At 69.2% G+C, this 114698-nt stretch carries 92 protein-coding genes, 5 pseudogenes and 1 riboswitch (1 of these 98 only partly in view); of the genes and pseudogenes, 46 read left to right on the top strand and 51 right to left on the bottom strand.

Going from position 1 to position 114698, the window contains the following annotated elements; translation table 11 throughout:
- A protein-coding gene (locus tag ACM6LU_RS29620; RefSeq protein ID WP_414941085.1) for a Glu/Leu/Phe/Val dehydrogenase dimerization domain-containing protein crosses the window boundary here: on the bottom strand, positions 1-453 show its 5' portion. 753 nt of this gene lie to the left of the window's left edge; only the first 453 of its 1206 coding nucleotides appear in the window; the start codon lies at positions 451-453; its stop codon lies beyond the left edge, outside the window.
- Positions 454-564: 111 nt separating this feature from the next.
- Here ACM6LU_RS29620 and ACM6LU_RS29625 point away from each other — a divergent pair, with 111 nt between their 5' ends.
- The 3 genes from ACM6LU_RS29625 (at position 565) to ACM6LU_RS29635 (ending at position 2069) form a co-directional block, all read left to right on the top strand.
- Complete coding sequence (locus tag ACM6LU_RS29625; RefSeq protein WP_414941086.1) at positions 565-1080, top strand: Lrp/AsnC family transcriptional regulator; 516 nt, start codon at positions 565-567, stop codon at positions 1078-1080.
- 96 nt (positions 1081-1176) lie between these two features.
- Positions 1177-1461, top strand: coding sequence for a hypothetical protein (locus ACM6LU_RS29630; RefSeq protein ID WP_414941087.1), 285 nt, complete (start codon positions 1177-1179; stop codon positions 1459-1461).
- 41 nt (positions 1462-1502) lie between these two features.
- Entirely contained in the window at positions 1503-2069 is a 567-nt protein-coding gene (locus ACM6LU_RS29635; protein WP_414941088.1) for a GNAT family N-acetyltransferase, read from the top strand.
- Positions 2070-2122: 53 nt separating this feature from the next.
- Here ACM6LU_RS29635 and ACM6LU_RS29640 read toward each other — a convergent pair whose 3' ends face one another.
- On the bottom strand, positions 2123-2794 hold the full coding sequence (locus ACM6LU_RS29640; protein ID WP_414941090.1) for a YigZ family protein: 672 nt from the start codon (positions 2792-2794) through the stop codon (positions 2123-2125).
- 552 nt (positions 2795-3346) lie between these two features.
- Between ACM6LU_RS29640 and gltB the strand changes: the two genes are divergently transcribed.
- The 3 genes from gltB to ACM6LU_RS29655 all read left to right on the top strand — a co-directional run bounded on the left by gltB (position 3347) and on the right by ACM6LU_RS29655 (position 10589).
- Positions 3347-7888: a glutamate synthase large subunit gene (gene gltB, locus ACM6LU_RS29645; protein WP_414941091.1), complete on the top strand. Its 4542-nt coding sequence runs from the start codon at positions 3347-3349 to the stop codon at positions 7886-7888.
- Positions 7881-9332 carry a glutamate synthase subunit beta gene (locus ACM6LU_RS29650; protein WP_414941092.1) on the top strand — a complete coding sequence of 484 codons (1452 nt, stop codon included), beginning with the start codon at positions 7881-7883 and terminating at the stop codon, positions 9330-9332. Before gltB ends, ACM6LU_RS29650 begins: the two co-directional genes overlap by 8 nt.
- 471 nt (positions 9333-9803) lie before the next feature.
- Positions 9804-10589 carry a DeoR/GlpR family DNA-binding transcription regulator gene (locus tag ACM6LU_RS29655; RefSeq protein WP_414941093.1) on the top strand — a complete coding sequence of 262 codons (786 nt, stop codon included), beginning with the start codon at positions 9804-9806 and terminating at the stop codon, positions 10587-10589.
- 80 nt (positions 10590-10669) lie between these two features.
- On the opposite strand, the gene ACM6LU_RS29660 is transcribed toward ACM6LU_RS29655, so the two are convergent.
- A complete protein-coding gene (locus ACM6LU_RS29660) occupies positions 10670-11563 on the bottom strand; it encodes an ROK family protein (RefSeq protein ID WP_414941191.1) in 894 nt (297 codons plus the stop codon).
- A 207-nt stretch (positions 11564-11770) separates the two neighbouring features.
- Here ACM6LU_RS29660 and ACM6LU_RS29665 point away from each other — a divergent pair, with 207 nt between their 5' ends.
- A complete protein-coding gene (locus ACM6LU_RS29665) occupies positions 11771-11977 on the top strand; it encodes a CbtB domain-containing protein (RefSeq protein ID WP_414941094.1) in 207 nt (68 codons plus the stop codon).
- 14 nt (positions 11978-11991) lie between these two features.
- Positions 11992-12744 (top strand): CbtA family protein, encoded by a 753-nt coding sequence (locus ACM6LU_RS29670; RefSeq protein ID WP_414941095.1) that lies wholly within the window; start codon positions 11992-11994, stop codon positions 12742-12744.
- 20 nt (positions 12745-12764) lie between these two features.
- Here ACM6LU_RS29670 and ACM6LU_RS29675 read toward each other — a convergent pair whose 3' ends face one another.
- Complete coding sequence (locus ACM6LU_RS29675; RefSeq protein ID WP_414941096.1) at positions 12765-14225, bottom strand: cobyric acid synthase; 1461 nt, start codon at positions 14223-14225, stop codon at positions 12765-12767.
- Positions 14222-15154, bottom strand: a complete 933-nt coding sequence (locus ACM6LU_RS29680; RefSeq protein WP_414941097.1) for a cobalamin biosynthesis protein — start codon at positions 15152-15154, stop codon at positions 14222-14224. The genes ACM6LU_RS29675 and ACM6LU_RS29680 overlap by 4 nt, the downstream gene beginning before the upstream one ends.
- Before the next feature lie 36 nt (positions 15155-15190).
- Here ACM6LU_RS29680 and ACM6LU_RS29685 point away from each other — a divergent pair, with 36 nt between their 5' ends.
- From ACM6LU_RS29685 to ACM6LU_RS29695, 3 genes are all read left to right on the top strand, one after another.
- Entirely contained in the window at positions 15191-15796 is a 606-nt protein-coding gene (locus ACM6LU_RS29685) for a bifunctional adenosylcobinamide kinase/adenosylcobinamide-phosphate guanylyltransferase (RefSeq protein ID WP_414941098.1), read from the top strand.
- Positions 15797-15858: 62 nt separating this feature from the next.
- Positions 15859-16878: a nicotinate-nucleotide--dimethylbenzimidazole phosphoribosyltransferase gene (gene cobT / locus ACM6LU_RS29690; protein ID WP_414941099.1), complete on the top strand. Its 1020-nt coding sequence runs from the start codon at positions 15859-15861 to the stop codon at positions 16876-16878.
- Positions 16875-17621, top strand: a complete 747-nt coding sequence (locus tag ACM6LU_RS29695) for an adenosylcobinamide-GDP ribazoletransferase (protein ID WP_414941100.1) — start codon at positions 16875-16877, stop codon at positions 17619-17621. Before cobT ends, ACM6LU_RS29695 begins: the two co-directional genes overlap by 4 nt.
- A gap of 122 nt (positions 17622-17743) precedes the next feature.
- On the opposite strand, the gene ACM6LU_RS29700 is transcribed toward ACM6LU_RS29695, so the two are convergent.
- The 6 genes from ACM6LU_RS29700 to ACM6LU_RS29725 all read right to left on the bottom strand — a co-directional run bounded on the left by ACM6LU_RS29700 (position 17744) and on the right by ACM6LU_RS29725 (position 23763).
- On the bottom strand, positions 17744-18367 hold the full coding sequence (locus ACM6LU_RS29700; RefSeq protein ID WP_414941101.1) for a hypothetical protein: 624 nt from the start codon (positions 18365-18367) through the stop codon (positions 17744-17746).
- On the bottom strand, positions 18364-18558 hold the full coding sequence (locus ACM6LU_RS29705) for a hypothetical protein (protein ID WP_414941103.1): 195 nt from the start codon (positions 18556-18558) through the stop codon (positions 18364-18366). Before ACM6LU_RS29705 ends, ACM6LU_RS29700 begins: the two co-directional genes overlap by 4 nt.
- A 298-nt stretch (positions 18559-18856) precedes the next feature.
- Positions 18857-19864 (bottom strand): Rv2231c family pyridoxal phosphate-dependent protein CobC, encoded by a 1008-nt coding sequence (gene cobC / locus ACM6LU_RS29710; RefSeq protein WP_414941104.1) that lies wholly within the window; start codon positions 19862-19864, stop codon positions 18857-18859.
- Positions 19857-21191, bottom strand: a complete 1335-nt coding sequence (locus ACM6LU_RS29715; protein WP_414941105.1) for a cobyrinate a,c-diamide synthase — start codon at positions 21189-21191, stop codon at positions 19857-19859. The genes cobC and ACM6LU_RS29715 overlap by 8 nt, the downstream gene beginning before the upstream one ends.
- Positions 21185-21799, bottom strand: coding sequence for a cob(I)yrinic acid a,c-diamide adenosyltransferase (gene cobO / locus ACM6LU_RS29720; RefSeq protein WP_414941106.1), 615 nt, complete (start codon positions 21797-21799; stop codon positions 21185-21187). The genes ACM6LU_RS29715 and cobO overlap by 7 nt, the downstream gene beginning before the upstream one ends.
- Positions 21799-23763: a putative cobaltochelatase gene (locus tag ACM6LU_RS29725; RefSeq protein ID WP_414941107.1), complete on the bottom strand. Its 1965-nt coding sequence runs from the start codon at positions 23761-23763 to the stop codon at positions 21799-21801. The genes cobO and ACM6LU_RS29725 overlap by 1 nt, the downstream gene beginning before the upstream one ends.
- Positions 23764-23821: 58 nt before the next feature.
- Here ACM6LU_RS29725 and cbiE point away from each other — a divergent pair, with 58 nt between their 5' ends.
- From cbiE to ACM6LU_RS29750, 5 genes are all read left to right on the top strand, one after another.
- Positions 23822-24958 (top strand): precorrin-6y C5,15-methyltransferase (decarboxylating) subunit CbiE, encoded by a 1137-nt coding sequence (gene cbiE / locus ACM6LU_RS29730; protein ID WP_414941108.1) that lies wholly within the window; start codon positions 23822-23824, stop codon positions 24956-24958.
- A complete protein-coding gene (gene cobM / locus ACM6LU_RS29735) occupies positions 24955-25716 on the top strand; it encodes a precorrin-4 C(11)-methyltransferase (protein WP_414941109.1) in 762 nt (253 codons plus the stop codon). Before cbiE ends, cobM begins: the two co-directional genes overlap by 4 nt.
- Before the next feature lie 20 nt (positions 25717-25736).
- Positions 25737-26723: a Gfo/Idh/MocA family protein gene (locus ACM6LU_RS29740; RefSeq protein WP_414941110.1), complete on the top strand. Its 987-nt coding sequence runs from the start codon at positions 25737-25739 to the stop codon at positions 26721-26723.
- Positions 26720-27526: a cobalt-precorrin-6A reductase gene (locus ACM6LU_RS29745; RefSeq protein ID WP_414941192.1), complete on the top strand. Its 807-nt coding sequence runs from the start codon at positions 26720-26722 to the stop codon at positions 27524-27526. The genes ACM6LU_RS29740 and ACM6LU_RS29745 overlap by 4 nt, the downstream gene beginning before the upstream one ends.
- A 135-nt stretch (positions 27527-27661) precedes the next feature.
- Positions 27662-30763 (top strand): arabinosyltransferase domain-containing protein, encoded by a 3102-nt coding sequence (locus ACM6LU_RS29750; protein ID WP_414941111.1) that lies wholly within the window; start codon positions 27662-27664, stop codon positions 30761-30763.
- 346 nt (positions 30764-31109) lie between these two features.
- Here ACM6LU_RS29750 and helR read toward each other — a convergent pair whose 3' ends face one another.
- The 4 genes from helR to ACM6LU_RS29770 all read right to left on the bottom strand — a co-directional run bounded on the left by helR (position 31110) and on the right by ACM6LU_RS29770 (position 36781).
- A complete protein-coding gene (helR, locus tag ACM6LU_RS29755; RefSeq protein WP_414941112.1) occupies positions 31110-33287 on the bottom strand; it encodes an RNA polymerase recycling motor ATPase HelR in 2178 nt (725 codons plus the stop codon).
- A gap of 274 nt (positions 33288-33561) precedes the next feature.
- Positions 33562-35067 (bottom strand): precorrin-2 C(20)-methyltransferase, encoded by a 1506-nt coding sequence (locus ACM6LU_RS29760; RefSeq protein WP_414941113.1) that lies wholly within the window; start codon positions 35065-35067, stop codon positions 33562-33564.
- Positions 35064-35687: a precorrin-8X methylmutase gene (locus tag ACM6LU_RS29765; protein ID WP_414941114.1), complete on the bottom strand. Its 624-nt coding sequence runs from the start codon at positions 35685-35687 to the stop codon at positions 35064-35066. Before ACM6LU_RS29765 ends, ACM6LU_RS29760 begins: the two co-directional genes overlap by 4 nt.
- Positions 35684-36781, bottom strand: coding sequence for a precorrin-3B synthase (locus tag ACM6LU_RS29770; protein ID WP_414941115.1), 1098 nt, complete (start codon positions 36779-36781; stop codon positions 35684-35686). Before ACM6LU_RS29770 ends, ACM6LU_RS29765 begins: the two co-directional genes overlap by 4 nt.
- Positions 36782-36879: 98 nt before the next feature.
- Here ACM6LU_RS29770 and ACM6LU_RS29775 point away from each other — a divergent pair, with 98 nt between their 5' ends.
- The 4 genes from ACM6LU_RS29775 to cobN all read left to right on the top strand — a co-directional run bounded on the left by ACM6LU_RS29775 (position 36880) and on the right by cobN (position 43522).
- Positions 36880-37785: an ABC transporter ATP-binding protein gene (locus ACM6LU_RS29775; RefSeq protein WP_414941116.1), complete on the top strand. Its 906-nt coding sequence runs from the start codon at positions 36880-36882 to the stop codon at positions 37783-37785.
- Positions 37785-38636 carry an ABC transporter permease gene (locus ACM6LU_RS29780; protein ID WP_414941117.1) on the top strand — a complete coding sequence of 284 codons (852 nt, stop codon included), beginning with the start codon at positions 37785-37787 and terminating at the stop codon, positions 38634-38636. Before ACM6LU_RS29775 ends, ACM6LU_RS29780 begins: the two co-directional genes overlap by 1 nt.
- Positions 38637-38639: 3 nt before the next feature.
- Positions 38640-38882, top strand: a complete 243-nt coding sequence (locus ACM6LU_RS29785) for a helix-turn-helix transcriptional regulator (RefSeq protein WP_020634313.1) — start codon at positions 38640-38642, stop codon at positions 38880-38882.
- 928 nt (positions 38883-39810) lie between these two features.
- A riboswitch (cobalamin riboswitch) is annotated at positions 39811-39887 on the top strand.
- A gap of 53 nt (positions 39888-39940) precedes the next feature.
- Positions 39941-43522, top strand: coding sequence for a cobaltochelatase subunit CobN (gene cobN, locus ACM6LU_RS29790; RefSeq protein ID WP_414941118.1), 3582 nt, complete (start codon positions 39941-39943; stop codon positions 43520-43522).
- Positions 43523-43723: 201 nt separating this feature from the next.
- Here cobN and ACM6LU_RS29795 read toward each other — a convergent pair whose 3' ends face one another.
- Entirely contained in the window at positions 43724-44812 is a 1089-nt protein-coding gene (locus tag ACM6LU_RS29795; RefSeq protein WP_414941119.1) for a dihydrofolate reductase family protein, read from the bottom strand.
- Positions 44813-44930: 118 nt separating this feature from the next.
- On the opposite strand from ACM6LU_RS29795, the gene ACM6LU_RS29800 reads away from it, so the two are divergent.
- Positions 44931-46499: an ATP-binding cassette domain-containing protein gene (locus ACM6LU_RS29800; protein WP_414941120.1), complete on the top strand. Its 1569-nt coding sequence runs from the start codon at positions 44931-44933 to the stop codon at positions 46497-46499.
- A gap of 104 nt (positions 46500-46603) precedes the next feature.
- Here the strand turns inward: ACM6LU_RS29800 and paaE are convergent, their stop codons facing one another.
- From paaE to paaZ, 6 genes are read right to left on the bottom strand one after another with little or no spacing between them, the layout of a single operon-like run.
- A complete protein-coding gene (paaE, locus tag ACM6LU_RS29805) occupies positions 46604-47674 on the bottom strand; it encodes a 1,2-phenylacetyl-CoA epoxidase subunit PaaE (protein ID WP_414941121.1) in 1071 nt (356 codons plus the stop codon).
- Entirely contained in the window at positions 47674-48162 is a 489-nt protein-coding gene (gene paaD / locus ACM6LU_RS29810; protein ID WP_414941122.1) for a 1,2-phenylacetyl-CoA epoxidase subunit PaaD, read from the bottom strand. The genes paaE and paaD overlap by 1 nt, the downstream gene beginning before the upstream one ends.
- Positions 48156-49013, bottom strand: a complete 858-nt coding sequence (gene paaC / locus ACM6LU_RS29815; protein WP_414941123.1) for a 1,2-phenylacetyl-CoA epoxidase subunit PaaC — start codon at positions 49011-49013, stop codon at positions 48156-48158. The genes paaD and paaC overlap by 7 nt, the downstream gene beginning before the upstream one ends.
- A 1-nt stretch (position 49014) precedes the next feature.
- Complete coding sequence (gene paaB / locus ACM6LU_RS29820) at positions 49015-49299, bottom strand: 1,2-phenylacetyl-CoA epoxidase subunit PaaB (RefSeq protein ID WP_005168080.1); 285 nt, start codon at positions 49297-49299, stop codon at positions 49015-49017.
- Complete coding sequence (gene paaA / locus ACM6LU_RS29825; protein WP_414941124.1) at positions 49299-50237, bottom strand: 1,2-phenylacetyl-CoA epoxidase subunit PaaA; 939 nt, start codon at positions 50235-50237, stop codon at positions 49299-49301. The genes paaB and paaA overlap by 1 nt, the downstream gene beginning before the upstream one ends.
- Positions 50234-52264 (bottom strand): phenylacetic acid degradation bifunctional protein PaaZ, encoded by a 2031-nt coding sequence (gene paaZ / locus ACM6LU_RS29830; protein WP_414941125.1) that lies wholly within the window; start codon positions 52262-52264, stop codon positions 50234-50236. The genes paaA and paaZ overlap by 4 nt, the downstream gene beginning before the upstream one ends.
- A gap of 211 nt (positions 52265-52475) precedes the next feature.
- Between paaZ and paaI the strand changes: the two genes are divergently transcribed.
- The 3 genes from paaI to ACM6LU_RS29845 are packed head-to-tail and all read left to right on the top strand — an operon-like array spanning position 52476 to position 54738.
- Positions 52476-52868, top strand: coding sequence for a hydroxyphenylacetyl-CoA thioesterase PaaI (gene paaI / locus ACM6LU_RS29835; RefSeq protein WP_414941193.1), 393 nt, complete (start codon positions 52476-52478; stop codon positions 52866-52868).
- Positions 52865-54148: a phenylacetate--CoA ligase PaaK gene (gene paaK, locus ACM6LU_RS29840; RefSeq protein WP_414941126.1), complete on the top strand. Its 1284-nt coding sequence runs from the start codon at positions 52865-52867 to the stop codon at positions 54146-54148. The genes paaI and paaK overlap by 4 nt, the downstream gene beginning before the upstream one ends.
- Positions 54145-54738, top strand: a complete 594-nt coding sequence (locus ACM6LU_RS29845) for a TetR/AcrR family transcriptional regulator (protein WP_414941127.1) — start codon at positions 54145-54147, stop codon at positions 54736-54738. Before paaK ends, ACM6LU_RS29845 begins: the two co-directional genes overlap by 4 nt.
- Before the next feature lie 92 nt (positions 54739-54830).
- Here ACM6LU_RS29845 and ACM6LU_RS29850 read toward each other — a convergent pair whose 3' ends face one another.
- Positions 54831-55109 carry a hypothetical protein gene (locus tag ACM6LU_RS29850; protein ID WP_414941128.1) on the bottom strand — a complete coding sequence of 93 codons (279 nt, stop codon included), beginning with the start codon at positions 55107-55109 and terminating at the stop codon, positions 54831-54833.
- 125 nt (positions 55110-55234) lie between these two features.
- Between ACM6LU_RS29850 and ACM6LU_RS29855 the strand changes: the two genes are divergently transcribed.
- Positions 55235-55900, top strand: coding sequence for a TetR/AcrR family transcriptional regulator (locus ACM6LU_RS29855; RefSeq protein WP_414941129.1), 666 nt, complete (start codon positions 55235-55237; stop codon positions 55898-55900).
- Here ACM6LU_RS29855 and ACM6LU_RS29860 read toward each other — a convergent pair.
- Positions 55827-56855, bottom strand: a complete 1029-nt coding sequence (locus ACM6LU_RS29860; protein ID WP_414941130.1) for an AraC family transcriptional regulator ligand-binding domain-containing protein — start codon at positions 56853-56855, stop codon at positions 55827-55829. The genes ACM6LU_RS29855 and ACM6LU_RS29860 overlap by 74 nt on opposite strands.
- Positions 56856-56933: 78 nt before the next feature.
- On the opposite strand from ACM6LU_RS29860, the gene ACM6LU_RS29865 reads away from it, so the two are divergent.
- Both ACM6LU_RS29865 and ACM6LU_RS29870 read left to right on the top strand, forming a co-directional pair.
- The gene (locus ACM6LU_RS29865) at positions 56934-58043 is read left to right on the top strand and encodes a winged helix DNA-binding domain-containing protein (RefSeq protein WP_414941132.1); all 1110 of its coding nucleotides are present in this window, start codon (positions 56934-56936) and stop codon (positions 58041-58043) included.
- A 122-nt stretch (positions 58044-58165) separates the two neighbouring features.
- On the top strand, positions 58166-59635 hold the full coding sequence (locus tag ACM6LU_RS29870; RefSeq protein ID WP_414941133.1) for a flavin-containing monooxygenase: 1470 nt from the start codon (positions 58166-58168) through the stop codon (positions 59633-59635).
- 162 nt (positions 59636-59797) lie between these two features.
- Here ACM6LU_RS29870 and ACM6LU_RS29875 read toward each other — a convergent pair whose 3' ends face one another.
- Entirely contained in the window at positions 59798-61300 is a 1503-nt protein-coding gene (locus tag ACM6LU_RS29875; RefSeq protein ID WP_414941135.1) for a chitinase, read from the bottom strand.
- 162 nt (positions 61301-61462) lie between these two features.
- On the opposite strand from ACM6LU_RS29875, the gene ACM6LU_RS29880 reads away from it, so the two are divergent.
- Positions 61463-63856 carry a Tex family protein gene (locus tag ACM6LU_RS29880; protein ID WP_414941136.1) on the top strand — a complete coding sequence of 798 codons (2394 nt, stop codon included), beginning with the start codon at positions 61463-61465 and terminating at the stop codon, positions 63854-63856.
- 100 nt (positions 63857-63956) lie between these two features.
- On the opposite strand, the gene ACM6LU_RS29885 is transcribed toward ACM6LU_RS29880, so the two are convergent.
- Together ACM6LU_RS29885 and ACM6LU_RS29890 are read right to left on the bottom strand one after the other, a co-directional pair.
- Positions 63957-65687: an acyl-CoA dehydrogenase gene (locus ACM6LU_RS29885; protein ID WP_414941137.1), complete on the bottom strand. Its 1731-nt coding sequence runs from the start codon at positions 65685-65687 to the stop codon at positions 63957-63959.
- 24 nt (positions 65688-65711) lie between these two features.
- Positions 65712-67052: a serine hydrolase domain-containing protein gene (locus ACM6LU_RS29890; protein ID WP_414941138.1), complete on the bottom strand. Its 1341-nt coding sequence runs from the start codon at positions 67050-67052 to the stop codon at positions 65712-65714.
- A gap of 306 nt (positions 67053-67358) precedes the next feature.
- Here ACM6LU_RS29890 and ACM6LU_RS29895 point away from each other — a divergent pair, with 306 nt between their 5' ends.
- Positions 67359-69014, top strand: a complete 1656-nt coding sequence (locus ACM6LU_RS29895) for a DEAD/DEAH box helicase (RefSeq protein ID WP_414941139.1) — start codon at positions 67359-67361, stop codon at positions 69012-69014.
- A 152-nt stretch (positions 69015-69166) separates the two neighbouring features.
- On the opposite strand, the gene ACM6LU_RS29900 is transcribed toward ACM6LU_RS29895, so the two are convergent.
- The 4 genes from ACM6LU_RS29900 to ACM6LU_RS29915 form a co-directional block, all read right to left on the bottom strand.
- On the bottom strand, positions 69167-70099 hold the full coding sequence (locus ACM6LU_RS29900; protein ID WP_414941140.1) for an acyl-ACP desaturase: 933 nt from the start codon (positions 70097-70099) through the stop codon (positions 69167-69169).
- 98 nt (positions 70100-70197) lie between these two features.
- A complete protein-coding gene (locus ACM6LU_RS29905; RefSeq protein WP_414941141.1) occupies positions 70198-71091 on the bottom strand; it encodes an ABC transporter permease in 894 nt (297 codons plus the stop codon).
- Positions 71078-71860, bottom strand: a complete 783-nt coding sequence (locus tag ACM6LU_RS29910; protein WP_414941142.1) for an ABC transporter ATP-binding protein — start codon at positions 71858-71860, stop codon at positions 71078-71080. Before ACM6LU_RS29910 ends, ACM6LU_RS29905 begins: the two co-directional genes overlap by 14 nt.
- 16 nt (positions 71861-71876) lie before the next feature.
- A complete protein-coding gene (locus ACM6LU_RS29915; protein ID WP_414941143.1) occupies positions 71877-72935 on the bottom strand; it encodes an ABC transporter substrate-binding protein in 1059 nt (352 codons plus the stop codon).
- Between the two features lie 229 nt (positions 72936-73164).
- Here ACM6LU_RS29915 and ACM6LU_RS29920 point away from each other — a divergent pair, with 229 nt between their 5' ends.
- Positions 73165-74685 (top strand): sensor histidine kinase, encoded by a 1521-nt coding sequence (locus ACM6LU_RS29920; protein WP_414941194.1) that lies wholly within the window; start codon positions 73165-73167, stop codon positions 74683-74685.
- On the opposite strand, the gene folP is transcribed toward ACM6LU_RS29920, so the two are convergent.
- Entirely contained in the window at positions 74682-75548 is an 867-nt protein-coding gene (gene folP / locus ACM6LU_RS29925; protein WP_414941195.1) for a dihydropteroate synthase, read from the bottom strand. The genes ACM6LU_RS29920 and folP overlap by 4 nt on opposite strands.
- 187 nt (positions 75549-75735) lie before the next feature.
- Here folP and ACM6LU_RS29930 point away from each other — a divergent pair.
- Together ACM6LU_RS29930 and ACM6LU_RS29935 are read left to right on the top strand one after the other, a co-directional pair.
- Positions 75736-76044, top strand: a pseudogene (locus ACM6LU_RS29930) (glycoside hydrolase family 88 protein); the annotation flags it as partial.
- 50 nt (positions 76045-76094) lie between these two features.
- Positions 76095-77099 (top strand): winged helix-turn-helix domain-containing protein, encoded by a 1005-nt coding sequence (locus ACM6LU_RS29935; RefSeq protein WP_414941144.1) that lies wholly within the window; start codon positions 76095-76097, stop codon positions 77097-77099.
- An 88-nt stretch (positions 77100-77187) separates the two neighbouring features.
- Here the strand turns inward: ACM6LU_RS29935 and ACM6LU_RS29940 are convergent, their stop codons facing one another.
- Complete coding sequence (locus tag ACM6LU_RS29940) at positions 77188-78759, bottom strand: alkaline phosphatase D family protein (RefSeq protein ID WP_414941145.1); 1572 nt, start codon at positions 78757-78759, stop codon at positions 77188-77190.
- A gap of 42 nt (positions 78760-78801) precedes the next feature.
- The gene (locus ACM6LU_RS29945) at positions 78802-79458 is read right to left on the bottom strand and encodes a hypothetical protein (protein WP_414941146.1); all 657 of its coding nucleotides are present in this window, start codon (positions 79456-79458) and stop codon (positions 78802-78804) included.
- A 143-nt stretch (positions 79459-79601) separates the two neighbouring features.
- On the opposite strand from ACM6LU_RS29945, the gene ACM6LU_RS29950 reads away from it, so the two are divergent.
- Together ACM6LU_RS29950 and ACM6LU_RS29955 are read left to right on the top strand one after the other, a co-directional pair.
- On the top strand, positions 79602-82538 hold the full coding sequence (locus ACM6LU_RS29950; RefSeq protein WP_414941147.1) for a BTAD domain-containing putative transcriptional regulator: 2937 nt from the start codon (positions 79602-79604) through the stop codon (positions 82536-82538).
- A 123-nt stretch (positions 82539-82661) separates the two neighbouring features.
- The gene (locus ACM6LU_RS29955) at positions 82662-83888 is read left to right on the top strand and encodes a hypothetical protein (RefSeq protein WP_414941148.1); all 1227 of its coding nucleotides are present in this window, start codon (positions 82662-82664) and stop codon (positions 83886-83888) included.
- 186 nt (positions 83889-84074) lie between these two features.
- On the opposite strand, the gene ACM6LU_RS29960 is transcribed toward ACM6LU_RS29955, so the two are convergent.
- The gene (locus ACM6LU_RS29960; protein WP_414941149.1) at positions 84075-84539 is read right to left on the bottom strand and encodes a DUF4396 domain-containing protein; all 465 of its coding nucleotides are present in this window, start codon (positions 84537-84539) and stop codon (positions 84075-84077) included.
- 236 nt (positions 84540-84775) lie between these two features.
- Between ACM6LU_RS29960 and ACM6LU_RS29965 the strand changes: the two genes are divergently transcribed.
- Entirely contained in the window at positions 84776-85792 is a 1017-nt protein-coding gene (locus tag ACM6LU_RS29965) for an autoinducer 2 ABC transporter substrate-binding protein (RefSeq protein ID WP_414941150.1), read from the top strand.
- Position 85793: 1 nt separating this feature from the next.
- On the opposite strand, the gene ACM6LU_RS29970 is transcribed toward ACM6LU_RS29965, so the two are convergent.
- Both ACM6LU_RS29970 and ACM6LU_RS29975 read right to left on the bottom strand, forming a co-directional pair.
- Positions 85794-87029 carry a DUF6923 family protein gene (locus tag ACM6LU_RS29970; RefSeq protein ID WP_414941151.1) on the bottom strand — a complete coding sequence of 412 codons (1236 nt, stop codon included), beginning with the start codon at positions 87027-87029 and terminating at the stop codon, positions 85794-85796.
- A gap of 4 nt (positions 87030-87033) precedes the next feature.
- Complete coding sequence (locus ACM6LU_RS29975; protein WP_414941152.1) at positions 87034-87798, bottom strand: hypothetical protein; 765 nt, start codon at positions 87796-87798, stop codon at positions 87034-87036.
- A 593-nt stretch (positions 87799-88391) separates the two neighbouring features.
- Between ACM6LU_RS29975 and ACM6LU_RS29980 the strand changes: the two are divergent.
- Positions 88392-88505: pseudogene (locus tag ACM6LU_RS29980) on the top strand (hypothetical protein); the annotation flags it as partial.
- An 11-nt stretch (positions 88506-88516) separates the two neighbouring features.
- A complete protein-coding gene (locus ACM6LU_RS29985; RefSeq protein ID WP_414941153.1) occupies positions 88517-89542 on the top strand; it encodes a family 2 encapsulin nanocompartment cargo protein polyprenyl transferase in 1026 nt (341 codons plus the stop codon).
- A gap of 61 nt (positions 89543-89603) precedes the next feature.
- Here the strand turns inward: ACM6LU_RS29985 and ACM6LU_RS29990 are convergent, their stop codons facing one another.
- The 7 genes and pseudogenes from ACM6LU_RS29990 to ACM6LU_RS30020 form a co-directional block, all read right to left on the bottom strand.
- Positions 89604-90722, bottom strand: a complete 1119-nt coding sequence (locus ACM6LU_RS29990) for a CapA family protein (protein ID WP_414941154.1) — start codon at positions 90720-90722, stop codon at positions 89604-89606.
- Between the two features lie 169 nt (positions 90723-90891).
- The gene (locus ACM6LU_RS29995; RefSeq protein WP_414941155.1) at positions 90892-92208 is read right to left on the bottom strand and encodes a DNA polymerase IV; all 1317 of its coding nucleotides are present in this window, start codon (positions 92206-92208) and stop codon (positions 90892-90894) included.
- Entirely contained in the window at positions 92195-92518 is a 324-nt protein-coding gene (locus ACM6LU_RS30000; RefSeq protein WP_414941156.1) for a transcriptional regulator, read from the bottom strand. Before ACM6LU_RS30000 ends, ACM6LU_RS29995 begins: the two co-directional genes overlap by 14 nt.
- A complete protein-coding gene (locus tag ACM6LU_RS30005; protein WP_414941196.1) occupies positions 92515-93108 on the bottom strand; it encodes a hypothetical protein in 594 nt (197 codons plus the stop codon). The genes ACM6LU_RS30000 and ACM6LU_RS30005 overlap by 4 nt, the downstream gene beginning before the upstream one ends.
- A gap of 71 nt (positions 93109-93179) precedes the next feature.
- A complete protein-coding gene (locus ACM6LU_RS30010) occupies positions 93180-93911 on the bottom strand; it encodes an ABC transporter permease (protein WP_414941157.1) in 732 nt (243 codons plus the stop codon).
- On the bottom strand, positions 93908-94810 hold the full coding sequence (locus ACM6LU_RS30015) for an ABC transporter ATP-binding protein (RefSeq protein WP_414941158.1): 903 nt from the start codon (positions 94808-94810) through the stop codon (positions 93908-93910). Before ACM6LU_RS30015 ends, ACM6LU_RS30010 begins: the two co-directional genes overlap by 4 nt.
- Before the next feature lie 293 nt (positions 94811-95103).
- Positions 95104-95815 (bottom strand): annotated as a pseudogene (locus ACM6LU_RS30020) (alpha/beta hydrolase); the annotation flags it as partial.
- 189 nt (positions 95816-96004) lie between these two features.
- On the opposite strand from ACM6LU_RS30020, the gene ACM6LU_RS30025 reads away from it, so the two are divergent.
- Positions 96005-97174 carry a macrolide family glycosyltransferase gene (locus ACM6LU_RS30025; RefSeq protein WP_414941159.1) on the top strand — a complete coding sequence of 390 codons (1170 nt, stop codon included), beginning with the start codon at positions 96005-96007 and terminating at the stop codon, positions 97172-97174.
- A 78-nt stretch (positions 97175-97252) separates the two neighbouring features.
- Here ACM6LU_RS30025 and ACM6LU_RS30030 read toward each other — a convergent pair.
- Positions 97253-97778 (bottom strand): annotated as a pseudogene (locus tag ACM6LU_RS30030) (helix-turn-helix transcriptional regulator); the annotation flags it as partial.
- Between the two features lie 348 nt (positions 97779-98126).
- Positions 98127-99344, bottom strand: a complete 1218-nt coding sequence (locus ACM6LU_RS30035) for a glycosyl hydrolase family 8 (protein WP_414941160.1) — start codon at positions 99342-99344, stop codon at positions 98127-98129.
- 139 nt (positions 99345-99483) lie between these two features.
- On the opposite strand from ACM6LU_RS30035, the gene ACM6LU_RS30040 reads away from it, so the two are divergent.
- Positions 99484-99885, top strand: coding sequence for a PPOX class F420-dependent oxidoreductase (locus ACM6LU_RS30040; protein WP_414941161.1), 402 nt, complete (start codon positions 99484-99486; stop codon positions 99883-99885).
- A gap of 636 nt (positions 99886-100521) precedes the next feature.
- On the opposite strand, the gene ACM6LU_RS30045 is transcribed toward ACM6LU_RS30040, so the two are convergent.
- The 3 genes from ACM6LU_RS30045 to ACM6LU_RS30055 form a co-directional block, all read right to left on the bottom strand.
- Positions 100522-101727, bottom strand: a complete 1206-nt coding sequence (locus tag ACM6LU_RS30045) for a GTPase (RefSeq protein ID WP_414941162.1) — start codon at positions 101725-101727, stop codon at positions 100522-100524.
- On the bottom strand, positions 101724-103490 hold the full coding sequence (locus tag ACM6LU_RS30050; RefSeq protein WP_414941163.1) for a dynamin family protein: 1767 nt from the start codon (positions 103488-103490) through the stop codon (positions 101724-101726). Before ACM6LU_RS30050 ends, ACM6LU_RS30045 begins: the two co-directional genes overlap by 4 nt.
- A gap of 121 nt (positions 103491-103611) precedes the next feature.
- Entirely contained in the window at positions 103612-104643 is a 1032-nt protein-coding gene (locus tag ACM6LU_RS30055; RefSeq protein ID WP_414941164.1) for an IniB N-terminal domain-containing protein, read from the bottom strand.
- A gap of 293 nt (positions 104644-104936) precedes the next feature.
- On the opposite strand from ACM6LU_RS30055, the gene ACM6LU_RS30060 reads away from it, so the two are divergent.
- From ACM6LU_RS30060 to ACM6LU_RS30075, 4 genes and pseudogenes are all read left to right on the top strand, one after another.
- Positions 104937-106088 (top strand): molecular chaperone DnaK, encoded by a 1152-nt coding sequence (locus ACM6LU_RS30060; RefSeq protein ID WP_414941165.1) that lies wholly within the window; start codon positions 104937-104939, stop codon positions 106086-106088.
- Positions 106085-108434, top strand: a pseudogene (locus tag ACM6LU_RS30065) (LuxR C-terminal-related transcriptional regulator). Before ACM6LU_RS30060 ends, ACM6LU_RS30065 begins: the two are co-directional and overlap by 4 nt.
- Positions 108435-108674: 240 nt before the next feature.
- Positions 108675-108998: a YciI family protein gene (locus ACM6LU_RS30070; protein ID WP_414941166.1), complete on the top strand. Its 324-nt coding sequence runs from the start codon at positions 108675-108677 to the stop codon at positions 108996-108998.
- A complete protein-coding gene (locus ACM6LU_RS30075) occupies positions 108995-110236 on the top strand; it encodes an RNA polymerase sigma factor (protein ID WP_414941167.1) in 1242 nt (413 codons plus the stop codon). The genes ACM6LU_RS30070 and ACM6LU_RS30075 overlap by 4 nt, the downstream gene beginning before the upstream one ends.
- A gap of 31 nt (positions 110237-110267) precedes the next feature.
- Here the strand turns inward: ACM6LU_RS30075 and ACM6LU_RS30080 are convergent, their stop codons facing one another.
- A complete protein-coding gene (locus tag ACM6LU_RS30080; RefSeq protein ID WP_414941168.1) occupies positions 110268-110894 on the bottom strand; it encodes a winged helix-turn-helix transcriptional regulator in 627 nt (208 codons plus the stop codon).
- Positions 110895-110970: 76 nt separating this feature from the next.
- On the opposite strand from ACM6LU_RS30080, the gene ACM6LU_RS30085 reads away from it, so the two are divergent.
- The gene (locus ACM6LU_RS30085; protein WP_414941169.1) at positions 110971-111876 is read left to right on the top strand and encodes an alpha/beta fold hydrolase; all 906 of its coding nucleotides are present in this window, start codon (positions 110971-110973) and stop codon (positions 111874-111876) included.
- A gap of 99 nt (positions 111877-111975) precedes the next feature.
- On the opposite strand, the gene ACM6LU_RS30090 is transcribed toward ACM6LU_RS30085, so the two are convergent.
- Positions 111976-112398 (bottom strand): HPF/RaiA family ribosome-associated protein, encoded by a 423-nt coding sequence (locus ACM6LU_RS30090; RefSeq protein WP_414941170.1) that lies wholly within the window; start codon positions 112396-112398, stop codon positions 111976-111978.
- Between the two features lie 188 nt (positions 112399-112586).
- On the opposite strand from ACM6LU_RS30090, the gene ACM6LU_RS30095 reads away from it, so the two are divergent.
- Both ACM6LU_RS30095 and ACM6LU_RS30100 read left to right on the top strand, forming a co-directional pair.
- Positions 112587-113996: a M20/M25/M40 family metallo-hydrolase gene (locus ACM6LU_RS30095; RefSeq protein WP_414941171.1), complete on the top strand. Its 1410-nt coding sequence runs from the start codon at positions 112587-112589 to the stop codon at positions 113994-113996.
- A 7-nt stretch (positions 113997-114003) separates the two neighbouring features.
- Entirely contained in the window at positions 114004-114594 is a 591-nt protein-coding gene (locus ACM6LU_RS30100) for a hypothetical protein (protein ID WP_414941172.1), read from the top strand.
- Positions 114595-114698: the final 104 nt, after the last annotated feature.

Genomic DNA, 114698 nt, shown 5'->3' on the forward strand with positions numbered 1-114698 from the left:
CAGCGCGGCGAGCACGCCGACCGCGGTCGGTCCGCTGGACGACCCGGTGCCGCCGTGCTCCTCGGGCACGCAGAACACGTGGGGCGTCCGCTCTCGCAGCACGAGCATGTCGTCCGGCCCGGTGCCGACGTCCGGACCGGCGAGATACGCACCATCGAGTGACGCGATGAGGTCGGCGTGGTCGAGCAGGATTTCTCGGCGTTGCCGGGGTGTCGGCAGGCTCTCGAGCGTGATGACGCTCTTGCCACCCCCGAAGTCCAGGCCCGCGACGGCGCATTTGCGGGTCATCGCCGAGGAAAGCCTCAGGACGTCGTCGATCGCGTCGTGGATGCCCGGATAGACCTTGAAACGGCAACCGCCGACGGCCGGGCCGAGCGTGCGGGAGTGCACGGCGACCATCGTGGTCACCCCGGACCTGCGCCCCCGCCGGACGACCAGCTCCTGTACAGACATTTTGGTCCCCTTCGCGCAATTAGTCGGCTACTTGCGCTGAAGTTAGGCTGATCGTCACGCTTACGGGTGGCTTGCCGAACGATATTCGGCAGGCCTTGGGAAGGGATCACCGTGGACGAACTTGATTCGGCGATCATCCGGGAACTCCAGGCGGATGCGCGGCAGTCGAACCGTGACATCGCCCGGAAGGTCGGCGTCGCGCCGTCGACCTGCCTCGAACGGACGCGGCTGCTGCGGGAACGCGGCGTCATCCGCGGCTACCACGCGGACATCGATCTGCGCAGCCTCAACCGCGGCGTGCAGGCGATGGTCTCGGCGCAGGTGCGGCCGCTGAGCCGGGAGGTGATTGACTCGTTCCAGCGCTCGGTCGCCGAATTGCCGGAGGTCCTTTCGGTCTTCGTCACCGCCGGCAGCGACGATTTCCTGATCCACGTCGCCGCACAGGACGTCGAACAGCTCCACTCATTCCTGGTGGATCGCTTGTCGAAGCGCAAGGAGATCGTCGGTTTCCGGAGTTCGATCATTTTCCGGCATCTGCGCAAGACCGAGCTGGAACCGCTTCCGCTGCGAATACCCGGTGACAACCCCAAGGAGTTCACCCTGGAATACCCGACACACCACCCCTGAGTCCGCCCGAAATCCAAGATTTCGCACCGGAGAAGACGGAAACTGTCGGGGGTATGGGTTTGACTTGTTCGAAGCGGAACAGAAAGGAGGCACGCCATGGACGTTCGGACAGAGCTGAACCATCGTGAGCGGGCCACCCTGAAAGCCGTGGCCGATGGCCACGCCGAGATCAGCCGCAGTTGCGAGCCGGACCTGTTCGTCGACGGTCTCGCCTGCTGCGACCAGCACACCGCGCACCGCCTGGCCCACCTCGGCCTGGTAGCACCCGCCCGCGGCGGCCGATGGGGCGAACGCGTCCCCGCCCGGCTCACCGAGGCAGGGGCGGAAGCGTTGGGGGCCGCCGCACCGGCACTCGCCCTACCGCCGATGGCCGCCGCCTAAAAACGTTTGCCGGGGTGCGCGAGAGGCGCCAAGATCTGCTGATGCGTGTCTTTCTGGAGACCGAACGGCTCCTGCTGCGGCAGTTCACCGACGCCGACGTCGACGACCTGTTCGCGCTCTACGACGACCCCGAAGTCATGCGGTACCTCAATGGGGGCAAACCAGCCGACCGGGCGGAGATCGAAAAGCTCGACCTTCCCGCTTTTCTCGGTTACTACGAGCGTTCCCCCGATTACGGGTTCTGGGCGGCGATCGAGAAATCCAGTGGGGCTTTCTTGGGGTGGTTCCATTTCCGGCCGCTGCGCGGCCATCACACGGACGACCCGGAACTGGGTTACCGGCTGAACCGCTCTTCCTGGGGCAAGGGCTACGCCACCGAAGGCTCGCTCGCGCTGCTGGAGAAGGGCTTCACCGAACTCGGGGCGCGACGGATCTGGGCGGCCACCATGGCGGTGAACCTGGGGTCACGCCGGGTGATGGAGAAGGTCGGGATGCACCACGTCCGGACCTATCACGAGGACTTCGACGACCCGATCCCCGGCACGGAGGAGGGCGAGGTCGAGTACGCGATCACGCTGGAGGAATGGCGGTCCCGCGCCCTCACGTGATCAGACGCCGATCTCGTGAGTTCCGTCTCTGAGCACGCGAGTTCGGTGTTTGGTCACGGGTTCGGGAGCCAGGTTTCGCCGGTTTCGGCGGTGAGGGCTTCACCGCCGGTCAGGTCGGCGAGCCACGCGTGGAACGCGTCCCCCTGATCCGGTGCGACGCCGACGTCGAAGTGCGCGACGTCCTCGAACCGCGTCGCGTGCAGCAGGTACGGCGACGAGCGGATGTCGTTCTCCAGCCGTCCGGCCCGGTCATAGTCGACGACGACCTCCACCAGCCGTAGCCGCCGGTACTCCCGCACCCCGATGACGTCGACGGCCTCGGAGACGGCCTGGCCGTACGCACGGATCAGGCCACCAGCGCCGAGCAGGACCCCGCCGAAGTAGCGGGTCACCACCGCGACCGTGTCGGTCAGCTCCCGGCGGCGGAGCACCTCGAGCATCGGGGTGCCCGCCGTCCCCGACGGCTCGCCGTCGTCACTCGAACGCTCGATTCGAGGCACTCTTTCCCGCCGAGGATCCCTTGGGCCGCTCCGGCTGCCGTCGGTGCCCAGGACGAACGCGTGGCAGTGGTGCCGGGCGGCCGGATCGGCCTTCTTCCGGGCGGCGATCACCTCGCGGGCGGCCTCCTCCGAGGTCACCGGGGCGAGCGCGCACAGGAACCGCGAACGCCGGATTTCGATCTCGTGCACCCCGGTGCCCGCCACGGTGAGATAACGATCCGCCATCGGCCAAGCCTCTCAAACCAGACGGGGCGCTCTGCCGTTCGGGCGATTCGATGGTCACCTCAGGTCACCGCAACACCGGTGAAACCCACTCCAATGCGCGATCCAGGTCACACCATCGGAGGACGTGAGCGGTCGTTCACGCAGGTCAGCGGCCTGATGCACCACTCAGTGGACATGTCATTCCAGCCAGTGGGCAGATGATGTACGAAGTCAACGCCCGCGTGGCATTTCCCACCCCGACCAAGCGACGTATGTCGATAACAGCGATTTCACACTATCGTCATAAGACCGGCGAACCCGGGAGTAACCCGTGCGCCCCGCCTGCCATCCACCACAACGGTCTGGCGGCACGCGGCGCACAGCAGCACCGATCAGCGCATCGGCCGCCCAGTGCAGTGCGGCTCTACGAGTCCTGCCCCCGTTTCCGCGGGCGGAATCGTTCCCTCTCGACTGACCATCGCGGTCCCGGACCACTTCGTTAACTGGTTCACCTGTGAACCACCCGGACGCCAGTGGTACCGGTCGCGCCGACGCCTTGGGAGGCGGCCAGCCGTGACCCACCATGCCAGCAACAAGGGCAGCAAGGCCCCCGAAGGCCTGTATGACCCGGAGTTCGAACATGACGCCTGTGGTGTCGCGTTCGTCGCCGATCTCTCCGGAAAACGCGATCACGGCATCGTCGCCAAAGCGCTGATCACGCTGCGGAACCTGGAACATCGCGGGGCCCGCGGCGCCGACCCGGAAACCGGCGACGGCGCCGGGATCCTGATCCAGGTCCCCGACGAGTTCTATCGCGACGTCGTCGGCTTCGAACTGCCCGAACCCGGTGCGTACGCCGTCGGCACGGCTTTCCTGCCCCAGGACAAAAAACGGCGTGGCCGGGCGATGACCACCATCGAGCGCATCGCCGCCGAAGAAGGCATGCGCGTGCTCGGCTGGCGTGATCTGCCCGTCCACATCGAACACGTCGGCACCGGCGCGGCCGAGACGATGCCGCACTTCAGCCAGCTTTTCCTCGCCGGGCTGCGGGACACGCTTTCGGGCCTGGCGCTGGAGCGCGCCGCGTTCGTCGTGCGCAAACGCGCCGAGCACGAACTGGTCGAGGACGACGTCTACTTCCCGAGCCTGTCCTCACGGACGATCGTCTACAAGGGAATGCTCACCGAGCCGCAGGTCGAGAAGTTCTTCGCCGACCTCACCGACGAGCGCGTCACCAGCGCCATCGGCCTGGTGCACTCCCGGTTCTCCACCAACACCTTCCCGTCGTGGCCGCTGGCGCACCCGTACCGGTACGTCGCCCACAACGGCGAGATCAACACTCTGCGCGGCAACCGCAACTGGATGGACGCGCGCGAGGCGCTGCTCGAGTCCGACCTGATCCCGGGTGACCTCAAGCGGATCTACCCGATCATCACCCGAGGCGCGAGCGACTCCGCGTCCTTCGACGAGGTGCTGGAGCTGCTCCACCTCGGTGGCCGGTCGCTGCCGCACGCGGTGCTGATGATGATCCCCGAGGCCTGGGAGAACCATCAGGAGATGGATCCCGCGCGTCGCGCGTTCTACGAGTTCCACTCGACGCTGATGGAGCCGTGGGACGGCCCCGCGCTGGTGTCCTTCACCGACGGCACCCAGATCGGCGCGGTGCTCGACCGCAACGGCCTGCGCCCTGCCCGGTACTGGGTCACCGAAGACGGCCTCGTCGTCCTCGCCAGCGAGGTCGGCGTGCTGGAGCTGGAGCAGTCCACGATCGTCCGGAAAGGACGGTTGGAGCCGGGCCGCATGTTCCTCGTGGACACTGAGGCCGGCCGGATCGTCGAGGACGAGGAGATCAAGAACGAGCTCGCCACCGAGCACCCGTACGACGAATGGGTCGAGGACGGGCTGCTGCCGCTGGAAGGGCTCCCCGGTCGCGAACGCGAGATCCCGGCGCACGCCGCGCTCGTGCGCCGCCAGCAGGCTTTCGGCTACACCGAAGAGGAACTCGACGTCCTGCTCGAGCCGATGGCCCGCACCGGCGCGGAGCCGATCGGTTCGATGGGCAACGACTCCCCCCTCGCGTCGCTGTCGAGCCGCCCGCGGCTGCTCTTCGACTACTTCATCCAGCTCTTCGCCCAGGTGACCAACCCGCCGCTGGACGCGATCCGCGAGGAACTCGTCACCGCGCTCGGCACCCAGCTTGGCGCGCAGCCGAATCTGCTGAGCGCCGACGCGTCGTCCTGCCGCCGGATCGTGCTGCCGTTCCCGGTGGTGGACAACGACGAGTTCGCGAAGCTGGTGCACGCCAACGACGACGGCGACCTACCCGAGTTCCAGTCGGTCGCCGTACAGGGCACCTACGACGTCCACGGTGGCGGCGAGGCGCTCGTGCGGCGGCTCGACGAGATCCGCGCCGAAGTGTCCGCGGCCATCGCCGAGGGCGCGCGGCTGATCGTGCTGTCCGACCGCGGGATCGACGAAGACCACGCCGGCATCCCATCGCTGCTGCTCACCGGCGCGGTGCACCACCATCTGGTGCGCGAGAAGACCCGCACCCAGGTCGGCCTCATCGTCGAGGCGGGCGACGCGCGCGAGGTCCACCACATCGCACTGCTGATCGGCTACGGCGTCGCCGCGGTGAATCCGTACTTGGCGATGGCGACCGTCGAGGAGATGGCCGACCAGGGCCTGATCGCCGGTGCCACCGCCAAGCAGGCGACCACGAACCTGATCAAGGCGCTGGGCAAGGGCGTGCGGAAGACGATGTCGAAGATGGGAGTGTCCACAGTGGCCTCCTACACCGGCGCGCAGATCTTCGAAGCGGTCGGGCTCGGCGACGAGGTCATCCAGAACTGCTTCGCCGGCACCACTTCCCGCCTCGGCGGCGTCGGATTCGACACGCTGGCGCTGGAAGTCGCCGAACGGCACCGCCGCGCTTTCCCCGCCGACGGGTTCCGCGCGAACCACCGCGAGCTGGAGACCGGCGCGGACTACCAGTGGCGCCGCGAGGGCGAGCCGCACCTGTTCAATCCGCAGACGGTGTTCAAGCTGCAGCACTCCACCCGCGCCGGGAAGTACGAAGTCTTCAAGGAGTACACGAAGTCCGTCGACGACCAGGCGCAGAAGCTGTACACGCTGCGCGGGCTGTTCGACTTCAAGATCGGCCAGCGGCCCGCGGTGCCGATCGAGGAGGTCGAACCGGTCTCCGAGATCGTCAAGCGGTTCGCCACCGGCGCGATCTCGTACGGGTCGATCTCCTCGGAGATGCACGAAACCCTGGCCATCGCGATGAACCGCCTCGGCGGCAAGTCGAACACCGGTGAGGGCGGAGAAGACGCCGCGCGTCTTTACGATCCCGAGCGCCGCAGCGCGGTCAAGCAGGTCGCGAGTGGACGGTTCGGCGTCACCAGTGAGTACCTGGTCAACGCCGACGACATCCAGATCAAGATGGCGCAGGGCGCCAAGCCCGGCGAGGGCGGTCAACTGCCCGGCGCGAAGGTGTACCCGTGGATCGCGAAGACGCGGCACTCCACGCCCGGCGTCGGTCTCATTTCCCCGCCGCCGCACCACGACATCTACTCGATCGAGGACCTGGCGCAGCTGATCCACGACCTCAAGAACGCCAACCCGGCCGCGCGCATCCATGTGAAGCTCGTGTCCGAGGTCGGCGTCGGCACGGTCGCGGCGGGTGTCTCCAAGGCGCACGCGGACGTCGTGCTCATCTCCGGGCACGACGGCGGCACCGGCGCTTCCCCGCTGTCGTCCATCAAGCACGCCGGCGGGCCGTGGGAACTCGGCCTCGCCGAGACACAGCAGACGCTGCTGGTCAACCGGCTGCGTGACCGGATCGTGGTGCAGACCGACGGCCAGCTCAAGACCGGCCGTGACGTCGTCATCGCCGCGTTGCTCGGCGCCGAGGAGTTCGGTTTCGCGACGGCGCCGCTGGTGGTTTCCGGCTGCATCATGATGCGCGTGTGTCACCTCGACACCTGCCCGGTCGGTGTCGCGACGCAGAACCCCAAGCTGCGCGAGAAGTTCAGTGGCAAGGCCGAGTACGTGGTGAACTTCTTCGAGTTCATCGCGCAGGAGGTCCGGGAGTACCTGGCGGAGCTGGGTTTCCGGTCCATCGCCGAGGCCGTCGGCCACGCGGAGATGCTCGACAAGCGCAAGGCGATCGACCACTGGAAGGCCGCCGGGCTCGACCTGTCGCCGATCTTCCACGTACCCGAAATGGCTCCGGCCGGTCTGCGGCACCAGCAGACCGTGCAGGACCACGGCCTGGAGAAGGCGCTCGACAACACGCTGATCCAGCTGGCCGAGGGCGCGCTGTCCGCCGGGGACAAGGTGCGGCTGGAACTGCCGGTCCGCAACGTGAACCGGACCGTCGGCACCATGCTCGGCCACGAGCTCACCAAGCGGTGGGGCGGCGAAGGCCTGCCGGACAACACGATCGACGTCACCTTCACCGGGACCGCGGGCCAGTCGTTCGGCGCGTTCGTGCCGAAGGGCATCACCCTGCGGCTCTACGGTGACGGCAACGACTACGTCGGCAAGGGCCTGTCCGGTGGACGGCTCATCGTGCGGCCGCCCGAGGTGGCGCGGTACAACGCCGAAGAGCAGATCATCGCGGGCAACGTGATCGGTTACGGCGCGACCAGTGGCGAGATCTTCATCCGCGGCAAGGTCGGCGAGCGGTTCTGCGTGCGCAACTCGGGCGCGCTGGCCGTCGTCGAGGGGGTCGGAGACCACGGTTGTGAGTACATGACCGGCGGCCGCGTCGTCGTGCTCGGTAGCGTGGGCCGCAACTTCGCGGCCGGGATGTCGGGCGGCATCGCTTACGTGCTGGACCTGCCCGCGCACCGGGCCAACCCGGAGATGGTCGATATCGACCCGCTGGATTCGTCCGATGTGGACTTCCTGCGTGAGGCGCTCGAAAAGCATTACGACGAAACGGAGTCCGCGGTCGCGCGTGCGCTGCTCGCCGACTGGGACGCCGCGGTCGACCGCTTCGGCAAGGTCATGCCGAAGGACTACAAGCGTGTGCTCGCGGCGCAGGCGAAGGCCGAGCGCGATGGGCGCGATGTGAACGAGGCGATCATGGAGGCCGCACATGGCTGACCCCAAGGGCTTTCTGACCACCACTCGCGAGACGCCGAAGAGCCGTCCCGTCGACCTGCGCCTGATGGACTGGCGCGAGGTGTACGAGGACTTCGCGACGACGAAACTGCAGAAGCAGGCCGGACGCTGCATGGACTGCGGCATCCCGTTCTGTCATCAGGGCTGCCCGCTCGGGAACCTCATTCCCGAGTGGAACACCCTGACCTGGCGCGACGACTGGCGCGAGGCGGCCGAGCGGCTGCACGCGACCAACAATTTCCCGGAGTTCACCGGGACCCTCTGCCCGGCGCCGTGCGAGACGGCGTGTGTGCTCGGGATCAACGACGATCCCGTCACCATCAAGCGGGTCGAGATCTCGATCATCGACCGGGCCTTCGAGGAAGGCTGGGTCACGCCTCAGGAGCCGGTGGCGCGCACCGGCAAGAAGGTGGCCGTGGTCGGGTCCGGCCCGTCGGGACTCGCCGCGGCGCAGCAGCTCACGCGCGCGGGCCACAGTGTCGTGGTCTTCGAGCGGGCCGACAAGATCGGCGGGCTGCTGCGCTACGGCATCCCCGAATTCAAGATGGAGAAGCACCGGCTCGACCGCCGCCTCGACCAGATGCGGGCCGAAGGCACGGAGTTCCGGACCTCGGTGAACGTCGGCGTCGATCTCACCGTCGAGGAACTGAAGTCGTCGTACGACGCCGTGGTCCTCGCCGGTGGCGCGACGGCATGGCGGGATCTGCCGATCGAGGGCCGCGAACATCAGGGCATCTACCAGGCGATGGAGTTCCTGCCGCACGCGAACCGCGTCGCGGCCGGTGAACAGGACGTCTCGCCGATCAGCGCCGAGGGCCTCGACGTCGTCGTCATCGGCGGCGGCGACACCGGCGCGGACTGTGTCGGGACCTCGCACCGCCAGGGCGCGAAGTCGGTGACGCAGCTGGAGATCATGCCGAAGCCGCCGCTTTCGCGCGCCGACGCGCACCCGTGGCCGACGTACCCGATGATCTACCGCGTCTCGTCCGCGCACGAAGAGGGCGGCGAGCGGCTGTACTCGGTCAACACCCAAAGTTTCGCCGCGGACGCGGAGGGGCGCGTTCGGGCGCTGAAGCTGGTCGAGGTGCGCAACGAGGGCGGCAAGTTCGTCCCGGTCGAGGGCACCGAGAAGGAACTCCCCGCGCAGCTGGTGCTGCTCGCGATGGGCTTCGTCGGCCCGGAGCGGGACGGCCTGCTGGAGGCGCTCGACGTCGAGCTGGACCAGCGCGGCAACGTCGCCCGCGACAAGGCGTTCAAGACCAGTGTCGACAACGTGTTCGTGGCCGGGGACATGGGCCGCGGCCAGTCGCTCATCGTGTGGGCGATCGCCGAAGGCCGCTCCGCCGCGGCCGGGGTCGACGCGTTCCTCACCGGACGGGACGTCCTGCCCGCTCCGATCGCCCCCACCGACCGACCGCTTTCTTAGCGGCCCCGCGTTTAGTCCTCTACTTGCGATGGTTGCGCGTGCAACTATCGCAAGTAGAGGACTAATTGCGTGGTGTCATCACGACGGTGGGGACCGGCAAGATCTGCGAGAGCGGCGACTACTTCTTCATGCCGTCGCTCGCCTTCCTGCGCGGACTGGGTGGACTGGGCTGATTCTTTCCCGAACTATGGTCGGTTCCGGTGATCGGGCAGCGGGTTATCCGCTGAACGTCACCGGAATGGACGCAAAATGGATATCAGTTCGGCGTCGACGGCGATAGCCTCCAGGACGGGTCGGCCCTGGGCGTGCCGGTCACCGGGTGGGCACCGGTCACACTGGGGGTGGCCGGCGCCCGCTCTTCCCTTTCTCTCCGACGTCTCAAACCGCCTCTTCCCTCCGCCCGTATCGCGACGCGTAGTACTTTGTCCGGTGCGGTGAGCGACTTATCGCGCTTCGGGGAGGGAGCTGGAGATGAATCGGCATGAACGGCTGACGGCCTTATTGGACATGGTGGGAGAGCGGGAAAAAGTCGACGTCGAAGTCTCCGCTGGAGAACTCGGCGTCTCTCCCGCGACGATCCGCCGGGATCTCGATCACCTCGCCGGCCGCAATCTCGTGGTCCGTACCCGTGGCGGCGCCGTCGCGAGCAACGTCGCCTACGACCTTCCGTTGCGGCACAAGGCCGCGCGCAACGCACCTGAACAGCAACGGATCTCGGCCGCCGCGGCGAGAATGGTCGATCCCGGCATGGTGGTCGGCCTCAACGGCGGCACCACGAGCACCGAAGTGGGCCGGGCGCTCGCCACCCGGCCGGACATGGGCGAGCCGAGCGGCGGCCCGTCGCTCACCGTGGTGACGAACGCGCTCAACATCGCCCACGAACTCGCCGTGCGCCCGAACATCAAGATCGTGGTGACCGGCGGGGTCGCGCGGCAGCAGTCGTTCGACCTGTCCGGGCCGTTGTCCCATCTGTTCCTCGACCAGATCTCGCTGGATCTGGTGTTCCTCGGGGTGGACGCGTTCGACCCGGTGCACGGCGCGCAGGCGCACCACGAAGGCGACGCGAGCACGAACCGGCTGATGGCGGCCCGCGCGCGGCAGGTCGTCGTGCTCGCCGACAGCGGGAAGCTCGGCGGGCACGCCTTCGCGAAGATCTGCGCGACCGGTGATGTCGACGTTCTCGTCACCGACGGCCGCGCGGATCCCGAGCGAGTGCACGCCTTCGAGGAGGAAGGCGTGCGGGTGGTCAAGGCTTGAGCCGGTTGGCCAAGCTGAGAGCGACCCGCGAAACAGGACCAAGCGTGAACCCGCGTCCGCGATCGACGTCGGGTTCGCCATCAGACACTGAGCAGGTCCAGTGCCAGCAGGGCCGCGCCGAGCCTGCCCGCCTCGTCGCCCAGTTGCGCGATCCGCAGCTCCGGCATCCGCTGGAACTGCAGGTTCGCGGTCAGCCAGGCACGGACCGGTTCGAGCACGTAGTCGCCGGCGGTGAACAGGCCGCCGCCGAGCACGACGACCTCCGGTGCGAGCAAGGTGACCAAGGTCTTGATGCCGTGACCGAGTCCGTCGAGGGCGTCGTTGACCACCGAGATCGCGGCCTCGTCGCCGTGCCGCGCGGCGTCGACGACCTTCTCGGCGCCTTCGGCGGGACGTCCGGTGTGCTCGCTGTAGCGGCGGGCGATGGCCGACGCCGAGGAGATCGCCTCAAGGCATCCGGTCGCGCCGCAGCCGCACGGCAGCCGGTGGCCGACGTCGATGTGCCCGATCTCGCCACCCAGCCCACCCGCGGCGTACAACTTCCCGTCGAGCTGGAGCGCGGCCGCGATCCCGGTACCGACCGGGATGAAGGCGGCGTCGGTGCAGTCCTTGCCCGCGCCGACGCGGAACTCCGCGAGCCCGCCCGCGCGGACGTCGTGCCCGAACGCGAACGGCAGCCCCAGCCTGCTGTCGAGCAGCTCGCCGAACGGGACGTTCCGGAAGTCGAGGTTCGCCGAGAACCGCGCCACTCGCTCGACGTCGTCGACGATGCCGGGGATGACCACGCCGACGGCGTCCGGCGTACCGGTGCCCGCCTGCTTGCCCAGGGTTTCCACGATCCGCGCGACCTGGTCCGCGAGCGCCTCGCCGTCCGCTCCGCGCGCCGTCGGCTCGCGCAAGCTGGCCAGGTCTTTCAGATCCGCGTCGTACAGGGCCGCCTTGATGGACGTGCCGCCGACGTCGAGTGCCGCCACCGCAGGTGTCATAGCTGGATTGTCACATTGACCGGACGCTTTGCGGAGACCTACGCTCGACCGGCCAGACGACGGCACCCGGAACGCGGTGAGATTCCGCGCGGTCGCGCCACTGTGACCTCGAACCATCCGGTTCGGGGAAGCCAGACCCGGAGCCGTCGTGTCACCCCTGAAGAGGCCGCGCTAGCCCGAGGAGGTCCCACCGCCATGTCCGAAGCGGTAGCCGCAGTACCCGTCCCGATCCGGATCCCCGTCCGCGAGATCCTGCCCTGGGCGGCGCTCGTCATCCTTCTTTCGCTGATCACGCTGTACTTCATCAGCGCCGAGCAGGGCGCGGTGTCGGTGTTCGCGAACTCGTACGTCCACGAGTTCGTCCACGACGGCCGGCACCTGCTGGCCTTCCCGTGTCATTAGGCGGCACGCGCCCCATGATGAGGTCCTTGCTGGTCCGCGGCATGCTCGCGGGCCTGATCGCCGGTGTGCTGGCGACCCTTTTCGCGTACTTCTTCGGTGAGCCTTCGGTCGAGGCCGCCATCGGACTCGAAGGCAGCGCCGCGCATTCACACAGTGCCCCCGACGCCCACGAGCACCCTCCCGCCGAAGAGGACGAGCTGGTCGCCCGTGGTGTGCAGAGCACTGTCGGCCTGCTTACCGGTGTCGGGCTCTACGGTGTCGCCGTCGGTGGCCTGTTCTCGCTGGCGTTCGCCTTTGTCTACGGACGGATCGGCACGCTCCGGCCTCGGGTGACCGCCGCGCTGCTCACCGCGAGTGCCTTCGTGGTCGTGTTCCTGGTGCCGTTCCTGAAATACCCGGCGAACCCGCCGGCCGTCGGGCAGGCGGGCACGATCGGAAGCCGCACTTCGCTGTACTTCGGCTTCGTCGCGCTTTCACTGCTGATCGGCATCCTCGCCGCGGCGTTCGGCCGGAAACTGGCCGACAAACTCGGCGCCTGGCGTGGCGGGCTGATCGCCGCGGGCGGATACGTCGTGCTGATCGCGGTGGCGGCGGCGCTGCTGCCGTCGATCGACGAGGTCCCCGCCGAGTTCCCCGGTTCCACGCTGTGGAGCTTCCGGCTGGCCTCGGTCGGCACCCAGCTGGTGCTGTGGACCGTACTCGGCCTGACCTTCGGCGCCTTGGCCGAGAAGGTGCTGGGTGAGAAGGCGTTGGCGGGCAAGCGATGAATGGCGCGGACGGTGCTGACTCACGAGGCGCCAGGCGGGACGAAAGGCATCCCCTCCACCGCACCCCGATCCATGAGGCGCAGCAACGCCTGAGTGTCGACGTGGTCCTCGACGGCGTCGGCGAGCCGGTCGAGCATGCTCTCCCGCAGCGTGCCGAACCCCTGCGCCCCGGGGGTAGGTGACCAGTCCGCCACTTCGCCGAGCCAGGCACGGCGGAAGCCGTCGTTCTCGAAGGCGCCGTGCCACATCGTGCCCCACACCGACCCCCGCCGATGTCCATCCAAAAAGGACTCGGCGGGGCCGGTGGCCGACACGGCGCCGTGGTGGATCTCGTACGCTTCCACGGGTTGACCTCGCCATTCGCCCGACGGCCGGGCCAGCACCTTGTCGGCACCGAACGAGACACGCGTCGGCAGCAGGCCGAGGCCGGGGACCGTTCCGGCGCCGGACTCGACGTCGTCCTCGATCTCGGCGGCCAGCATCTGATAGCCACCGCAGATCCCCAGCACCGGACGACCGGCCTCGGCCCGCGCCTGCACAGCGGCGGCCAGACCACGGGCACGTAACCACGCCAGGTCGTCCACCGTGGCACGGGAACCCGGCAGGATCACCACGTCGGCGGAAAGGACCGTGTCCGGATCAGCCGTCAGCGCGACCGAGACACCGGGCTCGGCAGCGAGCGCGTCCACGTCGGTCGCGTTGGAGGCGCGGGGGAACCGCACGACAGCGACCCGCAGGGATCCACCGGTCGCGCCCCAGCCCGCGGCGGCCAGCGCGTCCTCCGAGTCGATCCACACCTGGTCGAGCCAGGGCAGCACGCCGAAGACCTCACGGCCGGTGAGCTTCTCCAGCGTCTCCAGTCCCGGCCGCAACAGGCCGACGTCGCCGCGGAACTTGTTGACCAGCCAACCCGAAACCAGCGCCTGGTCTTCGGCGGACAGCAGAGCGAGGGTGCCGAACATCGCGGCCATGACCCCGCCGCGGTCGATGTCGCCGACGACGACCACGGGCAGGCCGAACCGCCGCGCCAGCCCCATGTTGACGTAGTCGCCCTCGCGCAGGTTGATCTCGGCCGGGCTGCCCGCGCCTTCACAGAGCACGACGTCGAATCGCCGTCGCAGTGAGGCGAAGGTGTCGAAGGCGATCTCGGCGAGCCCGGCCCGGCCGGTCGCGTACTCCCCCGCTTCCAGGGTGCCGAACGGTTTCCCGAGCGCGACGACGTGGCTGCGGCGGTCACTCCCTGGTTTCAGCAGCACCGGGTTCATCGCGGCTTCGGGTTCGACGCGGGCCGCGCGTGCTTGCAACCATTGCGCGCGGCCGATCTCGGCGCCGTCCGCGCACACCATCGAGTTGTTCGACATGTTCTGGGACTTGAACGGCGCGACCCGCACGCCCCGGCGCGCGAGCCAGCGGCACAACGCGGCGGTGACCAGGCTCTTGCCCGCGTCCGACGTCGTCCCCGCGACGAGGAGGCCGTTCACCGCGTGACCGCCACCGCGACGGCGAGCGCGGCGAGACCGACCGCTCTCGACAACCGGACCGCGCGACGCACGTCCACCGGTTCCGGGTCACGGCCGTCGCCGAGCACGCCGCGGCGTTCGGTGCGGCCGCCGTAGCTGTTCGTCCCGCCCAGCCGGATCCCGAGCGCGCCCGCGAAGGCCGCCTCGACCTGGCCCGCGTTGGGGCTCGGGTGGTGCTTCCCGTCGCGACGCCAGCTCCGGAACGCGGATTTGGCGAAGCCGCCCGCCAGCGGCGCCGACGCCACGGTCAGCGCCGCGCCGACGCGGGACGGGACCAGGTTGGCCAAATCGTCCGCCCTGGCCGACGCCCAGCCGAACCGGGAATAACGCGGCGAGCGGTAGCCGACCATCGCGTCCAGGGTGTTGAGCGCCCGGTAACCCAGCAGACCGGGGATCCCGGCGACCGCTCCCCACAGCAACGGCGCGACGACGGCGTCCGAAGTGTTCTCGGCGAGGGACTCGGTGGTCGCGCGCGCGAGTTGCCCGGCGTCGAGGCCGGTGGCGTCACGGGCGCACAGGTGCGAGAGCCGCTGCCGCGCGCCGGGCAGATCGCCGTCGTCGAGCAGCCTGGCCATGCGTGTGCCCTCGGCCGCGAGCCCTCGCCCGCCCAGAACCACCCAGGTGGACGCCGCCGTGAGCGCGAATCGCGCGAAAGGCCGCTTTCGGGTCAAGAGCTGGGCAGCGACACCCATTCCGGTGACGGTCCCCGCGCAGACGGCGGTGTACGCCGCGCCCCGCACCTTCGAATCAGCCCAAACCCGCTGTTCAAGGGCTTGCGCGGCGCGGCCGAAGCCGGCGACCGGATGTCCTCGTCGTGGATCTCCGAACACGGCGTCGGCGACGTAACCGGTAACGAGTCCGGCTGCGGTGGCGGCTTGTCGGAGTGGCACGTGGCGAACCGTAGCGCGTGCACGAGAATGCGAGGTATGACCAAGCTGACGCATCGCCTCGCGGGGGTTCTGGAGACGCTCGCGCGGGCACTTCGCCGCTACTCGCGCGACGACGGCAAGGTGCTGATACTGGGCGGCGTCCGCTCCGGGAAGTCGCACCACGCCGAACGGCTCGCGTCCCGCCACCCGCACCTGACCTATGTCGCGCCCGGCCTGCCGCCGAGCGCCGACGATCCCGAATGGGCCGCTCGTGTGGCCGCGCACCGCGCGCGGCGGCCGAGCACCTGGAAGACGATCGAGACCACCGACCTGGCCACGGTGCTGCGCACGGCGACGCATCCGCTGCTCATCGACTGCCTCGGCACCTGGATCGCCCGCGTGCTCGACGAGGTCGGCGCCTGGGACCAGAAGAAGGGCTGGGAACGGCGGCTCGACGACCGGCTGGAGGATTTCCTGGCGGCGTGGGAGCAGGCGAGCGTGCCGGTGATCGCGGTCAGCAACGAGGTCGGCAGCGGTGTGGTGCCTCCGGCGGTGTCCGGCCGGGTGTTCCGTGATGTGCTGGGCGCGGTGAACAACCGGGTGTCCGCCGTCTCCGACCGGACCGTGCTGGTCGTCGCCGGGCGGATGCTCGACCTGTCTTAGGAAGCCTGTCGGCGGAGCCCCATCGCGGACGCGGGTTCACCAACAGCCACAGAGGAGCCGCCATGCGTTTCGCCATCCCCGCCCCGGACGCCGCCTCCGGGGCCGCCGCGCGCACCAGACTGGACGGCCTTGTCAAGCCACTGGGCTCACTCGGGCGGCTCGAAGACCTGGCCGCGTGGCTCAGCGCCGCGCACGGGGTCGTGCCGCCGCGGCCACTCGACGACGTCCGGGTGGTCGTGTTCGCCGGGGACCACGGGGTTTCCGGTATGTCGGCGTATCCACGTGAGGTCACCGCGGCCATGGTCCGGGTGTTCCTGGCCGGGAAGAGCGGCGTCGGCGTGCTGGCCGGGCTGGCCGGGGCGAAGGTGCGGGCGCTGGACATCGCGGTGGACTGGGACGGCGCGGACGTACCCGCCGAGGTCGTCGCGCACAAGGTGCGGCGGGGTTCCGGCTCGATCGACGTCGAGGACGCGCTGTCCGAAGGCGAGGCGCGGACGGCGTTCGGCCACGGGCTCGCGATCGCGGACGAGGAGATCGACGGCGGCGCGGATCTGCTCATCCCCGGCGACATGGGGATCGGCAACACGACGATCTGCGCGGCCGTGGTCGCCGCGGTACTCGGCCTGGCGGCGGAGGACGTCGTCGGCACGGGCACCGGGATCGATGAGGACGGGCGAGCACGGAAGGTCGCCGTCGTCGAAGCCGCGCTCCAGCGAGCTGGCGAGGTGAAGGACCCCTTCGCGTTGCTGACCGCGTTAGGCAGCGCATGTCTCGCCGCGACGGCGGGTTTTCTCGTGCAAGCCGCCGTTCGCGGTGTGCCGGTGGTACTCGACGGCGTGTTCTCCGGTGCCGCGGCACTCGTCGCACGGGGGATCGCACCGGGTGCTGAACAGTGGTGGCTCGCCGGACATCGCTCGACAGAGCCTTCACAGGCGTACGCGTTGCAGGCACTCGACCTGGAGCCGATCCTCGACCTCGGGCTGCGGCTCGGCGAAGGCAGCGGCGCCGTGCAGGCGGTGCCGACGCTGAGGGCGGCACGGGCGATCCTCGCGGACATGGGTCTGTTGGCGGACCTCACTTGATCCTGGACGCGCTGAAGATGGCCGTCGGCACCCTGACCACCGTCCGGGTTCCGGCGCCGGGCGTGATCGACAAGCGCGTGGCGGGCGGCGCGATGGTGCTTGCAGCCTTGGCTGCCGTGCCTCTCGCGGCTTTCGCTTCCCTCCTCGTCTTCTTGGGGGATCTGGTCGGCCTGCCGGCTTTCGCGTCGGCGGCCTTGGCCCTCGGCGCGGTGGCGCTGGGCAGCCGCGGGCTTCACTTGGACGGTCTCGCGGACACGGCCGACGGGCTCGGCGCTTCGTACGACCGCGCGCGGGCACTCGACGTCATGCGCCGCGGGGACTCCGGGCCGACCGGGATCGCGACCCTGGTGCTGGTGCTGCTCGTACAGACCGGAGCACTGGCGGGGGCGATCGCGGCCGGGCACGGGATCGCGACGGCCGCGATCGCGGTCCTCGCCGGACGCGGCGTGCTGTCCCTGTGCTGCGCGCGTGGCGTCCCCTCGGCGCGGCCCGAAGGACTGGGCGCGACCGTCGCCGGTTCGGTGCCGAGATGGGCGGCCGCGGTGGTGTTCGCCGTACTCGCGGGTGCGGCTGCGCTGGTGTTTCCGTGGTGGCAGGGCCTGATCGCGGTGATACTCGGCTACCTGGCCGCGTCGGCGTTGCTGGCGCGGTGCGTCCAGCGGCTGGGCGGGGTCACCGGGGACGTGCTCGGGGGCTGTGTCGAGGTCGCCGTCGCGGGAGTTCTGCTGGCTTTGTCGTTTTGAGGACCGACCGTGGGGATTTCGGGACGTTGGATGAGCAGAATCCAGACGGTCCCGCAGAACCGGTCCGATCGCGACAGCCCGGGCAGCGACACCTTGGCGCGTTCCGAGGAGGTGAACCCGGCTCAAGCGGTTTGCTCGGCCGCCTTCAGCTTCTCGTCGATTTCCGGAAGCCAGTAGCACAGTTCGAGAGTCTTCATCCCCGCCCAGAGCGCGAGTTTGCGGCCCTGCGAAACCAGCGTGAGCGACGAGATCAGAAGCAGGACCGCCGTTCCGGCGGCGATGAACGGATGCTTGCCCGCGAAGATCTCGACGACCGCGGCGACCGCGCCGAACAGCAGTGGCGGCGCGCAGTTGCGCACCATGAGGCCGGACGCGCGCAGCCGCGTGACGTCGACCGCGATCTCCTTGTCGTGCAGTTGCAAAGCACACAGCAGAAGATGCTGGTTCTGGTACACGAAGGCGCGGTCCTTGGCCGAAGGCAGGCGACGGAGGAACTCTTCGGAGAGGACCCTCTGACGACGGCGTGGCACGATCCGCTCCATAGCCTCACCGAGGGGATAGGCCAGATAGCCCAACAGGAAACTCAGCACCACGATCACGACGACCACCACCACGGTGGGCACGCCACCGAGGCTCGCCGCGGTCAGGATATGCAGTTTCATCCCGAGGTAGCCGAAGAACGCGACGTAGAGCGCGCCGGGGATGGTGTAGGCGAAGAGATCGAAGACGCCGATCACGAAGTTCACCGGCCCATCCAACCACTTGCCTTGAGAAAGCCCAAAGATCGCGCACGAGTTTCGCACCGCCGGCCCACCCCGGCGGGGACGTCGCAGCCCAGGTGATGGTCGGCGGTTTGGTCGCCGGACATGTCAGGCGGCCCGAAGACCGTGGTGCCCTTGACCTGGAGGACGGCGTCGTCTCGAGTGGTGGTGTCCATGACGGGACCTCCTGACTCTTTGTTTGACACAGGTTCGAAGCACATCTTGGACTTCTCGTACGCGGCCGAGGTACGGATCACCAAGCAGAGGTTTTCGGAGAACTAGCGCGCCCCGCGCCGTTATCCCTGCCGCTTCGGCTCTGGAACGCGAGGGGCCCGACATCCCTGTGCACATCGTGCCCGGATCACGAGGCGAGGTCACTGTGGACTGGGTGATCATGCCCGTGGGCGACGATCTCGGCTTTCGGCTTCGCTTCGCGCTACCAAACCAGCATCGAGGATGCCTGCGGATCCGCGCTCACCGCACGGCGGTGAGCGCCGCCAGGAAGCCGTCCACCGTCTCCCGGTCCCGGACCGCGATCCGCAGGTACCGCGCGTCCAGTCCCGGGAAGGTATCCCCGCGCCGCACCGCGAAACCGGCCTCCCGCAACCGTTCCCGGACGCCATCCGCTCCGGGCAGCCGCACGAGCACGAAAGGACCCCGCGGCTCCCCCAGCACGTCGACACCCAAGGCACTCAACCCGGACACGAGGTACTCCCGGTCCGATTCCGCCGCCACCGCCAGCTTTTCGGCTTCTTCCAGCGCCGCCGGACGGCAGCACGCCACCACGGCGACGGCGGCGAGCGACGACACCGACCACGGCGGTTGTACCGCGCGCAGACTGTCCACAACGGACTCATCCGCCAGTACGTATCCGGCGCGCAGCCCGGCGATCCCCCAGGTTTTCGTCAAGCTCCGGAGAACGACGAAACCCGGCTCTCCCGCGACGCTTTCGGTTTCGCCGGGGACGGCGTCGAGGAAAGCCTCGTCGACGACGACGAGGCGCCCCGGACGTCCCAAGGCGAGCAGGTCCGCGGCCGGGTGTAGCGCCGACGTCGGGTTCGTGGGGTTTCCGACGAAGACCAGATCCGCGTCTTCGGGAACCGGGCGCAGGCGGAAGCCGTCATCGGGCGACAGCAGCACACGGTGCACTGGATGGCCTGCCGCGCGCAAAGCGGCTTCGGGCTCGGTGAACTGCGGATGCACGACCACGGCACGAGAAGGCCGCAACGCCGTGGCCAGCAACGTGAAAGCCTCGGCCGCACCCGCGGTCACCAGCACCTGGGACACCGGAAGCCCATGCCGTCGGGCCACCGCGGCGGTCGCGGCGGTGACGTCCGGGTAAGCGGCCAGGTCGTCCAGAGCAGCCGCGAGTTCGGCGCGCAGCCAGGCGGGGGGAGCCGGGAGCCGGACGTTGACCGCCAGGTCGACGAGCCCCTCGCCGACCTCGCGATCGCCGTGGTGCCAGAGATCGTAGTCAGCCATGAGCGTGTACCGCGGCGGCGAACCGCTCGGCGAGTTCGGGATAGCCCGCCCAGTGGACGTGCAGATAGGACGCGTGCAGTGACGCCGACGCGAAGCCGTCGGGTGTGCGGTCCCAACCCCACGCGGGCGTCGGCCCGCTGCCGGGTTCGACGATCGTGCGGTGGAATTCGTGCCCGGTGACGCGTTGCCCGGCGACGGTCAGCACCGTATCCGAGGGCGAGAAAGCCTTGCGGTAGCCGAGTTTCCCGCGTTTGGTCATGGTGGCCGAGGCGTCGAGGACACCGGTCATCGGCAGCCCGTCGATGTCCTGGCACAGGTACAACAGACCGGCGCATTCGGCCACGACGGGCATTCCGTCGCCGATGGCCCGCGCCACCGCCGTCCGCAGCGGGACGTTCGCCGACAGCTCCTCGGCGTGCACCTCGGGAAAGCCGCCGCCGAAGTACAGTCCGGCGCAGCCTTCGGGAAGTTCCTTGTCCTGCAAGGGATCCACGTCGACGACGTCGACACCGGCGGCGGCGAGCAGTTCCCCTGCCTCGGTGTAGCGGAAGGTGAAGGCCGGACCGGCCGCGGCGGCGACCACGGTGCGTGGGCCATCGTGGGAAAGCGAAGGCCGCCAAGGCTCTCCCGACAGCCGGGAAGCCGACCGCGCGACCTGGACGACCGCGCCGAGGTCCACGCCTTCGCTGATCCATCCGGCCAGCTCCGGCAGTAACCGCTCCGACTCGCTCGCGCGTTCGGCCGCCGGGACCAGGCCGAGGTGACGGCTGGGCGCGTGGATCTCTTCGTTGCGATACAAGGTTCCCAGCAGCGGGACGCCGGTCGCTTCCAGCGCCGTGACGATCTCGTCGGCGTGCCGCTGCGAGCCCAGCTTGTTGAGGATCACGCCGGCGAGCCGGACGCGGGTGTCGTACTGCGCGAAGCCGAGGACGGTCGCCGCGACACTGCGCGACGCGGCCGAGGCGTCCACGACGAGTACGACCGGAGCGTCCAGCAGCCGGGCGACGTGCGCGGTCGAGGCATACCCCTCGGTGCCGAGCGCGCCGTCGAACAGGCCCATCACGCCTTCGATGATCGCGATGTCGGCCCCGGCGGAACCGTGCAGCAGCAACGGGATCAACTGCTCCTCGCCCTGCAGGAACGGGTCGAGGTTGCGTGGGGGTCGCCCGGTCGCGAGGGCGTGATAGCTCGGGTCGATGAAGTCGGGGCCGACCTTGTGCCCGGACACGTTCAGTCCCCGCGCGCGCAACGCCGCCATCAGGCCCGCGGCGATCGTGGTCTTGCCGTGCCCGGAGCCGGGCGCGGCGATGACCACGCGATTCACCATTCGATGCCTCGCTGGCCTTTTTGCCCGGCGTCCATCGGGTGTTTCACCTTGGTCATCTCGGCGACCAGGTCGGCGGCGTCGACCAGCTCCGGCGGCGCGTACCGGCCGGTGATCACCACATGCTGGTGACCAGGGCGCGCGGTCAGGGTCGAGACGACGTCGTCCACTTCGAGCCAGCCCCATTTGAGTAGGTAGCTGAACTCGTCGAGTACGTAGAAGTCGTGGGTCTCGGCGGCGAGACGGCGTTCGATCTCGGCCCAGCCCTCGCGGGCGTTGGCGGCGTGATCCTCCTCGGACCCGGCTTTGCGTGCCCAGCTCCAGCCTTCGCCCATCTTGTGCCACTCGACCGGCCCGCCCTGACCGGTGTCTTCGTGCAGCTTGCCGAGCGCGCGGAACGCGGCTTCCTCGCCGACGCGCCACTTCGCCGACTTGACGAACTGGAACACCCCGATCGACCAGCCCTGGTTCCATGCCCGCAACGCCATCCCGAACGCGGCCGTGGACTTCCCCTTCATCTCGCCGGTGTGCACGGCGAGCAGGGGACGGTTGCGGCGCTGACGCGTGGTGAGACCGTCGGCGGGTACGGTTTCCGGTTTGCCCTGAGGCATTACGCGGCCCTCCCGGAAATGCGCGTACGGACGGCACCGGCGAGCGTGTCGGCGGCGACCTCGGTGACCGGAACGTGTTCCGCGCCAAGGTGTTTCGCCAGTTCCGCGGCGAGCCCGAGTCGCATCTTCCCGCTCTCGCAGTCCATCACGACCGAAGTCACGTTCCCGGCCAGCAGCCCGGCCGCCTGCCGTGCCCGTTCGACGGCGTCGGCCCCGCTGGTCGCCCGGCCGTCGGTGACGACGACGAGCAACGGGCGTCGCAGCGGGTCGCGGACCGCTTCGATCCGCAGCACCCTCGCCGCCTCGAGGAGTCCCTCGGCCAGCGGCGTCCGGCCGCCGGTCGCGAGACCGTCCAAACGGGACGCCGCGGCGTCGACGCTGATCGTCGGCGGAAGCGAGAGTTCAGCGCCGGAAGCACGGAAGGTCACCAAGCCCACCTTGTCACGCCGCTGGTAGGCGTCGAGCAACAAGGACAGCACGGCGGTCTTCACCTCCCGCATCCGCTGGCGAGCGCCCATCGAGCCGGACGCGTCGACGCAGAACAGCACCAGGTTGCCCTCGCGCCCTTCCCGCCGCGCGAACCGCAGATCCTGGGGCCGCACCACGAGCCCGGCACCACTGCGTCCGCGAGAACGCTGGTGCGGCGCGGCGGCGCGCACGGTCGCGAGCAGATGTGGGTGACCACCGGAGACCCCGGCGGGCTGAACGCCGATGGTCCGGCCGTTGTCGGTGATCGCGCGTGACCGCCGTCCGGCGGCGCCCTCTCCGGTGCCCTTCACCTCGAAACGCCTGGCGCGAAAGGCTTCCCCGGCTCCGACCGGCTTCTGGTCACCGCCGCTCTGCCCACCGCCCGACGGCTCCTGCCCGCCTTCCGAAGGCGGCTGGCCCGAAGCCTCGCCGCCCTCCGGAGGAGTACCCGAGCCGGGGCCGTCGTCGTCGGGACCGGGGCCTTCCGGCTCGGCGTCCTGCAGCGCCTGCTCCAGCTGCTCCTCGGAGATTCCGGGCGCGTCGAAGGGATTCCGGCGACGGCGGTGCGGCAGTGCGAGACGGGCCGCGACCCGGACGTCCTCGGTGGTCACCTCGGTCCGCCCGGACCAGGCGGCATGCGCGACGGCGGTCCGCGCGGTCACGATGTCCGCGCGCATCCCGTCGACCTCGAAGGACGCGCAGACCTCGGCGATCTGCCGCAGCGCGTCGTCCGGGAGTTTGACCGACGGCAGAAGTCGTTGCGCCGCCTCGATGTCCGCGGCGAGTTCGGCGTCGGCAGCGGCGTACTGGCCGGCGAAACCGTCGGGATCCGCCTCGTAGGCGAGCCGCCGCCGGACGACCTCGACACGCAGTTCGGGATCCCGGCTGGACGCGACCTCGACGGTGAGGCCGAAGCGGTCCAGCAACTGCGGCCGCAGTTCGCCTTCCTCGGGGTTCATCGTGCCGATCAGGACGAACCGGGCGGCGTGCGACACCGAGACGCCTTCGCGCTCGACGGTCGCGCGCCCCATGGCGGCGGCGTCGAGCAGCGTGTCGACCAGGTGGTCGTGCAGGAGGTTGACCTCGTCGACGTACAGCAGTCCGCGATGCGCGGCCGCGAGCAGGCCGGGCTGGAAGTCGGTGACACCGTCGGCGAGCGCGCGCTCCAGGTTCAGCGAGCCGATCACGCGGTCTTCGGCCGCGCCGACCGGCAGTTCCACCAGCCGCGCGGGACGGCGGTGGGCGGGCGAACCCTCGGTGTGCGGGCCGTCCGGGCAGGCCGGATCGGGTTCGACGGGATCGCACGAGAACCGGCACGCGTCCACGACGTCGACGCCGGGCAGCAGCCCGGCCAGCGCGCGCACCATCGTCGACTTCGCCGTGCCCTTCTCCCCCCGCACCAGCACCCCGCCGACGGCGGGCGAGAGGGAGGAAAGCACCAGCGCCAGGCGCAGCTCCGGCATCCCCACAACGGCGGAGAACGGGTACGGCTTCACAGCACTCCTGTCGTCGACGATCTGGTGCGATCATCGCATAGGAAAAGCGTCATCTAACGTGACGAGCGTGCGCGAAGAATCACCCCTCACGGTCGTCGGGATCGGAGCCGACGGCTGGTCCGGCCTGTCCGGGCAGGCCAGGGAAGCGGTGCTGAACGCGGACGTCGTCGTGGGCTCACCGAGACAGCTCGCGTCCCTGCCCGAAGACGTGGAAACCGAAGCGTGGCCCAGCCCGCTACTCCCCGCTCTGGACGACTTCCTCGCGGACAGGGGCCGCGTCTGCGTGCTGGCCAGCGGCGATCCCCTGCTGTCCGGCATCGGCACGACGCTCATCCAGCGCGGCTACGACGTCCAGATCCTGCCCGCGCTCTCCTCGGTGACACTCGCCCGCGCGAGGCTCGGCTGGTCGGCGGAAGAGACCGAGGTCGTCACCGTCGTCGGCCGCGCGATCGGCCGGGTGAGCCGGGCACTGGCGCCGGGCCGCAGGATCCTCGTCCTCGGGGCGAACGACGTAGACCTGCGTGACCTGCTCAAAGCCCGCGGTTACGGCCGGAGCCGCGTCATCGCGCTGTCCGACCTCGGCGGCCCCGACGAGCGGGTCGGCCCAGGCTCGCTGACCGTGTTCGCCGTCGAAGCCGACGGGCCCGCGCTGCCGCTGACCGGTCTTCCGGACGACGCCTTCGAGCACGACGGCCAGCTCACCAAACGCGACCTCCGCGCGTCCGCGCTGGCCAGGCTCGCGCCATCACCCGGCGAACTGCTGTGGGACGTCGGCGCGGGCGCGGGCAGCGTCGGGATCGAGTGGTCCCGGGTGCATCCGCTGAACCGGACGATCGCGATCGAGCGGTCGCCGGAGCGAGCCGCCCGGATCATCCGGAACGCGCACGCGCTCGGGGTACCGGAACTCGACGTGGTGATCGGTGCCGCGCCGGAAGCACTCGAAGGGTTGACCAAGCCGCACGCGATCTTCCTCGGCGGCGGAGTGACCGTTCCGGGTGTTCTGGACGCCTGTCTGGCGACCGGCGCGCGGCTGGTGGCACACGGCGTCACTCTCGAATCCGAGCAGACGTTGGCCCGTGCCTATGCCGAACACGGTGGCGAACTGATCCGCGTCGGCGTCGAACAGGCCGCGCCGCTGGGCGGATTCACCGGCTGGACCCCGGCGCGGGTCGTGACACAATGGAGCAGGGCATGACAGTGCATTTCATCGGCGCGGGCCCCGGTGCCGCCGACCTCATCACCGTGCGGGGCCGTGACCTGCTCGGTCGCTGCGAAACCTGCCTTTACCCCGGCAGCATGACGCCGACGGACCTGCTCGCCTACTGCCCTCCGGAGGCAGTGCTCGTCGACACCGCGAACCTCGATCTGCCCGCGATCGTCGAGCGCATGGTCGAGGCCCACCGGAGCGGTCACGAGGTCGCGCGGCTGTGCTCCGGGGACCCGTCGCTCTACAGCGCGGTCGCCGAACAAATGCGTCGCCTCGACGTGGCCGGAGTCCCCTACGACGTCACCCCGGGCGTACCCGCGTTCGCCGCCGCGGCCGCGCTGCTCAAGCGCGAACTGACCGTGCCCGAGGTCGGCCAGAGCCTGGTCATCACGCGGGCGCAGGCCCGCTCCACGGCCATGCCACCGGGTGAAACGCTGGCGAACTTCGCGCGCACCGGCACCACGCTCGCGCTGCACCTGGCGATCAACCGCGTCGAGCAAGCAGTCGACGAATTGCGCCCCTTTTATCGGGACGACTGCCCGGCGGCGGTGGTGGCGCTGGCGAGTCAGCCGGGTGAGCAGGTGCTGCGCGGAACGCTCGGCACCATCGCCGCCCAGTCCCGCGAAGCCGGGATCAGCCGCGCGGCGATGATCTTCGTCGGGGAAGTCCTTGCCGCCGAAGGATTTCCCGACAGTTTCCTGTACTCGGCCACCCGAGATCGCGCGAACCAACCGGAGTCACTGTGAAACTGGGTCAACCTGAAAACGTGCGCTGGGGCCTGCTGGCCGCCGGGACCATCGCCGCCGAGTTCGCGGCGGGCGTCGCAGAGAGCAAGCACGGTGTGCTGGAGGCCGTCGCCGCGCGCTCCGGCGACCGGGCGGCCGAGTTCGCGAGCCGCTTCGAGATCCCGAAGTGCTACGGCTCCTACGAAGACCTTCTCGCCGACCCGGACGTCGACGCGATCTACATCTCGACGCCGCATCCGCTGCACGGCGAGTGGGCGATCCGCGCGGCCGAGGCTGGCAAGCACATCCTGTGCGAGAAACCCCTGACGGTGTCCGTCAGCGAAGCCGAGAAGGTCATCGAGGCGGCCCGCGTCAACGACGTCTTCCTCATGGAGGCGTTCATGTACCGGCTGCACCCGCAGATCCGCCGCCTGGCCGAGCTGATCTCCGGCGGCGCCATCGGTGAGGTCCGTGCCGTGGACGTCGCCTTCAGCTACGACTTCGCCGTCCCCCGGCTCACCGATCCCGCGCTGGGTGGCGGCGGGATCTTCGACGTCGGGTGTTACTGCACCTCGCTCGCGCGGCTCGTCTCGCAGGCGGCGACCGGGCAGGACGTCGTCGAGCCCGAAGAGGTGCTCGGGATGGCGAGGCTCGACGAGAACGGCATCGACGAGGTCGCGTTCGGGCTGCTGCGGCTGCCCGGCGGCATCCTCGCGCAGGTGGCCTGCGGCTTCCAGCTCACCCAGGACGACCACATCCGCGTCTACGGCTCACGAGGACAGCTGTACGTGCCGAAGCCGGCGTGGATCCACGAAATGCGCAAGCCGAAGACCTCGCAAATCATCCTCACGCCCGAAGGCGGCGAGCCCGAGGTGATCGAAGTCGAGGCGACGCAAGGCCTCTTCGCCCGCGAAGCCGACCACGTCGCCGCGCATCTCGCCGACCGGCAAGCACCCGAACTCACCTGGGCGGAGACGATCGCCAACCTGCGCACGCTGGAACGGTGGCGCGCGGCCGTGGCCCGATGACGCTGCTGATCCTGGGCGGCACCGGCGAAGCCCGGGAACTCGCGAAGGAGCTGGCGGCACGCGGCGAGCACGTCGTGTCATCGCTCGCGGGCCGCGTCGCGCGTCCGAAGCTGCCGGACGGCGAAGTCCGCGTCGGCGGCTTCGGCGGCCCGGAAGGTCTCGCGCGCTGGCTGACCGAGAACGACATCGCCGCGATGATCGACGCCACGCACCCTTTCGCCGAACGCATCGGCGCCAACGCGGTGGAAGCCGCCCGTGAGACGGGCACACCGTTGCTGAGACTGGCCAGGCCCGGCTGGGCCGGACAGCCCGGCGACACCTGGCACTGGGCCGACGACCTCGGCCACGCCGCGCGGCTGCTCCCGGCCCTCGGCGAACGCGTGTTCCTCACCAGCGGACGTCAAGGGCTCGCCGCCTTCGCCCAGCTCGATCTGTGGTTCTTGATCCGCTGCGTCGATCCGCCGGAGGCGCCGCTCCCCCGTCGGCACGAAGTCCTGCTGGACCGCGGACCGTACGAGCCCGCCAAGGAACGCGCGCTGATGGAACGGCACGGCATCGAGGTACTCGTCACCAAGGACAGCGGCGGCGCGATGACCGCGGCGAAGCTCACCGCGGCCCGCGAACTCGCCCTCCCCGTGGTCGTCGTCCGGCGGCCGCGGCGACCTGGGACGGACGGCGTAACGACAGTTCAGGACGCCTTGATCTGGCTCAGGGCCCTTGGTGAACCCGCGATCGACGTCGGCAGGACGCCACCTCGTCATCCACGCCACCTATTCGGAAATGGCGCCCTGCCACCGCGATAGCGTGCCTTCGGCCAGGGCGGGTTCGCGTACGGTCACCTTCCCGGAACCGCCCTCAGCTCCGCCCACCGGCTCAGCGTCACGACGAAGGGCAGCCCTGCGTAAGCCGTTCGGATCAGACCCGTTAGCGTTGCGCCGATGCGTCTGATCGCTGTCACGCTGGGGTTGCTGTCCGCCTTGTGCGCGTTGGCTTTCCCCTTCCTGCCGGTGGTGCAGGACACAGCGGAGGTCGTCTGGCCAACGGGCGGCGACACCCGCTCCGTCAACGCGCCCCTGACCGGGTACTGGGCACAGGACCTGCGCGTCGATCTGCCGTGCCCGACCGTCCGTTCGCTGGACGCGCGTTCGCAGGGCCAGGCACTGCTGTTCTCCACCGTGCCCGACGGCCGCACCGACCCGCGGGCAGGCAAGGGCGTCGGCCTGCAGTTGCGCATCGACAACGGCGTACTGCTCGCCGTCAGCCAAGGTCAGCAGATCGTGCAGCAGCCGCTGCCGGAGAGCACCTGCGACGTCGAACTGTCGGCGGACGCGAACCAGATGACGCTGACCGTCGCCGGGACCGTGGTGTTCCACGCCGAGGGTGACGTCCGGCCGCGGCTGGTCGGGATCTACTCGTCGATCAATGCGGGCAAGGACCCGATCGGCGGCGTGCACGTCTCGGTCGTCCCGGACACCCGCTACCAGACGTCGCCGACGGTCTTGAAGTGGATCATCGGCGTGCTCGCGGCGCTGTCGTTCATCGGCTGCCTGATCGCGGTGTGGCGGATGGACTCCGGTTTCGCCCGCCGCGCGCCGCGCTGGGCGCCGGTCGGCTGGTGGCGGCTGACCGCCCGCGACGCCACGGTGACCGTCGCGCTCGGCGCGTGGGTCTTCATCGGCCCGGTCACCTCCGACGACGGCTACATCCTCACGATGGCGAGAGTGGCCGAAGAGACCGGCTACCTGACCAACTACCACCGCTGGTTCGGCGTCGCCGAAGCGCCGTTCGGCTGGTTTTACCACGTGTATCAGCTGATGGCGCACGTCAGCACGGTGCCGCCGTGGATCCGGCTTCCGTCGTTCCTGCTCGGCGTGCTGAGCTGGCTGCTGATCAGCCGCGAGGTCATGCCGCGCCTCGGCACCCAGGTCCGGACGAGCCGCGCGGCGGGCTGGGCCGCCGCCGCGGTCTTCCTGGTCTGGTGGATGCCGTTCAACAACGGCGTCCGGCCGGAACCGGTCGCCGCGCTGGGCTCGCTGCTGGCGATCTGCGCCGTGGAGCGCGCGCTGGTGACCCGTCGCCTGCTGCCGCTGGCCCTCGGTCTCACCGCGGCCGGGTTCACCCTGGCCGCGACGCCGACCGGGCTGATCGCGGTCGCGCCGTTCCTGGTCGCCGCCCGGCCGCTGTTCAAACTGGTCCGCCAGCGCGCCGAGAACGGCTGGCTGCCGGTGCTCGCGCCGGTGCTGGCCGCCGGGCTGCTGGTGCTGGTCGTGGTGTTCGCCGACCAGACCTTCGCCACCGTGCAGGAGGCGACCCGGATCCGCACCCAGGTCGGCCCGAACCTGTCGTGGTTCCAGGAACTCGCGCGCTACCAATTGCTCTTCGAGAGCCTGCCGGACGGATCGGCGCCACGGCGGTTCCCCGTGCTGCTCGTCCTGCTGTGCACCGGGGCCTGCCTGGTGGTGCTGCTGCGCCGCGGCCGGATCCCCGGTGCCGCGCTCGGCCCCAGCCGTCGCCTGATCGGCACGGTCGCGCTGTTCTTCCTGCTGCTCGCGCTGACCCCGACCAAGTGGACGCACCACTTCGGCGCGTTCGCCGCGGTCGGCGCGGCCATGGCGGCGCTGACCGCGCTGGCGACCAGTTCGACGGTGCTGCGGTCGAGGCGTAACCGGGCGGCGTTCCTCGCCGGGCTGCTCGTGGTCGGCGCGCTGGCCGCGACCGGACCCAACTCGTTCTGGTTCGTGTCGAAACTGGGCGTGCAGTGGACCGCGGTGGCGCCTTCGATCGGCGGGATCCCGCTGTCGACGATCCTGCTGGTCGCGGCCGCGATCTCCGGGGTGTACGCGTTCGTGGAGAACGTCCGCGCGCACCGGCCGGGGCTGCCCGCGGGGCCGCAGGAAGGCCGGGGCCGGTCGCTGCGGCTCGGGTCGCTCTCGCTGGCGGTGGTCTGTGGCCTGATGGCGACGGGCGAGTTCGTCAGCATGGCGTGGGCGATCCACAACCAAGCCGGTTCCTACAGTCTCGGCGCCGCGAACTTCGGGCATCTGTCCGGCAAGAGCTGCAACCTCTCCGACCACGTGATGGTGGAACGGGACGCCGCGACCAGCATCCTGCGGGCCCAGCCCGAACAGCGGACGGTGCCGGTGAAGAAGGAGGAGCCGCCCGCCGGGGCGACCCCGCCGCTGCCCGATCCGGGGCAGGACAACGGCCGCGTGCAGACCGGGTTCCACACCCGCGCGATCGACGACAAGGACCCGCTGGCCGAACCGCCGCACGGCTTCAAACCCGACGAAGTGCCGATGTGGAGCAGTTTCCTCGACCCCGAAACGCGGGCCGGGCGGCTGCGCGGCGACTGGTACGCCCTCGCCGAAAAGCCCGCGGACGGCCAGATCGTGGTCGCCACCGCCGGAGCATCACGGCGGCCGACGTCGGTCAGCCTCGACTACGGCCTGAACACCGGCGAAGGCGTGAAGGTGCTTCGCAGCCAGTTCGTACTTCCGCCGGGCGCGGGGACCAACGGCTGGAACGACACCCGGATCAACCTGCGTGACCTGCCGGCCGAGACGACGTCCGTGCGGATCAACATCGTCGACAACGACCTCACCGAGGACGGCTGGATCGCCGCGTCGGCACCCCGCGTCCCGACGTTCACCACGCTGACCGAGAAGATCGCGGGCAAGCCGGTGTACGTCGACTGGCCCGCGTCGTTCGTCTACCCGTGTGTGCAGCCGGTGACCTCGCACGACGGCATCTCGAAGATGCCCGAGTACCGGATCACCGCGGGCGCCGTCGCCGACGAGGCGAACTGGGCGTCCAGTACCAACGGCGGCCCGATCGGCTGGCTCGAAGAGGTCGCGGCCGAACCCGAGGTGCCCAGTTACCTGATCGGCCAGCCGAGTCAGTCGTGGGGACAGCTGCTGCAGGTCGAACCGTTCACCGAGGGGATCGCTCCGACGATCATCCACGGTGAGAAGGTCGTGCCCGGCTGGTGGTCGCCGGGTCCGGGACCGCGGCAGCCGAACGGCAAGGACCCGACGCGCTAGGAGCTGAAGGGCTCGGAGCTGACGGGCTCGGAGCTGAAGGGGACTTTCCCCGCGTAAGACGCAGCGAAGGGGCCCATCACCGCATGAGACGCGGTGATGGGCCCCTTCAGCCAGTGGCGATGTCACGTGACCAGATGGACGACACACGTGCGGCCAGGCTGCGCGGCGAGTCGTCCGTCTGGACACGAGTGTCGTCCATCCCATCACGCGTGTCGTCCGTCGGCTCACGCGTGCCGGTGACCGGTCACGCTGCCCGGGGGGGGTGGGTGGAAATAGGGACACTCAACGTCCCTATTTCCACACACCCCTTGATAGAACCGTCCCTACCCCTCACGAAACCCATCGCTCACCGGACAGCCAGCACGGCCAACGCCGGCGGCAGCGGACCGTCGTGCAGGACCCCGAGCCGCTGGGTCGCGCGAGTGAGCGCGACGTAGAGCTCGGCCGCACCCCGCGGCCCGTCGGCGAGGATCCGCACCGGGTCCACGACGAGGACGGCGTCGAACTCGAGGCCCTTTGTCTCCGAGGCGGGCACGGTGCCCGGTACCCCGGGCGGTCCGATCACGACGCTGGTGCCTTTACGGCCGGCTTCGTCCTTGACGAACTCCTCGATGGCGCCGGCCAGCGAGTCGTCGGTGACCGGCCGAGCCCACGGCAGGACACCGCTTGAGCGGACCGAATCCGGTGCCCGGACCTCGGGTGCGAAATCGGCGAGCACAGCGGCGGCGACGGCCATGATCTCCGCCGGGGTGCGGTAGTTCACCGTCAGGGACCGGTAGACCCACCGGCCCGGCACGTACGGCTCCAGCATCGAGCCCCACGACCGTGCCCCGGCCTCGGACCGGCGTTGCGCGAGGTCGCCGACGACGGTGAAGGACCGGTTGGGGCAACGGCGCATCAGCACCCGCCAGTCCATTTCGGACAGTTCCTGCGCCTCGTCGACCACGACGTGCCGGTACGTCCAGTCCCGGTCCGCGGAAGCGCGTTCGACGAGGCCGCGCGTGTCGTGCTCGACGAAGCGATCGGCGAGTTCGTCGGCGAAGAGCAGGTTTTCGGCGGACAGCAGGACGTCCTCGTCCATCTCCTCGCGGTCCAGCTTCATCGTGTCCAGCACACCTTCGGCGTACTCGGCCTCGGCCTTCTTCGCCCGCTCGACGGCTGCCTCGGCCGCCTTCTCCGCCGCCGTGTCCCGGCCGAGGAGGTCGACGAGTTCGTCGAGCAGCGGCGTGTCCGACACCGTCCATGCCGCACCGTCGGCACGCAGCAGCGCCTGGTCGGCGCCCGCCGCACGAAGCCGTTCCGACGACGAAAAGAGCGACCCCAGCAGGCTTTCCGGCGTCAGGATCGGCCAGAGCGCGTCGAGCGCGGCGGTGAACGTCTCGCTCTCCGCCAGCTCCTTGAGCAGGTCCTTGCGCAGCCGCTCCCATTCGTCACGGTCGTCCCGGCTCAGCCAGCCGCGGCCGATCCGCGCGATCGCCCGCTCGGTCAGGACGTAGGTGACGATGTCGGTGAACACCGCGCGCGCTTCGTTGTGCGGCAACCCGCTCTTGCGCGCCTCCTCCCTTGCCCAGTCCGCGGTTTCGGCGTCGATCCGGACGGTGACGTCGGACAGGTCGATCGGCAGCGGCTCCTCCGGCAGCGACTGCCGATCGGCGACGGCCGCGGCCAGGACGTCCAGCATTTTCAGCGAGCCCTTGAGCCGCGCCGCCTCCGGACCGTCCTCGGCGGTGACGTGTTTGCCGGGGACGAAGTCGCCGGTGGTCATGAACACCACGTCGGTCTCGCCCAGCGACGGCAGAACCCGTCCGATGTGGTGCAGGAACGCCGGATTCGGCCCGACCACGAGCACGCCGTGCCGTTCCATCCGCTCGCGCTGGGTGTAGAGCAGGTACGCGACGCGGTGCAGCGCCACCACGGTCTTCCCGGTACCCGGCCCGCCCTCGATCACCAGCACACCGGGGTGCTCGTGCCGGATGATCTCGTCCTGTTCGGCCTGGATCGTCGCGACGATGTCGCGCATGCCCTCGCCGCGCGGCGCGTTGACGGCCGCGAGCAGCGCCGCGTCACCCTCCGCGTCACCGCCGGGACGGCCGAACACCTCGTCGGTGAACCCGAGCACCTCGCGCCCGCGCGTGCGGAACTGACGGCGACGGCGCATCTTTTCCGGTGTCGCACCGGTCGCGGTGTAGAACGGGCGCGCCGCCGGTGCCCGCCAGTCGAGCAGCACCGGCTCGTAGTCGTTCTTCTCGTCGAAGAGCCCGATGCGGCCGATGTGGAAGGTCTCCCCCGCGACGCTGTCCAGCCTGCCGAAGCACAGTCCGTTGTCCACGACTTCCAGCCGCCGCGACTCCCTGGCCAGCGCCCGCACCTCGACGTCGCGTTCCATGGCCGTCCCGCCGGTTCCCCCCAGCGCTACCTGGTGCTCGCCCTTCACCCGCGCTCGCTCGGCGTCCAGGCGCGCGTAGAGCCCGGCGACGTACTCGCGCTCGGACAGCAGCTCTTCTTCATGACCCTGAGTTGACACAGACTCCCATTTCGCCAGGTTTCGGCTACGGCGAGTGAGTTTGAAGCATGACCGGGGTCTTGCGGCAAGTCCCCCTATGCGCTATATGTTTATTACGGAGAGAGTCGCTCATCCATCCGGTGGCAAGTTTTCGAGCCCCGGAAAGTACCTCTTCCACTCTTCCCGGCACCGGTCCTGGCCCGGGAGTCGTCCATCGCCCAGAGCCACTCGAGGCCAGTTCGCCGACGTCTCGCAACCGGACGGTCCGGCAGGCGCGCAACGCGGGGCTGGGCCGTCACTCGTAGCTGCGCGGTGTCCAGACGATGCCGTTCTCGGCGCGAGTCTTCGACGAGCCCACGATCAGCAGGCAGCGCATGTCCACGCTCGCCGGATCCAGCGTGCCGAGGGTGACGACGCGGATGTCCTCCTCCGGGCCGCCGACGTCGCGGGCGACGACCACCGGCGTCTCCGGCGCGCGATGCCGGAGCAGGACGTCGCGGGCCTGTGCGAGCTGCGTGGTCCGCGTGCGCGACGCCGGGTTGTACAGCGCGAGCACGAGATCCGCGGCACCCGCGGCGTCGAGCCGCTTCTCGATGATCTCCCACGGCTTGAGCCGGTCGGACAGTGAGAGCACGCAGTAGTCGTGCCCCAGTGGGGCGCCGACCCGGGACGCGGCCGCCTGCGCGGCGGTCACCCCCGGCACGATCCGGACCCGCGTCCCCGTGCCGTGTCCGGCGGCGGCCTGCTCCAGCACGGCCGACGCCATCGCGAACACACCTGGGTCGCCCGAGGACACCACCGCGACCTTGGCGCCGTTCGCGGCCAACTCGAGCGCCTCGACGGCGCGGTCCGCCTCGACCCGGTTACCCGACGCGTGCCGCTGTTGGCCCGCACGCTGCGGCACCCGCGCGACGTACGGGCCGTAGCCGACGATGTGCTCCGCCGCGGCCAGTTCCTCGGTCGCTTCAGGGGTCAGCCAGTCCGGGCCAGCCGGGCCGAGGCCGACGACCACGACTTCGCCACCGGTGTGGGTTTCAGCGGGCTTCGCCGTCTCCTGCTCCCCCGCGAGACGCGACGCGTAGGCCGGGCTGGGCAGCAGCGCCAGCGAGAAGTACGGCACCGAGTCCGGGTCGACGCCGGCGAGCGGCTCGACGCGCTGCGTCGGCCAGGTCGCCCGTTCGACGTACACGGCGTCGTCCAGTTTCCCGGCTTCGGCCAGTGCCTCGCGGACGTTGCCGAACGTGCGGCCGAGCTTGAGCACCGCCGCGGCCTGCGTGTCGGCGAGGCGTCGCGCGAGTTCCGGCGCGGGCAGCGTGCCGGGCAGGATGGTGAGGACCTCGTCGCGCTGCACCAGCGGACGGCCGAGCACCGACGACGCCGCGCTGACCGACGTCACGCCGGGAACCACGGTCGCCTCGTAGCGGTCGGCGAGCCGTTCGTGCATGTACATGTAGGAGCCGTAGAAGAACGGGTCGCCTTCACAGAGGACGACCACGTCACGTCCGGCGTCGAGGTGTTCGGCAAGCCGTTTCGCGCTCAGTTCGTAGAAATCGGCGATGGCGCCTTCGTAGCCGCCGGGGTGGTCGGTGGTCTCGGTGGTGACCGGGTAGACCAGCTTCTCCTCGATCCGGCCGTCCCGCAGGTACGGCTCGGCGACCGAACGCGCGATGCTCCGGCCGTGCCGCGCGCTGTGATAGGCGATGACGTCGGCCTCGCCGATCAGCCGCGCGGCCTTGACCGTCATCAGTTCCGGGTCACCGGGTCCGAGCCCGACGCCCCAGAGTTTTCCGAGCCCGCTCATTCGACCTCACTCGCCATCGCGTTGATCGCGGCGACGGCCATCGCGCTGCCGCCGCGGCGTCCGTGCACCACCAGGTACGGCGCGGGAGCACGCTCCACGAGCTCCACTTTGGACTCGGCGGCGCCCACGAAGCCCACCGGGACGCCGATGATCGCCGCCGGGGCACCGACGCCCTCGTCGAGCAGTTCCAGCAGGCGGAACAACGCGGTGGGCGCGTTGCCGATCGCCACCACGGAGCCGGGCAGCTTGTCGCGCCACAGCTCCAGCGCCGCCGCGGAGCGAGTGGTGCCCATCCGCTCGGCCAGCCCCGGCACCTTCGGGTCGGACAACGTGCACAGCACCTCGTTGGCCGAAGGCAAACGTTTGCGGGTCACGCCGGATGCGATCATGTTCGCGTCGCAGAAGATCGGCGCACCCGCTTCGAGGGCCGCGCGGCCGGACTCCACCACGTCCAGGCTGTAGCGGAGGTCGTCGACCAGGTCGACCATCCCGCACGCGTGGATCATCCGCACGGCCAGCACCGCGACGTCGTTGGGCAGGATCGCGAGATCCGCCTCCTCGCGGATGGTGGCGAACGAATGCCGGTAGATCTCGGCCCCGTCCCGGATGTAGTCGATCACTGCTGTCCCTTCAATTCGGCACTGCCCTTCCGCGCCAACGTCCTGGCCAGGTCGCCGACCGGGACCCATGCCCCGTCGACCAGATAACCGTCCTCCGCCGCGAGCACGTCGACGTGCTCACGCGCGGGCTTTCCGCACCGCCGCGCACAACCGGCGAAATGGACCCTCGGGGTCTGGCCGACCCGCGCCGCGTCGGCCCGGACGTCGGCGAGCGACTTCGCGCAGCCCGGACGCCCGATGCAGGCACTGATCCCGAGCGACGGCGCGGCCGGATCGGTGATCAGGCCGGCGTCGTCGTCCAACGTGCCGAAGACGAGGATCGAGCGCCACGGCGTCACCACGGCGTTCCCGGCCTTCGCGATCGCGCGCGCCTGTTCGGCGGCCAGGCGGCCGAAGACCGGCGCGACCCCGAAGGCGTCACCGATAGGCCCGATGGGCAGGCCAGGGTTCGTGTCGAAGATCCGGGGTTCTTCGGTTTCGCCCGGTATGCCATGAAGAAGTGGTTCTGGGTCGTGGAGTTCACCGACCCGCCAGGCGGTTTCCCTGATCCGGACGAAGGCGCGCGCGACCGCGATCAATGCCTCGACGGCGTTCTCCACGGCGACGCGCAGGCCGGTGTCTGCGCCGTCGAGCAGCAACGCGCCGTCACGCCAGCAGACATCGGCGCCCTCCCCAGAGACGTCGCCGCGACCGCCGTCGAGGGCGAAGAGGAAGCGTCCGGGAAGTTCGGCCAGCTCAGGGACGGCACACAGGGCCTTGTCGAGTGCCGGGGCGAGTTCTTGGGCGGTGCCACTCAGGGGCGAGGCGAGGATGTTGCGGACGCGTTCGTGCGACGGCGAGGGCAGGAGCCCGGCCGCGGAGAGTCTGCTCGCGAGACCCGGACGGGTGACGCCGCGCAGCTGGACGTTGCCACGGGAGGTCAGGTGGAGAGCGCCGTCGCCGAGGTCGTCGGCGGCGTCCGCGAGGACCGTGAGCTGCTCTTTCGTGATGGCTCCGCCGGGCAGCCGGATCCGGGCGAGCGGACCGTCGGCGGCGTCGTGCGTGGCGAAAACGCCGGGGCACGCGTCGGCTCGGACACGCGTGCTCGTGGACATGCGCTCACTGTAGATGGCCACCCCGAGCAAGAGTATCTCTCAGATCATATGTAGTAGGTGTGCTACATTCAGTCGCAGCACTGAGATGGGGGTGACCAATGAGAGATCCACAAGAGCTGATGATCTCCGTCAAAGATCTTCGGATGCGGTACGGGACGAACGACGTCCTCCACGGCGTGGACTTCACCGCGCACCGCGGCGAGGTGATCTGCCTGCTGGGGCCGAACGGGGCGGGCAAGACCACGACGATCGAGATCCTCGAAGGCTTCCGGATGCGGTCGGAGGGCGAGGTCAGCGTGCTGGGCGTCGACCCGGCACGCGCGGACGAGAACTGGAGGGCGCGGCTGGGGGTCGTCCTCCAGGCTTGGCGTGACCACGCGAAATGGCGGGTTCGGGAACTGCTGGAGCACCTCGGCGGCTACTACGCGCCGTACTCCACCGACCGCATCAAGCGGCCGTGGGATCCGGACGAACTGGTCGCAGCGGTCGGGCTGACCGAGCACGCGGACAAGAAGGTCCGGATGCTCTCGGGCGGGCAGCGGCGCAGGCTGGATGTCGCGATCGGCATCGTCGGCCGTCCGGAACTGCTGTTCCTCGACGAACCGACCGCCGGACTGGATCCGGAGGCCCGGCGCGAATTCCACGAACTCGTGCACCGGCTGACCGATGACGAAGACACGACGATCCTGCTGACCACGCACGACCTCGACGAAGCCGAGAAGCTGGCCGACCGGATCCTGGTCCTGAACCACGGCCGGATCGTCGCCGACGGTTCCGCCGACGCGCTGAGCAGGCAGATCGCCGGCGAGGCCGAGGTGCGCTGGACGCTGGACGGTCAGCGGTTCGTGCACTCGACCACGGAATCGACGAAGTACGTGCACGAACTGTTCAAGCAGCACGGGGACGCCGTCGGCGACCTGGAGGTCCGCCGGGCGTCACTGGAGGACACCTACATGACCCTGGTCCGCAAGGCCGAAGCTCCCCGCTCGGAGGTGGGTGTGTGATGAACCCGGTGCAGCACAGCGTCCGGCTGGGCATCCGACGGGGCTGGCTCGAAGCCCGCCAGATGATGACCAACAGCGAAGACCTGTTCAACACCTTCCTCTTCCCGGCGATGTTCGTGATCGCCATGTTCTTCATGCGCAACGCGAAACTGCCGGGAACGGAGTTCTCGCTCGGCGCCGCCACCGTGCCGAGCGTGCTGGGCGCGTCGATCGTGTTCAGCGGCATGCTCGGGATGGCCGGCATCCTCGCCGTCGAACGCGAGGACGGCACCCTCCTGCGCGCCAAGGCGACCCCGAACGGGATGGTCGGCTATCTCATCGGCAAGGTCGTCACGGTGTCCTTCAGCACGGTCATCGGAATCGTGCTGGTCCTGATCCCCAGCCTGGTCCTGTTCGACGGCATCGCGCCCGGCGGGCTGACGTCGTGGCTGGGCCTGCTGTGGGTGCTGGTGCTCGGCCTGCTCGCCACCATGCCGATCGGCGCGATCTTCGGCTCGCTGACCAAGAACGCGCGCAGCATCGGCCTGGTCATGCTGCCCACCCTCGGCCTTGGCGCGATCTCCGGGATCTTCTACCCCATCACCGCGCTGCCGGAATGGTTGCAGGGCATCGCGCAGGTGTTCCCGATGTACTGGCTCGGCCTCGGCATGCGGTCGGCGCTGCTGCCGGACTCGACGGTGATGATCGAGATCGGGCAGTCTTGGCGGCCGTGGGAGACCCTCGGCGTGCTGACCGCGTGGACCGTGATCGGATTGGCACTGGCCCCGATCGTCCTGCGGCGCATGGCGCGGCGGGAGTCCGGGTCCTCGGTGGCGGCACGACGGGAAAAGGCGATGCAGCGAATTGGCTAGCTCATGAGCGAGGTCGTTTACAACCGGATCGCGATGCTACGGGCGGAACGGGGCATCTCCCGCCGCGAGCTCGCCGATGCGCTGGGCGTGCACTACCAGACCATCGGCTACCTCGAACGCGGCGAGTACAGCCCGAGCCTCTACCTCGCGTTGCGGATCGCGGGGTTCTTCGAGGTGGCGGTGGAGATCATCTTCTCCACCGCCCCCTTCCCGCGCATCGGCGATTCCTCGGAGCGGTCGGCGTGAGTCTGCCGGAGCGGGCGCACGCGCATGCCGTGCGGCTGGGGCGGGATGGGATCGGGGCGAGGAGCTTCTGCTCGCCGTCCTGGATGAGAGCTTCGGGTACTTCATCTTCGTCTCGCTGGAGATTCCTCGCGACGTCCTCGTGTGGCAGCTGGAGAAAGCGGTCGCGGCGAATTCGGCACCGGCCACTGAGACCGTCGAGGGTTTCTCGGTCGACGGTGAGGCTTTCGAGGTCTTGCGGTCTGGCTCACTCGGCGTTGTCGAGCTGATCGCCGGACTGTTGTCGGCCGGAGGTGGCGCGGCTCGGATGCTGAGCGAACACGGCGTGACGGCGGATCTGGTGCGGGTGACCCACGACAGAATCTGGGACCGCGTCAGGGAAAGCCGCGTTGGGGAAGGTAAGGGACCTCCACCTGCGCCAGGCCCGGCCGACCCGCCACCTCGCCGACCAATGGCGATGATCTCGTTATCGGGGTGGGCAGCTGCGTGTCGCAATTAGTCGACTAAATGCGGTAACCGCGCACACCTGGCCGAATCACTTTTCAGTGCAGGTGACAAGGGTGGCGACCGCCGGGTTGGGCCAGTACCTGGCGAAGATCGAGTCTCGTGGCGTGAAGACTTGTACGTCAACGGACAACACTAACTCCGGAAGGTCATGGGCGATATCGACGGCTGACGGAGCGCACGGGCGCCACCGCCACGGAGCTTGCACAACGGAGGTCACGCCACCTGGAACCTCGGGGAAGATTCGGGACGGTGAGTCGGCAGCCGTGAGCCCACCGGAACCCGAAACGCCGCGCCCGGCCCACCAGACCGAACCACCACTTCCGGCGAACCCCTCCACCAGCGGAAACACCCCTGCCGGACACATCACCTTGACTCCCGCCGAACCGCACCGGAGAGTGAGCGGGAACCCACGCGTCGGCAAGTGGAGGAACCCGGTGGGACTCCGGGGCGGTCCCGCCACTGTCACCCCTCCCAGCCACAAAGAGGGGAAGCCAGGAACTCCGGCCGCCGCGACCGCACGACCCGGGGCGCGGACACCCCGAGTGAGGACTGCCGTGATCCTGCTTCTGTCCACTTCGGACACCGACCTGCTCAGCGCCCGCGCCGGTGAGGCCGACTACCGGCTGGCCAACCCCGCCCGGCTCGACCTCGCCGAGTTGCCCGCTCTGCTCGACGGCGCCCAGATCGTCGTCGTCCGGATCCTCGGGTCCGAGCGTAGCTGGTCCGACGGGCTCGACACGGTCCGCGCGAGTGGCGCGCACGTGGTCGTCCTCGGCGGCGAGCAGACGCCGGACGCGCAGCTCATGAAGCTCTCGACGGTACCGGCCGGGACGGCTGCCGAGGCTCACGCGTACCTCGCGCAGGGTGGGCCCGAGAACCTCACACAGCTGCACCGCTTCCTGAGCGACACGCTCCTGCTCACCGGTGACGGCTTCGAGCCGCCCGCGGTGCAGCCGCTCTGGGGAGTCCTCGAGCGCACACCCCGGCGAACAAGCGGCCCGGTCATCGCGATCCTCTACTACCGCGCGCACCACCTGTCCGGCAACACCGAGTTCGTCCACGCCCTCTCCGACGCCATCGAGGACGCCGGGGGCCGCGCGCTCCCGGTCCACTGCGCGTCCCTGCGCACCCGCGAGCCGGAGATGATGGCCGAGCTGGCGAAGGCCGACGCGCTTCTCGTGACCGTGCTGGCCGCCGGCGGCACCAAGCCCTCCGAGGTCGGGGCGGGCGGGGACGACGAGGCATGGGACGTCGCCGAGATGGCCGCGCTCGACATCCCGATTCTGCAGGCGCTGTGCCTCACCAGCGACCGCGAGACCTGGTCGGCGAACGACGACGGGCTCTCCCCGCTCGACGCGGGCAACCAGATGGCCGTCCCCGAGTTCGACGGCCGCCTGATCACCGTCCCGTTCTCGTTCAAGGAAATCGATGACGACGGCCTCCCCAAGTACGTGCCGGACACCGAGCGCGCGTCCCGCGTCGCCGAGATCGCGCTGGCGCACGCCCGACTGCGGCACACGCCGCCCCAGGAGCGCAAGATCGCGCTGATGCTGTCGGCCTACCCGACGAAGCACTCTCGCGTCGGCAACGCCGTCGGCCTCGACACGCCCGCGTCCGCGATCGAACTGCTGCGTCGCATGCGCGACCGGGGCTACGACCTCGGCGAGGACCCGTTCCCCGGCGTCGAGCCCACCGGCACCGATCAGCCGGACGGTGACGCGCTGATCCACGCGCTCATCGCCGCGGGCGGCCAGGATCCGGAATGGCTGACCGAGGAGCAGCTGTCCGGCAACCCGATCCGCGTCCCGGCCGACAAGTACCGCGAGTGGTTCGCCGGGCTGCCCGCGGAACTGCGCGAAGGGATGGAGGAGCACTGGGGGCCCGCCCCCGGCGAGCTCTACGTCGACAACGGCGACATCGTCCTGGCGTCGCTACAGTCCGGCAACGTCATCCTGATGATCCAGCCGCCCCGCGGGTTCGGCGAGAACCCGGTGGCGATCTACCACAACCCGGACCTCCCGCCGAGCCACCACTATTTCGCCGCCTACCGCTGGCTGGAGGAGGAGTTCGGCGCGCACGCCGTCGTCCACCTCGGCAAGCACGGTTCGCTGGAATGGCTTCCCGGCAAGACCGCGGGCCTCTCGGACTCCTGCGCGCCGGACGCCGTCCTCGGCAACCTGCCGCTGATCTACCCGTTCCTGATCAACGACCCCGGTGAGGGCGCGCAGGCGAAACGGCGCGCGCACGCCACGATCGTCGACCATCTGATCCCGCCGATGGCCCGCGCCGAGAGCTACGGCGACATGGCCCGCCTGGAACAGCTTCTCGACGAGCACGCCAACATCGCCGCGATGGACCCGGCGAAGCTGCCCGCGGTCCGCGCGCAGATCTGGACGCTGATCCAGGCCGCGAAGCTCGACCACGACCTCGGTGTCGAGGAACGCCCGCACGACGCGGAGTTCGACGACTTCCTGCTGCACATCGACGGCTGGCTGTGCGAGGTCAAGGACGCCCAGATCCGCGACGGCCTGCACATCCTCGGTGCCGCGCCGGAAGGTGCGGCGCGGATCAACCTCGTGCTCGCGATGCTGCGTGCCCAGCAGATGTGGGGCGGCAAACAGGGTGCCGTTCCGGGCCTTCGCTCCGCCTTGGGGTTGAAGGAGAACAGCGACGCCCCACTGTCCGAAGTGGACGCCATCGAGCAGAAGGCGCGCTCGCTCGTCGAGGCGATGGAGGCCCGCGACTGGTCTCCCGCCGCCGTCGCCGAGGTCGTCGCCGACGTCCCGGAACACCAGGAGGTCGCCCGCGTGCTGACCTTCGCCGCCACCGAGGTCGTGCCGCGCCTGGCGGGCACCGGCGCCGAGATCGACGCCGTGCTCCACGCGCTGGACGGCGGCTACATCCCGGCGGGCCCCAGCGGTTCTCCCCTGCGCGGCTTGATCAACGTGCTGCCGACCGGCCGGAACTTCTACACCGTCGACCCGAAGGCCATCCCGAGCCGTCTCGCGTGGGAGACCGGGCAGGCACTGGCCGACTCACTTCTTCGCCGCTACAAGGAGGACACCGGCGACTGGCCGCGTTCGGTCGGCCTCTCGGTCTGGGGCACGTCGGCCATGCGCACCTCGGGCGACGACGCGGCGGAAGTCCTGGCGCTGCTGGGTGTCCAGCCGGTCTGGGACGAGGCGTCGCGCCGTGTCACCGGGATCGAGGCCATCCCGCTCGCCGAACTCGGCCGCCCGCGCGTCGACGTCACCGTGCGGATCAGCGGTTTCTTCCGCGACGCCTTCCCGCACGTGATCGCCCTGATGGACGACGCCGTCCGTCTCGTGGCGAACCTCGACGAACCGGACGAGCAGAACTTCGTGCGCGCCCACACGCGCGCGGATCTGGCCGCGCACGGTGACGAACGCCGGGCCACCACGAGGATCTTCGGCTCCAAGCCCGGCGCGTACGGCGCGGGCCTGCTGCCGCTGATGGACTCCGGGAACTGGCGCGACGACAAGGATCTCGCCGAGGTCTACGCGGTCTGGGGCGGCTTCGCCTACGGCCGAGACCTCGACGGCAGGCCGGCGCGCGAGGACATGGAGAACTCGTACAAGCGGATCGTGGTCGCGGCCAAGAACACCGACACCCGTGAGCATGACATCGCCGATTCCGACGACTACTTCCAGTACCACGGCGGGATGATCGCGACGGTCCGCGCGCTCACCGGGACCGCTCCGGCGTCCTACGTCGGCGACAGCACCACTCCGGACGCCGTCCGCACCCGCACCCTCGGCGAGGAGACCGCCCGTGTCTTCCGCGCCCGCGTGGTCAACCCGCGCTGGCTGGCCGCGATGCGCAAGCACGGCTACAAGGGCGCCTTCGAGCTGGCGGCGACGGTCGATTACCTCTTCGGTTTCGACGCCACCGCCGGGGTGGTCGGCGACTGGATGTACGAGAAGCTCACCGAATCCTACGTACTGGACGAGGTCAATCAGGAGTTCTTGCGCCAGGCCAATCCGTGGGCGCTGCGCGGCATCATCGAGCGCCTGAACGAGGCGGCCGATCGAGGGCTCTGGGCGGAGCCGGACGCCGATCTTTTGGCTCAGCTGCGCGAGGTCTACCTCTCGTTGGAGGGGGACCTCGAATCCTGACGTCACCCGCTGGAGCAGTCTCTTGGCCCTCCCGGCGGTACCACTGTCGTATGCGCAGAACTTAGCGTGACAGGGGCGGTGGGACGTCAACGATCGGAAGGACAGCGATGATCAAGCGCTTGTTGAAGGTCGTGCTTCGCCACGGTTGCTGCTCGGCTTGCACCGGTCAGGGCTGCGGCTGCTGCGACGCCTGCAAGTAGGTCAGGGGCGGACACCCGGGATATGGGTGTTCGCGCGGCGGACGTCGGCGGCGAGGGCTGGTACCTCGATCACCCGGCGTCCGGCCGCTTCCAGCGTTTCGGCGCCGACGCAGTCGACGAACACCGACGGCTCGCGCCAGGCGAACACGACGCGCGGGATACCGGCGTCGAGGATGAGCTGGGTGCAGCTCCTCGGATGTGAGGTCCGGGAGCTGCACGGCTCCAGCGACGTGTACATCGTCGCCTCCGCCAGCCTCGGGTCTCCTGGTTCGAGCTTGGCGAGCGCGGCTTCTTCGGCGTGGTCGTTCGGATCGCCGTCGCCCGAGTAGCCGGTGGAGATCACTTCGCCGTCGGTGTCGGCGATGACCGCGCCGACGCGGAAAGTGCGCGGCGGGCAGTTGTCGGCCAAGGCGATGGCCTCACGCAGCCGCAGAATGTCCACTTCGGACGGTTCGGGCGTGGCGTGGTACTCCAGCACGGCCATGTCACCCAGCTTCGTCGTCCGGGTCAGCGTCAGCCCTCGGGGGAACGCGCCGGGCCCGGTGAACCTCGGCGCTCGCGGGTCGCCGACGAAGAACGGTGCGATGGCCAAGTGCAGTTCGTCGACCAGTCCCTCGGTGAGGAACTGCGTGTGGATCGCGCCGCCGCCCTCGACCATCAGCCGCCGCACGCCGCGGGCGTGGAGGTCGGCCAGCATTTCCCGTAGGCCGAAAGCTTCGACCACGGTCGCCTTCACCCCGGTGACGACGCCTGGCGGGGCATAGACCAGCTTCTCCGCGTCACCGACGGTGAAGAACTGCACCGCCGGATCGAGTGACCCGCTCCGCGTGAGCGTGACCTTGACCGGCTGTTCCGACCGCCCGGCGGCGACCCGCTCGCGAACCAGTCCGGGGGAGCGGACCAGCAGCCGGGGATTGTCGGCCCGGACGGTGTTCGCGCCGACCAGGATCGCGTCCGAGGCCGCGCGCAGCCCGTCCACCCTCGCCCAGTCGTCCTCGTTGGACAGCACCAACCGGGTGTCGGTCGCGTCGTCGAGGTAGCCGTCCAGGGAGACCGCGGCGGACAGCAGGACGTGAGGGCGTTCGATCACGTCCGCCAGTATGCCCCCGCCAAATCGGTCGCACCGGAGCCGCGCGCGGTCTATCCTGGCCCGATGATCTTGTGAGACGGACCTGCGCCCGCATTCCACCTCCTTCGCAGGGAGTCTCATGTCTACTTCACTGACGCTTTCCGACGTCACCTTCACCTGGCCCGACGGCGGCCCGGTCTTCGAACACCTCTCGCTCACCGTAGGTATCGGCCGCACCGGCCTCGTCGGCACGAACGGTTCCGGCAAGTCCACCCTGCTCAGGCTGCTCGCGGGCAGGCTGCGGCCCGAGTCCGGCTCGGTCACCGCGCCGGGGGAAATCGGCTACCTGCCGCAGAACCTCATCCTCGACACCGGCCGCCGCGTCGACGACGTGCTGGGCGTCACCGCGATCCGCGCGGCGATCAGGGCTGTCGAGAGTGGTGACGCCACCGAAGAGGATTTCGCCACCATCGGCGACAACTGGGACGTCGAGGAACGCACTCGCGCGATCCTCGACAGGCTCGGTTTGGGTGCCGTCCGCCTGGACGAGCGGGCGGGCGAACTGTCCGGCGGCGAACTCACGCTGCTCGGGCTGGCCGCCCTGCTCCTGCGCCGACCGGCCGTGCTGCTGCTCGACGAACCCACGAACAACCTCGACCTTCGGGCCCGTGAAGTCGTGCACCGGGAGGTGGCGGGCTGGAGCGGGATCCTCGTGGTGGTCTCCCACGACCGCGAGCTGCTCCAGCTGGTCGACCGGATCGACGAGATCCGCGACGGCGACGTCACCACCTACGGCGGAAACCTCGCGGACTACGAGCACGCCGTCGAGGTGGCCCAGGAAGCCGCGCGGCGGCATGTCCGGGCTGCGGAATCCGACGTCAAACGACAGAAGCGGGAGCTGATCGAGGCCGGGATGAAGCTCGCCCGGCGGGCCCGCTACGGCCAGAAGATGTGGGACCAGAAACGCGAACCCAAGGTCCGGATGCGCAAACGCCAGGAGGACGCACAGATCGCGGCGGGCAAGCACCGGAACCTGCACACCGACAGACTGGAAGGCGCCGTCGAAACACTGAAAGCCGTCGAGAAACTGGTGCGCGAGGACGCCGAGATCCGGGTCGAACTCCCGGAAACCCTGGTGTTCCCGGGGAACGACGTGCTCCGGATCGACGCCGTCCCCCGGTTCGGCCCGCCGGTGAACCTGCACGTCATGGGGCCCGAGCGGATCGCGCTCGTCGGCCCGAACGGTTCCGGCAAGACCACCCTGCTCCGCACGATCACCGGCGAACTCCCGCCGCGTTCGGGCGAGGTGGGGCTGTTCGTCCCCGCCCGGCTTCTCCCCCAGCGGCTCGACGTCCTCGACGACACACTGTCCATAGTGGACAACGTCCGGACCGTCGCGCCGTCGCTCACCGACAACGAGATCCGCGCCCGGCTGGCCCGGTTCCTGTTCCGGGGCGCGACGGCCGACCGTGAGGTGGCGTCACTGTCCGGCGGGGAACGGTTCCGCGCGGCGCTGGCGGCGTTGCTGCTCACGGAACCGACACCGAAACTGCTGCTGCTCGACGAACCGACGAACAACCTCGACCTGGCGAGTGTCAGGCGACTCACCGAGGCGTTGCGGGCCTATCGGGGCGCGCTGATCGTGGCGAGCCACGACCGGCCGTTCCTGAAGGACCTCGGCATCACCCGATGGTTGGAAATCTATTGAGGGTTGCGGCGAAGGTGGCGTCTTTCGCGACATGCCCGGTGCGTGTGGTTGGCCCCGTAACACCTACAGTGGCGTGTTACGGGTTCAAACACGCGAGATCGCTGTTAGGCGTCGAAGTCCACGGTGACGGCCTCGGAGACGGGCACGGACTGGCAGGTGAGCACGAACCCGGCGTCGACTTCGGCCTTCTCCAGTGCGAAGTTGCGCCGCATGTCCACCTTGCCGTCGCAGATCTTCGCCCGGCAGGTCCCGCATACCCCGCCCTTGCAAGCGAACGGCAGGTCCGGCCGGTACTTCTGCGCGCCGTCGAGCAGGGAGGAGTCGCGCGGCAGTGTCATCGTCGTCGACCGGCCGTCGAGGACCAGCGTGACCTCGCTGGCGGACCCCACGACGGCCGGATCGACGTGGTGCACCGGCTCCGGCGGGGTGTCCACATAGAACAGTTCCTGATGGATGTTCTCGTCGGGGACGTCCAGCGAGCGCAGCAGTTCCTGCGCGCCGGTCACCATCTCGAACGGTCCGCAAAGCCACCAGTGCGCGACGTCCTCGACCGGGATCAGCACCGTGCACAGGCGCCGCAGCTTCTCGACGTCGAGGCGGCCGGTGAACAGTTCGGCCTCACGCGGCTCGCGGGAGAGGACATGGACGAGTTCGAGCCGCGCGGGATAACGGTCCTTCAGGTCCGCGAGGTCGTCGGCGAACATGACGGTGTCCGTGCGGCGGTTGCCGTAAAGCACGGTCACCGTGGCATCGGAATCGCCGAGCAGCGAAGACGCGATCGACAGCACCGGCGTGATCCCGGATCCGGCCGCGACGAGCACGTGATGCCCCGCCGCTGCCAGGTCCGGGGTGAAATGACCGGTCGGCGCCGCGACCTCGATCTCGTCGCCGAGCCGCACGTCGCGCACGAGCCACGACGAGAACAGCCCACCCGGCACCTCGCGTATGCCGACGCGTGGCGCCGCGCCGGCGGGCGCGCAGATCGAGTACGACCGGCGTTCATCGCGGCCGTCGATCTCGCGGCGCAGGGTCAGCGACTGACCCGCCTTGAAGCGGAAGGTGTCCGCGAGGTCTTCGGGCACGTCGAAGGTCACCGCGACGGCGTCGTCGCACAGGCGCTGGACGTCGGACACCTTCAGGGTGTGAAAGCCCGTGCGGCGGAGAGTGGCAGTCACTAGATCTCCTTGACGTGTTCGAACGGTTCGAGGCAGAACCGGCAGCGGCGCAGGGCTTTGCACGCTGTCGCGCTGAACCGGGACTGCTCCTCGGTATCCGCGGAACCACAATGCGGGCACCGGACCGAGGACACCGGCGGGCTCAACGTGAGCGGGATCGGGCCGGTCCGCCGCGGCGCGGCCCCCGGCGGCGCGATCCCGGCCTCGGCCAGCTTCCGTTTGCCGTCGTCGGTGATCCAGTCGGTGGACCACGCCGGCCGCAGCACCGTGCGGACCTCGACCTCGCCGTAGCCCGCGTTGGTCAGCGCGTGGACGAGGTCGTCACGCATGGTGTCCATCGCCGGGCAACCGGTGTAGGTCGGGGTGATCGCGACGACCACGCGACCGCCGGATTCGGACACTTCGCGCAGGACGCCGAGGTCGGCGAGGGTGAGCATCGGCATTTCCGGATCGGTGACCGTGGCCGCCACGGCGTACGCGGTCACCATGTCGCGTCCGGATGTTCCCTGGCGACGCTCTGCAGCTCAGCCAGCAGGAAGCCCATCCGCTCGGTGTGCACGCCGTCGCGGCCCATCCGGCCCGACACCCCGGCGAGCGCGCCGATTTCGGGCCGCGTCAGGGTCGCGGCGGCGAGCACCTGGTCCAGGATCGCGTCGAACTCGGGCCGCAGCGACGGTGCCGCGACGAATTCGACCTCGTGTGCCGTGAAAAGCTCGCCGGTGTAGGGCCAGACCGCGTCGAGACCTTCCTGCATGCGGGTGCGCGACAACTCGGTTCCGTCACCCAGCCGGACCGCCCACTGTGCCGCGTAGTCGCGGTGGTAGGCGACCTCTTTGACGCCCTTGTCCGCGATGGCCGCGAGCACGGGGTCCACAGAGGACTGAAGCTGTTGTAGCAGCGCGAGCCGCCAGATGGAGAAAACCAGCAGCCGCGCGATCAGATGTCCGAAGTGCCCGCCTTCGAGTTCGGTGAGCCGGACGTTGCGGTACTCCTGCTCACTCCGGAAGAACGCGTAGGAATCCTCCGAGCGCTCGCTCCCGTCGGCCTTGCCCGCGCGGGCCAGCAGCAGCCGCGCCTGCCCGAGCAGGTCGAGCGCGATGTTGGCGATCGCGACCTCGTCCTCGAGTTCGGGCGCGTTCGTGCACCACTCCTGCAGCCGGTGCGAGAAGATCAGCGCGTCGTCGCCGAGCATCAGGCAGTAGGCGGCGAGGCGGTGACCGTCCACACCGGACGGGACCGTGGTGTCCACACCGGACAGCGGATCCTCGAACCCGGTGCCGAACGCCCAGCGGGAGTCGTTTTCTTCGGCGATCGCCTCATAGGCGTTGTCGAAGCTCATGTCAGATGTGGGGGACGTTGTCGGGGATGTCGTAGAACGTCGGGTGCCGGTACACCTTGTCGCCGCTGGGCGCGAAGAACGGATCCTTCTCGTCCGGAGAGGACGCCGTGATGTCCGAAGCCCGCACGACCCAGATCGACACGCCTTCGTTGCGGCGGGTGTACAGATCCCGCGCGTGGTGCAACGCCATGTCGTCGTCCGCCGCGTGCAGCGAACCCACGTGCACGTGGTTCAGGCCGCGCTTGCCCCGGACGAACACCTCGTACAACGGCCAGTCGTGTTTCATCACGAACCCTTCTTCGCTGCGTGCGCCGAGGCTGCCTCGCGCACCCAAGCGCCGTCTTCCTGTGCCCGCCGCCGGTGCGCGACGCGCTGAGCGTTGCAGGGGCCGTTGCCCTTCAACACGTTCTTGAACTCGTCCCAGTCGACGGCGCCGAAGTCGTAGTGCCCGCGTTCGGCGTTCCACTTCAGGTCCGGGTCCGGAAAGGTGACACCCAGGGCCTCGGCCTGCGGAATGGACATGTCGACAAAGCGCTGCCGCAGCTCGTCGTTGGTGTGCCGCTTGACCTTCCAAGCCATCGACTGCGCGGTGTTCGGCGAGTCCGCGTCCGGCGGGCCGAACATCATCAGCGACGGCCACCACCAGCGGTTCACCGCCTCCTGCACCATCGCGCGCTGCTTCTCGGTGCCCCGCATCATCGTCATCAGCAGTTCGAAGCCCTGCCGCTGATGGAAGGACTCCTCCTTGCAGATGCGGATCATGGCGCGGGCGTACGGCCCGTACGAGCTGCGGCACAGCGGGACCTGGTTGCAGATCGCCGCGCCGTCGACCAGCCAGCCGACCACGCCGACGTCGGCGAAGGTCAGCGCCGGGTAGTTGAAGATCGACGAGTACTTCTGCCTGCCGTTGATCAGCTTGTCGGTCAGATCCGCGCGGTCGGCGCCGAGTGTGGCCGCCGCCGAGTACAGGTACAGCCCGTGCCCGGCCTCGTCCTGCACCTTCGCCAGCAGGATCGCCTTGCGCCGCAAGGAAGGCGCGCGGGTGATCCAGTTGCCCTCGGGTTGCATGCCGATGATCTCCGAATGCGCGTGCTGCGCGATCTGGCGGATCATCGTCTTGCGGTAGCCCTCGGGCACCCAGTCGCGGGGCTCGATGCGCTGGTCGCGCTCGATGGTCGCCTCGAAGTGCCGTTCGAGATCTTCCTCCGGCAATGTGGCCGTCATGACTGCTCCTTCGCCACCAGGGTGAGGACGTCGTACTTGGCGACCGAGTCACCGTCGGCGTTGGTGACGTCGGCGTCCCAGCGGACCTCGCCGTACTCCTGGTCGATGCGCGGGGTGATCTGCTTGGCGGTCAGGGTCACCGTGAGGGTGTCGCCGACCTTGACCGGGGTGAGGAACCGCAGGTTCTCCAGGCCGTAGTTGGCCAGCACCGGGCCGGGTTCCGGCGAGACGAACAGGCCCGCGGCGAAGGACACCACGAGGTACCCGTGCGCCACGATCCCGCCGAACAGCGGGTTCGCCGCCGCGGCCTCGGGATCGGTGTGGGCGTAGAAGGTGTCGCCGGTGAACTCGGCGAAGTGGTCGACGTCGGATTGCAGGACCTCGCGCGGCCCGGCGACGACGGAGTCACCGATCTTCAGCTCCGCCAAGGACTTCCGGAACGGGTGGACGTCGCCTTCGGTGCGCGGGGCGCCGGCGACCCAGCGGCCGGTGACGGCGCTGAGCACTTTCGGACTGCCCTGGACGGCGGTGCGCTGCATATGGTGCAGCACGCCGCGGACGCCGCCCATCTCCTCGCCGCCACCGGCGCGGCCGGGACCGCCGTGGACCAGCTGCGGCATCGGCGAACCGTGGCCCGTCGACTCCTTGGCGTCGTCGGCGTCCAGCACCAGCAGGCGGCCGTGGTACGGCGCGACACCGAGGACGACCTCGCGGGCGAACCCCGCGTCGGCGGTGACGATCGAGCCGACCAGGCTGCCGCCACCCCGCGCGGCGAGCTCGATGACCTGCTCGGTCGAGGTGTAGGGCAGCAGCGTCGACACCGGGCCGAACGCCTCGACCTCGTGCGGCTCGGAACGCTCGGGGTCGGCCTTCAACAGGACCGGCGAGAGGAAGGCGCCACGCTCGGCGTCCGCGCCGACGACCTCGACCTGCTCCGGGTCGCCGAAGACGACCGTGCCGACGTCCAGCAGCGCCTTCAGCGACCGCCGGACCTCCTCACGCTGCTCCAGGCTGGCCAGCGCGCCCATGCGCACACCTTCGGCCGTCGGGTTGCCGACGGTGACCTTCGCCAACCGCGCGCTCGCGGCCTCGGCGACGGCGTCCAGCAGGCCGGCGGGCACGAAGGCGCGGCGGATGGCGGTGCACTTCTGACCCGCCTTGACCGTCATCTCGGTGGTGAGCTGCTTGACGAACAGGTCGAACTCGGTGGTGCCGGGTTCGGCGTCCGGGCCGAGGATCGACAGGTTCAGTGAGTCGGCCTCGGCGTTGAACCGGACGGAGTTGCGCACGACCGCCGGGTGCACGCGGAGCTTCTGCGCGGTGGACGCGGAGCCGGTGAACGAGACGAGGTCCTGCGCGGTGACGTGGTCGAGCAGGTCGCCGACGCTGCCCGCGACGAACTGCAGTGTGCCCTCGGGCAGGATGCCGGACTCGATGATGATCTCGACCAGCCGCGCGGTCAGGTACGCGGTCTGACTGGCGGGCTTGATCAGACTCGGCACCCCGGCGAGGAACGCGGGCGCGAACTTCTCCAGCGGGCCCCAGACGGGGAAGTTGAACGCGTTGATCTGGACGGCGACACCGCGCAGCGGCACGGCGATGTGCTGGGCGACGAAAGTTCCGCCCTTGCTCAGCGGCTCGACGTTGCCGTCGACGTAGACGGTGTCGTTCGGCAGCTCGCGCTTGCCCTTGCTGGAGTAGGCGAACAGCACGCCGATGCCGCCGTCGATGTCGACCATCGAGTCGCCCTTGGTCGCGCCGGTCCTGGCCGACAGCGCGTACAGCTCGCCGCGGTGTTCACGCAGGTGGGAGGCCAGCGCCTTCAGCAGCGCGGCACGCTGGTGGAAGGTCAGCTCACGCAGCGCGGGACCGCCGGTGCGGCGGCCGTGGTCCAGTGCGGCCGCGAAGTCGATGCCGTCGGACGAGACACGGGCGACCTCCTCACCGGTCGAGGCGTCGTGCAGCGGTACGCCGTCGTTTTCCGACGTGTGCCATCCGCCGGAGACGTAGCTGCGCAGCAAAGCCATGGGGTCGACCCTTCACGTGGTGGGTTTAATTACAGACCGTCCGTTCAGTAATTCACTCTAGCTCGTGACCCGGCACTTGCAAACCCCCGGACGGCGGTGGACCCTTGACATCTGCGCGACGTCGCACCTTTACTGGCGACACCCTTCAACAACCGTCCATTCGGTCAGTAACTCACGAGGCGGTGCCTTGACTACCAACGCGGCCCACGCGATGTTCACCGGCGACCGGGCGTCGAACGCGCTGGGCATCGAGCTGATCAAGGCCGCCGAAGGGCACGCGGTCGCCTCCATGAAGATCACCGAGACGATGGTGAACGGACACGACATCGCGCACGGTGGCTACGTGTTCCTGCTCGCCGACACGACGTTCGCCTGCGCCTGCAACAGCCACGGCCCGGCGACCGTCGCTTCCGGCGCGGAGATCTCCTTCATCGCCGCCGGACGGCTCGGCGACCACCTCGTCGCCACCGCCACCGAGCGGACCCGCTACGGCCGCAACGGCATCTACGACGTCACCGTGCACCGGGAGACCCCTGAAGGGCCGGAAGTCGTCGCCGAGTTCCGCGGCCGCAGCCGCATCATCGAGAAGGCACCCAACCGATGACTTTCAGCGACGACGCCGAAAACCTGACCATCGACGAACTCCAGGCGCTGCAACTGACGCGCCTTCGGTGGACGCTGCGGCACGCCTACGACAACGTGCCGTTCTACACCAGGAAGTTCGACGAGGCGGGCGTCCGCCCGGACGACTGCAAGGCGCTGAAAGACCTGGCGAAGTTCCCGTTCACCACCAAACAGGACCTGCGCGACAACTACCCGTTCGGCATGTTCGCCGTCCCCGAGTCACAGGTGAGCCGGATTCACGCGTCCAGCGGCACCACCGGCAAACCGACCGTCGTCGGCTACACCGCCGAGGACATCGACACCTGGGCCACGGTGATGGCGCGGTCGATCCGCGCGGCGGGCGGGCGGCCGGGCGACAAGGTCCACGTGGCCTACGGCTACGGGTTGTTCACCGGCGGTCTCGGCGCGCACTACGGCGCCGAAAAACTGGGCTGCACGGTGATCCCCGCGTCCGGCGGGATGACCGCGCGCCAGGTGCAGATCATCACCGACTTCAAACCCGAGATCATCATGGTCACCCCGTCGTACCTGCTCACGCTGCTCGACGAGTTCGAGCGACAGGGCATCGACGCGCGGTCGAGTTCGCTCAAGGTCGGCATCTTCGGCGCGGAGCCGTGGACCGAGCAGATGCGCACGGAGATCGAGGACCGCGTCGGCATCGACGCCGTCGACATCTACGGCCTGTCCGAGGTGATGGGCCCCGGCGTCGCGCAGGAATGCGTCGAGACCAAGGACGGCCTGCACATCTGGGAGGACCACTTCTACCCCGAAGTGATCGACCCGTTCACCGAGAAGCCCATCGACGACACCGGCGAACTGCTGTTCACCTCGCTCACCAAACAGGCGCTGCCGATCATCCGGTACCGCACCCGTGACCTCACCCGGCTGCTGCCGGGCACCGCGCGGCCGTCGTACCGGCGGATGGAGAAGGTGACCGGGCGCAGCGATGACATGATCATCCTGCGTGGCGTCAACGTCTTCCCCACGCAGATCGAGGAAGTCGTGCTGGTGACCCCCGCGCTCGCGCCGCATTTCCAGCTGATCCGGTCCACGAAAGGCCGGATGGACCACCTGACCGTCCGCGTCGAAGCGCGTCCGGACGTATCCGCCGAGCAGCGCGAACAGGCCGCCGCCCGGCTGATCGCCGGGGTCAAGGACGGGGTCGGCGTGAGCGTCGGCGTCGAGGTGGTCGACCCGGACACCCTGGAGCGGTCGCTTGGCAAGATGCGGCGCGTACTCGACGAGCGGGACCGCGGGTGACCAGCCCCGCCCGCCGGGGACGCCCCGGCTACGACCTCGAGTCGCTGCTGCAGGTCGCGGTCAGGCTGTTCAACGAACGCGGCTACGACGGCACCAGCATGGAAGACCTCTCCCGCAAGCTCGGCATCACGAAATCCGCGATCTACCATCACGTGCCGAGCAAGGAGGAGTTGCTGCGGCTCGCCGTCGACCGCGCGCTGAACGGCCTGTTCGCCGTCGCCGCCGAGACGGAGTCCTTCGAGGGCAAGGCGATCGAGAAACTCGAGCATCTGGTGCGGGGCAGTGTTCTCGTGCTGGTCGAGCAACTGCCGTTCGTGACGCTGCTGCTGCGGGTGCGGGGCAACACCAAGATCGAGCGGGCGGCGCTGGCGCGGCGGCGCGAATTCGACCGGCTGGTCACGGAACTGGTGAAACAGGCCGAAACCGAGGGCGACGTGCGGCCCGACATCGATCCCGCGGTCACCGCTCGGCTGCTGTACGGCATGGTGAACTCGCTGATCGAGTGGTACCGGCCGCGCCGGGGTTCGGCGGGGACGGAACTGGCGGACGCGGTGTGCAAGATCGCGTTCGACGGCCTCCGGACGCAGTGACCCTCTCCCGCGGAGCTGAAGGGGACTTTCCCCGCGTGTGACGCGGTGAAGGGCGCTTTCCCCCCATCAGATGCGGGGAAAGTTCCCTTCGGCTACTCCCCCGCGGCCTGGGGCGGGCGCCGCGCCTGCCAGATCAGCGCGTCCCGCAACTGCTGGATGAGCTGTTCGTCGTCCGCCTCCGACGGATCGACGCCGAGCGGGATCCAGCGTTCGCCGACCTCGATACCGTTCTCGAAACTGGTGATCACGATCCCCGCGTAGGAGACGCGTTCGTCCGCGATGTCACCTCGGATGAGGACGTCGCGGTGCTGCAGACGCACACTGACCCACCGTCCCGCACGGCGGACCGGATCGCGCTCAGCACTGGTCATTCGTCCCTGCCCATGCCACACGGTCCCCCCGCCCCGAACGTCGCCGCCGGACCCCGGAGGGTTACCTACCGGTTGTTCCGAATGAGTAACGGCAAGCGCTCACGTGAAACGGTTACGCTCGGCCCATGAGCACCGACCCGGAGATCCGGCGGCGCCGCCTCGAACCGGCCGCCCGGCGTGCCGAGATCCTGGCGGCGGCGCGGCGGCTGTTCGGCGCGGGCACGTACGCCTCCGTGTCGACGTCGGACATCGCGAAGGCCGCCGGGGTGGCGAGGCCGCTGATCAACCACTACTTCGGCGGCAAACGGGAGCTGTACCTGGAAGTCGTCCGGCAGATGATGATCGTGCCGGCGCCGGTGATCGAGAACCTGCCAGACACGACCGCCGAGGAGCGGCTCGCGATCAGCGTGCGGCACTGGATCGAGGTCGTCGAACGCAACGAGCAGGCGTGGCTGACCGCGATCGGCCAGGAGGCCGTCGGCCGCGACCCGGACGTCGAGCGGATCATGCTGGAGGGCGACGAGATCGCCGCCGACCGCGTGCTCGCGGCCGCGCTGATGAGTGACATCACCGAGGGCCGCGAAGAACTCCGCGCGATGATCCGTTCCTACGGCGGGATGCTGCGCGCCGCGTCACGCGAGTGGCTGATCCGCGGCACCCTCGGCCGGGAGGAACTGCGGATCTTCCTGACCGATTCGATCGGGCACCTGCTTCGGGTCACCTACCCGGCCGTGCTCGCAACGCGTTCCGCCGGGCATAGGCCGCCGGAGTCATCCCCTTCCAGCGTTTGAAGGCGTAGATGAAACTCGACGCCTCGGCGTAGCCCAGCCGCAGCGCGACGTCCTCGACGCTGAGCGCGCCGGTGTCGAGCATCTCCTCCGCCAGCGCCTGGCGGACCTCGTCCAGCAGCGCGCGGTAGCCTGTCCCGGCCTCGAACAGCCTTCGCCGCAGCGTGCGAGGGCTGAGCGCGAGCCGTCGCGCGACCTCGTCCATCCCGGCGTCCACCCCGCCGAGCCGCACCAGCCGTTCCCTGACCTGCTGGGCGATCCCGGACCGCTCCCGTTTCCGGGACACCAGCAGATCGCATTGCGCGGCACAGACCGCGACCGTCTGGTCGTTGGCCTGCGGCAGCGGTCTGTCGAGGAAGAGCGGGTCGAGCGCGGCGACGTGCGACAGCGCCGAGAACGACGGCGCCAGCCCGAAGGTCCGCACGTATTCGTCCACTGTGGATGGTCGCTCGTGCCGGAACGCCAAGGAGCGCAGGGAGATGTCCGGCAGGATGTCGCGCATGACGGTGTGGATGGCGCCGAGGTCGCGCAGTACCAGGAAGCGGGCGACGTCGCCGGGCACGCGACTGTCGTCCATGGTCAGCGCGAGCCGCCCGGCCTCGACGGTCACGTGCGGGATGCAGAAAGTGAAGCTCAGGTCCAGGTAGCGCAGGGCGAACCGCATCGCGTCGCCCAGCGTCGGGCTGCTGATGCACGCGAAGCCGAAGATGCCGAACGCGCTGACGCGGTACCGTCTGCTCAGCCGCAGCGCGACGTCGTCCCCGCCGCCGAGGCCCCGGATCAGGTCGCGGACCACCGCGAGTTCCTGGCGCGCGTCGACTTGACCGTCCACCGGAGCGCGCTCGTAGGCCTTCAGCCCCTCGACGCCGTTCTCGGCCGCGAAGCGGGCCATGAGCACGATGCTCGCCGTGCCGCGCGGGTAGTCCCAGTCCCGGATCACCGGCGGCGGTAGTTCCATGGCCGGGATTATGAATCCCGGCAGCAGCTCTCGCATTGAGGACCGGAACTGTCCTCGATCCCGTTTAAGGTGAGCGGCATGTCCGACACGTTGAGCAGGCGCGCCCTGAACCGCGCCATGCTGGACCGGCAACTGCTGCTCCGGCGTTCGAAAATGACCGCGCTCGAAGCGGTCGAGCATCTCGCCGGCTTGCAGGCGCAGGCGCCGAACCCGCCGTACTTCGCGCTGTGGACGCGGTTGCACGGGTTCCGCCAGGAAGATCTGGCGAACCTGCTGCTCGACAGGAGTGTCGTGCGGATCGCGCTCATGCGCGGCACGGTCCACCTGGTCACGCCGTCGGACGCGCTGGCGTGGCGGCCGGTCGTGCAGCCCCTCTACGACCGCTCGATGGACAACACCCAGTTCACCCCGGAGATCAAGGGTCTCGATCACCAGGAGATCGCCCGCACCGCGCGCAAACTGCTCGGCGAGCGCCCGTTGTCGTCCGCGGAACTCGGCGCGGAACTCGCGGGCCGCTGGGAAAGCGCGGGACCGTCGGCGCTGGTGCACGTCGCGCGGGCGCTGCTGCCGCTGGTGCAGATCCCGCCGCGCGGGATCTGGGGGAAGTCCGGGCAGCCGACGTACCAGACCACCCGGGACTGGCTCGGCGCCGAACCGGACGCGACGCCATCGCCGGAAGCGATGTTCCAACGCTACCTGGCCGCGTTCGGGCCCGCGAGCGTCCAGGACGCGCAGGCGTGGGCCGGGATCACGAAACTCGGCGAGGTCGCCGAGCGGCTGCGGCCGGAACTGCGGACGTTCCGCGACGAGAACGGACGCGAACTGTTCGACTTGCCTGACGCTCCGCGCCCGGATCCCGAGACTCCCGCGCCGGTGCGGTTACTGGGGCCGTTCGACCAGACCGTCCTGTCCTACGCTGACCGCACCCGGGTGATCAGCGACGAGCACCGCAAGGTCGTCATCACGCAGAACGGCCTGGTCAAGGGCACCATCCTGGTCGACGGATTCGTGAAGGGCAGCTGGGAGATCAAGGTGGCGAAAAAGGCCGCTTCGGTCGCGATCACGCCGTTCGAACGCATCCCCAAGCGCGACCTGGACACACTCGAAAGCTCCGCTCACTCCCTCCTGACCTGGGCGCATCCGAAGGCCGAGACCCACACGGTGCAATTAGTCCTCCAGTTGCGCTAGTTCGTACTACCAACTACCGCAACTAGAGGACTAATCGCGACAGGGGGCGTGGCCGGAAATCTCGATTCAGTGGCCGGTCGGGCACTTCCGGGCGGGCTGACCCCTGCGTAACTTCGATCGTCATGGGCACTGGGGCATCGAAGACAAGCGTGCTGATCGTCGGCGCGGGGTTCGGCGGGGTCGGGACGGCGATCGAACTCAAACGCGCCGGGATCGACGACTTCGTCATCCTGGAGAGCGCCGCCGAACCGGGCGGCGTCTGGCGGGAGAACACCTATCCCGGCGCGGGCTGCGACATCCCGTCGCCGCTGTACTCGTTCTCCTACGAGCCCAATCCCGACTGGCCGAGGCGGTTCTCGCTGCAACCCGACATCCACGAGTACCTCGAACGCGTGGTGCGTCGCTACGGACTCGAACCGCACATCCGCTTCGGCACCAGGGCCACCGGCGCGGCATTCGACGACAAACGCGGGCTCTGGCGTGTGGAGACCGCGGGCGGCGAGACCTTCGAGGCAAAGGTCTTCGTCCCCGCCGTCGGACAGCTTTCGCGGCCGGTCCAGCCGGACATCCCCGGCCAGGACACCTTCGAGGGCGCCAGTTTCCACTCCGCGCGCTGGGAGCACGACGTCGACCTGCGCGGTAAGAAGGTCACGGTGATCGGCACCGGCGCGAGCGCGATCCAGTTCGTGCCCGAACTCCAGCGCCAGGCCGGTGAACTGACGGTGTTCCAGCGCACCGCGCCCTACATCATGGCCAAACGGGACACCCGCTACCGGCGCTGGCAGCAGCGGCTGTTCCGGCACCTTCCGGCCACGCAGCTGCTCGGCAGGCTCCGGATCTTCCTCCTCGCCGAGTACGCGACCTACGCGATGATTAAGCATCCTTTGCTGGCCAAGGTCTTCGAACTGCGGACGGCCCAGTTGCGCCGCCGCCACATCAAGGACCGGGCGCTACGCGAGAAGCTCACCCCGGACTATCCCCTTGGCTGCAAGCGGATCCTGTTCACCAACGAGTACCTGCCCGCACTCGCGCAGCACAACGTCGCGGTGGAGACGCGCCGCATCAGCGCGATCACGCCGTCCGGGCTGCTCACCGAGGACGGCGTCGAGCACGAGGCCGACGTCATCGTCTACGGAACCGGTTTCGCGGCAACGGATTTCCTGGGCGAACTCAAGGTGCGAGGTCTCGGCGGCCGGTCGCTGTCCGATGCGTGGAAGGGCGGCGCGCGGGCGTACCTCGGCATGACCGTACCGGGTTTCCCGAACCTGTTCTGCGTCTACGGTCCCAACACGAACCTCGGCGCGGGCTCCATCATCTACATGATCGAACGGCAGGCACGCTACATCCGGCAGGCCGTCGAACACCTCAACCGGCCCGAGGTGTCCTATATGGACGTCGCGCCCGAGGTGGAAGACCGCTACGACAAGGAAATTCAGCGACGGCTCGGCCACAGCGTCTGGACGACCTGCGCCAGCTGGTACCGCCAGGAGAACGGCAGGGTGAGCACGAACTGGCCGGGCCTGGTGACCGAGTACGACCGCCGGACGAAGACGCTCGACCTCGGCGACTACCGGACGGCGGGACCGCGATGAACCACGACGTACTGTGATCGGCTCCGGGTTCGGCGGCGTTTAGTCCTCTAGTTGCGGTACTTGCGTGCGCAAGTACCGCAACTAGAGGACTAAACGCGGGCATGGAAGAGGCGGGTGCCGTCGCCCGCGCGACGCCGGCACCCGCCCCGGTCTAGCGGATCATCACGGGAGGCCTGCCAGGCCCGCGCTCACCGTGTTCGACCAGGCGTAGCCCTGCGAGGCGTCCCAGTTGATCGACCAGGTCATCGCGCCCCGGATCGTCGGGTAGGTCGTCGAAGGCTTGAACGAACCGCAGTTCGTGCCCTTCGCCAGGCAGTTCAGCGCGTTGACCGTGTTGCCGGGCGCCTGGTAGCCACCACCCGCGGCGGAACCCGAGGCGGGCAGGCCGAGACCGACCTGGTCGGCACGCAGGCCGCTCTGCAGCTGGATGCAGGCCAGCGCGGTGAGGAAGTCGACCGTGCCCTGCGAGTAGACCTTCTGGTCGCAGCCGAGCATCGCGCCGCTGTTGTAGTACTGCATGTTCACGATCGTCAGGATGTCCTTGACGTTCAGCGCCAGCTTGAAGTACTCGGCCGCCGGGTTCTGCATGTCGATCGTCTGCGGCGCCATGGTGATGACCGTGCCGCCCGCGGCGTGGATCGCCCGCAGCGACTGCGCCATGTAGGTCGCGTTGACGCCGTTCTCGAGGTCGATGTCGACGCCGTCGAAACCGTAGGTCGCGATGAGCGACTTCATGCTGTTGGAGAAGTTGGTCGCCGCGGCCGAGGAGTCGACGCGGATCGTGCCCTTCTCACCACCGACCGACAGGATGACCTTCTGCCCGCGCGCCTGCGCCGTCTTGATGTCGGCCTTGAACTGCGCGTCGGTGTAGCCACCGAGCTGGCTCGACAGACCCGAGTCGAGGGTGAAGGTGACCGCGCCCGGCGTGGCCGTCGCGTCGGCGAAGGACACGGCGATGATGTTGTATTTCGTCGGGACGTCAGCGAGTTTGAGCGCCTTCGCGCCGTTGTAGAAGTTCTGCCAGTACCCGGTGATCACGTGCTTCGGCAGGTTGCCGGGGTTCGGGTTGGTCGTCGTGGTCGTCGGTGTCGTCGGGGTGGTGGTCGTGGTCGGCGAGTTGCTCGTGGTGGTCGTCGTCGGTGTCGTCGGGGTTGTGGTCGGCGAGCCGCCGGGTCCGTCGAGGTTGACGTCGTCCGCGAAGTAGGCGGGCTGGCCGTACCAGCCGTGCAGGTAGATGTCGACGCTGGTGGTGGCCGCCCCGGTGGTGAAGCTCAGCGAGAGCTGGCTCCAGCTGGCGCCGCCGGGGGTCCAGGTGTTCTTGTCACCCGTCCCGGTGCCCGTGACGCCCAGATAGGTGTAGCTGCCCTGCACCCACGCCGAAAGCGTGTACGCGGTGTTGGCCTTCACCGGCACGCTCTGCGTGCAGCGGGCGTTGTTCTGGCCCGCCGGGGTCGCGCTGAGCGCGCGGGTGCCCGAGTGGACCGGCGTGGTGACCACCGAGGACGCGCCGGAACAGGTCCAGCCACTCGTGGTCCCGAGTTCGAAGCCCGGGTTGGTCAGGATGTTGGCGGCCGAGGCACTGCCCGAGACCGCGAAAGTCACCCCCAGGCACACGGCCAGTGACGACAGCAGGGCTAGGAACGCGTGTTTCGGCTTGACTTTCACAGCTGGCCTCCACGAACGGGTGATGTCGGCCACATCAAAATGGACTAGACCAATACAACTGTCAAGGGTTCGGTTAGAGGAGGCCATACGAAAGTCGGCTCGGCGGAAGCGGCAGAATGCAGGGTCCGAGAGCACCCGAAAGCGGATTTCAGGAGCGTGGGAGTGAGCGTGCAGGGCCTGCAGACAGTCGAGCAGAAGATCGCCGAAGAACTCGGCGTGCGCGAGGGGCAGGTCAAGGCGGCCGTCGACCTGCTGGACGGCGGATCGACCGTGCCGTTCATCGCCCGGTACCGCAAAGAGGTCACCGGGATGCTGGACGACGCCCAGCTGCGCACGCTCGAAGAACGCCTCCGCTACCTGCGGGAACTCAACGAGCGCCGGGTCGCGGTGCTGGAGTCGATTCGTAGCCAGGGCAAGCTGGACGAGGCGCTCGAAGCGTCGATCGTGGCGGCGGACACCAAGTCCCGTCTCGAGGACATTTACCTGCCGTACAAGCCCAAGCGGCGGACGAAGGCGATGATCGCCCGTGAGGCCGGTCTGGAGCCGCTCGCCGACGGGCTGCTGAGCGACCCGAACACCGACCCGCAGGCCGCCGCCGCGGTGTTCGTCGACGCCGACAAGGGTGTCGCGGACGCGCAGGCCGCGCTGGACGGCGCCCGTTCGATCCTGGTGGAACGCTTCGCCGAAGACGCCGACCTGATCGGCGAGCTGCGCGAGAAGATGTGGTCACAGGGCCGCCTGGCCGCCAAGGTCCGCGACGGCAAGGCCGACGAAGGCGCGAAGTTCTCCGACTACTTCGAGTTCTCCGAGCCCTACACCAAGCTCCCCTCCCACCGGATTCTCGCGATGTTCCGCGGCGAGAAGGAAGAGATCCTCGACCTCTCCATGGAGTCGGAGGAGCCGTCCGAAGAGCCGAGGACCGGGCCGACCGACTACGAGACCCGCATCGCGCACAAGTTCGGCATCGCGAACAAGGGCCGCCCCGGCGACAAGTGGCTCGGCGACACCGTCCGCTGGGCGTGGCGCACCAAGATCCTGCTGCACCTGGGCATCGACCTGCGGATGCGGCTGCGTCAGTCGGCCGAGGACGACGCCGTCCGCGTGTTCGCCGCGAACCTGCGCGACCTGCTGCTCGCCGCCCCGGCGGGTACCCGCGCCACGATGGGCCTCGACCCCGGTTTCCGCACCGGTGTGAAGGTCGCCGTCGTCGACGACACCGGCAAGGTCGTCGGCACCCACGTGATCTACCCGCACCAGCCCGCCAACAAGTGGGACCAGTCGATCGCCGAACTCGCCGCGCTGTGCGCCCGGCACAAGGTCGACCTGATCTCGATCGGCAACGGCACCGCGTCACGGGAAACCGACAAGCTCGCCGGTGAGCTGATCAAGAAGCACCCGGAGCTGAAGCTGACCAAGGCCGTCGTCTCCGAGGCAGGCGCGTCGGTGTACTCGGCGTCGGCGTTCGCGTCGCAGGAACTGCCGGGCATGGACGTCTCGCTGCGCGGCGCGGTCTCCATCGCGCGGCGGCTGCAGGACCCGCTGGCCGAACTGGTGAAGATCGACCCGAAGTCGATCGGTGTCGGGCAGTACCAGCACGACCTGTCCGAGATCTCGCTGTCGCGGTCACTCGACGCGGTGGTCGAAGACTGCGTGAACGCGGTCGGCGTGGACGTCAACACCGCGTCGGCGCCGCTGCTGACCCGTGTCTCGGGTATCACGACGAGCCTGGCCGAGAACATCGTGGCGCACCGTGACGAGAACGGCCCGTTCAAGACGCGGACCGGGCTCAAGGAGGTCGCGCGGCTGGGTCCCAAGGCCTTCGAGCAGTGCGCGGGCTTCCTCCGGATCCCGGACGGCGACGACCCGCTCGACTCGTCCTCGGTGCACCCGGAGGCCTATCCGGTGGTGCGGCGGATCCTGTCCTCGACCGGGACCGACCTCCGCGCGCTGATCGGCAACTCGCGGACACTGCAGGCGCTGAAGCCGTCTGAGTTCGTCGACGACACCTTCGGCCTGCCGACGGTGACCGACATCCTCGCCGAACTCGACAAACCGGGCCGCGACCCGCGTCCGGCGTTCAAGACCGCGACCTTCGCCGAGGGCGTCGAGAAGATCGGCGACCTCAAGCCGGGCATGCGGCTGGAAGGCGTCGTGACGAACGTGGCCGCGTTCGGCGCGTTCATCGACGTCGGCGTGCACCAGGACGGCCTCGCGCACGTCTCGGCGCTGTCGAAGAACTTCGTCAAGGACCCGCGTGAGGTCGTGAAGCCCGGCGACATCGTCAAGGTGAAGGTGCTGGAAGTCGACGTGCCGCGCAAGCGGATCTCGCTGACGCTGCGCCTGGACGACGAGCCCGGCCGTCCCGCTCGCGAGCAGGGCGGCGGTGGTGGTGGCGGCGGTGGTCGTGACCGCGGTCAGGGCGGCGGTGGCCAGCGTCAAGGTGGCGGTCAGCGTGGCGGCCAGGGCGGCGGTAATCGAGGCGGTCGAGACAAGGGCGGGAACTCGGGGGGCGGCTCGCTGGCGGACGCGCTCCGGAAGGCCGGCTACGGCAAGTAGGAGCCGGGCACGTTAGAAGCGGCTGAAGGACGCTTTCCCCGCATCTCATGTGAGGAAAGCGTCCTTCGTCGCGTCAGATGCGGGGAAAGTCCCCTTCAGCTCAGGGGTTCATCGCGTAGGCGCCGGAAAGGTCCCGCACCAGCGACCACACGTGGTCGAAACGGGCCGCGTCGACGACCGGCTTCCGCACCGAGGCCAGCGCGAGCGCCTGCTGCGCCTCGGTCGAGGACGACTTCCCGTGCAGATCGATCGCGGCGACACTGAAGTCCTGCACCAGGACGCCGAAAATCTGGTCGACGACCTCGGTCTCGATGCCGGTGATCTCCGCCTGCTCCAGCACCAGCTGCCCGTAGACGACCAGCGTGAACAGCTCGGTCAGCGCGAGCCCGAAGTCGAGGTCCTGCTGCTGGGCCTCGTCCGGCGTGGCGTCGGTGAACAACTTCACCAACGCCTCGGCCTGCTCGGTGAACCGCGCGACGTTCGGGATCGCGGACGCCTTGGCGTAGGCCTCGCGCCAGTCGTGGAACCGCACCTTGGACAGCCCGCGCGCGGGGCCCTGGCGGAACAGGAACTCGTCGTCGGCGGCGTCGGACCGCGTCGGCACCGGCTCGTAGGCCTGCGGCGCGAACAGGTACGCGGGCACGAACTTCGCGATCAGTGCGAGGTTCACCGCCACCGTGCCTTCCAGCTTCGGCAGGCCGTCGATGTCGTTCTTGGCCATCGCGAGGTAGGTGTCGGTCTCGAAACCCTTGGCCGCCACGACATCCGCGACCAGGCCGATGACCTTCTGCGCCTCGGTGGTCACCTTCATCTTGGTGATCGGGTTGAACAGCAGGTACCGGCGGTCGTCCGGGTTCGCGCTGCGGAAGTAGTCGACAGCGCGGTCGGAGAACAGCTTCATCGCGACGAGCCGCGTGTACGCCTCGACGAATTCCCGGCGCACGTGCGGGAAATCGGTGACCTTCTTGCCGTAGAGCTCACGGTTGTGCGCGTGCGTGATCGCCTCGTACAGCGAGTGCGTCGACATCCCGATGCCGCCGAAGCACAGGTTGAACTTGCCGATGTTGACCGTGTTCAGTGCCGCGGAGAACGCCTCGGCGCCGACGTGCAGAATGTCCTCTTCGGACACCGGGTAGTCGTTGAGCTCGAACTCGGCGACGTACATCTGTGACGGCACCACGTTCTTCACCACGCGGTAGTTCGGGTGCGCCGAATCCGCGTAGAAGAACACGTACTGGTCCGGACCCTCGACACCGTCGACGCGGCCGAACACCGACACGGTCCGCGCGCAGTTGCCGTTGCCGATGTAGTACTTCGAACCGTTGGCGCGGTAGCCGCCCTCACCGTCCGGGGTCAGCACGAGGTCCGACGAGTAGATGTCGGCGCCGTGCTCCTTTTCGGACAGTCCGAACGCGGCGACACCCCCGGCCGCGAGCGAGTCCGCCGCACGTTTGCGGGCGGCCTCGTTCGCGCTCTGCCACACCGGGCCGAGGCCGAGGATGGTGACCTGCCACGGGTACCAGTAGTTCAAGCCGTAGAAACCGAGGATTTCCGACAGCGCCGCGACGCGCGCGGTGTCCCAGCGCTTGTCCGGGTCGCCGTCGGCGTTGGCACCGGGAGTGAGGAACGTCGAGAACAGGCCTTCCTTGCCCGCGAACTCGATGAAGTCCGCGTAGAAGGTCCGCTCGTGATAGTCCGCGGTGAGCTTGCGCTTGCCACGCTGTTCGAACCACTCGATGGTGGCACGCAGCAGGCGACGCGTCTCCGGGTCGAACTGCCGTGGGTCGTACCCACCCGGATTCAGCAACAACGCGGTCGCCTTTTCGCTCATCGTCACTCCTGGTCGCCGAAGTTACTACCCGGTAACCGTAGCGCGCCGCCTCGCCGTCCGGCCACTGAACTCGACCGAAGTCACCTCCCCGTGGTCGTTCCGCAGGAAGCGCGCGGCGGGACGACGGGTGTCGGCGGCCTTGGCCAGCACGTCTTCACCGACGAAGACGACCTCGTAGGCGGGCGGCGATGGAATGTCCTCGATGTTCACGATCAACTGCCCCCACAGGTCGCCGTCCCGGTCCGTGACCTCGAACCCCAGGTCACCGGTCTCATAGCGGCCGAGGTACTCGGCGAAATCCGGCCGAGGCACCGCCGGCGCGCTCGCGATCGGGGGCAGCCCGACCAAATTCTCCAGACACCAGTCGACGATCCGGGGGCCGAGCACGCCGCCACCCGCGCTGTTGGTCAGCACGGTGACCGCGAAGTCCTCCTCAGGCAGCGTGACGAACTCCGAAATCTGCAGGTTGCCGACGTTGCCACCGTGCCGGACCAGCCGCGCGTCGCCGTGGCTCGTACGCAGCCAGCTCAGCCCGACCTCGTCGAACGGCACGGCCGCGCTCCGCTGCGGCGCGCGCAGGAGATCCCGGGTCTCGGCGCTGAGCGGCGCCTCGCCCTTCGACTCACCGGACAGGAAGAACCGCGCCCAATTCAGCTGGTCCGCGGCGGTGGACCACAACCCGCCGCTGGCGCTGTCCGCGCGGGTCAGGCCCACGGTGTGCTCGACGGAGGGCCCCTTTTCACCCAGCGCGTGGCCGACGGCGTGACGGCGGGTGAGCACCTCCCACGGGAAGTAGAACGAGTCGGTCATGCCGAGCGGTTCGAGCAGCCGAGTGCGGACCAGGTCTTCGAAGGTGGCACCGGACTCCGCCTCCGCGACCCGCCCGGCCAGCTGGAATCCGGCGTTGCAATAGGAGAACGCCTCGCCGGGCGGAAACACCTGCGGCAGGTCGCCGAACCGATCGATCGCCAGGGCGAGGGCGTTGTCACCCCATCCAGTGGTGAAGTCCACGTCGCCGAAAAAGCCGGCGGAGTGCGTGAGCAGATGCCGCAGGGTCACCGTCTTTCGTGCCTCCGGATCCGCCAGCCGGAGTCCGGGGAGATAGTGGATGACTGGCTTGTCCAGGTCCAGCACCCCGTCTTCGACCAGTGCCAGCACCACGGCGGCGGCGAAGGTCTTGCTGGTGGAGCCGATCATGAACAGCGTGCCGGTGTCGACGGGCAATTCGGTGTCCGCACTGGACACCCCGGTGGCGAAGACCGATTCTTCGCCGTGGTGCGACACCCCCACCACGGCTCCGGGGACACTCGCCTCACGCGCCCACTCGTCGAGACGACCTTGGAGTTCCTGAACGCTCTTCGACACTCGCGTCACCTTTCACGCCGGGGCTGGTCCGACCAGCGTTTCACCGGGTCCGGGCGCCGGACTCGTGGAAACGGACGAACATCGCCCGTCCAGTTCGTGGGGTGGCGCGAACCGGGGTGCGGGCGATATCACGTAGCCCGGGAGATCACGACCAAGTACACTTGCGCTGCGGTCCGCTCAGTTCTGCCTCGGGCCGCGTTTCGTTGTCGAATGACCACGCGCCGCGGCCCCCCGAGGTCTGCGCCGGGCAGGACAACCGTTCCTATCCTTACGGAGATACCAGGGCGCACACGCGCCCATACGCTTATGAGCACACCTACTTTCCTCGAACTCGGCCTGCCCAAGACCCTCGTGGACTCGCTCGCCGAGCAGGGCGTCACCAGCCCTTTCCCGATCCAGGCCGCCACGCTGCCGCATTCGCTGGCAGGCCGGGACGTCCTCGGCCGCGGCCGCACCGGCTCCGGCAAGACCTACGGCTTCGTGCTGCCCGTCCTCGCCCGGCTCGCCGCCGGTCCGACGCGGCGCCGCCCCGGCCGTCCGCGTGCGCTGGTACTGGCGCCGACCCGCGAGCTGGCCACCCAGATCGAGGCGTCGTTCCTGCCGCTGGCCAAGCCGCTCGGCCTCAAGGTCACCACCATCTTCGGCGGCGTCAGCCCCAACCCGCAGATCACCCGGCTGCGTGACGGCGTCGACATCGTCGTCGCCTGCCCCGGCAGGCTCGCCGACCACATGCGCTCGGGTGAGGCGAAACTCGACAACATCGAGATCACCGTGCTGGACGAGGCCGACCACATGGCCGACCTCGGCTTCCTGCCCGACGTCCGGCGCATCATGGGCGAGACCCCGGAACGCGGGCAACGGCTGCTGTTCTCCGCGACCCTCGACGCGGGCGTCGACGTACTGGTCAAGCGCTTCATGCACGACCCGGTCACGCACAGCGTCGACTCGGCCCAGTCGCCGGTCTCGACCATGCGGCACCACGTGCTGCACCTGGAGGAGACCCACCGGCTCCCGGTGCTGATCGACCTCACCGCCGCACCGGGCCGCACGCTGGTGTTCACCCGGACGAAGCACCGCGCCAAGCAGCTGACGCGCAAGCTCATGGCCTCCGGCGTGCCGGCAGTCGAACTGCACGGCAATCTCGGCCAGACCGCGCGGACGCGCAACCTGGAGGCGTTCTCATCCGGCGCGGCGAAGACGCTGGTCGCGACCGACATCGCCGCGCGCGGCATCCACGTCGACGACGTCACCCTCGTCATCCACGCCGACCCGCCGGTCGAGCACAAGGCGTACCTGCACCGGTCCGGCCGGACCGCGCGGGCCGGGGCGTCCGGCACCGTCGTCACGCTGATGACCGACGCGCAGGTCCGCGACGTCCGCGACCTCACCCGAAAGGCGGGCATCAAGCCGACCACGACGCAGCTCGGCCCCGGCCACCCGCTGCTGTCGGAGCTGGCTCCCGGCGAGCGTTCGTTCACCGCGTCGCCGCGACGGCCGATCGTGGACACGCGTCCGAAGAAGGTCACCGCCGGCGGCGAGGCCATCCGCGCCAAGGGGGAGGAAGAAGAGCGCCCTGTCAACCGGGGCACCAGGACCGGCCGCGGCCGTGGCCCCTCCGCCGGTGGCCGGGGTGCTTCCGGCGGCGGCCGGGGTCGTGGTGGCGCTAGTGGATCTTCGGAAGGCCGTTCGCGTCAGCCGCGGACCGAAGGCGACCGCCGTGGCGGGGCGCCCGCCGGTCAAGGACGTCGTGCGGCCGAGAGCACCGGACGTCGCGAAGGTGCGCCCAAGGGCGGCCAGGGTGGTCAGGGGGGCCGTCGCGGTGCCGCCGAGTCCCAGCCGCGCCGGGCTTCCGGTGCCGCGTCCCAGTCCTCGCGGAACCAGTCCGGTGGCGCTCCGGCCCGCCGTGGCGGTGCCGCCGCTTTCTCCTCGGGAACGCGCGCCGGCGCTCGCCGCCCTCGCTAGCTCTCGCCGCTTCGCTGGCTGATCACGCGTGACCCCGTGGACGTCACGCGTGATCAGCCGGACAGCACGCGTGATCCCGCGGACATCACGCGTGATCAGCCGGACAGCACGCGTGATCGGATGGACGACACGGCATCGGCGAGCCGGTTTGGTCACGGGTGTCGGGCGGCGGCGCGGGCCGCAGCGGCCGCGCGGCGCTCTTCGAATCGTGACGCCTGCGTGTCGAGAGCCTTGAGGAACTGGTCGAGTTCGTCGCGAGCCTTCTCGCCCTCCTCGCCGAGCCCTTCCAGCTCGAAGATCTTCCACTGCCGCAGCAGCGGCCAGATCACTTCGTCGTGGTGGATCCGCAGGTCGTAGATACCCGCCTTCGCGATCAGCGCGGCCTTCCGCACGAAGCTCGGGATCACCGCGCCCGGCATCTGGAACTGGACGACCTCGTCGGTGATGGCGCGCATCATCGCGTCGGGTGAAAGCTCCAGCGACGCCTTCACGAGGTTGCGGTAAAAGATCATGTGCAGGTTCTCGTCCATCGCGACCCGTGAGAGCAGCTTCTCGCACAACGGATCCTCCGTGTACCGCCCGGTGTTGCGGTGCGAAAGCCGCGTCGCCAGCTCCTGGAACGACACGTACGCGAAGACGTTCAGCAAAGCTTTGTCACCGCTGTCGTACCCGGCCTGCATGGTCTGCATCCGCGCCCGCTCCAGCTCGACCGGGTCCACCGCGCGCGTCACCAGCAGGTAGTCGCGGATGCAGATGCCGTGCCTGCCCTCTTCGGCGGTCCAGCGGTGTACCCAGGTGCCCCACGCGCCGTCGCGTCCGAAGGCGCGCTCGATCTCGCGGTGATAGCTCGGGAGGTTGTCCTCCGTGAGCAGGTTGACCTCCAGCGAGGTCCGCGCGATCGGCGACACCCGCGACTGCTCGGGATCCCACGGCTCGCCACCGAGTTCGGCGAAGTTCTTGCCCTCGCTCCACGGCACGTACTCGTGCGGCATCCATTCCTTCGCGACCTCGAGATGTCGGTTGAGATTCTCCTCGACCGTCCCCTCGAGCTCGAGCATCAGCCGGGTGCTTTCGGGGACCGCCATGCGTTTCGTCCTTCCGGGACAACGGAAAACTCCTACCTACGACACCGTAACTTACGGTGTCGTAGGTAGGCCACCTCCGGAAGATGAACGCGCGAGACCTAAAGCGACGCCGTCAGCCCCCGCGCCCGCAGGACCGACCGTTCCAGCGGACGGAACACCAGCAACTCGATCCCGACGCCGACCAGCAGGATCAGGAAGATCGCCGAGATCACGCCTTCCATGCTGTTGAACGACGAGCCCTCGTTCAGGTAAGCGCCGAGCCCCTTGCCCAAGGCCGGGGACAGCGCGATCAGCTCGGCGGCCATCAGCGAACGCCACGAGAACGCCCAGCCTTGCTTGAGCCCGGCCAGGAAGCCGGGCAACGCGGCGGGCAGCAGGATGTGCCGGGCCGAGGAGAACCGGCTCGCCCCCATCACCTGGCCGACGCGCGGCAGGATCGGCGGGATCTGGTCGATGCCCGAGACGAGGCCGTTCGCGATCGACGGCACCGAACCCAGCAGGACGACGAAGTAGATCGAGGCGTCGTTCAGACCGAACCACAGGATCGCCGCCGGCACCCACGCCACCGACGGGAGGCTCTGCAGCCCGGTCAGAAACGGCCCGACGGCCGCCCGGACGAGCCGGGCCTTCGCCACCAGCAGGCCGAGCGGGGTGCCGATGACCACGCCGATCAGGAAGCCCAGCGCGGCCCGGTGCACCGACGTCCAGACGAACTCGAAGATCTCGCCCGTGCTCGTGATGTCGACGAGTTCGTCCCACACCGCGAGCGGCGCGGGCAGCATCGACTCCGGCCAGAACGCGGCGGCCCACAGGAACTGCCAGAGCACGACCAGCAGGGCCAGGAAGACCAACGGCGGCACGAAACCGCGCAGGAACCGCTTCCCCTGGCTTTCCCGGCGCTCGCCGGTGGGGGTGTCGAGCGAGTCGAGGCCCGCGCCGACGGCCTCGTCCGCCTCCTCCACCGCGGTGTCGGGGCGGTCAAGCCGCGGCATGGGTACTGATCACCTCCCGGAGGTGACCGGTGATCTCCAGCGTCAGCTCTTCGGCGTCGGAGGCCTGGACGTCGCGCCATTCCCGCACGACCCGGCCCGGCCGCGACGAGAGCAGCACGACCCGCTGGCCGAGCCGGACGGCCTCGCGGACGTCGTGCGTCACGAACAGCACCGAGGTGCCGGTGCTGCGGTAGACGCGCAGCAGTTCGCCCTGCAGGACGTCGCGGGTGATGGCGTCGAGCGCGGCGAACGGCTCGTCCATCAGCAGCAGCGACTGCTCCGGGTCACCGCCGACGCGCAGGGTCGCGGCCAGCGCCCTGGCGAGCGCGACGCGCTGCCGCATCCCGCCGGACAGTTCGTGCGGCCGCTTGTCGCCCGCGCCGCCGAGGCGGACGAGTTCGAGCAGTTCGGCCGCCTTCTCACGGCGCTCGGTCCGGCCGAAACCGGCCAGCCGCAGCGGCAGTTCCACGTTGCGGGCCGCGGTCAGCCACGGCATCAGCGCGGCCTCCTGGAACATCACCGCGGGGCGGGAGGTCTCCAGGGTGATCGAACCCGAGGTCGGCCGGTCGAGGCCGGCGACCAGGTTCAGCAGGGTGCTCTTGCCGCAGCCGGAAGCGCCGAGCAGGCAGACGAACTCGCCGGGGGCGACCGTGAGGTCCATCCCGTCGAGGGCCACGACGGCGCGACCGGTCGGGCCGAACACCTTCCGGACACCGTCGAGACGCACGGCGACACCGGTGGACAGGCCAGGTTCCAAGGTGGTCGTCATCGCTGATCCCCTCCGGTCACTTCGTCAGCCCTGGCGCGTCCACGCCGGGCTTGCCCTGCTCGGAGAGCACGGCGTTGAGCGGGCCGAAATCGGCGAACCCCTTGAGGTCCACCGCGGACTTCACCACGCCCGCGGTCACCGAGTCCCGCGCGAGCTGGGTGAAGGTCGACGCCACCGGGTCGATGCCGAGTTCGATGGCGGAGAACGCGCGGTCGAGAACGGCCTCGTTCAGTGTGCTGCCCGCGAGCACCTCGAGTTCTCCGTTGACCACCTTCTTCGCCTCGGCGGGGTTGGTCTTCGCCCAGTCGATGGCGGCAAGTTCACCCTTGAGGATGGCGGTGACGGTCTCCGGGTGCTGCTGCAGGAACTCGCTGCGGACGATCACGACCGTGGTCGGGAACTTGCCTTCCGGCCACAGGGTCTTCTCGTCCAGCAGTACCTTCGCGCCCGCGTCCAGCACCAGCCGCGAGGACCACGGCTCCGGCAGCCAGCCGCCGTCGAGCTCGCCCTTCTTGAAGGCGTCGAACGTCTTCGGGTTGTCGAGGTTGGTGATCTTGACGTCGGGCAGCTTCTTCTCGGCGACGAACTTCTTGAGCGCGACGTCCTGGGTGTTCGCCAGCGACGGCGTCGCGATGTTCTTGCCGGTGAGCTGCTCGGGCGTGGTGATCTCGGGCTTCACCACCAGCTGCGCGCCGCCGGTGACCGCGCCGGAGACGAGCTGGATGGCGCCCTTGGACTTGGTGAAGGCGTTGATCGCGGGCCCGGAACCGATGAAGGCGATGTCGAGTGAGTTGCCGAGCAGCGCGTTGACCTCTTCGGGCCCGGCGTTGAACGTCTGGGGGGTGAGCTTCGTCGAGCCGAGTTCCTTGGCGAAGAAACCGTTCTTCACCCCGATCAGCGCGGGAGCGTGCGTCACGTTCGGGAAGTACCCGACGCGCACCTCGCCCGCCGCGCCCTGGCTCTTCTGCTCCACCTGGGTGCCCCGGTCGGCGCGCGAACACCCCGCGATACCGCCGGCCAGGGTCAGTGCGGCGAAGGCCGCGGCCAGCAAGCGGGTTCTGTGGTGGGTGCGCACGGAAGGTCGCCTTTCGGGGGTTCGACTCGGGTCGGGTGGTGGCGAGAGTCGCATGTTCACCCGCCTGCCTGCATCGCCATCCGAATGACGGGAAAGATGCCGAGAACGCTTGACACCAGACGAGACAGCTGTTCCACATGCCAAGACAGCTCCGGTGTTCTCCGGGTGTAACGGTCCGGGCCGAACGGGCGAACCACGCCTAGTGGTGAACCACCCTCGGACCCTCGCGATGGCGGGTGTGCTGACCGCCGGGATCGGGATGGGCGTCCTCGCGATGGCGCTCAAGCTGGCCGACGGCACGCACACCGCGCTCGACACCACCCTGTCGACGGCGACGGGGTTCCTCTTCCTCCTGGCCGGCTCCGTCGCGCACGTACGCCGCGCCTCGAATCCGATCGGCCTGCTCATCGCGCTGGCCGGGCTCGCGTTGTTCGCCGAGGACCTGCAGTTCGCCGGTGACCCGCTCGCGCGTACCGCCGGCCTGGCGCTCACGGCCGCGTCCAGTCCGGTGATCGCGCATCTCGTGGTCGTCTTCCCGCACGGGAAACTCAGGTCCCGCTGGGAACGCGTGCTGGTCTTCTCGGCCTACACCGTGGTCTTCGGGGCGGCGGTGCTCGGCTTGCTGGTCAACGACGATCCGAAGAACCTCGCCGCGGTCGCGGCCTCCCCGGAGGCCGAGCAACTGGTCAAACGGCTCCTCGAACTGGTCGGCGCGCTGATCGGCGGCGGCGTCGTCGTGGTGTTGCTCTACCGCTGGCTCACGGGCCGTCTCCCGCAGCGGCGGCTGCTCTCCCCGGTCGTCGCGATCGCCGTGATCGGCGCGGTGAGCACCACGGTCGGCAGCGCGCTCGGCTCCGGGCACCCGGTCTCCGACCCGCTGCTGGACGTCTACCGGATCTCGTTCTGCCTGTGGCCGCTGGCGTCTCTGATCGGGGTGCTGCGGGCACGGGTCGGCAACGCGGAGATGATCCGGCTCCTGCTGGAACGCGACGGCACCGGGCTGGCCGCGCTCGTGCAGGACGACGAGGTGTGGAAGGACAGCCGGTCGATCGACGCGCTCAACGCCGCCGCCGGGCTGGTACTGGACAACCAGCGTCTCGCCGCGGAACTGGAGGAGCGCCTCGTCGAGGTCCAGGCCTCCCGCGCCCGCATCGTGGCCGCCGCCGACGACGAGCGGCGGCGCGTGGAACGCGATCTGCACGACGGCGCGCAGCAGCGGCTGGTGAGCGTCGTGCTGTTGCTGCGCATGGCCGAACGACGGCTCGGCGGTGAGCTGACCCCGCCCGTCGCGACCCTGCTGAAAGGCACCATCGACGAACTGCAGGCCACCGTCACCGAACTGCGTGAACTCGCGCACGGGCTCCGGCCCGCGATCCTCACCGACGCCGGGCTGATCGCCGCGGTCCGGTCACTGCTGGACCGGATCCCGCTCGCGGTCGGCCTCGACGCCGCGGACGTGCCCCGGCTCAGCGGCGCCGTCGAGGCGACGGCGTACTTCGTCGTCTCCGAAGCGGTCACCAACGCCCTGAAGCACGCGCGGGCGCGGGAGGTCCGCGTGCGTATCGGCGTCGAGGAGGGCCGTCTGCGGGTGGACGTGCGCGACGACGGTACCGGCGCGGCCGACATCGACGGCGGATCCGGGCTGCACGGCCTCCGCGACCGTGTCCGCGCGCTCGGTGGTGAGCTCACCGTCGTCGGCGAGCCAGTATCCGGCAGCACGGTCTCGGCCGTCGTCCCGCTGGAGCCCTAGGCCAGGCCGCGGATCGCGCGCGCGGGCGGCCGCTCCCCCTGGATCGACGCGATCATCTCCAGCACCTGCCGGGTGCGTTTCACCTCGTGCACCCGGAACACCTTCGCTCCCTCGGCCACCGCCCAGGCCGTCGCGGCGAGGGTCCCGTCGACCCGCTCCGCGAGTTCCACCCCGAGCGTCTCCCCGACGAAGTCCTTATTGGACAGTGCCATCAGCACCGGCCAGCCGGTGTCGGCCAGGTCCCGCGCGTGCCGGAGCAGCGCAAGGCTGTGCCACGTGTTCTTGCCGAAGTCGTGGGTCGGGTCGATCAGCACGCCCTCGCGCGGGACACCGAGCGCGACGACCGCTTCGGCGTGGGCCGTCGTCTCCGCGACGACTTCGGCGACGACGTCCGGGTAGTTCACCCGGAACGGGCGGGTGCGCGGGACGGCCTTCCCGGTGTGCGAGCAGACGTAGCCGGTGCCGAATTCCGCCGCGACCTCGGCCAGTTTCGGATCGGCCCCCGCCCAGGTGTCGTTGATCAGGTCCGCGCCCGCCTCCGCCGAGCGCCTGCCCACCTCGTGCCGCCAGGTGTCGACGCTGATCACCAGGTCGGGATGCAGTTCGCGGATCCGCTCGACGAACGGGACCACCCGTCGGATCTCTTCCTCGACGTCGACCTCCGCGCCGGGGCCGGCCTTCACCCCGCCGATGTCGACGATGTCGGCCCCCTCCGCCACCGCCCGCGCGACGGCGGCGAGCGCGTCCGGGTCCGAGAAGGTCGCACCCCTGTCGTAGAAGGAATCGGGGGTGCGGTTGACGATCGCCATGACCAGGGCGCGGTCCCGGGCGACGTGGCGCCCGCGGAAGGTCAGCTCGTTCACGTACCGATCGTAGGCGAGCGGACCGCCTTCCGAGAGGGTGCCGCCCACCGGGACCGTCCCGGACAGCGGGAGCGGCCGCTCGAGTGGCATATCTGATATATGACATCAGGCAGATTTCTCTGGACTCGCCGTCGAGAGGACAGGTAGACGTTGTCCCGCAAGGAAAGTTCCGCCCCAGAGCTGGCCGGACAACTGGCTGGAGACCTCGGCGTCGGCGATGTACACGTTCCTGCTCTCCGGGGCCGCGGAACACGGTCACATCGGCACGGAGTACGGACCGGTGGCCGCGAAGGGCTACCGCGGAGTCCTGTCCCAGGTTTCGGCCGGTGCCGACGGATTGGCGGATATCAAGAACATCTCCGAGGGCGCGAATGTCGGCGACACCGCGTATTACTACGGGCGCAAGCGCAATACCAACGATTTCCACGGTCTCGGCGCGTTCCTCATCATGAATGAGCAACTGGGTTTTTCCGGGCGGTGCAGGGTATTGACCTGAGGCGCTAACATCGCGTGCTGCGACGCCCCAATCCCAGGAGGGACGACCGGATGCGCGAGACGCCGCCCCAGGCCTCCTATACCCGGCTCGAACTCGGTGACACCAGCAAGATCCCGGTCAGTGTGACGGTTTCCCCGCACATCTCACTGGTTTCCCTGCTCGTCGAAGTCGTCGGCGGCTACGACCGCGGCCTGCCCGCCCCCTGGCGCCGCCAGGTGGGTTCGGCGATCCCGGAGCAGGGGTACCGCGCGGCGAGCGCCCTCGCCCGCCGTGGCACCTCCGTGCAACCGGACTTCATCGTGCCGATCAGCCCCGCCGGGGACGTTTCCGCCGCCGCTCAGACGGAGATGCTGCGCGATCTGACGGAGGCCGACGTCCTGAAAGGCCTGGAAGAGGTCTTCGGCGACCGGTTGCCCGCGCAGTGGCGGCAGGCCGCCGACCATCCGAGACGCTGGGTCGCCTCGCTCGCGGACGCCTTCACCGCGACCAGGGTGGCGACCGAGAACCTGTGGACCAAGGCCCGGCCCCTGCTCGACCGCGAGATCGAACGGATCGGCGTCGCCTCCGTCCGCGGCGGGACCGACGCGGTGCTCGGCCTGCTGCGACCCCATTTCCGGTTCGGCAACGGCTCACTGCTGCTGCCCGACGCCGAACCGGCGCGGTACGCCGTCCGCGGCCGCAAGCTGATCCTCGTCCCGATGCTCGCGGGCTCCCGGTCGGTGGTGTCCAACTTCGACGAAGAGGACGCCATCTGGATCGGTTACCCCCTGCCGGGGCTGGACAGCCTGCTCGAGAACGGCAAGGCCGAAGCGAGCCCCGGTGCCGAAGGGCTCGACCTGGTGGTCGGCGTCCACCGCGCGAAACTGTTGCGGCATTTGGGAAAACCCGCCCGGATGGGCGAGATCGCGAATCTGCTGTCCTGCGCCGCGAGCACCGCGACCTATCACTGCGAACAGCTCGTGTCGGCGGGCCTGATCCAGCGGCACCGCGAGGGCCAGGTCGTCCTCGTGGTCCGGACTCCTCGCGGTGACGCGCTGGTGAGCCTGCTGTCCTGAGGAAGAGCTGAAGGGGCCCTTCACCGCGTGCGACGCGGTGAAGGGAGCTTTCACCGCGTGAGATGCGGGGAAAGTCCCCTTCAGCTCCTTAAACTCTCTGCAGGCCTGGCTTTCCGGCTTCGACGACATAGCTGCGGTCCGCCGCGAGGGTCACCTTCGAGAAGTCGTACTCGGTGGTGTCCGAAACCGTCATGAAATCCGCCCGCATCTGCGCTTGCGACGCCGTCACCCGGACGTAACCGCGCTTTCCCCGGCAGTACTTGATGTGCGGGTTGTTCGAGAGCCAGGCCGACGACGGATCGGTCGCGGTGTCACTGTTGCTCGTGACCGAGGTCGTCACCAGTTCCGAACCGAACACCGGGTCGCTGTGGTTGAAGTAGTCGCGGCGCAGATCGGCCGCCCAGTGCCGGTGGACGTCGCCGGTCAGCACGATCGGGTTCGGCACCTTGCGATCCACGATGCCCTTCGCGATCCGGTCGCGGGACGCCTCGTAACCCTGCCAGGAGTCGGGGCTCTCACAGGTCGCCTTGTTGCCGTCGCCGTCACGGGTGGCGAAGAAGACCTGCTGGCCGAGGAAGTCCCACTTCGCCGGGTGCGTCTCCAGCGCCTTCAGCAGCCAAGCCTCCTGCGCCGTGCCCAGGATGCTGCGCGACGTCGCCCGCATGTCGGTGCACGCCGGGCCCGCCGCACCGGACGGGTCGGTGACCTGCGCGTTGCGGTACTGGCGGGTGTCGAGCAGATGGAACCGGGCGAGGTTGCCCCAGCCGAACTGCCGGTACAGGCGGATCGTCGCGCCGCTCGGCTTGGCGGTCGCCCGGATCGGCATGTTCTCGTAGAACGCCTGGAAGCCGGCGGTCTTGCGGTCCGCCGTCGCCGGGGCGGTGGTGCCGTTCCAGTTGTTCATCACCTCGTGGTCGTCGAAGACCACCATCCACGGCGCCATCGCGTGCGCGTTCTGCAGGTCGGCGTCGGTCTTGTGCTGGGCGTGCCGCGCGCGGTACTGCGCCAGCGTCTTCACCTCGTCGGTGAAGGCCAGTTTGCGCGGGTTGCGCTCGGCGGCCACGCGGCCGGACTTCTTCTCGTACAGGTAGTCGCCGAGGAACAGCACCAGATCCGGGTCGTCGGCGAGCATCCCCTTGTACGAGTGGTACCAGCCCTCCTCCCAGTGCTGGCAGGAGGAGAAACAGTACTTCAGCTGGTCAACGGTGGCACCGGCGGCGGGCGCGGTCCTGGTCCGGCCGACCGGGGAGATGAAGCCGCTGGTCTTGAAGCGGTAGAAGTACTCGCGTCCCGCTTCGAGCCCGGCCGGTTCGATGTGCACGCTGTGCCCGGAGGCGCGGGCCGCGGTAGCGGTGCCCTTCTGCGCGATCGAGGAGAACGCCTGGTCGTTCGCGATCTCCCAGTCCACTGTGTACGAAGCGTCCGGCATACCGCCGAAACCGTCGGGGTTCAGCGGGGCGGGAGCGAGCCGCGTCCACAGCACGACGCTGTCCGGCAGGGGGTCACCGGAGGCGACACCGAGCTGGAACGGGTCGCGGATGGCGGGCGCCGCCGCCATCGTTCTCGCGTTCGCCCACGAAGGCACCGTCGACGATAACGCCGCCGCCGAAACCGCCGCGGCCCCACCGAGGAGTACCGCCCGCCGGTTCACCTGACCCATGAGAATTCAACCTTTCGAAGTGGGGAAGAACGGGGAGGGATTTCACGCGGCGTAATCGGTGATGCCGCCACTACAGGCCTCGAGGGTCGGATTCGCGGAAGCGTCGGCGACGCAGACCTTGTAATAGACCCACGAACCCTTCGCGACCGGAACAACCTTGTCGACGTGCGTGCCGTTACCGCCGGAAGCCCAGACGTAGAACGGCCCGGCGCCACCCTTCAGCCAATAGGCGACCACGGCGGACTTGCCGTCGGCGTCCTTGTCGTAGACCAGGAAGTGAGCATCCGATGAACGGAACTGCCCTTCGCCGGCGCAGACGCCGGTGGAACACTCGGCGCTGCCGGAACCGACCCCGCAGTCGGGCGCGATCCGCTGGTCGGAGCCGGTGTAGACGTAGCCGTCCGAGATGTAGCCGCCGAGCGCGGGAACGTAGTCCCACAACGTCGTCTTGCCCAAGGGACCGGTGACCTCGGTCCCTTGCGTCTGGCAGTCGATGGTCACCGTGGCGCCGTTGGCCACGGTGCGCACCGCGCTCGAAGCGGTGCTCGGGGCGCGGCGCACGTTCAGCGGATCACCCGCCGTCTTCACGGTCCCGGTGGCCGCGGCCAGCGCGGGAGTCGCGACGGCGAGCCCGAAGGCGCCCGCCGTCGCCAGCACGAGGAAGAAACCGGCGAGTCGCCGGACACTTGAACGCTTCATCGCTTCAGCGTCAACCGGCGTCGTACACATCCCGTACAAACGCCGACCCGCTGTCTGCACATGCATGCGAATGGATCTAGCCACCATGGCGGGACGGTAATATTATCAGCGGATATGGGGCTCCTGCCGTATTGGCGGTTTAGGTGACGATTCTCGGGTTTCGCGTTCTCGGTCCGCTGGAAGTGGCGGTGGACGGACAGGTGGTGCCGCTCGGCGGCCCCAAACCGCGTCTGCTGCTCGCCGCACTGCTGCTCCAGCCCAACGTCGTCGTCTCCACCGAACTGCTGATCGAGGTCCTGTGGCCCTCGTCGGCTCCGCGTTCGGCGGCGGCGAACATCCGCACCTACGTCCATTCGCTCCGCAAACGTCTCGCCGACCGCGATCCAGGACTGGGGGAACGCATCGGCAGCCGGGCGTCCGGTTACATCCTCAAAGCCACGCCCGCGGAGATCGACCACATCAGCTTCGGCGAATTGGCCGCCCGCGCACAGGACGCGCTCGGCCACGGGGATGCCGAATCCGCGCTCGACCTGCTGGATCAAGCCGAAGCGTTGTGGCGTGGCGAAGTCCTCGAAGGGCTCCCCCACGACCACGGCTGGGGCGCGACCGTGGCCCGGCTGACGGAATTGCGGCTCGCGGTACAGGAACAGCGGCTGCGGGCGAGGATCGAACTCGGCCGTACCTCCGAAGTCGTCGCCGAACTGCGCGGCCTGGTCACCGAGCATCCGCTGCGCGAGGAACTCTGGCAGCGGCTGATCGTCGCGCTGCGGGCCGACGGCCGCACGACCGACGCGATCGAGGCCTACGAAACGGCCGAGCGGGTGCTGGCCGAGGAACTCGGCACCGAACCGGGGCCACGGCTGCGGGAACTGCGGGCTTCGCTGGTGGCCCCGGACACCGTGGCCATCGCCGTCACCCGGCCGATGGCGCCGGTCTGCCAGCTACCACTGGACCTGCCGGACTTCACCGGTCGCGAAGAGGTGGTCGGCGAACTCGTCGGTCTCCTCAACGACCGCCGTGAACAGGGAAAGCCCGCCATCGCGGTGCTTTCGGGGGCGCCGGGGGTCGGCAAGTCCTCGGTCGCGATCCGGGTGGCGCACGCGGTACGGGAAGACTTCCCCGACGGCCAGTTGCACGTCGACCTCGCCGGGACGTCGACCTCACCGCGGCCGCCGATGACCGTGCTCGCCGAGTTGCTCCGCGCGCTGGGGGTCCCGGACGCGGGTCTGCCGCGTGATCTCGCCGAACGCGCGGCGTTGCTGCGATCCCGGCTGGCGAACACCCGGATGTGCGTCGTCCTCGACGACGCGGGCAGCGCGGCGCAGGTCCGGCCGCTCCTGCCCGGCGCGGGCGCCTGCGCGGTACTGATCACCAGCCGGATGCGGATGCCGGATCTGGCCGGGGCCACCCCGGTCGACATCGACCTCCTGCCCGAGGCGGAGGCCGCCGAACTACTCAAGGGCATCGTGGGCACCGATCGGGTCGCCGCCGAGCCGGAGTGCGCGACCGCGATCCTGCGCCACTGCGGTCACCTGCCGCTGGCGATCCGGGTCGCCGGGGCGAAGCTGACCCACCGGCCGGGCTGGACGCTGCGCGTGCTGGCGGACCGGTTGCGGGACGAAAGACGAAGACTGGACGAACTGCGCGTCGGTGACCTGGCCGTCCGGGCCAGTGTCACGCTCAGCTACGATCTCCTGCCGATGTCGGCGGCGACCGCGTTCCGCGGCCTCGGCGGGCTCGGCTCGGTCCAGTTCCCCTCCTGGGTGGTCGCGGTCCTGCTCGGCCGCACCCACGCCGACGACGTCCTCGATGTGCTGGTGGACGCCCACCTGGTCGAACTCATCGGCTCGGACGGCACCGGCGAACCCCGCTATCGCCTGCACGACCTGTTGCGGTGCTACGCCGCCGAACTGCGTGCTCAGGAAGTCCCGGCGAAGGCACGCGACGCCACGAAACGGGTGCTGGAGGGATATCTCGCGCTCGCGGTCGAAGCCGCGGACCGGATGCCGATCCATTTCTTCGGGCTCTACTCCGGCGGCACGGTCGCCCAGCCCGCGCTCCCGCCGGGGACCGAGCGGCTGGTCGGGGATCCGGCCGCGTGGTTCTCCGCCGAGCGGCACACCTGCGTCGCCGCCGTCTCGCTGGCCGCCGACCTCGGTTTCGACGCGCTGGCCTGGCGCCTCGCCGCCGCACTGGCGCCGTACTTCGACCAGCGCGGGCACCAGGACGACTGGCTGCACACGCACGCCGTGGCACTCGCCGCCGCCCGCCGGTCCGGTGAGCTCCGCGGGGAGGCGATCATCCAGCGCAACCTCGGCCAGGTCCAGCTGTACCAGGACAGCTATGCCGAAGCGCTGGTCGCGTTCGAGCAGTCGCAGCTGCTGTTCGACAAGATCGGCGACGCGCGGGGGGCGGCGATCGCGCTGGCCGGGCTCGGCACCGTGCTGCGGATCAAGGGCGAAGACACCGTCGCGCTGGAGCACTGTCACGCGGCACTCGACCAGTTCTCGGCGGCCGGTGACCCGCACGGCGAGGCCGTCGCACGGATCGCGATCGGCGCGGTGTGGCTGGCTCGTCGCCGGTTCGCCGAGGCGGAACGCTGGTTCACCGAAGCGCTCGAACAGTCCGCGAACATCGGCGATCGGCATCGGGAGGCGCACGCGCTGAAGCGGCTCGCGATGCTGCGGCAGCATCAGGGCAATCTCGCCGGGGCGCGGGAGCGGGTCGACCGGGCCATCGCGATCTTCAACGAACTCGGCGACGCCCATTGCGTCGGGTACGCGAACCAGAACCTCGGCGAGCTGTATCTGCACAGCGGCGATCTGGCCCACGCGCAACTGCTGCTGGTCAATTCGCTGAGCGTGCACCGGCGCAACGGGGACCGCCGGTCCGAGGCCGAGGTGTCCCAGTTGCTCGGGCAACTGCATGAGGCGTTGAGCCAGCCCGAACGGTCACGGACGTATTCGGAACGCGCGCTGGCGTTGTGGCGGGAACTCTCCGCGCGGCCACAGGAATCCGCGCTCGCCTCGCGTCTTCAGGAATCCGCAGAAGCCTCCTACAGCGACTCCGCGAGCGCCTGACCCTCTTGGACGATCCGGCCCCTGGTAGCGATACCAGGGGCCGGATCGCGTTTGTATCAATCGTGTACAGGTCCCGGCGAAGCTCCCTTCGTAGCAACCGAGAGTGCTCGAAGGGAGACCGGAATGGTCCGGACCGTGAAGGCCCGCCGCGTGATGGCGGCCGTGCTGGCCATGGGGGCGGTCACCGCGCTGGCCGCCAGCCCCGCGAACGCGGCACCCGAAGGGAGCTGGCGCGCCGACCTGTCCATTGTGGACGGCGATGACGTCAACGTCCGCAGCGACGGTGGCGTGCTCAGCCTGGAAAACGCCGCCTGGCACAGAAAACCCGACTCGATCGGCAGCCAGGGTTACCTGCTGCCGGCCGAACAGCAGCTCGGAAAGCCGGTGAACCGCGTCATCGCCCGGGTGACCGCCGACGCGCCGAAGGGCACCGAAGTCGAGGTCGACGTCCGAGGGAAGCTCAACGCGGGCGACTGGACCGAATGGACACCCACCGAGGGTGGCGCCGCCCAGCTGTCCACTGCGGTCTCCACCGTCCAGGTCCGGATCGGACTGCGCACCCTGAACGACGGAGTGACCGCGAAGGTCAGTGACGTCACGCTCCAGGGTGAACTCGGCCCGCAGGCCAACGCGATCGGCGCGGCCGCGGCCCCGCTGACGTCCAGGGTCTTCGCCACCCGCGAAGGCCTCGTCGGCGGCACCACCGCCAACGGGCACGTGATCAAGTCCCGCGACCACTTCGTCGCCCTGCCCTCCGGCCGCGGCCTGGCGCCCAAAAACACCGGTAACTACACCGTCCGCATCTGCCGCACCGACAACAGCCGCTGCGAGTACGCACCGGTGTGGGACGTCGGCCCGTGGAACACCAAGGACGACTACTGGAACCCGTCGGCCACCCGTCAGATGTGGAAGAACCTGCCGCAGGGCAAGCCCGAAGCGCAGGCCGCGTACCAGGACGGCTACAACGGCGGCAAGGACGAGTTCGGCCGCAAGGTGGCCAACCCGGCGGGCATCGACCTCGCGGACGGCACCTTCTGGGACGGCCTGAAGATGTCGGACAACGGCTGGGTCAACGTCTCCTACCTGTGGACCGGCTCCGGCCCGACCGGCGTCGTCAGCACGGCGGGCGACCCGATGAACATCCGGGCCTCGGCGAGCACCACGGCGGCGATCAAGGGCCTCGCGGCGAACTACGCCAAGGTCACCATCGAGTGCTACGTCGAGGGCGAGACCGTCACCGGCAAGTTCGGCACCAGCAACATCTGGGACCGGATCGGCCCGGGGCACTACGTCTCCGACACCTACCTGAAGACCGGATCGGACCTGCCGGTCGCGCCCAAGTGCGCGTGACCCCCTGACCGCGAAGGCCCGGCGTACCCCATAACGCCGGGCCTTCGCTTTTCATGGGAGGCCGCTCACGGTCGCAGGCAAGCTCACGCGGTACGACACACCGCAGGACTGAGCGTCTCCAAGGTGGCATTGGGGGCAGTGCCCCTCAGCCACGTCACCTTTGCCTCATCCGCTCTGACCGTCCTTTCACGACGTCCCACCGTGTCCCGCGTGGACCTTCGCGTGTCCCAGCCCGCGCCCGATCATCCACTTGTTCACCGGCACCGTCAGCACGAACGCGACGACCAGCGAGAACGCCAGCGCGCCCCAGAACAGCAGGCTCGCGAGCCCGGCGTCCATGGCGCCCGGCACCACCACCATGATCCCGTTGTCGACGATCTCCATGACCGCGATCGACACGGTGTCGGCGGCCAGCGCCACCTTGAGCGCGGCACCGAACGCGAGACCCGACTTCAGCACGCCACGCATCGTCAGCGCGTAACCGAAGACGAAGGCCAGCGCGACGGACAGAACGATCGTCGCCGCGTTGTGCAGACCGAGCGCCGTGCCGATCACCATGCCGAGTACCTCGCCGATCGCACAGCCGGTGAGGCAGTGCAGGGTCGCCGACGCCGCCACCGACCAGCTTGCGCCATGCCGTGTCTCGTTCATACGAAGCAATATACCCCCCACCCGTATACCTGGTGCGGTGATCCGCGCCTCCCGGTCGCTGACCGTCACCCCCGTAAGCTGATTTGGTAATCGGACCAGGTCGATGAACTCACTTCCGTAACCCTTTGCGCTCATCCGGTTGACCGGGGTAACCGGAGACCCTAGTTTCGCCGGAGGTCTCCACCGCGCGCAGACCGATCGGCTGGTTCAGGTTGTTCCGTGACTATGGGGTGGAGATGCGAGGGCCGACGAAGACGCTCGTCGTTGCCGCTGTGTTCGCTTTGGGCATGGTGTTCGGGCTGACCGGCTGCGGCGGTGACGAGCCCGACGGGGTGGCGGCCAAACCGATCAGGATCGCGTTCGTGCCGAAGGTCGCGGGCATCCCGTACTTCGAGGCGATGAACACCGGCGGGATGGCCGCGGCCAAGCAACTCGGTGTCGAATGGACCTCGACCGGTCCGGCGACGGTCGACCCCGCCGCACAGATCTCGATCGTGCGCGGCCTCGTCGACCAGCGGGTGGACGTTATCGCGATCGCCCCGAACGACCCCGGCACGATGGCGCCGGCGATCACCGACGCGCGCGCCAAGGGTGTCCATGTGATCACTTCGGACACCGACGCGCCCGGTACCGATCGCGAACTCTTCGTCAACCAGGCGACGCCGGAGGGCATCGGCAAAGCACTCACCGACGCCCTGATGACGAAGATGGGCAAGGCGGGCAAGTACGCGATCGTCTCGTGCGGCGAGACCGCCGAGAACCTCAACGCGTGGATCGCCGTTCAGCGTGCGTATACCGCTACCGAGTATCCCCATGCGCAGCTCGTCGAGACGGTCTACGCCGGCGAGGACAAGGACACCGCCACCGCGATGGCCAAGGCCCTGATGACCAAGTACCCGGACCTCACCGGCCTCGTCGGCGAGTGCACGACGTCCGCGCCCGGTGTCGCCGAAGCCGTCCGTTCGCAGCAGAAGATCGGCCGCGTCTTCACCGTCGGTGTCGGCACACCGCAGGCGATCAAGCCGTACCTCTTGGACGGTTCCGCGTCGCTTTCCGTGCTGTGGAACGTCGAATCGCTCGGCTACCTCACCGCGTGGGCCGGTAAGCAGATCGCCGAAGACAAACGGCTCGGCCCGTCGAACAAGGTCAACCTCGAGCTCCCGGCGATCAAGTACGAAGAGGTCACGAAGACCGTGCTGCTGGGCGACCCGCTGCTGATCACGCGCGAGAACGTGGACCAGTTCAAGTACTGACTCACCGGGCCCGCCGGACGGCACCCGCCGCCGCAGCGCCGCCGAGGATCAGGACCAGCGCGGTCAGGCCCCACCGGCGCTTCTCCTTCATGCGGGCGTGCGGGTCGGTCTCCGCCGCCTCCTCGCGTTCCCTGGGCGGGGCCGCACGTGTCGGCTTCGGCACGGGGACGGGCGGCGGGACCACCTCGGGCGCGGGAGTGGGCGCCGGGCTCGGCGACGACGTGGGCGTCGGGGTCGGGCTCGGGCTCGGGGTCGGGCTGGAACGCGGCGACGGCACCGGGGTGGAGGTCGGGCTGGGTGTCGGAGCCGGCGTGGGAACAGGAGTGGGGGCAGGAGTCGGAGTGGGTGTCGGAGTGGGAGTGGGTGTCGGAGTGGGAGTCGGCTTGGGCGGTTCCGGGTTCGGTGGCTCGGGGGCTTCGGGCGCGGTGAGACAGCCCGCGGCGTCCGAGGCCGCCAGCGGTGCGGCCGAACGCACCACGGTCACCTGCCCGCTTCGATCCAGGCGATAAAGCACGCTTCGCCCGCCGATCCGGTTCGCCGTGGCGTACAAAGCGCCGTCGCGGGCGAGCACGACGGAACCGTAGACGTCGGCGGGCGGGAACCGGGCGTCGTCGGCTTCACGGACCTTGCCGGACGCCGGGTCGATGGTGATCACGGCGCCCTTCCCGCGCCAGGTGGTGGAAACTCCGTAGAGCAGTCCGTTGTGGTACGCGAAGTCGTTGACGTCGTGGGCGAGGGAGATCGGCCGCAGGAACACCGTCCGGATCACCCGCAGGTACCGCTTCCCCGGCGTCAAGTCCACTGTGTACAGTGTGCCGTTTCTGAGCAGGTACCAGGAATTCCCGCCGATCGCACCGGCGGTCGCCCCCGCGACAGGACTCCACACCGGCAGCCGGTTCCCGGCGCGGGTGATCGGGCCGAGATCCCGGGTGCCGCCGTCACGATCGATCGTCACCGCGTGCGCGCCCCGGCTGAGTCCTTCGGCGACACCGAAGACCAGGTCCCTGGTCGCGGAGTAACCGAGCGCGTTGAGCCGGTACCCCGGATCGGTCACTCGCGAAGTGGTCCCCGATCCGACGTCGAGCCAGCGCAGCTTCGACTTCCCGTGCGAACCCGACTCGGCCTGCACCACCAGGCAGCTCTCGGCGGCGCGCGCGGTCATCGGGGCGAGCAGCGCCGACGCGCCCACCAGCCCCGAAACGGCCACCACCGCGGCTGCCCTCGTCACCGCGTCCACGTGCTCAGGAGATCCTTGTCAGCGCGGCGGTGAACGCGTCGGGCGGGATCCGCACCCCGCCGCCGAACGGGTTTTGCAGCTGGTAGATCGCGAACAGCAGCAGCGTGACCGTGCCTGCCAGGGTGGAGACGATGACCAGATGCGCGGCCAGCCGGGTGCCGCCGAACAGGTTGGGCAGCAGTACCGAAATGAGGCTGCCGAGAATGAGCGCGAACCAGACGACACCGCCGACCTTGCCGCCCTCGACGGCGCTGAGCCGATCCTGCCTCGCCTCGTAGACCTGCCAGAGCTGGGCGGCCGCCTCGGCCTTGCGCTCCCGGACCCAGTCGTCGTCCGAGGGAGCCTTGTCCACCGCCTTCCGCAGCTGGTCGAGTTGTGTCCAGCCGGTGCCGGGAACGGTCTCCCCGCCCGCGGCCATCAACGGCCACTCCCGCCGTTCGACCGTGGAGATGTACTCCGCGCTCAGCTTCCGGACCTCGTCCTTGACCTCCGTCCCCAGTGAATCGGCGGCCCAGACGGCGGCGACCAGGCTGTCCGCCTCGTGATAGGAGCCTTCGCGCGCCGCGCTCGTGGAGTCGAAGAGGGAGATCAGGATGAACGCGACCAGGACCGCGTGCAGGCCGCCGACGATGGTGAACACCTGGCCCGCGGCGTCGTTGTTGTCCGGCCGTCCTTCGTCCCAGCCGATCTTGCGGACGAGGTAACCGACGAATCCCGCGAGGACCGCCGCGCCGGCGACCCAGGCGATGCCGGTCAGGTAAATACCCATTCGACTCCTTACCCCGTGAAGACTGTCGAAACTAGTTCACGGGCCGCCGTCCGAGAAGGGTAGTTGAATCAATTCATACTGGCGGCGGAGAAAAAAGGGGGATCGTCACCGTCTCGGCCCATTTTCCCATACCGCGAAACGATTTTCGCCACGCGCCGGGAAGACCCGTCACCACTGTGAGATCACGGCTCCACGACCGGGTGATCAACCACCACGGGACGTCACCAACCTCGCCGTATGCCGACATTCTTCAAAAACTTGCCGCCCGAACAGTCGAAGTGGGAACGTTTCAACGGGCCGACCCGGCAAACAGGTGAACGTACCCGGCTACCCGATCGTGTGTTTGTGCGGGCATTGCCGCTTGCTATGTTCATTTCGCGCCTCCCCATTCGAGTGGGTATCCGCGAACTTTGTGAGAACTGCAGTTCACCAGGGCGGGGACACCCGCCATGACGATAGGTGGATTCCTCGGTGACGATCACGGACAACCCGCAACTGAGCCTCGGCAAGACCGCCGCGCGAACACTGGCCATCACCACCAGGTCGGCCCCGCGGACGCAGGGCATCTCGTCGCGGTGGCCGCTGGGTCCGTGGTCGGTGAACAGGCGATCATCGGCTACCTGGTGAGCGCGTACTACTCGGCGGCGGTCTTGGTGCCCGACGCGCTGGGAATCCTGGAGAACGCCGAACTCGGGCGTGAAGGCTGAGAGGGAGTCCGTTGACGACCATCGACACCCGCACCGGTGCCCGACCGGCAGGCGAAGTTCTGACGTGGAGCCGGAATCTGCTCGATCCGGCGCTGCGGGAAGCGGTCGGGAAGCTGCCGGAGTCCATGCGGCTGATCGCCGGATACCACTTCGGCTGGTGGGACGAGCACGGCCGTCCGTCCACCGCGGACGGGGGCAAGGCGTTGCGGCCCGCGCTCGCCCTCCTGGCCGCGGAGGCTGTCGGCGGCGACGTCGAAGTCGCCGTCCCGGTGGGGGTCGCGGTGGAGATGGTGCACAACTTCTCGCTGCTGCACGACGACGTGATGGACTCCGACACCACCCGGCGGCACCGCCCGACGGCCTGGACCGTCTTCGGCACCGGCGCCGCCATCCTCGCCGGGGACGCACTGCTGACCCAGGCCTTCGAGGTGCTGTCCCCCTTCGGGCGAACAGCGCTGCGAGTGCTGAGCACGGCCGTGATCGACCTGCTGGAAGGGCAGAGCGCGGATCTGAAGTTCGAAGAACGCGGTGACGTCGACACCACCGAATGCGTACGGATGGCCGAGGGGAAGACCGGCGCGTTGCTCGGGGCGTCATGCACGCTCGGCGCGCTCGCCGGGGAAGGGAGGCAGGATCAGGTCGACCGGCTGACCGAGTACGGGAGGGCACTCGGGCTGGCGTTCCAGCACATCGACGATCTACTCGGGATCTGGGGTGATCCGGCGGTGACCGGGAAACCGGTGCACTCGGATCTCTCCAACCGGAAGAAGTCCCTGCCGGTGGTAGCCGCACTCCACTCCGGGACGGATGCCGGGCGAGAACTGGATGTCTTGTACCGCAAGGAAAACCTCGACGCCGCGGAATTGCCCCACGCGGCGGAGCTGGTGGAACGGGCGGGCGGCCGGACGTGGAGCCAGGAGCAGGCCGACGCACTCCTGACCGGCGCGCTGCACCATCTCGCCGTCTCGAACCCGGTGCCCCGCCCAGGAGCCGAGCTCGCGGCCCTCGCGAAACTGGTGGTGCGACGACAATATTGAAGGCGGGCGCGAAGAAGACACGGGTGGGCCGGACGAAGGGCCCAGCCCACCCGTGTTCCGCTCAACGACCGGGACGGGTCAGGCCCTGGTCACCGGCGCCACGGCTGAGGACGACCTCGTCGGTGTTTTCGAGCGCGGCCACCCCGGCGTCCCCGCTCTGCCCCGCGGTCAGGTCGAGCAACCGGATCGGCGGGCCGAGCTGGACCAGCGTCGGGACGTACTCGGCCTTGTCGACCTTCCAGCGCTCCCCGTCCCGCACGAACCGGAACCGCGCGGCCGCGCCCTGTTCGGTCGAGCCTCTGGGCTCCGAATGCCGGGCGACGCTGTTGCCGAGACCGTAGGCGACCCACTTGCCGTTGATCTGCTCGAAGGGCTGCACGACGTGCGCGTGATGGCCGATGATCAGGTCGATCGAGTCATCACCGAGCAATTTCTTCGCCAGAGAACGCTGTTCCGCGTTCGGCTCGTGCTGGTATTCGGTGCCCCAGTGCAGGCTCGCGAGGACGACCTGAGCACCGGCCTTCCGCGCGGCCTTGGCGTCGGCGATCACCTCTTCGGCGTCGATCTGGTTCACCAGCCAGGGTTTCCCGGAAGGCACCTTGATCCCGTTGAACCCGTAGGCGAAGGAGATCTGGGCGACCTTGACACCGTTGACGTCGACGATCAGCGGCTTCTTCGCTTCTTCGGCCGAGCGTGCCGAACCGGTGTGTTTGATCCCCGCCTCGTCGAGTTTGTCGAGCGTCCGCGTCGCGCCGTCCACGCCCTGGTCGATCGTGTGGTTGGACGCCGTCGAGCAGTTGTCGTACCCGGTGTCCTTGAGCGCGTCGACGATTTCGGGCGGCGCACTGAACGACGGGTACCCGCTGTACGGCCCGCCCTTCGGCGCGAGCGGGGTCTCGAGGTGGCAGATGCCGAGGTCGGCCCCGGAGATCAGCGGCTTGATCCCGGCCAGCAGCGGCCGGTAGTCGATCTCGCCGCCACCGTCTTCCTTCGCCTGGTCGGTCAGCGCGGGGTGGATCAGCACGTCGCCGGTCGCGACCACCGTGAAGGATGCGTCCGGCGTTGAAGACCGTGTGGTCGACGCGGCGGGCTGCTGCGGCTCGGGAGTGGCACTGCACGCGGCGAGCAGTGCGGCCGCACCGAGGAGAACGGTGGTCTGACGGGCGCGGGAGCTGAACATCGGTTCCCTCGATCGGGTGACATACCGCCTTCATCCTGCCCTACACCGAGCGGAGCGTGACATCGCCCGGAAAAGACACCGCCCGCGCCGCCGATCCCTCCGCGTTTCGTCCTCTGGTTGCGGTCCTTGCACGCGCAACTACCGCAACCAGAGGACGAAACGCGGGGATTTAGGCGAGGCAATCGGAAGGGGCCCCCCGGCGGAGGGCCGGATCGTCCTGGAGGAAAGTCCGCGCGACGCCCGGCCCGCTGGACCGCGTCTCGAACCGCACGGTCACCCGGCCGTGCCCTGCCCCCTGCACCCAGCCGGTGCCATGCGCATCGTGCGCCACGTCGTCCCCCGGCCGCCAGGTCGAGGAGACCACAGGCACCGGCGCGGGCGCTCGCGAGACCGACGGCGTGTCGGTCACCGGAACGGAAAGGGTGAACAGCGGATCCTGATGCGGCACGGAAAGCCCGGAGAACGCGACCCCGGCCAGCCGCACCCCGCCGAAGTCGGTCGGGTCGATCAGCAGCCGTTCCGCCATCGAGGCGAGCTGGTCGAATTCGTCGGTGGGCGAGGCCATCGTCTCCGAACGCGTCACCGTGCTGAAATCGGTGTGCCGCAGTTTCACCACCACCGTCCGCGCGACCCGCTCGGCGTTGACGAGCCGTTTGTGCGCGTGGACGGCGAGATCGCGGACCTCGCGCCGCAGGCTGGCCAGGTCGATCAGGTCCCGGTCGAAGGTCGTCTCCGCGCTGACCTGCTTGAGCTCCGCGCGGTCGGACACCGGCCGGTCGTCGACGCCGGTGGCCAGCCGCCGCAGGTCCCGCCCGACCACACTGCCCAAAGTGGACACCGCGTCGGCGTCGGAGAGCGCGGCCAGCCGGCCCAGCGTCCGGACGCCGATCGCCCGCAGTTTCCCTTCCGCGACCGGGCCGATCCCCCACAGCGCCCTGGTCGGCAGCGGCGCGAGAAACGCACGTTCGGTGCCCTGGTCGACGACGAGCAGCCCGTCCGGTTTGGCCTCGTCCGACGCGACCTTCGCGACCTGCTTCCCCGAAGCCGCCCCGATCGACGCCACCAAGCCGATTTCGGACCGGATGTGCTCCCGCAGGCGAGCACCGAACTCACGCACGTCGGCCGACGACGCCCCGGCCAGCGAAGGCGGTTCAGCGAAGGCCTCGTCGAGGGAGATCCGTTCCAGCACGGGCGCGTACCGGGCGACGAGATCGAACACCCGCGTGCTCAGCAGTTCGTACAGTTCGAACCGCGGTGGCAGGATGACCCCGTTGGGCGGCAACAACCGCCGGGCCTGCGACATCGGCATCGCCGAGGAGATGCCGTGCTCACGCGCCTGGTAACTCGCCCCGGCGACCACGCCACGCGGGCCCGCGCCGCCGACGAGCACGGGGCGGTGGGCCAGGGTCGGCCGGGTCAGCTGTTCACAGGAGGCGTAGAACGCGTCCATGTCGAGGTGGATGACCCACCGGTCATGAACGCCCATCGCCCGGTACCTCGAGAAGACGGTGCAGGGCCTTCGTGTACTCCTCGAACGCGGCCCGGCCCCGGGTGGTCAGCTCGACCAGCGTCACCGGCGTGCGATGTTCGAAGGCCTTGGTGATCTCGACGTAGCCGGCGTCCTCGAGTTTGCGCAGATGCGTCGACAGGTTGCCCGGCGTCATGTCCAGAAGCTGCTGCAGGCGCGGAAAGGTGATGCTGTCCCCCGGTCCGAGGCTCGACAGCGCCACGGTGACCCGCAACCGCGCCTGCGCGTGGATCACCGGATCGAGCTGGGGCAACCCGTCTTCGCTCATCGCGACCGCACCAGGTAGACCAGCGACGCCACCAGGAAGCCACCGCCGCCCGCCAGGCTCAGCACGAGGAAGTTGTGCGGTCCCCCGGCCAGCACGCTCGCCGCGCCGCACACGATGATCCACACGCCGAGGCCGTACTGCAGTTTGCTCTGCCACAGCATTCCGCCGGCGAGGTACATCAGGCCGGTCAGCATGAGCGAGGTCCCGGACCACAGCAACGGGATCAGCTCGGTGCCGAGGCCGAGGCGGATCAGCGCGGTGTTCACCACCGTCAGCCCGCCGAACGCGATCATCCAGCTCCACCCATACATCGCCCCGACGAGCCGGGACGGCCCGCGCACGCCGCGGCCCGCCCGGATGCCGTAGATCGCCGAATACGTCATGGCTCCGGCGAAACCGGCGACGACGATCACCGCGGCGACCCACAACGGCATCAGTGAGGTGGGCGGAGCGGAGACGTAGACGAGGCCGAACCCGAACAGCCACACCAGACCCCAGACGGCGAGCAGCACGGCAGGCCTCGGCCCGATCTCACGCTGGGTGTCCTCCGTCTGCCTGGCGATGAGTGCGAGCGACTCCTCGGGTGTCATCGGCCGCGCGTCGTCGTCCCGCTCAGACACAGCCCGCTCATCTTCCGGCACTTCGGAAAGCTAACACGCGGTCACAGCCTGGCCGTGTCAAGCCGGAACCTCGCCATCACCACGAGCGCGGGCACCACCAGCCAGGCCACGAGCACTCCGGCGGCGGTCAGCGTGCCCGAACCGCCGAGCACCGGCGCGCGGCCGATCTCGCCGAGCCAGTACGTCGGCATGATGTGCCCGGCGGTGTTCATCCAGCCCGGCAGGATCTGCAGCGGGATCCACAGCCCGCCGAACATGCCCAGCGGCAGCATCAGCGCGCCGGTCACCGCCTGCACGGTGTCACCCTTGCCGAACAGGCCGATCATCAGGCCCAGCACCGCGAAGGGCAGCGTCCCGAGCCACAGCGTGCCGAAGATCGTCAGCCACTGGCCGGTTTCGAGCCGGATGCCGCGAATCATCCCGGCCGCGAAGATCACCAGCAGCACGGGCAGCGCGACGAACAACCCCGCTGTCACCTTGACCATCAGGTAGCCCGGCGCCCGCATCGGCGTCAACCTCAGGGTGCGTTGCCAGCCATCGGTGCGTTCGGTGGCGACGCGGGTGCCGGTGAACAGCGCGGCGGTCATGGCGCCGTACGCGGCCATGTTCACCATGGTCACCGTCGCGGTCGAGACGCCGGGAGCGATCTCGCGGGCGCCGAAGATGCCGCCGAACAACAGGAACATCACCAGCGGCATACCGATGGTGAACAGCGCGAACTGCGGGCTGCGGACGATGCGTTTGATCTCCAGCGTCAGGTAGTTCATGTTCATCGCAACGCTCCCTCGGTCTCATCCGCGGTCAGCGCGATGAAGGCTTCTTCCAGTCCCACGGCGGTGATTTCGATGTTCGCGGCGAGCGGGAACCCGCGCAGCAGACCGCGGATGGCGGCGTCGGAATCGGCGCAGTGCAGTTCCGCGTGCCCGGCCCGCAGTACCGCGCGCGACACTCCGGGCAGCGTGGCCAGCGCGGCTTCGGTGGCATCCGGGACGACGGCCCGCAGTATCCGGCCGGCGACCGCGGCTCTGACGTCGCCGACCGGCCCGTCCGCGACCACCTGGCCGTGCCGCATCAGCACGACGCGGTCCGCGTAGTCCTCGGCTTCGGCGAGGTAATGCGTCGCGAAGAGGACCGTCCGGCCCGTCTCGGTGTACTCGCGCATCGACGCCCAGAACCGGCGCCGGCCGTCGACGTCCATGGCCGCGGTCGGCTCGTCGAGCACCAGCAGATCCGGATCGCCGACCAGCGCGAGCGCGAACCGCACCCGCTGCTGCTCGCCGCCGGAGAGCTTTCCGCAGCGGCGGTTCGCGTACTCGGTGACCCCGGCACGCTTGAGCACCTCGCGGATCGGCAGCGGATCCCGGTGCAGCGACGCGAACAGGCCGACGAGTTCGGCGACCGTGGCGTCCCTGAGCAGCGTCCCGTTCTGCGCCATCGCGCCGACCATGCCCCGGTCCATCGCCGCCGCCGCGCCGAGCCCGGCGACCCGCACCTGGCCCGAATCCGGCCTGGTCAGGCCCAGCAGCATGTCGATCGTGGTCGACTTGCCAGCACCGTTCGGCCCGAGCAGCGCCACCACCTCCCCCGGTGCGGCCCGCACACTGACGTCGTCGACGGCCAGGACGTCACCGAAGCGCTTCACCAGCCCTTCGAGGCTGAACGCGTCCGTCATGACTTTCCTCCTTCAAGCACTCTGAACTACAAAGCTCACTTCTACTTTGTAACACAAAGTCCCCTGCCGAGGAAAGCGAAGGCTCGGCAAAGTCGTAGAGCCGCTGGTCAGCGCTACAGGCAGTAACCCGGGCTTGACGTTCTGGTGCCCGCAAGGGCCGAGTGGGGAGGATTTGGGACGGTGAACGTCCGAAATCTTCCCCTCTCAGGCGTGCTGGAGGGAGGCATGTCCCTGAACCTCTGTTGATCAAGCTCCGCAACCGGTGTGACCCGGCTGGCCTGTAAGACCTCGACTTAGCCGGGACCTTGTACCTGGGCGGAAGGAAGGCGGCCTTCGCGTACTTGGAGCTGGACGGGCACCCGGGAGGTGGCTGCCTGAGGTGCTGAAGCAGTCGGGGCCGGAGGCGGCAGCGGCGCGCATTCGAGGTCGGCCGTCCGCCCCGGCTTGCGGTCGGGCAGCGCACCGGTCGCCAGGTAGTCGGCGATCCGGTTGTCGACGCACGCATTGCCGCGGGGGCTGATGGCGTGACTCGTACCGCCCGGCTCACCGATCAGGCGAGCGCCGGGGAACCGGCTACGGACCTCAAGGCTGCCTTCGTACGTCGTCACCGCGTCGAGCGTCTCACCGATCATCAGCACACTCGGCACCTTCTTGCCGTCGACCTTGACCGGCTTGCCGGGCTTCGCGGGCCAGGTGAAGTACGGCGCCTTCTGGTAGGTCCGCCAGTTGTCGTGCTTCCACTGCTGCCAGCTCCGCGGCCACTTCACGTCCGCGCACTGGACGGCGAGGTAGACGGCGTAACCGTTGTCGTCGCCGCGGCCGCCGAAGCCTTCGAACAGCCCCTTTATCGTCTGCCAGTCACCCTTGTCGACGAACTTCGCCAGCGCGTCACCGAGCAGCGTCCAGCACAGCTGGTAGTAAGAGGCGGTTGAACACCTCGAGGAACTCGTCCGGCCCGATGTAGCCGCCGGCCGGGGTCTTGCCGAGGCGGTAGACGTCGTGCGACCCGGCGGCAAACCGGGCCACCGGTTAATCGGTTGGGAGGCCCAGCGGTACGCGCTAGGGTTTCGATCATGACCTACCACATCCGGATGCGCACCGCCTGAGACGGCGTGACCGCAGGGCCGCCCGCGATCGGGTGGCCCCTTTTCTGCGCGCCGTCTGACATCCGTTCATGGATCCAGACAGGACATCATGCAGAAGCACATCGCGATGATCGGCTGCACCGCGCCGAGCCACATCTACCCCTCGCTGGCCGTCGTCCGTGAGCTGGTCGCTCGCGGGCACCGCGTCAGCTACGTCGTGGGCGAGCCGCTCACCGGGCTGATCGAACCGACCGGGGCCGAGGTCGTCCCGCATCCGTCGATCCTCCCGCTCGGCGACCAGTCGGCGTGGCCGGAGGACCCGGCGTCGCAGATGCGGGTCTTCCTCGACGAGGGCATCCAGGCGATGCCGTTGCTGACCGATTTCTACGACGAGAACCGCCCGGATCTGCTGCTGTACGACATCGGCGGGCTCCCGGCGCCGCTACTGGGCAGGCGCTACGGCGTTCCGGCGGTGCAGCTGTCCCCGACGTATGTCGCCTGGGACGGCTACGAAGAGGACATGGGCGAGCTCCTCGATTCGATTCGCAGCTCGCCGACCGGGAAGGACTATTTCGCCACTTTCACCCGGTGGCTGAACGAGAACGGCATCGAGGCCGACGCCTGGGACTGGATCTCCCATCCCGAGCAGGTTCTCGCGCTGCTGCCGAGGGCGATGCAGCCCCACGGCGAGCGGGTTCCGTCGTCGGTCCGGTTCGTCGGCCCGGCACTGGACCCGGAACGCCTTGCCGACCGGAGCTGGACACCGCCTTCGAGTGGCAAGAAGGTCCTGCTGATGTCCCTCGGCACGGCGTTCACCGACCAGATCGACCTCTTCCGCGCCTGTGTGGACGGGTTCCGCGACTCCGACTGGCACGTGGTCATCTCGATCGGGCAGACCGATCCGGCCGACCTCGGACCGCTGCCGGAGCACATCGAGGCGCTCCCGTTCGTCCCGCAACTCGCGGTACTGGAGGCCGCGTCGGCGTTCATCACGCACGCCGGCATGGGCGGCAGCACGGAATCGCTGTGGTACGGCGCGCCGACCGTCGCGATCCCGCTGGCCACCGACGGTTTCGGCAACGCGGCGAAACTGGCGGAACTGGGTGTCGGTGAGGAACTCGCGGCCTCGGACGTGACGGCGTCGGTGCTGCGGGCCGCGGTCGAGCGGGTGGCCGGGTCACCCTCGGTCGCCGCACGTCTGGCCGAGGTCCGGGCCGAAACGCGGGGGAACGGCGGGGTCGACCGGGCGGCCGACGCCGTGGAGTCCTTCCTGAAGTAGCGTCACCTTGACGAGATGAACGGGACTTTCATTGCGAATTTCGAGATGAAAGCCCCGTTCATCTCACGCGCGGGAGCGTCAGGTCGCCCGGATCTCGTTCAGGTAGTTGTAGATCGTGTACCGCGTGACGTCGAGTTCACCGGCGAGGTGGTCCACCCAGTCCTTGATGAGGAAGAACCCCGCCTCGTCCAGTTCCCGGACCACGGCCGCCTGTGCCGTTTCTTCATCAGGTCCACCGGGATCCCGGCCTTCGTCACCGCGCGCCCGATCAGGAACCGTTGCAAACTGTCGACGTCCGGCGGGAACGTCTCGGGTTCGTGCCCGTCGGCCCGTGGGGCGCCGTCGGTCAGCCGGTTGACGCACAAGCAGCCGATCGCGACCCCGTCGGCGTCCCGCAGGAACAGCGTCGAAGACCGGATCGCGCGCCCGTCGGGGCCGTGGGTCTCGTAGTTCGTCAGGTCCTGCGTGGTGCCGCGGCGGACCAGGCCCAGCAGGAGATCCGTCATCGGGCGCCGACCGTCCTGCCGGTGAGGTCACCCGCGATGGCGACGATCGAGTCCGGCAGCCTGCTCAGATCGCGCAACAGGACTTCGTTGCCCGGCCCAGCATCGCCGCTAGCGTCGCGTGATCCTGCAGGTCTTACCCGTGATCAGACGGCGATCTCCGGAGATCGCCGTCCAATCACGCGTAACCGCCGTCTGATCACGCGAGATCGCCGTCTGAGGAACGAAACCCAACGTCAAGCAAGCAGGATCACGCGACGCTAGCGCGTGCGCCGCCGGGACGAGTGCGGTGAGCAAGTCACCGGAGCCCGCCGACGCGACAACCGGCGCTTCGGAGACGGCGACCGGTTTCCTCAGCCGTTGCAGCGCCGCGGTGGACGCCCGGGTCATACGTGAAGGCTCCCTTCCCCTCGGCTGAGCCGAGGGGAAGGGAGCCTTCACACATGACATCAGACAGCGATGTAGTTTCCCGAGAGGATGAGCAGAACCTGCAAGGTGATGCCGGTGCCGTAGTAGTCCTTGGCGTTCGGCGACCACGTCGTGATCGAGGTCCACAGCTTGTCCAGCCAGGCCTGGCTGCCCGGGTCGTTCATCGCCGCGATGGCGAACGACGCGGTGAAGCAGGGGTGCTGGCCCGACTCGCCCGAGATCTTGGCGCCCGACAGCGTGTAGCCGGTGGTGATCTTGGCCGGGTCGCCGCCGGTCGTCTGCTGGATCCAGGTGTTCATCTTCCGCACCTGACCCTGCGCCGGGCTCCCCGACACGGTGATGCCGTCGACCCCGAGGCGCCACGGGTCGCGGCAGGCGTTGTAGCTGTACTTGTCGTCCTTGCCTTCGAGGAAGTCCGCCGGGGCCGGCTTCGGCGTGGAGTTGGTGTTGACGACGAAGTCCGGGATCAGCCCGGTCTTCGGCGCGTACTGCTGCTGAAGCTGGGTGACGGCCTGCTCCTGCCGGGTCCGGACCTGGCCCCAGAACGAGTCACCGGTGGCCTTCTCGAACGCACGGAGGTGACCCGGCATCCAGTCCGAGGATCGGGAGCTGTTGATGTACTTGCCGCTGTCGGCCCAGTCTGCCAGCCGCATGAACTTGGTGGTGGGGTGCACCTCGCTGCGCTTGATCGCCTTGATGATCCGCAGTGCCTCGGCCTTGTAGTTCACCGAACCGCCGCTGCCCCAGACCTTGTCGGCGAGGAGCAGGCCGTAGGCGATTTCGAGGTCACCGTCGGTCGCCGAGTCGGTACCGTTGACGCTCTTGCAGCTGGCGTCCTGCTCGGCGGCGTGCAAATCCTTATCGATCGACGAAGGGTGCGCCTTCACGAACTTCAGGATGCCGTCGACCACGGCGCGGGCCTGCGGATCCTTGCCGCCCATCATCGCCGCGATGGTCATGCCGTAGCCCTGACCCTCGGCGACGAACGCGTGGTCGGCGTCCGGGGCCTTGACCGCGTAGGTGCCCGACCCGCACTTGGTGGTGAGGAAGTTCTTCTTCCAGAAGTCGTAGTACTTGGCGAGCGCCGCGTCCTGCGTCGCCTGGGACACCGACGGGCGCAGAACGCCAGGCAGATAGGGGGTTCCTTGAGTGGTGGCCGCGGTGGCGGGGGCGGTCGTGGCGACCAGCCCGGCGGTCAGCGCGGCCGCGGCCAGCACTGTCCGAACGGTCTTTCTCATGGCTCCTCCGGAAACGTCGTTGGTGGCGGCGGCGCGTTTCGAGAGTGACATCCGGATCGGCCAAAAACAAGAGAGTTAAGAAAGTTTCCTTACTATTACCTCAAATGACGCTTGCGTGACCGTGCCCTAGCGTGAGCGCATGACGATCGACTTGAGCGCGCGCGGCGAGACCTTCCGGGAATTCTGGACCGAGCGGCATCTCGCCACGCTGACCACCGTCCGCCCCGACGGGACCCCGCATGTCGTCGCCGTCGGGGTCACGGTGGACTTCGAGGCCGGGATCGCCCGCGTGATCACGTTCCGCTCGTCCAAAAAGGCCCGCATGATCAAGGAAGCGGACGAACAGGGCATTCCGGTCGCCGCCTGCCAGATCGACGGGCCCCGATGGTCCACATTGGAGGGTCGCGCGGTGCTGCGCGAAGATCCGGAGTCGGTCCGCGACGCCGAGAACCGCTACGCCGCGCGGTACCGGCAGCCCAAACCGAACCCGGAGCGCGTGGTCATCGAGATCACCGTGACCCGGATACTCGGCAACGCCTAACCGGCGAACCGGTCGCGGCGATGATGAGGGCGCTGACGGCGAGCAGGGACTGATCACCGGCGGCGAACAGCAAGACACCGCAGCGGCGATCACGGCCGGGAGCGTGTACGTCCACCGTTCGGTGATGCGCGCGACGAGCCGGGCATCGACCTTCCCGCGCCGAACCCGAGCAGCGAGAACGTGGCGGGTGGCTGCCCCGCCCGGCCACTGCCCCAATGACGCATTGGGGGCACTGAGCGTCTCGGAGAGGGGTGTGTGGAAAGAGGGACTTTGAGTGTCCCTATTTCCACACACCCCTCTCCGGATCTGGTGGTCACAGGGACTCCTCGTGCGGGACTTACTCCTCACTGACCCGAAACGCCACTCGGGACCGGCGCCCTGGGTGGCTCGAAGTACATGAAGGCCCCCTTCCTGGCACAAGGTCTCGGCAAAGTGGCGGAGCTGCTGGTCAGCGCTGTTGATGAAGCTCCGCGACCGGTGCGCCCCCGCGACGATGAAGGAATGGGGATACTCAACGTCCCCATTCCTTCATCAACAGCCTCATGCAGCGACGAAGAGCCGCCTGACCGGTAAGACCTCGACTTCGCCGGGACCCTGACCCTGAAAGTAGGCGAGGAGCCCTTCACGGACCCGCGCTCAGGCGACGAACAGGCTGAGCAGTCCTTCCACCGAACGCACGATCACCCGCGCGGCGGCGCGTTCGGCGTGCGCGGCGTCGGCCCGTTCCGCCTCGTGCCGCCATGCGGCGAGCGCGCTCTCGGCAGCCGCGTGGATCTCGGCCGGATTCGCGCCGGGTTCGAGGCCGAGCCGTTCGGTGGGCGCGACTCCCTGCGCGCCGAGCAACCGGGTGGCCTCCTCGGCGATCTCTCCGGACAAGGCCGTGCGCCCGCCGCGGACGTCGGCGATGAGCCGCAACTCCCGGAAATCGTGTGCGGCGGCGGCGAACCGCTCCACCCGCGCGGCCAGCCGGTCACCGTGCGGGAGCGGTTCGGTGGCGAGCAGGCCTTCCAGCCGCAGCACCGCCGTGCGTGCCTTCAGCGCTTCGGCCCTGGCGACGAAGCATCCCGCTAGCGTGTCCCGCAGGTCGCCGAGACCGCTGCGGTGCACGAGTTCCGCCGAAAGTTTCAGCCTGCTCTCGCAGCCGGTGCGGATCAGGGTGATCGCCAGCCGGACACCGTAGAGCCCGAACCGCGCCACCAGATGTTTCCTCGACTCCGGTGGGATCCGCACCGGGAACGGATCGTCCACAAAGGAATCCACGGACAGGAGATAGCGCTCCAGATCCGGACGGGAGATCGACGCCAGTGCGCGCAGCGCCTCGAACTCGTCGTCCCGCAACGCCCGGCCCGCGTATCCCAGTTGCCCCGCGACCGCGATGACGCCTTGGAAGCCCGCGCAATTCGGGTCCTCGCGCCAAGCCCGCCGCGCCAGCTGTTTCGCGGTGAGCAAGGCGTCGATCCGGCCGGCACCGACCTCGTCGGCCCGGCCGAGTACCAGTACCGAGTTCACCGCGCTCTGCCGTGCGAACGCCGAACCGCCCACCGGCCGGGCACCGGCGAGTTCGTCCGGTTCGAGGTGGCGCACCAGGCGCACCGTCGCGTCGACGTGCTCGGCGGGTGCCGGGGTGTCGAACAGCTCGAGTTCACGCAGTGCCCTCGTCGGCCATTCCGCCAGCGCGGAGACCAAAGTGGACTTGCCGGTCCCCGGTGTGCCGACGAAGCCGACCCGTAGCGGCTCCTCCAGTCGCTCCAGGCATTCCCGCAGCATCGCCACCGCGTGCGGGCGCTCCCGGTAGAGCACGACGGCGTCACTCAGCAGTTCACGGACGTCGAGCGCCGTCACGCGGAAAGCTCCCGGCGTGGCGCGGCGCCACTGCCGAGCGCCCCCGCCTTCCGGTGCAGCGCGGCGAGCCGGTCGATTTCCTTCTTGACCCGCTGCGTACGCCGGTCGCGTTCGGCGGATCCGGCGATGATCAGTTCCCGTTGGCGCGTCAGCTCTTCCGCGAGGTCGTCCGACAGCGCGGTGAAATGGTCACGCAACCGCCGCTGGACCTGGCGGATCTCGTCCTTGATCTCCTTGCTGAACCGGATGAACACGTCGTCGACGTGGCGCTGCGCCGCGGCCTTCGCCAGTGCCTGGCGCCGTTGCAACCGCATCCCGCCTTCGTCGCGCACGCTCTTGGTGGCGAACGCGACACCGGCGCCGAGGGACACCGGGTTGATCAGCGGCAGCCCGGCGAGACTGGTGACCAGTCCGAACATCAGCACGCCGCCGTAGGAACCACGCAACCCGGTGAAGAGTTTCTGGCCGATCTTGAATCGCTCGATCTTGGGGGTGCCGACTTCGGGGATCGAGTCCACTCCGGACCCGGTCAGCGGCAGAACCGGGGCCTGGCCGTACCGTGCGCCGAAACCGGTGGCGACCGCGTGCGCGATCCACGTCGACCGGTCGGACACCCAGTTGTAGTTCGTCTCGACGGCCTCGGCGAGGTTCTCTTCCAGCCAGGTCTGGAAATCCGGCCAGATCTGCACCGGGTCGCCTTCGTCGAAGGTGCGGTCGATATGCCGCACGATCACCCGGGTCCGCTCACGCAGGTCGTATTCGGCGTCGGAGACCAGGTCGGTGATCTCGTCCGACAATATGTTCTGCCAGCGGACGTTCTGCCGCCGCAGCTCCTCGGTACGCCGTTGTGCCTGGTGCAGCAGGGTGACCTGGTCGACCCCGCTGTCCTGCGAGAAGGCGTCGAGCCGTGTCTGCAGCGTCTCGACCAGTTCGACCGCCGCCGCGCGGACGCTCACCGCGGCGGCGAGCGCCCGGGTGCGTTCGATCGGGCGCGCGGCCTGTTCCCCCACCCAGTTCAGGAGTTCCGGGTAACCGGACCGTCCATTGAGGTCGGTGTCACCGGCCTTGGCTGCGGCTTGGCGCACTGTCGCGGACACGGGGAACACGTCGGCGACGACGCCGGTCTGTGAAAGCGCGGCGCGGTTGCGGGCGGCGAGTTCCCGCCAGTCGGGGCTGACGTCGATCTTGGTCAGCGCCAGCACCAATGCCGGGCACCAGGTCCGGATGTGCCGGGCCAGCGCGAGTTCGGCGGGCTGGAGTTCCTGTGTCGCGTCGGAGACGAGGATCACCGCGTGCGCGTCGGCGAGGACGTCGAGGGTGGCCGCCGTCCTCGGCGAGCGGGGGTCCCCGATCGCCGGGGTGTCCACCAGCACCAGTCCCGTGCCGAGCAGTTCGCGCGGCAGGCCGACCTCGACCCGGCGCAGCGAACCGGGCGGCCGGACCTCGAGTTCCTTGGCGAGGTCACCGACCGGCACGCGTTCACGGGCGTGCCCGACCAGGGTGGCGGCGGGATCGTGGGCGTACCCGATCTCGGTGGGGACGGCGGGTGTACTCGCGTCCCCGACCGCGCAGACCGGGGCGTTCAGCAGCGCGTTGAGCAGGTACCCCTTGCCCTGCTTGGGAAAACCGACCACCGCGATCCGGGTGCCCGGCACCTGCCGGTCCCGTCTGCGCCGGAGGCGTTCGGCCAGGTCGGCGCGACCGTGGGCGGCACAGGCGTCCAAGGTCTCGTTGAGCAAGTCGAGCCAGGCGGGGGCTGTCACGGGGATGCAGTGTTCCCTTAACCAAGCGTGGAATCAATGTGGCATGAGCCAACACGGGCGTGCGGGCCCCGCGACCTGGTGTGGTCGCGGGGCCCGGGCACGAAAATGAAAAATATTCGGCTCAGCCGATGTGAATGTCGTTGCCCGAGGCGATGTCGCCGGCACCGATGTTGATGTCGCCGATGTTGTGGCCGATGTTGCCGACCCCGGAGACCACGTCGTGGACGTCGGAGACACCAGCGTGGTTCGCGACGTTGGCGACGTCGTTGGCGACGTTGCCCGCGATGTTGCCGGTCACGTCGCCGTGGTTGTTGGCGATGTCGCCTGTGTAGTTGTTCGCGACGTCGTGCACCTTGGTGGTGACGTCGGCGACGCCGACCTTGCCGATGACGCTGGTCAGGTCGCCGACCTGGGACAGGACGGCCGGGGAACCGCCCACGACACCATCGACGCCGGGCAGGGCGGTGTTCAGGTCACCGACGGCCGGAACCGCGTCGACGGCCGGAACTCCGGCGGCGTCCACGATCGAGACGTCGTGGACGAGGTCGGTCGCGGTGCCGATGGCGCCGTTGGCGATGGCACCGTTGGCGATGACGCCGTTGGCGACACCGGCGGCCTGGCCGAGGGAAGCGGCGTCGAGGCCGAGCGCGAGGTCGTCGGTCAGCCCGAAGCTGCCGACGGTGTTCTGCGCGAGGGCGGTCACGCCGGCGGCGGCGTTCGACACGTCGGTCACGTCGGACACGACCGGGACGGCGGGCAGGCCCACCTCGGGCAGGCCCGGCACGGACGGGAGACCCGGGAGACCGGCCTCGGGCAGGCCCGGCAGGGTGCCGACGCCGGGAACGTCGACCGGCAGGCCGGCGGTCAGCGCGGTGAGCTGCTCGATCGCGCCCTGGACACCGTCGGCGCACTCGCCGTCGGTGCCGTTGACGACGTTCGCGACGCCGCCGAAGCCCGCCAGGTTGTCGGTGGCGGTGTCGACCGGGACGAAGTCGAGCACCAGCGGGACGACCTCGTGCACGTCGGCGGCGTTGATGTCGCCGAGGCCAGCCTCGGCGAGGACCTGCTGCGGGTCGTTGGCGAACGCCACGCGGGCGGCGGTGTCGTTCAGCAGGTTCAGCGTGAAGTCGTGCAGGGTCTGGACGGAACCCATGGAAGGACTCTCCTGGTGGTCTAGGTCGGTGGGCAAGCGCAGCGCGCCGACGGCACGGCTGGTCGCAGTAACCGAAGCTAGTGCGGGGGTACCTCTCAGCACATCGGGGATCACTCCTGGTCGTCACTCACTCAGCCGATAGGGGATCGGTATGACATCGTTAGGGCGTTAGGGGCTTAAGCGAGACGCACCCGGTTGGGTTTAATGCCAACACTCACCCGAATGGGTAAAGCCGTTCGGGTGATTGGCCCTAGTTGGCCCTCAGGGGCTGGTCAAGCGAAGGAGGATGCGCGTTGCCCTACGTCCTCGGCATCGATATCGCCTCGACCCGCACCACCGCCGCCACCTGTGTGAACCAGGGCGACGGCTGGGGCGTGCCCGAACCGTCGTGGCTCGGCGGGCGCCGCCCGTCGGCGGCGTCCGCGGTGTTCCTCGACGACGACGGCTACCTGCTCACCGGGGACGCCGCCGTCGACGAGGGTCGGTCGGCCCCCGCTCGGCTGCTGACCGGGTTCCACGAGCGGATCGGCGACGACGTCCCGGTGATCGTCGGCCGCGAACGGTTCCCCGCCGAATCCCTCAGCGCCGTCCTCGTGGACGCGGCGGTGGATCAGGCGGCCGAGCGCTTCGGTGAGAAACCGCGGCACATCGTGCTCACGCACCCCGTCGGCTGGGGCTCGTTCCGCCGCGACCTGCTGCACCGGGCACTGACCGAAGCCGGATACCCCCACGCCACGCTGGTACCGGCGCCCATCGCCGCACTCCACGCGTACCTCGCCCCGCAAGGCGAGGTCACCGCCGGGATCTGCGAGTTCGGCCCGGACGGCGCGGTGGTCACGATCGCCGCCGCCGGGATCAACGGCTGGCAGCCGGTCAAGACGGTGGAAGGCGTCGACCCCGGCGAGGCCGTCGGCAAGGTCTTCGAACTCGCGCACGGCGCCGGGATCCAGCCGACGGCGTTGGCGGGCATCGTGTTCTGCGGCGAGGCCCCGCCGGTTCCCGGCCGGACGCCATGCCCCGTCTTCGCCTCCAGCGATCCCGTGCTGACGGTGGCGACCGGCGCGGCCAACATCGCCGCACGACGTGACGTTCCCCAACCCGGCGGTTCGCACTCGATCGCCTCGGCCTCGGTGGCAACCGCGGAGACCACCCTGCTCCCCCGGGTCGACGCGCCAGGAGAGCTCACCGAGCGGCCCGAACGGCCGCCGGTCGACATCACCCCGTTTCCGTTGCCAGAACGCACCGGGGCGGCGAAACTGCTCAGCCGTCGCAAGCCCCTCGTCGCCGCAGCCGCGGTCGCGGTGCTGGCCGCGACCGCCCTGCTGCTCACCTTGACCACTCGAGAAGCCACCGCGGACAAGGGTCCCGAAGCTCCTCCCACCACTTCGAGTTCCTGCGCACCGCCCACCCCCGGTGCCGCCACCTCACCCGAAGGTCGCTGTTGAACGCACTGCTAGACAAACCCGGCATCATCCATCCGGGTGCCCGGCGCCTGCTCGACGAGGTGACCGCCGCCCCGGAATTACCGGTGCGGGTCACCGTCGTCGCCCCCGGCGGGCACGGGAAGACCCATCTGCTCGGTCTCCTCGGGCGCCACTACGCGGGTGCCGGGGTCGAGGCTCTTCTGGTCGACGACGCCGACCAGCTCGGCGACGACGAGATCGCGAAGATCAGGGCACTGGCGGAAGAAACGACCACGCCCGTCGTACTGGCCTTCCGCCCGACGGCGCGGACCACCACCTTGCGCGCACTCGCCGACTCCTTCGGCAGATCGGTGTCCTTGGGCGCGCTCGGCGTCGATGACGTCCGACGGCTCGTCGAGTACGCCGGCGGTGACGCGGCCACGGCCGAAGAGGTTCACGCCAGAACCGGTGGTGTGCCGGGACTCGTGCTTCGCGCCGTCACCGGCAGGCTCGCGGACTTCCGCGGCGAGCTGGAACAACTGGACGACGACGTGCACCGCTACCTCATCGCGGCCGAAGCCGGTGCCAGCCGGAATCTCGATCTGCTGGCGGCGCTGCTCAACCGCGATCGCGAGGGCCTGCCCGAGATCTTCGACGGCGCCAGGGCGACCGGACTCCTCGGCGAGGGCGACGTCCTGCTGCCGATCGCCGCCGAAGCCGTCCGCGTCTGGGGTTCGCCGGGGCGTCGGCTGACGGTGCTGCAGCGGCTGGTGGAACTCCAGTTGCGTGACGGGCTTCCGGTACTGGACCTCGCTCGTTCCCTGCTGGGAACGGGAAGTTCGGGTGCGAGCGCGGCGGCGGCGTTCGAGGCGGCCGCGCGTGAGGCGATGCCCGACGACACGAAACTCGCGGCGCGGTTCTACGAAGCCGCGTCCGAGGCCGGTGGGCGCGGCGCGGCGCTCACCGTCGGCTGGGCGCACGCCGCGGCGCTGGCCGGTGATCTCGACACCGCGCTCCGGCTGGGTGACGGCATGCTCGGCAGTACGTCGGATACGGACGCCAGGGCCGCGGGCGCCGAAGTGGCCGCGACCGTGCTGGCGCATCGCGGCGAACTGGCGCACAGCGCGGAGCTCTATCAATGGTCCGGCCGGGCCGGGTCGAAGGCGTTCGCCGCGATCGCCTTGCTGGGCACCGGAAAACTCGAAGCCGCCCGTGGCGTGCTGGAGACCCCCGAAGTCCCGACCCTGTTCGCGGGCGCCGCCTCACGCACCGCGCGCGCCGTCACCGATTCGGTGTCCGGCTGCGGCTCCGAAACCCTGTCGGCCCTGCTCGGCGCGGCGTCGATGTTGGAGTCGGCGGGGGCGCCGGCACCCCTGCCGGACAGCCCGGCGGCCCTCGCGGCGTTGGTGGGCCTGCATTCCGGCGAACTCGCGCTGGCCGAGTCGGTGCTGAGCCGCGCGGTGAGCGGGCGGATCGGCGGCGACCTGCTCGCGAAACGGCACCGGCTGCTGCTCGGCTGGGTCGCGATGACCGCGGGCGACCTCAAGACGGCCGCCGAGGCCTTGATGCCACCGGAGGGTCTCGAAGCCCGCGACGAACTCTTCGCCGCCACCCTCCAACTGGGCCTGGCGCGACGGGCGAGCGACCTTCCCTGGCTGCAACGGTCCTGGGACCGGGCGTACCAGGCTTCGATGCGACAGCAGCCGAACCTGTATTCGTTGCTGCCGCTGGGAGAACTCGCGATCGCGGCCGCGCGGGGCGGCGCGAGCGCCAAACTGGCCGGGCAGCTGGAGCGGGCGCATACGGTGCTCGACGCGCTCGGCAACCCTCCACTGTGGACAGCGACGTTGCGCTGGCACGAACTGCACGCCGCCATCACCGTCGAGAATCACGCGTCGGCCGGTGAACATCTGGCCGCGCTGAACGACTTCGCTTCCTGCGGACGGTATCCGGCGGCACTCGCCTCCGCCGCGACCGGCTGGCTCGCGGTCCTGACCGGGACCTTCGACCCCGAAACGATCACCGCGTCCGCGTCGGAACTGCACGAACTCGGGCTCTGCTGGGACGCTTCCCGGCTGGCCGGGCAGGCGGCGATCCGGACCTCGGACCGCAAGGCGATGGTCCAGTTGCTCGAAGCGGCCAGGCAGTTCCAGGGCCGCGCTCCGGAACCCGTCGCGGCTACCGGGCTGAACGCTTTGAGCGAACGGGAACTGGAGGTTCGCGCGGCTCGTCGTCGACGGGCTGACGTACAAACAGGCCGGGAGCAAGCTGTTCATCTCGGGGAAGACCGTGGAGCACCACATGGCCCGGATCCGGGGGAAACTCGGGGCCGGGGACCGGCGGGAGCTGCTGGCGATGTTGCGGGAGATGCTTCCGGAAAGTTCTTGAAAGAAGCCCGAGACGAGTTGTCGGATCGGGGTGGTGGCGTTCGTAGCAAGGGTGAGGCCGCCTGCGAAGGGGCGGCGCCCAGGCAAGGAAACCGCGGTCAGGCAGCGCGCCGAGGCTTTCCTGTTCGGCCGACAGACTCGAAGGACGTGACGATCCGGGTCCACCGGCCGGCCGGGCGCCCGCGGTACGCGACGGCCTGAACGACCACGCTGTCCAGACGCCACAGGAGATGATCTTCCGATGAAGTACCTGGTTTCCGTGATCGACGACAAGAGCAACCCCGGCAGCACCGACCGGGAGCCTGCCATCAGCGAGTTCAACGAACGACTGATCGCCGAGGGCCACTGGGTTTTCGCGGGCGGGCTCGCGGACACCGACACGGCCACGGTCATCGACAACCGGGGCGAGCGGCCGGTGTTCAGCGACGGGCCGTTCGTGGAGTCGAAGGAGTACCTCGCCGGCGTCTGGGTGTGGGAGGCCCCCGATCTGGACGTGGCGCTCAAGCTCGCCACCGAGGCGTCGAAGGTCTGCGATCGCAAGATCGAGGTGCGGCCGTTCCGGTGAGCGACGTCGAGAAGGCGATCACCAGGGTCCACCACGAGGAGTGGGCCCGGGTGGTCGCCGCCCTGGCCAGGCGCTTCGGTGACCTCGACATCGCCGAGGAGGCGGCCGCCGAGGCGTTCGCGACCGCCGTCGAGCGGTGGCCGTCCGACGGCGTACCCCCTAACCCCGGCGCCTGGCTGACCACCACCGCCAACCGCAAGGCCATCGACCGGATCCGGCGTGAGAACAAACGCGACGACAAGCAGAAGGAGGCTCGGACGGTGTACGACGACGACCCGCACGAGTCTCTCGGCGCCATCGACGACGACCGGCTCCGGCTGATCTTCACCTGCTGTCACCCGGCGCTGGCGACGCAAGCCCGCGTGGCGCTGACCCTGCGCCTGCTCGGGGGGCTGACCGTTCCCGAGATCGCCCGCGCCTTCCTGGTCCGGGAAACCACCTTGGAGCAGCGGATCACCCGCGCGAAAGCCAAGATCAAGGCGACCCGCATCCCCTATCGCGTGCCGACCGCGGAGGATCTGCCGTCGCGCGTCTCCGGCGTACTCGCCGTCCTCTTCCTCGTCTTCAACGAGGGCTACCTGGCGACCGGCCCCGACACCGATCCGGTCCGTCACGACCTGACCGCCGAGGCGATCCGGCTCACCCGCCTGATCCGTGCCCTCATGCCGCGGGACGGTGAGGTGGCCGGGCTGCTGGCGCTGATGCTGCTCATCGAGGCCCGTCGCACCGCCCGGGTCTCGGCAGGCGGCGAACTGGTCATTCTCGACGAGCAGGACCGCGGGGCCTGGGACACGGCACTGATCGCCGAGGGCCACCGGCTGGTGCGCGAGCGCCTCGCCGCCGCCTCCGCAGGGGTCGCTCCGGGCTGCTACCAGATCATGGCCGCGGTCAACGCCGTGCACACCTCCGCCCGCGACGTCCGCGACACCGACTGGTCGCAGATCGTCGCCCTCTACGACCAGCTCGTCCACCTCGATCCCTCGCCGATCGTCGCCCTCAACCGGGCCATCGCGGTCGCCGAACTCGACGGACCGGAGGTGGCACTGGCCATCGTCGACCGTCTTGCCGAACCGTTGGCCGGCTATCACGCCCACCACGCCACCCGCGCCGACCTGCTGCGCCGGCTTGGCCGCAGTCAGCAGTCGCGCGCGGCGTACGACAAAGCCATCGAGCTGGCGGGCAACACCGCCGAGACCGCCTACCTGACCCGCCGCCGCGACCAACTGTCGCCAGGGTGATGTCGTCAGTCCGGCAGGATCGGGAGTCTCGTCAGGCGGCGAAGACGGTGCGGACGACGGACTCGTCGCCGTCGATCTCGACCAGCCCGAGGGCGCGGGCGTCGCTGAGGGTGAGAGCCCCGGCGGCCAAGGCGAGGACATGGGCGGGGTCGGCGCGGACGGTCGCGTCGAGGTCGCGGCCGTCCTGCGGACCGACTTCGAAGCCGGAGTGCGTCGCGTGGAGCTGGAGGGGCGGGTCGCCGATCTCGAGGCCGACCGTCGCCGGGGCGCGGACCTTGACCCTGGCGTCGAGCAGAGCCGGGACGGCGAGGGCGAGCCACTCGGGGCGGAAGGAGTCGCCGCCGGGGCCGCGGACCATCAACGGGGTGGACCAGCGGATCAGGCTCTCGATCGGCTGCCTCAGCTCGGCACCCCACGGCGTGAGGGCGTACTCGACCACGCTGCCCTCCCCGGACAGTCGCCGCTCGACCACGCCCGAGGCTTCGAGGTCGCGGAGGCGGTCCGCGAGCAGGTTGGTCGCGATGCCGGGAAGGCCGTCGATCAGGTCCCGGTAGCGGGCGGGGGCGATGAGGAGCTGGCGGACGATGAGCAGGTTCCACCGGTCGCCGACGACCTCGAGGGACCGGGCGAGCCCGCAGTACTGACCATAGCTACGCATCGGATCCCTCGCTTGATTAACTCAAGTGCGCGTGACAAGCTCAAGTCTAGCGTGAAACCGAGCGGAGAGGGCTGTCATGGTCGATACCTCCAGGAGCGTGCGGCCCTCCTGGGTCGACGACGACCTGTTCCCGTTCAAGAGCCGTTTCGTCGCTATCGACGGGCACACCGTGCACTACGTCGACGAGGGGTCAGGCCCCACATTGCTGCTCCTGCACGGCAACCCGACCTGGTCTTTCCTCTGGCGCGACGTGATCCGCGCGTTGCGCGACGACTTCCGGTGCATCGCCCTCGACCACCCGGGCTTCGGGCTGTCGACGGCGAAGCCCGGCTATCGCTACTGGCCCGAGGAACACGCGGACGTGGTCACCGCGTTCGTCGACGCGCTCGGCCTGAATGAGGTCACTCTGGTCGGACAGGACTGGGGTGGCCTGATCGGCCTGGCCGCCGCGCAGCGACGGCCAGGCGTCTTCGACCGGTTGGTGCTCGCCGACACCTGGGCATGGCCGGTCAACGGCGTCTTCCACTTCGAGTACTTTTCACGCGTCTTCGGCGGCCCTGCAGGCCGCTTCCTGGCCCGGCGGCTGAACTTCGTCGTCAACGTGTTCGTCCCCCTCGGTCACCCGCGGCGGAAGCCGACCGCACCCGAGATGACCCACTACCGGCGGGCCATGGCCACCCCCGAGCGACGCCAGGCCTCCGCTGTATTCCCCCGCCGGGTCCTCAGCAGCCGGGCCTTCTTCGCCGAGGTCGAAGCCGGTCTCGCCGACGTCGCCCAACTCCCCACACTGATCCTGTGGGGTGACAAAGACATCGCCTTCCGTCGACAAGAACGCGAGCGCCTGGAAGCGACCTTCACCGACCACAAGACCGTGATCGTCGAGGGCGCCGGCACCTACGTGGAATCCGACGCACCAGAGGAGTTCGTCGCCGCGATCCGCGGCTGGACCGCGACACAGCGCGGGGAAACGAGCCGCGCGTAGGACATGTAAGCCACTTTCACGGCATGGATCGGACCGACGCCCAGATCTCGTGTCGGTCAACGCCGGTGGAGAGCGGCCCGCCGGTCGAGCTGTCGTCTGTCAAGTCGCCTGGGGGTTCTGTGTCACCTTGCTCAGACCCGCGGACTCGTCCTCGATCACGCCGACCTGCTCCAGGTCCTCCGGCGCGGGCATGTGACGGATGCTGTCGCTGCCCTTGTGGTCGTGGGCGCGGCTGTACTGGGAATCCAGCACCCGCAGCAGTTTGCTCGCCGCCCCGGCGTACGCGTCGTCCACGGTAGCCGCGTGGTGGGTGACCGCGACCGGTTGTTTACCACCGGGCCGCGCCTCGATCACGCACTTCTTGTCCTCCGGCTTGCCGCCTCCGTCCTCGCTGAGGTGTACCTCGACCCGGGTCAGCCATCCAGCGAACCGGGACAGGCTGTTCTCCAGATCGGTGGTCACATAAGCGGCCAATCCTTCGCCACCGTGGATTTTGTGATCGGTGTTGACTTGGATCTGCACGAGCACCCTCCAAAACGGGACAGCCTTGATCTCCGTCAATACCACGAGGACGGCCGGCTCAAACCCCGGCGACATGGAGATGGGCGGTCAAGTCTCGGCAACCGGCTGCTTCCTCCCCCATCCACCGCCTGCCGCGCTCATCCTTTTCGCGGGTAGACGCCCGATGCCAGGGCGCGTAGGAACGAAGGATGGCTCAGGAGAGGTCCAGACGAGTGTTCCTGTCCACGTCGGCCGCGCTGTCCGCGGTCGCCCTCACCGGCGTGCCGGCCGGTGCCGAGCAGCTCGGCGATCGAGGGCCCGGCGGATCCGTTCCACCGCAACGGCCCGACGCGGAACTCCGAGCGATCCTGCGAGAGATCGACGAGCACCGCATCGAGGCCACCGTGCGCAGGCTCGCCGCCTTCGGGACGCGGCACACGTTGTCCTCGCAGACCGATCCGGTCCGGGGAATCGGCGCCGCCCGCGACTGGATCCTCGCGGAGATGCGGAAGTCCGCGGAAAAGTCGGGCGGCCGGATGAAGGTCGAGCCGCAGTCGTACGTGCAGCCGCCCACCCCGCCCCGGATCCCTGTCGCCACCACCATCACCAACATCGTCGCCACGCTGCGCGGATCGACCACGCCAGAACGGGTCTACGTCGTGTCGGGCCACTACGACTCGCGGTGTTCGGATCCGCTCGACGCGACGAAGGACGCGCCCGGCGCCGACGACGACGCCTCCGGAGTGGCCGTCGCGATGGAACTCGCCCGGGTGCTCGCCACTCGCCGCCCGGCCGCGACCATCGTGTTCGCGGCGGTCGCGGGCGAAGAACAGGGCCTGTTCGGCGCGCGGCACCTGGCCACGCTCTACAAGGCGGCGGGCACGAACGTGCAGGGGATGTTCACCAACGACATCGTCGGTTCGAGCCGCGCGGACGACGGGACGCGGGATCCGCGCACGATCCGGTTGTTCGCCGAGGGCGTGCCGACGTCGGAAACCCCGGCGCAGGCCGAAATCCGGCGCTCCGTCGGCGGCGAGAACGATTCACCCTCCCGTCAGCTGGCACGGTTCGTACGGTCGGTCGCGGAGAACGAAGCGACCGGCATGTCCGTGCGGGTGATCTACCGGCGCGACCGCTACCTCCGGGGTGGTGACCACATCCCGTTCCTGGAGCAGGGGTATCCGGCGGCGCGGTTCACCGAGCCACACGAGGACTTCGCGCATCAGCACCAGGACGTCCGGGTGGAGAACGGCGAGCAGTTCGGCGACCTGCCGGAGTTCTGCGATTTCCCGTTCATCGCCAGGGTCGCGCGGGTGAACGCGGCCACGATGTGGTCGCTGGCGACCGCGCCCGGCACCCCCGAGGAGGTCCGGATCCGGACGAACCGGCTGACGAACGACACGGATCTGGTGTGGCGGCGCGGAACCGACCCGGATCTCACCGGCTACGAGGTCGTCTGGCGGGAGACGACGGCGGCCGAATGGACGCACTCCATCAGGGTCGGTGACAAGACCGAGGCTAAGGTGGAGCTGTCGAAGGACAACGTGTTCTTCGGCGTTCGGGCGGTCGGGAAGAACGGCCGCCGTTCTCCGGTCGCGTTTCCGACGCCCTTGAGCTGATGCCCCGATGACGATCACGCCCGACGATCTCGACGCGGCGGTGACCAGTGTGGTGAGCGGCCTGCGAAAGGCGTCGACCCACGACTGGTCGTCGGCGCCGGGCACTGGCGAACTGAACGCCTGGCGGACGGCCGAGCACCTCGGCGACTGTCTCATCTCCTACGCCGGATTGCTGATCGCCCGACCGTCGACGCCGCGTTTCGTGTGCTTCGAGTCCGTCGCGGACCAGGCGGCGACGCCGGCGCAGATGCTGGAGTTCATCACCGTCGGCGGCGGCATCCTGAGCGCCACCCTGCGCACGGTGACCCCGGACGTCCGCGCTTACCACCCGAGCGGTTACGCCGACATCGAGGGCTTCGCCGGAATGGGCTGCGTCGAGGCCCTGGTTCACGGCGAAGACATGGCAAGGGGACTCGAAGTCGCCCTCGATCCGCCTCGCGACATCTGTTCACGCGTCCTCACGCGGATGTTCCCGGACATCGACACCATCGACATCGATCCCTGGACCGCGTTGCTGTGGGCGACGGACCGGACGGAACTTCCCGGGCGCCCCTCCCGTGCCGGCTGGCAGTGGCGGGGCGCACCCCTGGGCGACTAACTGAGCAACCGCCGGATGTGCGCGGTGGCAAGTCCGTCGGCGTCGCGGTCCAGGATTAGGCCATCGCACAGTCACTGGCGGCCTACGAGGAGTAGGTGGGTACG

The organism is Amycolatopsis sp. cmx-11-51 (genome assembly GCF_047608665.1).
Classification (GTDB): domain Bacteria; phylum Actinomycetota; class Actinomycetes; order Mycobacteriales; family Pseudonocardiaceae; genus Amycolatopsis.

Excerpts from the sequence above, each read along its gene's own strand:
- ACM6LU_RS29670 (WP_414941095.1), top strand. The coding sequence starts at position 11,992 with ATGATGAGGTCCTTGCTGGTCCGCGGCATGCTCGCGGGCCTGATCGCC.
- ACM6LU_RS29800 (WP_414941120.1), top strand. The coding sequence starts at position 44,931 with ATGTCTACTTCACTGACGCTTTCCGACGTCACCTTCACCTGGCCCGAC.
- ACM6LU_RS29870 (WP_414941133.1), top strand. The coding sequence starts at position 58,166 with ATGGGCACTGGGGCATCGAAGACAAGCGTGCTGATCGTCGGCGCGGGG.
- ACM6LU_RS29635 (WP_414941088.1), top strand. The coding sequence starts at position 1,503 with ATGCGTGTCTTTCTGGAGACCGAACGGCTCCTGCTGCGGCAGTTCACC.
- ACM6LU_RS29780 (WP_414941117.1), top strand. The coding sequence starts at position 37,785 with ATGAACCCGGTGCAGCACAGCGTCCGGCTGGGCATCCGACGGGGCTGG.
- ACM6LU_RS30040 (WP_414941161.1), top strand. The coding sequence starts at position 99,484 with ATGACGATCGACTTGAGCGCGCGCGGCGAGACCTTCCGGGAATTCTGG.
- cobM (WP_414941109.1), top strand. The coding sequence starts at position 24,955 with ATGACAGTGCATTTCATCGGCGCGGGCCCCGGTGCCGCCGACCTCATC.
- ACM6LU_RS29850 (WP_414941128.1), bottom strand. The coding sequence starts at position 55,109 with ATGACCAGTGCTGAGCGCGATCCGGTCCGCCGTGCGGGACGGTGGGTC.
- ACM6LU_RS29945 (WP_414941146.1), bottom strand. The coding sequence starts at position 79,458 with ATGAAGCGTTCAAGTGTCCGGCGACTCGCCGGTTTCTTCCTCGTGCTG.
- paaK (WP_414941126.1), top strand. The coding sequence starts at position 52,865 with ATGACTTTCAGCGACGACGCCGAAAACCTGACCATCGACGAACTCCAG.
- ACM6LU_RS29630 (WP_414941087.1), top strand. The coding sequence starts at position 1,177 with ATGGACGTTCGGACAGAGCTGAACCATCGTGAGCGGGCCACCCTGAAA.
- ACM6LU_RS29685 (WP_414941098.1), top strand. The coding sequence starts at position 15,191 with ATGACCAAGCTGACGCATCGCCTCGCGGGGGTTCTGGAGACGCTCGCG.
- ACM6LU_RS29920 (WP_414941194.1), top strand. The coding sequence starts at position 73,165 with ATGGCGGGTGTGCTGACCGCCGGGATCGGGATGGGCGTCCTCGCGATG.
- paaB (WP_005168080.1), bottom strand. The coding sequence starts at position 49,299 with ATGAAACACGACTGGCCGTTGTACGAGGTGTTCGTCCGGGGCAAGCGC.
- ACM6LU_RS29855 (WP_414941129.1), top strand. The coding sequence starts at position 55,235 with ATGAGCACCGACCCGGAGATCCGGCGGCGCCGCCTCGAACCGGCCGCC.
- ACM6LU_RS29990 (WP_414941154.1), bottom strand. The coding sequence starts at position 90,722 with ATGTTCAGCTCCCGCGCCCGTCAGACCACCGTTCTCCTCGGTGCGGCC.
- ACM6LU_RS29955 (WP_414941148.1), top strand. The coding sequence starts at position 82,662 with ATGGTCCGGACCGTGAAGGCCCGCCGCGTGATGGCGGCCGTGCTGGCC.
- cobO (WP_414941106.1), bottom strand. The coding sequence starts at position 21,799 with ATGCCTCAGGGCAAACCGGAAACCGTACCCGCCGACGGTCTCACCACG.
- ACM6LU_RS30070 (WP_414941166.1), top strand. The coding sequence starts at position 108,675 with ATGAAGTACCTGGTTTCCGTGATCGACGACAAGAGCAACCCCGGCAGC.
- ACM6LU_RS29910 (WP_414941142.1), bottom strand. The coding sequence starts at position 71,860 with ATGACGACCACCTTGGAACCTGGCCTGTCCACCGGTGTCGCCGTGCGT.
- ACM6LU_RS30005 (WP_414941196.1), bottom strand. The coding sequence starts at position 93,108 with ATGACACCCGAGGAGTCGCTCGCACTCATCGCCAGGCAGACGGAGGAC.
- ACM6LU_RS29650 (WP_414941092.1), top strand. The coding sequence starts at position 7,881 with ATGGCTGACCCCAAGGGCTTTCTGACCACCACTCGCGAGACGCCGAAG.
- ACM6LU_RS29785 (WP_020634313.1), top strand. The coding sequence starts at position 38,640 with ATGAGCGAGGTCGTTTACAACCGGATCGCGATGCTACGGGCGGAACGG.
- ACM6LU_RS29940 (WP_414941145.1), bottom strand. The coding sequence starts at position 78,759 with ATGGGTCAGGTGAACCGGCGGGCGGTACTCCTCGGTGGGGCCGCGGCG.
- ACM6LU_RS29860 (WP_414941130.1), bottom strand. The coding sequence starts at position 56,855 with ATGGAACTACCGCCGCCGGTGATCCGGGACTGGGACTACCCGCGCGGC.
- ACM6LU_RS29775 (WP_414941116.1), top strand. The coding sequence starts at position 36,880 with ATGAGAGATCCACAAGAGCTGATGATCTCCGTCAAAGATCTTCGGATG.
- ACM6LU_RS30035 (WP_414941160.1), bottom strand. The coding sequence starts at position 99,344 with ATGAGAAAGACCGTTCGGACAGTGCTGGCCGCGGCCGCGCTGACCGCC.
- cobC (WP_414941104.1), bottom strand. The coding sequence starts at position 19,864 with ATGGCTGACTACGATCTCTGGCACCACGGCGATCGCGAGGTCGGCGAG.
- ACM6LU_RS30010 (WP_414941157.1), bottom strand. The coding sequence starts at position 93,911 with ATGAACATGAACTACCTGACGCTGGAGATCAAACGCATCGTCCGCAGC.
- ACM6LU_RS29655 (WP_414941093.1), top strand. The coding sequence starts at position 9,804 with ATGAATCGGCATGAACGGCTGACGGCCTTATTGGACATGGTGGGAGAG.
- ACM6LU_RS29640 (WP_414941090.1), bottom strand. The coding sequence starts at position 2,794 with ATGGCGGATCGTTATCTCACCGTGGCGGGCACCGGGGTGCACGAGATC.
- ACM6LU_RS30025 (WP_414941159.1), top strand. The coding sequence starts at position 96,005 with ATGCAGAAGCACATCGCGATGATCGGCTGCACCGCGCCGAGCCACATC.
- paaZ (WP_414941125.1), bottom strand. The coding sequence starts at position 52,264 with ATGGCTTTGCTGCGCAGCTACGTCTCCGGCGGATGGCACACGTCGGAA.
- ACM6LU_RS29760 (WP_414941113.1), bottom strand. The coding sequence starts at position 35,067 with ATGAGCGGGCTCGGAAAACTCTGGGGCGTCGGGCTCGGACCCGGTGAC.
- ACM6LU_RS29960 (WP_414941149.1), bottom strand. The coding sequence starts at position 84,539 with ATGAACGAGACACGGCATGGCGCAAGCTGGTCGGTGGCGGCGTCGGCG.
- ACM6LU_RS29975 (WP_414941152.1), bottom strand. The coding sequence starts at position 87,798 with ATGGGTATTTACCTGACCGGCATCGCCTGGGTCGCCGGCGCGGCGGTC.
- ACM6LU_RS29750 (WP_414941111.1), top strand. The coding sequence starts at position 27,662 with ATGCGTCTGATCGCTGTCACGCTGGGGTTGCTGTCCGCCTTGTGCGCG.
- paaA (WP_414941124.1), bottom strand. The coding sequence starts at position 50,237 with ATGACGGCCACATTGCCGGAGGAAGATCTCGAACGGCACTTCGAGGCG.
- ACM6LU_RS30080 (WP_414941168.1), bottom strand. The coding sequence starts at position 110,894 with ATGCGTAGCTATGGTCAGTACTGCGGGCTCGCCCGGTCCCTCGAGGTC.
- ACM6LU_RS29935 (WP_414941144.1), top strand. The coding sequence starts at position 76,095 with ATGCGCGAGACGCCGCCCCAGGCCTCCTATACCCGGCTCGAACTCGGT.
- ACM6LU_RS30095 (WP_414941171.1), top strand. The coding sequence starts at position 112,587 with ATGGCTCAGGAGAGGTCCAGACGAGTGTTCCTGTCCACGTCGGCCGCG.
- ACM6LU_RS29715 (WP_414941105.1), bottom strand. The coding sequence starts at position 21,191 with ATGGTGAATCGCGTGGTCATCGCCGCGCCCGGCTCCGGGCACGGCAAG.
- ACM6LU_RS29895 (WP_414941139.1), top strand. The coding sequence starts at position 67,359 with ATGAGCACACCTACTTTCCTCGAACTCGGCCTGCCCAAGACCCTCGTG.
- ACM6LU_RS30100 (WP_414941172.1), top strand. The coding sequence starts at position 114,004 with ATGACGATCACGCCCGACGATCTCGACGCGGCGGTGACCAGTGTGGTG.
- ACM6LU_RS29745 (WP_414941192.1), top strand. The coding sequence starts at position 26,720 with ATGACGCTGCTGATCCTGGGCGGCACCGGCGAAGCCCGGGAACTCGCG.
- cobT (WP_414941099.1), top strand. The coding sequence starts at position 15,859 with ATGCGTTTCGCCATCCCCGCCCCGGACGCCGCCTCCGGGGCCGCCGCG.
- ACM6LU_RS29965 (WP_414941150.1), top strand. The coding sequence starts at position 84,776 with ATGCGAGGGCCGACGAAGACGCTCGTCGTTGCCGCTGTGTTCGCTTTG.
- ACM6LU_RS29705 (WP_414941103.1), bottom strand. The coding sequence starts at position 18,558 with ATGGACACCACCACTCGAGACGACGCCGTCCTCCAGGTCAAGGGCACC.
- ACM6LU_RS29770 (WP_414941115.1), bottom strand. The coding sequence starts at position 36,781 with ATGTCCACGAGCACGCGTGTCCGAGCCGACGCGTGCCCCGGCGTTTTC.
- ACM6LU_RS29905 (WP_414941141.1), bottom strand. The coding sequence starts at position 71,091 with ATGCCGCGGCTTGACCGCCCCGACACCGCGGTGGAGGAGGCGGACGAG.
- ACM6LU_RS29885 (WP_414941137.1), bottom strand. The coding sequence starts at position 65,687 with ATGAGCGAAAAGGCGACCGCGTTGTTGCTGAATCCGGGTGGGTACGAC.
- paaC (WP_414941123.1), bottom strand. The coding sequence starts at position 49,013 with ATGAGCTTCGACAACGCCTATGAGGCGATCGCCGAAGAAAACGACTCC.
- ACM6LU_RS30085 (WP_414941169.1), top strand. The coding sequence starts at position 110,971 with ATGGTCGATACCTCCAGGAGCGTGCGGCCCTCCTGGGTCGACGACGAC.
- ACM6LU_RS30000 (WP_414941156.1), bottom strand. The coding sequence starts at position 92,518 with ATGAGCGAAGACGGGTTGCCCCAGCTCGATCCGGTGATCCACGCGCAG.
- paaD (WP_414941122.1), bottom strand. The coding sequence starts at position 48,162 with ATGGTGACCGCGTACGCCGTGGCGGCCACGGTCACCGATCCGGAAATG.
- ACM6LU_RS30055 (WP_414941164.1), bottom strand. The coding sequence starts at position 104,643 with ATGGGTTCCGTCCAGACCCTGCACGACTTCACGCTGAACCTGCTGAAC.
- ACM6LU_RS29865 (WP_414941132.1), top strand. The coding sequence starts at position 56,934 with ATGTCCGACACGTTGAGCAGGCGCGCCCTGAACCGCGCCATGCTGGAC.
- ACM6LU_RS29995 (WP_414941155.1), bottom strand. The coding sequence starts at position 92,208 with ATGGGCGTTCATGACCGGTGGGTCATCCACCTCGACATGGACGCGTTC.
- ACM6LU_RS29665 (WP_414941094.1), top strand. The coding sequence starts at position 11,771 with ATGTCCGAAGCGGTAGCCGCAGTACCCGTCCCGATCCGGATCCCCGTC.
- paaI (WP_414941193.1), top strand. The coding sequence starts at position 52,476 with ATGTTCACCGGCGACCGGGCGTCGAACGCGCTGGGCATCGAGCTGATC.
- ACM6LU_RS30015 (WP_414941158.1), bottom strand. The coding sequence starts at position 94,810 with ATGACGGACGCGTTCAGCCTCGAAGGGCTGGTGAAGCGCTTCGGTGAC.
- ACM6LU_RS29900 (WP_414941140.1), bottom strand. The coding sequence starts at position 70,099 with ATGGCGGTCCCCGAAAGCACCCGGCTGATGCTCGAGCTCGAGGGGACG.